This is a genomic window from Carnobacterium sp. ISL-102, assembly GCF_018612935.1.
In the GTDB taxonomy this organism is placed as follows: Bacteria; Bacillota; Bacilli; order Lactobacillales; family Carnobacteriaceae; genus Carnobacterium_B; species Carnobacterium_B alterfunditum.
Genome location: NZ_JAGGRF010000004.1, coordinates 115388 through 230730, shown reverse-complemented (window position 1 = coordinate 230730; position 115343 = coordinate 115388). Strand labels below are relative to the sequence as shown.

The 115343-nt window shown below is 36.8% G+C and carries 109 protein-coding genes and 1 pseudogene (2 of these 110 running past the window's edge); 12 read left to right on the top strand and 98 right to left on the bottom strand.

Annotated features, from left to right (window positions below):
* From uvrC to J7E16_RS04890, 3 genes are all read right to left on the bottom strand, one after another.
* A protein-coding gene (gene uvrC / locus J7E16_RS04900; RefSeq protein ID WP_214889380.1) for an excinuclease ABC subunit UvrC crosses the window boundary here: on the bottom strand, positions 1 to 606 show its start. The gene continues 1167 nt to the left of window position 1, outside the view; the window shows 606 of its 1773 coding nt (coding positions 1-606); its start codon is at positions 604 to 606; the stop codon falls past the left edge of the window.
* A 126-nt stretch (positions 607 to 732) separates the two neighbouring features.
* A complete protein-coding gene (locus J7E16_RS04895; RefSeq protein ID WP_034546108.1) occupies positions 733 to 993 on the bottom strand; it encodes a hypothetical protein in 261 nt (86 codons plus the stop codon).
* Positions 994 to 1019: 26 nt separating this feature from the next.
* A complete protein-coding gene (locus J7E16_RS04890; RefSeq protein WP_353049860.1) occupies positions 1020 to 2189 on the bottom strand; it encodes a 3D domain-containing protein in 1170 nt (389 codons plus the stop codon).
* Positions 2190 to 2353: 164 nt separating this feature from the next.
* Here J7E16_RS04890 and J7E16_RS04885 point away from each other — a divergent pair, with 164 nt between their 5' ends.
* Positions 2354 to 2833 (top strand): nucleoside 2-deoxyribosyltransferase, encoded by a 480-nt coding sequence (locus J7E16_RS04885; protein ID WP_214889376.1) that lies wholly within the window; start codon positions 2354 to 2356, stop codon positions 2831 to 2833.
* A gap of 83 nt (positions 2834 to 2916) precedes the next feature.
* Here the strand turns inward: J7E16_RS04885 and brnQ are convergent, their stop codons facing one another.
* Both brnQ and J7E16_RS04875 read right to left on the bottom strand, forming a co-directional pair.
* A complete protein-coding gene (gene brnQ, locus J7E16_RS04880; RefSeq protein WP_214889374.1) occupies positions 2917 to 4275 on the bottom strand; it encodes a branched-chain amino acid transport system II carrier protein in 1359 nt (452 codons plus the stop codon).
* 161 nt (positions 4276 to 4436) lie between these two features.
* Positions 4437 to 5399 (bottom strand): phosphoglycerate dehydrogenase, encoded by a 963-nt coding sequence (locus tag J7E16_RS04875; protein ID WP_214889371.1) that lies wholly within the window; start codon positions 5397 to 5399, stop codon positions 4437 to 4439.
* A 147-nt stretch (positions 5400 to 5546) separates the two neighbouring features.
* On the opposite strand from J7E16_RS04875, the gene J7E16_RS04870 reads away from it, so the two are divergent.
* Complete coding sequence (locus tag J7E16_RS04870) at positions 5547 to 6587, top strand: hypothetical protein (protein ID WP_214889368.1); 1041 nt, start codon at positions 5547 to 5549, stop codon at positions 6585 to 6587.
* A 54-nt stretch (positions 6588 to 6641) separates the two neighbouring features.
* On the opposite strand, the gene J7E16_RS04865 is transcribed toward J7E16_RS04870, so the two are convergent.
* A complete protein-coding gene (locus tag J7E16_RS04865) occupies positions 6642 to 7109 on the bottom strand; it encodes a Dps family protein (protein WP_214889365.1) in 468 nt (155 codons plus the stop codon).
* 263 nt (positions 7110 to 7372) lie between these two features.
* On the opposite strand from J7E16_RS04865, the gene J7E16_RS04860 reads away from it, so the two are divergent.
* On the top strand, positions 7373 to 8998 hold the full coding sequence (locus J7E16_RS04860; protein WP_214889363.1) for an ABC-F family ATP-binding cassette domain-containing protein: 1626 nt from the start codon (positions 7373 to 7375) through the stop codon (positions 8996 to 8998).
* 136 nt (positions 8999 to 9134) lie between these two features.
* Here the strand turns inward: J7E16_RS04860 and J7E16_RS04855 are convergent, their stop codons facing one another.
* Complete coding sequence (locus J7E16_RS04855) at positions 9135 to 10586, bottom strand: DEAD/DEAH box helicase (RefSeq protein WP_034546127.1); 1452 nt, start codon at positions 10584 to 10586, stop codon at positions 9135 to 9137.
* A 478-nt stretch (positions 10587 to 11064) separates the two neighbouring features.
* Here J7E16_RS04855 and J7E16_RS04850 point away from each other — a divergent pair, with 478 nt between their 5' ends.
* A complete protein-coding gene (locus J7E16_RS04850; protein ID WP_214889360.1) occupies positions 11065 to 12030 on the top strand; it encodes an asparaginase in 966 nt (321 codons plus the stop codon).
* Positions 12031 to 12267: 237 nt separating this feature from the next.
* The gene (locus tag J7E16_RS04845; protein ID WP_214889358.1) at positions 12268 to 12726 is read left to right on the top strand and encodes an SRPBCC family protein; all 459 of its coding nucleotides are present in this window, start codon (positions 12268 to 12270) and stop codon (positions 12724 to 12726) included.
* A gap of 80 nt (positions 12727 to 12806) precedes the next feature.
* Here the strand turns inward: J7E16_RS04845 and J7E16_RS04840 are convergent, their stop codons facing one another.
* From J7E16_RS04840 to J7E16_RS04815, 6 genes are all read right to left on the bottom strand, one after another.
* On the bottom strand, positions 12807 to 13040 hold the full coding sequence (locus J7E16_RS04840) for a transposase (RefSeq protein WP_214889356.1): 234 nt from the start codon (positions 13038 to 13040) through the stop codon (positions 12807 to 12809).
* Positions 13041 to 13133: 93 nt separating this feature from the next.
* Positions 13134 to 13886, bottom strand: a complete 753-nt coding sequence (locus tag J7E16_RS04835) for an acyl-[acyl-carrier-protein] thioesterase (protein ID WP_214889353.1) — start codon at positions 13884 to 13886, stop codon at positions 13134 to 13136.
* Positions 13887 to 14079: 193 nt separating this feature from the next.
* Complete coding sequence (locus J7E16_RS04830; protein WP_214889351.1) at positions 14080 to 15864, bottom strand: ABC transporter ATP-binding protein; 1785 nt, start codon at positions 15862 to 15864, stop codon at positions 14080 to 14082.
* Entirely contained in the window at positions 15851 to 17611 is a 1761-nt protein-coding gene (locus J7E16_RS04825; RefSeq protein WP_214889348.1) for an ABC transporter ATP-binding protein, read from the bottom strand. Before J7E16_RS04825 ends, J7E16_RS04830 begins: the two co-directional genes overlap by 14 nt.
* A gap of 340 nt (positions 17612 to 17951) precedes the next feature.
* A complete protein-coding gene (locus J7E16_RS04820) occupies positions 17952 to 18800 on the bottom strand; it encodes a glycosyltransferase family 8 protein (RefSeq protein WP_214889346.1) in 849 nt (282 codons plus the stop codon).
* A 124-nt stretch (positions 18801 to 18924) separates the two neighbouring features.
* On the bottom strand, positions 18925 to 19782 hold the full coding sequence (locus J7E16_RS04815) for a glycosyltransferase family 8 protein (RefSeq protein ID WP_214889344.1): 858 nt from the start codon (positions 19780 to 19782) through the stop codon (positions 18925 to 18927).
* 369 nt (positions 19783 to 20151) lie between these two features.
* Between J7E16_RS04815 and J7E16_RS04810 the strand changes: the two genes are divergently transcribed.
* Positions 20152 to 20709: a hypothetical protein gene (locus tag J7E16_RS04810; protein WP_214889341.1), complete on the top strand. Its 558-nt coding sequence runs from the start codon at positions 20152 to 20154 to the stop codon at positions 20707 to 20709.
* A gap of 82 nt (positions 20710 to 20791) precedes the next feature.
* On the opposite strand, the gene J7E16_RS04805 is transcribed toward J7E16_RS04810, so the two are convergent.
* Together J7E16_RS04805 and J7E16_RS04800 are read right to left on the bottom strand one after the other, a co-directional pair.
* Positions 20792 to 23851 carry an AAA family ATPase gene (locus J7E16_RS04805; RefSeq protein WP_214889338.1) on the bottom strand — a complete coding sequence of 1020 codons (3060 nt, stop codon included), beginning with the start codon at positions 23849 to 23851 and terminating at the stop codon, positions 20792 to 20794.
* Position 23852: 1 nt separating this feature from the next.
* The gene (locus J7E16_RS04800) at positions 23853 to 24983 is read right to left on the bottom strand and encodes an exonuclease SbcCD subunit D (protein WP_214889334.1); all 1131 of its coding nucleotides are present in this window, start codon (positions 24981 to 24983) and stop codon (positions 23853 to 23855) included.
* Positions 24984 to 25209: 226 nt separating this feature from the next.
* Here J7E16_RS04800 and J7E16_RS04795 point away from each other — a divergent pair, with 226 nt between their 5' ends.
* The gene (locus J7E16_RS04795; RefSeq protein WP_214889332.1) at positions 25210 to 25647 is read left to right on the top strand and encodes an acyl-CoA thioesterase; all 438 of its coding nucleotides are present in this window, start codon (positions 25210 to 25212) and stop codon (positions 25645 to 25647) included.
* Positions 25648 to 25978: 331 nt separating this feature from the next.
* On the opposite strand, the gene J7E16_RS04790 is transcribed toward J7E16_RS04795, so the two are convergent.
* The 11 genes from J7E16_RS04790 to J7E16_RS04740 all read right to left on the bottom strand — a co-directional run bounded on the left by J7E16_RS04790 (position 25979) and on the right by J7E16_RS04740 (position 38169).
* Entirely contained in the window at positions 25979 to 26542 is a 564-nt protein-coding gene (locus J7E16_RS04790) for a 5-formyltetrahydrofolate cyclo-ligase (protein ID WP_214889328.1), read from the bottom strand.
* A 130-nt stretch (positions 26543 to 26672) separates the two neighbouring features.
* On the bottom strand, positions 26673 to 28349 hold the full coding sequence (locus J7E16_RS04785; RefSeq protein ID WP_214889325.1) for a formate--tetrahydrofolate ligase: 1677 nt from the start codon (positions 28347 to 28349) through the stop codon (positions 26673 to 26675).
* A gap of 154 nt (positions 28350 to 28503) precedes the next feature.
* Positions 28504 to 29706: a dicarboxylate/amino acid:cation symporter gene (locus J7E16_RS04780; RefSeq protein ID WP_214889322.1), complete on the bottom strand. Its 1203-nt coding sequence runs from the start codon at positions 29704 to 29706 to the stop codon at positions 28504 to 28506.
* A 229-nt stretch (positions 29707 to 29935) separates the two neighbouring features.
* Positions 29936 to 31273: a C1 family peptidase gene (locus J7E16_RS04775; protein WP_214889319.1), complete on the bottom strand. Its 1338-nt coding sequence runs from the start codon at positions 31271 to 31273 to the stop codon at positions 29936 to 29938.
* A gap of 109 nt (positions 31274 to 31382) precedes the next feature.
* Positions 31383 to 31586, bottom strand: a complete 204-nt coding sequence (locus tag J7E16_RS04770) for a heavy-metal-associated domain-containing protein (protein WP_214889316.1) — start codon at positions 31584 to 31586, stop codon at positions 31383 to 31385.
* 37 nt (positions 31587 to 31623) lie between these two features.
* On the bottom strand, positions 31624 to 34080 hold the full coding sequence (locus tag J7E16_RS04765) for a heavy metal translocating P-type ATPase (protein ID WP_214889313.1): 2457 nt from the start codon (positions 34078 to 34080) through the stop codon (positions 31624 to 31626).
* Positions 34081 to 34099: 19 nt separating this feature from the next.
* Complete coding sequence (locus J7E16_RS04760; protein ID WP_251006064.1) at positions 34100 to 34552, bottom strand: CopY/TcrY family copper transport repressor; 453 nt, start codon at positions 34550 to 34552, stop codon at positions 34100 to 34102.
* A gap of 521 nt (positions 34553 to 35073) precedes the next feature.
* Positions 35074 to 35538 carry a MarR family winged helix-turn-helix transcriptional regulator gene (locus J7E16_RS04755; RefSeq protein ID WP_214889310.1) on the bottom strand — a complete coding sequence of 155 codons (465 nt, stop codon included), beginning with the start codon at positions 35536 to 35538 and terminating at the stop codon, positions 35074 to 35076.
* Positions 35539 to 35584: 46 nt separating this feature from the next.
* Positions 35585 to 36262: an ABC transporter ATP-binding protein gene (locus J7E16_RS04750; protein ID WP_214889307.1), complete on the bottom strand. Its 678-nt coding sequence runs from the start codon at positions 36260 to 36262 to the stop codon at positions 35585 to 35587.
* 18 nt (positions 36263 to 36280) lie between these two features.
* Entirely contained in the window at positions 36281 to 37372 is a 1092-nt protein-coding gene (locus J7E16_RS04745) for an ABC transporter permease (RefSeq protein ID WP_214889305.1), read from the bottom strand.
* Between the two features lie 161 nt (positions 37373 to 37533).
* Positions 37534 to 38169, bottom strand: a complete 636-nt coding sequence (locus tag J7E16_RS04740; protein WP_214889303.1) for an NUDIX hydrolase — start codon at positions 38167 to 38169, stop codon at positions 37534 to 37536.
* Between the two features lie 148 nt (positions 38170 to 38317).
* Between J7E16_RS04740 and J7E16_RS04735 the strand changes: the two genes are divergently transcribed.
* Positions 38318 to 39151 carry an aminotransferase class IV gene (locus J7E16_RS04735; protein WP_214889301.1) on the top strand — a complete coding sequence of 278 codons (834 nt, stop codon included), beginning with the start codon at positions 38318 to 38320 and terminating at the stop codon, positions 39149 to 39151.
* Between the two features lie 89 nt (positions 39152 to 39240).
* Here the strand turns inward: J7E16_RS04735 and J7E16_RS04730 are convergent, their stop codons facing one another.
* The 6 genes from J7E16_RS04730 to J7E16_RS04705 all read right to left on the bottom strand — a co-directional run bounded on the left by J7E16_RS04730 (position 39241) and on the right by J7E16_RS04705 (position 46341).
* Positions 39241 to 39678, bottom strand: coding sequence for a threonine/serine exporter family protein (locus J7E16_RS04730; RefSeq protein ID WP_214889299.1), 438 nt, complete (start codon positions 39676 to 39678; stop codon positions 39241 to 39243).
* Entirely contained in the window at positions 39675 to 40436 is a 762-nt protein-coding gene (locus J7E16_RS04725) for a threonine/serine exporter family protein (protein WP_214889297.1), read from the bottom strand. The genes J7E16_RS04730 and J7E16_RS04725 overlap by 4 nt, the downstream gene beginning before the upstream one ends.
* 241 nt (positions 40437 to 40677) lie before the next feature.
* Positions 40678 to 42228: a gluconokinase gene (locus tag J7E16_RS04720; RefSeq protein ID WP_214889295.1), complete on the bottom strand. Its 1551-nt coding sequence runs from the start codon at positions 42226 to 42228 to the stop codon at positions 40678 to 40680.
* A 257-nt stretch (positions 42229 to 42485) separates the two neighbouring features.
* On the bottom strand, positions 42486 to 43811 hold the full coding sequence (locus J7E16_RS04715; protein ID WP_214889292.1) for a 6-phospho-alpha-glucosidase: 1326 nt from the start codon (positions 43809 to 43811) through the stop codon (positions 42486 to 42488).
* Positions 43812 to 43844: 33 nt separating this feature from the next.
* The gene (locus J7E16_RS04710; RefSeq protein WP_214889424.1) at positions 43845 to 45449 is read right to left on the bottom strand and encodes a PTS transporter subunit EIIC; all 1605 of its coding nucleotides are present in this window, start codon (positions 45447 to 45449) and stop codon (positions 43845 to 43847) included.
* Positions 45450 to 45570: 121 nt separating this feature from the next.
* Positions 45571 to 46341, bottom strand: a complete 771-nt coding sequence (locus J7E16_RS04705) for a MurR/RpiR family transcriptional regulator (RefSeq protein ID WP_214889289.1) — start codon at positions 46339 to 46341, stop codon at positions 45571 to 45573.
* 341 nt (positions 46342 to 46682) lie between these two features.
* Between J7E16_RS04705 and J7E16_RS04700 the strand changes: the two genes are divergently transcribed.
* Positions 46683 to 47300, top strand: a complete 618-nt coding sequence (locus J7E16_RS04700; RefSeq protein WP_214889286.1) for a 50S ribosomal protein L25 — start codon at positions 46683 to 46685, stop codon at positions 47298 to 47300.
* 140 nt (positions 47301 to 47440) lie between these two features.
* Positions 47441 to 48769, top strand: a complete 1329-nt coding sequence (locus J7E16_RS04695; protein WP_285439368.1) for a hydroxymethylglutaryl-CoA reductase, degradative — start codon at positions 47441 to 47443, stop codon at positions 48767 to 48769.
* A gap of 313 nt (positions 48770 to 49082) precedes the next feature.
* Here the strand turns inward: J7E16_RS04695 and J7E16_RS04690 are convergent, their stop codons facing one another.
* From J7E16_RS04690 to arcA, 18 genes and pseudogenes are all read right to left on the bottom strand, one after another.
* Positions 49083 to 50255 (bottom strand): hydroxymethylglutaryl-CoA synthase, encoded by a 1173-nt coding sequence (locus J7E16_RS04690; RefSeq protein ID WP_214889279.1) that lies wholly within the window; start codon positions 50253 to 50255, stop codon positions 49083 to 49085.
* Positions 50256 to 50693: 438 nt separating this feature from the next.
* Entirely contained in the window at positions 50694 to 51005 is a 312-nt protein-coding gene (locus J7E16_RS04685) for a PTS lactose/cellobiose transporter subunit IIA (RefSeq protein WP_214889422.1), read from the bottom strand.
* Positions 51006 to 51053: 48 nt separating this feature from the next.
* Positions 51054 to 51374 (bottom strand): PTS sugar transporter subunit IIB, encoded by a 321-nt coding sequence (locus J7E16_RS04680; RefSeq protein WP_034546209.1) that lies wholly within the window; start codon positions 51372 to 51374, stop codon positions 51054 to 51056.
* 159 nt (positions 51375 to 51533) lie between these two features.
* Positions 51534 to 54233, bottom strand: a complete 2700-nt coding sequence (locus tag J7E16_RS04675; protein WP_502756788.1) for a sigma-54-dependent transcriptional regulator — start codon at positions 54231 to 54233, stop codon at positions 51534 to 51536.
* Between the two features lie 44 nt (positions 54234 to 54277).
* Positions 54278 to 54994, bottom strand: coding sequence for a GntR family transcriptional regulator (locus J7E16_RS04670; protein WP_214889274.1), 717 nt, complete (start codon positions 54992 to 54994; stop codon positions 54278 to 54280).
* Positions 54995 to 55701: 707 nt separating this feature from the next.
* Positions 55702 to 56988 carry a PTS cellobiose transporter subunit IIC gene (celB, locus tag J7E16_RS04665; RefSeq protein ID WP_214889271.1) on the bottom strand — a complete coding sequence of 429 codons (1287 nt, stop codon included), beginning with the start codon at positions 56986 to 56988 and terminating at the stop codon, positions 55702 to 55704.
* A gap of 208 nt (positions 56989 to 57196) precedes the next feature.
* Positions 57197 to 58588, bottom strand: coding sequence for a 6-phospho-beta-glucosidase GmuD (gene gmuD / locus J7E16_RS04660; RefSeq protein WP_214889268.1), 1392 nt, complete (start codon positions 58586 to 58588; stop codon positions 57197 to 57199).
* A 185-nt stretch (positions 58589 to 58773) separates the two neighbouring features.
* Positions 58774 to 59568 carry a histidinol-phosphatase HisJ family protein gene (locus J7E16_RS04655; protein ID WP_214889266.1) on the bottom strand — a complete coding sequence of 265 codons (795 nt, stop codon included), beginning with the start codon at positions 59566 to 59568 and terminating at the stop codon, positions 58774 to 58776.
* Positions 59569 to 59648: 80 nt separating this feature from the next.
* Entirely contained in the window at positions 59649 to 60308 is a 660-nt protein-coding gene (locus J7E16_RS04650; RefSeq protein WP_214889262.1) for an undecaprenyl diphosphate synthase family protein, read from the bottom strand.
* 144 nt (positions 60309 to 60452) lie between these two features.
* Complete coding sequence (locus tag J7E16_RS04645; RefSeq protein ID WP_214889259.1) at positions 60453 to 61850, bottom strand: glycoside hydrolase family 32 protein; 1398 nt, start codon at positions 61848 to 61850, stop codon at positions 60453 to 60455.
* A 40-nt stretch (positions 61851 to 61890) separates the two neighbouring features.
* Positions 61891 to 63270 (bottom strand): annotated as a pseudogene (locus tag J7E16_RS04640) (sucrose-specific PTS transporter subunit IIBC); the annotation flags it as partial.
* Positions 63271 to 63381: 111 nt separating this feature from the next.
* On the bottom strand, positions 63382 to 64374 hold the full coding sequence (locus tag J7E16_RS04635; protein WP_214889254.1) for a LacI family DNA-binding transcriptional regulator: 993 nt from the start codon (positions 64372 to 64374) through the stop codon (positions 63382 to 63384).
* A 30-nt stretch (positions 64375 to 64404) separates the two neighbouring features.
* Entirely contained in the window at positions 64405 to 65262 is an 858-nt protein-coding gene (locus J7E16_RS04630) for an ROK family protein (RefSeq protein ID WP_285439367.1), read from the bottom strand.
* 207 nt (positions 65263 to 65469) lie between these two features.
* Positions 65470 to 66174, bottom strand: a complete 705-nt coding sequence (locus J7E16_RS04625; protein ID WP_214889251.1) for a Crp/Fnr family transcriptional regulator — start codon at positions 66172 to 66174, stop codon at positions 65470 to 65472.
* A 163-nt stretch (positions 66175 to 66337) separates the two neighbouring features.
* A complete protein-coding gene (gene arcC, locus J7E16_RS04620) occupies positions 66338 to 67279 on the bottom strand; it encodes a carbamate kinase (protein ID WP_214889248.1) in 942 nt (313 codons plus the stop codon).
* 35 nt (positions 67280 to 67314) lie between these two features.
* Entirely contained in the window at positions 67315 to 68742 is a 1428-nt protein-coding gene (gene arcD, locus J7E16_RS04615) for an arginine-ornithine antiporter (protein WP_214889246.1), read from the bottom strand.
* A 109-nt stretch (positions 68743 to 68851) separates the two neighbouring features.
* Positions 68852 to 69868: an ornithine carbamoyltransferase gene (gene argF / locus J7E16_RS04610; protein WP_214889244.1), complete on the bottom strand. Its 1017-nt coding sequence runs from the start codon at positions 69866 to 69868 to the stop codon at positions 68852 to 68854.
* A 45-nt stretch (positions 69869 to 69913) separates the two neighbouring features.
* Positions 69914 to 71155, bottom strand: a complete 1242-nt coding sequence (arcA, locus tag J7E16_RS04605; RefSeq protein WP_214889242.1) for an arginine deiminase — start codon at positions 71153 to 71155, stop codon at positions 69914 to 69916.
* Positions 71156 to 71407: 252 nt separating this feature from the next.
* Between arcA and J7E16_RS04600 the strand changes: the two genes are divergently transcribed.
* On the top strand, positions 71408 to 71926 hold the full coding sequence (locus J7E16_RS04600) for an arginine repressor (protein WP_214889238.1): 519 nt from the start codon (positions 71408 to 71410) through the stop codon (positions 71924 to 71926).
* An 80-nt stretch (positions 71927 to 72006) separates the two neighbouring features.
* On the opposite strand, the gene J7E16_RS04595 is transcribed toward J7E16_RS04600, so the two are convergent.
* The 3 genes from J7E16_RS04595 to J7E16_RS04585 form a co-directional block, all read right to left on the bottom strand.
* Positions 72007 to 72438, bottom strand: a complete 432-nt coding sequence (locus J7E16_RS04595) for an organic hydroperoxide resistance protein (RefSeq protein WP_214889235.1) — start codon at positions 72436 to 72438, stop codon at positions 72007 to 72009.
* A complete protein-coding gene (locus tag J7E16_RS04590) occupies positions 72431 to 72874 on the bottom strand; it encodes a MarR family winged helix-turn-helix transcriptional regulator (protein WP_214889232.1) in 444 nt (147 codons plus the stop codon). Before J7E16_RS04590 ends, J7E16_RS04595 begins: the two co-directional genes overlap by 8 nt.
* A gap of 89 nt (positions 72875 to 72963) precedes the next feature.
* Positions 72964 to 73371 carry a secondary thiamine-phosphate synthase enzyme YjbQ gene (locus J7E16_RS04585; protein ID WP_214889229.1) on the bottom strand — a complete coding sequence of 136 codons (408 nt, stop codon included), beginning with the start codon at positions 73369 to 73371 and terminating at the stop codon, positions 72964 to 72966.
* Positions 73372 to 73489: 118 nt separating this feature from the next.
* On the opposite strand from J7E16_RS04585, the gene J7E16_RS04580 reads away from it, so the two are divergent.
* Positions 73490 to 73939, top strand: a complete 450-nt coding sequence (locus J7E16_RS04580; RefSeq protein WP_034546241.1) for a YaiI/YqxD family protein — start codon at positions 73490 to 73492, stop codon at positions 73937 to 73939.
* A 1110-nt stretch (positions 73940 to 75049) separates the two neighbouring features.
* Here J7E16_RS04580 and J7E16_RS04575 read toward each other — a convergent pair.
* From J7E16_RS04575 to J7E16_RS04355, 45 genes are all read right to left on the bottom strand, one after another.
* The gene (locus J7E16_RS04575; RefSeq protein ID WP_214889227.1) at positions 75050 to 76744 is read right to left on the bottom strand and encodes a methyl-accepting chemotaxis protein; all 1695 of its coding nucleotides are present in this window, start codon (positions 76742 to 76744) and stop codon (positions 75050 to 75052) included.
* A 129-nt stretch (positions 76745 to 76873) separates the two neighbouring features.
* Entirely contained in the window at positions 76874 to 78643 is a 1770-nt protein-coding gene (locus tag J7E16_RS04570; RefSeq protein WP_214889224.1) for a methyl-accepting chemotaxis protein, read from the bottom strand.
* 222 nt (positions 78644 to 78865) lie between these two features.
* On the bottom strand, positions 78866 to 79582 hold the full coding sequence (ftsE, locus tag J7E16_RS04565) for a cell division ATP-binding protein FtsE (RefSeq protein ID WP_214889221.1): 717 nt from the start codon (positions 79580 to 79582) through the stop codon (positions 78866 to 78868).
* A 386-nt stretch (positions 79583 to 79968) separates the two neighbouring features.
* Positions 79969 to 80724 carry a flagellar hook-basal body protein gene (locus J7E16_RS04560; RefSeq protein WP_214889218.1) on the bottom strand — a complete coding sequence of 252 codons (756 nt, stop codon included), beginning with the start codon at positions 80722 to 80724 and terminating at the stop codon, positions 79969 to 79971.
* A 12-nt stretch (positions 80725 to 80736) separates the two neighbouring features.
* Positions 80737 to 81498 carry a flagellar hook-basal body protein gene (locus J7E16_RS04555; RefSeq protein ID WP_034546250.1) on the bottom strand — a complete coding sequence of 254 codons (762 nt, stop codon included), beginning with the start codon at positions 81496 to 81498 and terminating at the stop codon, positions 80737 to 80739.
* Positions 81491 to 82207, bottom strand: coding sequence for a sigma-70 family RNA polymerase sigma factor (locus J7E16_RS04550; protein ID WP_214889215.1), 717 nt, complete (start codon positions 82205 to 82207; stop codon positions 81491 to 81493). Before J7E16_RS04550 ends, J7E16_RS04555 begins: the two co-directional genes overlap by 8 nt.
* A 97-nt stretch (positions 82208 to 82304) precedes the next feature.
* On the bottom strand, positions 82305 to 84386 hold the full coding sequence (gene flhA / locus J7E16_RS04545; protein WP_214889211.1) for a flagellar biosynthesis protein FlhA: 2082 nt from the start codon (positions 84384 to 84386) through the stop codon (positions 82305 to 82307).
* A 27-nt stretch (positions 84387 to 84413) separates the two neighbouring features.
* Entirely contained in the window at positions 84414 to 85481 is a 1068-nt protein-coding gene (flhB, locus tag J7E16_RS04540; RefSeq protein WP_214889207.1) for a flagellar biosynthesis protein FlhB, read from the bottom strand.
* 20 nt (positions 85482 to 85501) lie between these two features.
* Positions 85502 to 86254, bottom strand: a complete 753-nt coding sequence (fliR, locus tag J7E16_RS04535; RefSeq protein ID WP_214889204.1) for a flagellar biosynthetic protein FliR — start codon at positions 86252 to 86254, stop codon at positions 85502 to 85504.
* Positions 86255 to 86264: 10 nt separating this feature from the next.
* Positions 86265 to 86528, bottom strand: coding sequence for a flagellar biosynthesis protein FliQ (fliQ, locus tag J7E16_RS04530; RefSeq protein ID WP_214889201.1), 264 nt, complete (start codon positions 86526 to 86528; stop codon positions 86265 to 86267).
* Positions 86529 to 86540: 12 nt separating this feature from the next.
* Positions 86541 to 87305, bottom strand: coding sequence for a flagellar type III secretion system pore protein FliP (gene fliP / locus J7E16_RS04525; protein WP_214889198.1), 765 nt, complete (start codon positions 87303 to 87305; stop codon positions 86541 to 86543).
* 2 nt (positions 87306 to 87307) lie between these two features.
* Positions 87308 to 87700: a flagellar biosynthetic protein FliO gene (locus tag J7E16_RS04520; protein WP_214889196.1), complete on the bottom strand. Its 393-nt coding sequence runs from the start codon at positions 87698 to 87700 to the stop codon at positions 87308 to 87310.
* Positions 87701 to 87727: 27 nt separating this feature from the next.
* Positions 87728 to 88213, bottom strand: coding sequence for a flagellar basal body-associated FliL family protein (locus tag J7E16_RS04515; RefSeq protein ID WP_214889194.1), 486 nt, complete (start codon positions 88211 to 88213; stop codon positions 87728 to 87730).
* Positions 88203 to 88952 carry a flagellar motor protein MotB gene (locus J7E16_RS04510; protein WP_214889192.1) on the bottom strand — a complete coding sequence of 250 codons (750 nt, stop codon included), beginning with the start codon at positions 88950 to 88952 and terminating at the stop codon, positions 88203 to 88205. The genes J7E16_RS04515 and J7E16_RS04510 overlap by 11 nt, the downstream gene beginning before the upstream one ends.
* Complete coding sequence (locus J7E16_RS04505; RefSeq protein WP_214889190.1) at positions 88945 to 89754, bottom strand: motility protein A; 810 nt, start codon at positions 89752 to 89754, stop codon at positions 88945 to 88947. The genes J7E16_RS04510 and J7E16_RS04505 overlap by 8 nt, the downstream gene beginning before the upstream one ends.
* Entirely contained in the window at positions 89751 to 89954 is a 204-nt protein-coding gene (locus J7E16_RS04500; protein ID WP_214889188.1) for a flagellar FlbD family protein, read from the bottom strand. Before J7E16_RS04500 ends, J7E16_RS04505 begins: the two co-directional genes overlap by 4 nt.
* A gap of 87 nt (positions 89955 to 90041) precedes the next feature.
* A complete protein-coding gene (locus J7E16_RS04495) occupies positions 90042 to 90893 on the bottom strand; it encodes a flagellar hook-basal body complex protein (protein ID WP_214889185.1) in 852 nt (283 codons plus the stop codon).
* 71 nt (positions 90894 to 90964) lie between these two features.
* Positions 90965 to 91345 carry a TIGR02530 family flagellar biosynthesis protein gene (locus J7E16_RS04490; protein WP_214889182.1) on the bottom strand — a complete coding sequence of 127 codons (381 nt, stop codon included), beginning with the start codon at positions 91343 to 91345 and terminating at the stop codon, positions 90965 to 90967.
* Positions 91345 to 91776, bottom strand: a complete 432-nt coding sequence (locus tag J7E16_RS04485; RefSeq protein ID WP_214889180.1) for a flagellar hook assembly protein — start codon at positions 91774 to 91776, stop codon at positions 91345 to 91347. The genes J7E16_RS04490 and J7E16_RS04485 overlap by 1 nt, the downstream gene beginning before the upstream one ends.
* A 13-nt stretch (positions 91777 to 91789) precedes the next feature.
* Positions 91790 to 93346, bottom strand: a complete 1557-nt coding sequence (locus tag J7E16_RS04480; protein ID WP_214889177.1) for a flagellar hook-length control protein FliK — start codon at positions 93344 to 93346, stop codon at positions 91790 to 91792.
* Between the two features lie 57 nt (positions 93347 to 93403).
* Positions 93404 to 93838: a flagellar export protein FliJ gene (gene fliJ / locus J7E16_RS04475; protein WP_353049859.1), complete on the bottom strand. Its 435-nt coding sequence runs from the start codon at positions 93836 to 93838 to the stop codon at positions 93404 to 93406.
* A 19-nt stretch (positions 93839 to 93857) separates the two neighbouring features.
* Positions 93858 to 95189, bottom strand: coding sequence for a flagellar protein export ATPase FliI (gene fliI, locus J7E16_RS04470; RefSeq protein ID WP_214889174.1), 1332 nt, complete (start codon positions 95187 to 95189; stop codon positions 93858 to 93860).
* A 5-nt stretch (positions 95190 to 95194) separates the two neighbouring features.
* The gene (locus J7E16_RS04465; RefSeq protein WP_214889171.1) at positions 95195 to 95941 is read right to left on the bottom strand and encodes a FliH/SctL family protein; all 747 of its coding nucleotides are present in this window, start codon (positions 95939 to 95941) and stop codon (positions 95195 to 95197) included.
* A complete protein-coding gene (fliG, locus tag J7E16_RS04460; RefSeq protein WP_214889168.1) occupies positions 95925 to 96929 on the bottom strand; it encodes a flagellar motor switch protein FliG in 1005 nt (334 codons plus the stop codon). The genes J7E16_RS04465 and fliG overlap by 17 nt, the downstream gene beginning before the upstream one ends.
* An 8-nt stretch (positions 96930 to 96937) precedes the next feature.
* A complete protein-coding gene (gene fliF / locus J7E16_RS04455) occupies positions 96938 to 98512 on the bottom strand; it encodes a flagellar basal-body MS-ring/collar protein FliF (RefSeq protein WP_214889165.1) in 1575 nt (524 codons plus the stop codon).
* A 27-nt stretch (positions 98513 to 98539) separates the two neighbouring features.
* The gene (gene fliE / locus J7E16_RS04450; RefSeq protein WP_214889162.1) at positions 98540 to 98860 is read right to left on the bottom strand and encodes a flagellar hook-basal body complex protein FliE; all 321 of its coding nucleotides are present in this window, start codon (positions 98858 to 98860) and stop codon (positions 98540 to 98542) included.
* 26 nt (positions 98861 to 98886) lie between these two features.
* Positions 98887 to 99324: a flagellar basal body rod protein FlgC gene (gene flgC, locus J7E16_RS04445; protein ID WP_214889159.1), complete on the bottom strand. Its 438-nt coding sequence runs from the start codon at positions 99322 to 99324 to the stop codon at positions 98887 to 98889.
* A 28-nt stretch (positions 99325 to 99352) separates the two neighbouring features.
* Positions 99353 to 99733, bottom strand: coding sequence for a flagellar basal body rod protein FlgB (gene flgB / locus J7E16_RS04440; protein ID WP_214889156.1), 381 nt, complete (start codon positions 99731 to 99733; stop codon positions 99353 to 99355).
* Positions 99734 to 100155: 422 nt separating this feature from the next.
* Entirely contained in the window at positions 100156 to 100521 is a 366-nt protein-coding gene (gene fliS / locus J7E16_RS04435; RefSeq protein WP_214889153.1) for a flagellar export chaperone FliS, read from the bottom strand.
* 24 nt (positions 100522 to 100545) lie between these two features.
* On the bottom strand, positions 100546 to 100911 hold the full coding sequence (locus J7E16_RS04430) for a flagellar cap protein (RefSeq protein ID WP_214889150.1): 366 nt from the start codon (positions 100909 to 100911) through the stop codon (positions 100546 to 100548).
* Between the two features lie 541 nt (positions 100912 to 101452).
* The gene (gene fliD, locus J7E16_RS04425; RefSeq protein WP_214889147.1) at positions 101453 to 102913 is read right to left on the bottom strand and encodes a flagellar filament capping protein FliD; all 1461 of its coding nucleotides are present in this window, start codon (positions 102911 to 102913) and stop codon (positions 101453 to 101455) included.
* A gap of 4 nt (positions 102914 to 102917) precedes the next feature.
* Positions 102918 to 103289: a flagellar protein FlaG gene (locus J7E16_RS04420; protein ID WP_251006063.1), complete on the bottom strand. Its 372-nt coding sequence runs from the start codon at positions 103287 to 103289 to the stop codon at positions 102918 to 102920.
* A 99-nt stretch (positions 103290 to 103388) separates the two neighbouring features.
* The gene (locus J7E16_RS04415; RefSeq protein ID WP_214889142.1) at positions 103389 to 104270 is read right to left on the bottom strand and encodes a flagellin N-terminal helical domain-containing protein; all 882 of its coding nucleotides are present in this window, start codon (positions 104268 to 104270) and stop codon (positions 103389 to 103391) included.
* A 144-nt stretch (positions 104271 to 104414) separates the two neighbouring features.
* Positions 104415 to 105278 (bottom strand): flagellin N-terminal helical domain-containing protein, encoded by an 864-nt coding sequence (locus tag J7E16_RS04410; RefSeq protein ID WP_214889139.1) that lies wholly within the window; start codon positions 105276 to 105278, stop codon positions 104415 to 104417.
* A gap of 219 nt (positions 105279 to 105497) precedes the next feature.
* Positions 105498 to 106421: a flagellar hook-associated protein FlgL gene (flgL, locus tag J7E16_RS04405; RefSeq protein ID WP_214889136.1), complete on the bottom strand. Its 924-nt coding sequence runs from the start codon at positions 106419 to 106421 to the stop codon at positions 105498 to 105500.
* Positions 106422 to 106424: 3 nt separating this feature from the next.
* On the bottom strand, positions 106425 to 107846 hold the full coding sequence (gene flgK / locus J7E16_RS04400) for a flagellar hook-associated protein FlgK (RefSeq protein ID WP_214889131.1): 1422 nt from the start codon (positions 107844 to 107846) through the stop codon (positions 106425 to 106427).
* 12 nt (positions 107847 to 107858) lie between these two features.
* Positions 107859 to 108227, bottom strand: a complete 369-nt coding sequence (locus J7E16_RS04395) for a flagellar protein FlgN (protein ID WP_214889128.1) — start codon at positions 108225 to 108227, stop codon at positions 107859 to 107861.
* Entirely contained in the window at positions 108227 to 108529 is a 303-nt protein-coding gene (flgM, locus tag J7E16_RS04390) for a flagellar biosynthesis anti-sigma factor FlgM (RefSeq protein ID WP_214889125.1), read from the bottom strand. The genes J7E16_RS04395 and flgM overlap by 1 nt, the downstream gene beginning before the upstream one ends.
* 1080 nt (positions 108530 to 109609) lie before the next feature.
* Positions 109610 to 110698 (bottom strand): flagellar motor switch phosphatase FliY, encoded by a 1089-nt coding sequence (gene fliY / locus J7E16_RS04385; protein WP_214889122.1) that lies wholly within the window; start codon positions 110696 to 110698, stop codon positions 109610 to 109612.
* The gene (gene fliM / locus J7E16_RS04380) at positions 110695 to 111693 is read right to left on the bottom strand and encodes a flagellar motor switch protein FliM (protein ID WP_214889119.1); all 999 of its coding nucleotides are present in this window, start codon (positions 111691 to 111693) and stop codon (positions 110695 to 110697) included. Before fliM ends, fliY begins: the two co-directional genes overlap by 4 nt.
* A gap of 16 nt (positions 111694 to 111709) precedes the next feature.
* The gene (locus J7E16_RS04375; RefSeq protein ID WP_034546319.1) at positions 111710 to 112111 is read right to left on the bottom strand and encodes a chemotaxis protein CheW; all 402 of its coding nucleotides are present in this window, start codon (positions 112109 to 112111) and stop codon (positions 111710 to 111712) included.
* Positions 112112 to 112124: 13 nt separating this feature from the next.
* Positions 112125 to 112487 (bottom strand): response regulator, encoded by a 363-nt coding sequence (locus J7E16_RS04370; protein ID WP_214889116.1) that lies wholly within the window; start codon positions 112485 to 112487, stop codon positions 112125 to 112127.
* 14 nt (positions 112488 to 112501) lie between these two features.
* The gene (locus J7E16_RS04365; RefSeq protein ID WP_353049862.1) at positions 112502 to 113107 is read right to left on the bottom strand and encodes a chemotaxis protein CheC; all 606 of its coding nucleotides are present in this window, start codon (positions 113105 to 113107) and stop codon (positions 112502 to 112504) included.
* A complete protein-coding gene (locus J7E16_RS04360; RefSeq protein ID WP_214889113.1) occupies positions 113088 to 115145 on the bottom strand; it encodes a chemotaxis protein CheA in 2058 nt (685 codons plus the stop codon). Before J7E16_RS04360 ends, J7E16_RS04365 begins: the two co-directional genes overlap by 20 nt.
* A 35-nt stretch (positions 115146 to 115180) precedes the next feature.
* Positions 115181 to 115343, bottom strand: the 3' portion of a protein-coding gene (locus tag J7E16_RS04355; RefSeq protein ID WP_214889110.1) for a CheR family methyltransferase. Its footprint extends 608 nt past the window's final position; 163 of the gene's 771 nt are visible here — the last part of the coding sequence; the start codon falls outside the window, past its right edge; its stop codon occupies positions 115181 to 115183.

The window sequence follows — 115343 nt, the reverse complement described above, 5'->3', positions numbered from 1 at the left end:
CGCTTTTTTGATTTCCTTTACATCGCCATTCAAGAAACGCCTTATTTTATCGATTTGAGCATCGTATTCTGCTTTAGGTATCTCATGATCACAAGGGCCAATGCATTGTCCGAGTTGATAGTACAAACACGCTCTCTTTTGATATCCGTTGCATTTCCTCAATGGATATACTTTTTGAATGAATTGTTGTGTTTCACTCGCTGCATATACATTTGGATAAGGGCCAAAATAATGACCCCCATCCCTTTTCACTTCAGATGTAATAATCAGTTGTGGATCTTTTTCATTTGTAATTTTTAAATACGGGTAACTTGTTCCTTGTTTTAATTTAATATTGTATTTCGGCAAGTGTTTTTTGATCAATGTAATTTCGAGCAATAAACATTCTTTATCTGTTGAGGTGATAATAGTTTCAAAATCTGCGATCTCATCAACCAGCAGTTGGGTTTTTCCTTCATGTGTTCCTCTAAAATAAGAACGGACTCTTTTTTTCAAATTTTTAGCTTTTCCGATATAAATAATTTCATTTTCTTTGTTTTTCATTAAGTAGCATCCTGGAAAATCAGGAAGTAACGTCAGTTTATTATTAATATTTGTACTAACCATGTTCATGATTCTCCTTATAGTAATTCATTTTTTTATTATTGGGTATTATTTTTATTTAACTAGTTTACCACTAAACAGTAAAACAACGACAGAAATATTCCTCTGTCGTTGCTTCCAACCTTTTTATTATCTTTTAGCAGCACTAAATAAAAACCAATTATTAAATGTACTGTAATCTGAGTAACCTACTTTAACCTCTTTATATGAGAACGATTTTCCAAGTTGATGTTCACCAGACTGATATTTTGATTCAATATCTTGTGCAATTTCTTGGTACAACTTTTCTAATTGTTCTTCATTGAGTTCACCGTACTTATCTTCCCATGATTCTAAAAAAGTTACTTCATCACTATCTAAATAAAATTCTATCTCTACTTGATCTGCCATTTGACTCACCTTTTCTAAAAGAACTCTTAATTTAAAATATTGACCGTAATCGTTTTTCTACCAAAATTATTAGCTTGTTGAACAGTAGAAAAATGGATATCGATTTTGTTGCCTTTAATTGCCCCACCAGTATCACCAGCTATGAACGTGCCATATCCCGGTATTTCAACTATAGAACCTAAAGGAATCACACGTGGATCTACCGCAATAACCATTGGATTGCTTTCTAAATTGATCCCAGTAGCTGTATGAGTACTCAAATTAGCTTGTTTTGTTGAATAACCGGTTGCAGATACAACGATTGATTTTCCTTTTGAAGCTGTTTTAGTACTTTCAGCAGCTTTAGTTGTTTCAGTTGTTTTAGTTTCCACTGTTGCTTCTTGTTTTTTACTTTCTGCTTGATCATTTGAAGAAGCTTTTGCTGTCTTCGTTACTGTTGCAGTTTCTTTCTCAATTTTTGTTTCAATTGCTGCAGCAGATACTTTTTCTTCTTTTCCAGCTGTTTCAGCCTCTATTTTTTCTTCTTTTGCTTTAACTTCTTCTTCAGCAATTCTTGTTTCTTCAGTAGTACGTTGTTTATCTAATTCATTTAAAATTTCTTGGTTGTTGTCCATTGTTTCTTGAAGACTTGCAACTTGCGTATCCAATTCAACTTTTTGTTCTTTAGCTTCATTTGTTTGACTTTCTAATAAAGTTAAATTATCTTCAAGTTCAATTTTTAATGCTGCTAACTCTTCTTGCTCATCTTCAGCTAATTCTAATTGATCATTTCCAGCTGATTGTAAGGTAACGAGAACATAGGCACGATTAAATAAATCTGTAACACTTTCAGATTCAAATAATGATACTACTACGTTCTGGTTGATTTCGGTTGTTTGCATTGATAAGATACGTTCTTTAGCTTGATCCAAACGTTCTTCGACAACTTCTTCTTGTTCATTGACCGTTTCACCGGTTGCTTGGACTGTTTCTTTTAAAACATCAATTTGAGTAGTTAATCCTTCTAGCTCACTATTTTTTTCATTTACCTTTGTTAATGCTTTATTGATTTCGCTATCGATTTCTGCCATTTCTTTTTCTTTTATAGTTTGTTGCGATTCAATCTCATTTAATGTCGCTGCAAAACCTGTTGTAGGAATGACGTTAACCAATACTAAAGCCATCATAAGGCTAGAAACTAGTTTTTTTATACTCACAAATTGACAACACCCTTCTTTATCTACTTTTTTATCTTCTTTTCTTGCTCTCCAATGATTATAACGAAAAAGATACCTTGTTATATTTCTTTACGGTTACTTTTTATTACAAAATCTTTTTATAGTATGCTAAAATTGTAATAATCGTATTAGGAGGAGAAAAAATGTCAAAAAAAATCTATTTTGCAAGCCCGCTCTTTTCAGAAATGGAGCGACTTTATAATGAAAAAATTGTGCTAAGTATTCGCGAAACCTATCCTGAAATTGAAGTTTATGTTCCTCAAGAGCAAGGTGAGATCAATGATAAAAATGCTTACGCTGATTCTATGGCTATCGCTAAATATGACACGGATGCCTTGTTAGCAAGCCAATTGATGGTTGCCATTTTGGACGGATCCACTATTGATGTTGGTGTTGCTACCGAAATCGGGATTGCCTATCAAGCTGGTATTCCTATTATTGGTTTATATACCGATTCACGTCAGCAAGGTGCTGAAAACAAGCAAAAATTAGCCGCTTTAAAAGAAGTCGCAGAATCTCAATTCTCTTATATCAATCTTTACACCGTTGGTATTATAAAAATGAATGGTGCCATTTATAATACTTCAGAAGACCTTATTACAGTTATTAACGATTATTTGTAATATTTTGCAGATAAAAAGAGCAACGGAAACGAAAATCGTTTCCACTGCTCTTTTTAATTTTGAATCGAGTCCATTAAATCGTCTTATCTGACACGAGGATTCGGTTTAGTAACTAGACTGATCACAATACCAACTACAAATCCAATTGAAGCTGGCAAGAGCCATCCCATTCCAATTGTAAACAAAGGAAGATTCTCACTACAAAAAGCTAAGAAACCTTGGACACCATTCAAACCGCGAATGCTTTCAGGCAAAGCGTTTAATAGATCTGCGATACTTACAACTAATGTAAAAATTGTCGTACTAACATAGACTACTTGACGATTTTTGAAAAAAGGAGATAATAATGCTAATAAAATCAGTGTTATAGCTAACGGATATAAGAACATCAATACCGGTAATGAGTACGTAATAATATTTGCTAAACCAATATTAGCTACTGCAGTTGTTAGTACACTAAAAACAACTACGTAAGATTTATAGCTGATAGAGTTAGGAAACATTTCTTTAAATGTCTCTGCACAAGCTGTAATTAAACCAATAGCCGTTTTCAAACATGCGACGGTTACAATCACCGCTAGCAACACGCTGCCTAATGAGCCAAAATAGAATTGCGAAATTTGTGCTAAAGCGATTCCGCCATTTTCTGAAATTGGAAATTGCCCAACACTCATTGTTCCTAAATAAGATAAGCTAGTATAAATGATACCCATTAAAATGATGCTGATCAACCCAGATTTAATTGTATCTTTTGCAATCTCACTCGGTTTTGTCACACCAAGGTTTTTAATGGTTTGAACAACCACGATCCCGAAAGCAAGAGAAGCCAATGCATCCATTGTGTTGTAGCCTTCAAGAAAGCCACTGACAAACGGTTGATCGATGTAGTTACCGGTAATGGGTACTTCAGCGATCCCGCCCATTGGACGAATAAACGCCGTTAAAATTAAAATACCTAAAAAGACTAAGAAAATAGGATTCAATACTTTCCCAACATAGACTAAAATCTTTGTGGGTTTTAAAGAAAGAAATAGTGCTAATCCATAAAATAAGATAGAAAAAATGGCTAACCCAATTGTTTGATAAGCTGGATTGATATAAGGTGTCAATCCAATTTCATAAGAAACGGTGCTTAATCTTGGAAGTGCAAAAAATGGTCCAATCGTTAAATACAATGCGACTGTCATAAAATAACCATATAATGGATGAATACGACTAGCTAAATCAAATAACCCGTTACTTTTAGAAAGCCCAATCGCTATTACCCCTAAAAATGGCAATCCGATACCGGTTACTAAAAAACCTAATGTAGCCCAACTTACATTTGCTCCAGCTGCTTGACCCATATGAACGGGAAAAATTAAATTTCCTGCTCCAAAAAATAAACCAAACAACATAGATCCTATGTATAAGTAGGAAGATAATGATAATTCTTTTTTCATAAAACCGTCCTTTCTAACGTATTTATGCAACACGTAACTTAAATAATAGCTTTTTTGGCCTCCTCATACAAGTAGTTTTTCTTTCATAAAAAGAATCCTTACTTTGTAACGAGCAAGGATTCCTTTAGACTTCAAGCTGTCAACTTTCTTTTAATGTGTGATCAATACTGTTTTTCGTAGTCTATTAAATTAACTGGCAATGTTTCTCCAGCTAAGTATGCCTTTAGATTTTCTTCAAAAATGGCAAACAATCTTTTTTTGAAGTGTTCTGCGATCCCAGCAATATGCGGCGTGATCAAAACATCTTCTCTGGTCCATAATGCGCTTATTTCTGACAAAGGTTCGGTTTCAAAAACATCTAATCCGGCAAATGCTAATTTTCCACCATCAAGAGCCTCTATTAAATCATCCGTTTTAACCGTCTGGCCTCTTCCAACATTGATAAAAAGAGTTCCATTCTTCATTTGTGAGAAAATCTCTTGATTGAAAAAATGATGGGTTTGATCCGTAAGCGGCAAAATATTTACTACGATATCAGCTTGTTTCACTTGTTCAATTAACCTTGGCTGCTTAATCAACAGGTCCATGTAAGCAACTTCTCTTCCACTACGATTTACGCCAATTGTCTTCATATTAAATGCTTTAGCTAAGCGACCAACTTCAACGCCTATTTTACCAGTCCCAACGATCATAATAGTTTTCCCGTGCAATTCCATTAGCTTATCTACTTGTTCCCATTTATTTGTTTGTTGATCTTTCACAGCTTTTTGAATGCCTCGAGCATAAGCTAGCAACATACCAAAAACTGATTCTGCAATCGAAATACTATGTATTCCACTTCCATTAGTCAGCAACACTTTGTTCTCCTTAAGCTTTTCTAATTCAAGAAAATCGACACCAGCGGCTTTCCCTTGTACCCATTTCAAATTATGTTTACCCTCCGATAACAGTTCTTCTGATCGTTGCCCTGTCCATCCATATATGATTTCAACAGACTTTAAGGGAACATTTTTTTCGTCTATTTCCCATCCATTGATCAACTTGTATTCCGGAGCTAGATCTTTTAAGGTTTGAAGTTGTTCTTTTGTCGTTTCTTGTATTAGCCATATACTCTTTTCAGTCATTTTTTTATCTCCTTTTCATTTTTTCTTTTTATTATCTCATTCAAAAAAAGGATAGCAAATATTTTTTTCTATTTTCATTTTTTATTAATTTTAATCGATTAAATGGTACAATAGATGAAAGATTCAGCTTTAGAACGGGGTGTTTGAATGGATAAAGAGCATTTACTAACGACAAAATTGATCATTGATGGCCAATTCCATGATTTTCAGCTCTACAGTGGGAAATTTTATTTATGGACTTCTCAAAAAGAATTGAACGTCTATGACTGGAATAAATGGATGAAGCAACTTGCTGACATTGATCGACCTATTTACCTTGAGCCTCAGCCTACTGAGCAATTATATGTCACCCTTGAAGAGTTGACACCTTTTTTAGAACGCACCATTTCTTTTGTTGAGCCAATTTATGATTGTGCGATATTCAATCATATCTTATATTTTTCTGACTATAGCGGCTTTTATCGTTATCCTTTAACAAAAAAAGACGCTCAAAAAGTTCGAATATGGGAACAACCGATTTATTCTATTTCACTTTCTACTAAAGGGAGGATGGCTCTGTCTGCAGGAGAAGCGGGCCTTTTTGAATATTTACTTTCTTCCCATTACTACTATGACCAGCTTGAACACCAAAAAGCAGCGCGAGTGTATCAGTTAAATCAACACTTTGCTTCTCAATCGGTATGGGATCATCATGATCTTATCCAATATGACAAACACAAGAATAGCCCAACTTACTTGAATCAATTCACTGTACAAAAGGGCCAATTGCACCTAGCCCAGGTCCTTCCTGTCACTCAACTAAGTGAACCTTTAACTAACCATGTAAAAGAATACTTACTGCCTTTGTCTTTAAATCCACCTTCTATGAAGGATGGTTTGCTCTTTTCTTTCGAAATGGACCACCAAAAAGTAAAAAAAGATTCTTTGTATCGCTCCAAAACGATTCGTTTGGTCGTTAAGCCGCCAGCTATTCTTGAACAACAACAAGATTTAACCGATTTTTTGATTGTTGTCCCTGATTCACTCTTCTTAAAAGTTATTTTACAAAACGATTGTTTATTAAAGATCCCAACCAAAGATATCAAGAAGTTCAGAATTTACGATCGAACCAGACATTACCGTAATCAACTACACATCTTACAAAGTGATTCCTTGATCTTATACCTTTTTGCAGAAATCAACCGTTAAAAAGAGCCCTTAGATTAGCACCTAAGAGCTCTTTGTTTTTAATTTTTTTATTTTTTAAGCATCTAGAGGATCTTTACCTAAATAAGCTTGCAGCATCCAAACCGTCTTATCTATGCCAAATTTGTACCCAATCAACAAGTCTTGTGTTGGGTCATCTCCTGCTTTTCCAGTAAGTTCGATTCCTTTTTGTAATTTTTCGCCAATAATTTTATAATCGGAAATAGTAGAGGCAACCATTTCTTCAGCCGTTTCTTTTCCATTATATGGTGTTTCCTTAACTAAAGAGTATTCTAAAAATTCTCCTAAAGTTGCGTAAGGTTTGCCGCCAATTGCAATAAGACGTTCTGCTAATTCATCAAATTGTTCAGTTACCCCATCATAAAGTTCTTCAAATTTTTCATGTAGGTTAAAGAAGTGAGGTCCTTTTACGTAGAAATGATGTTGATACAATTTTATGTTAAAGACACCAAAAGTTGCAACTAGGTCATTTAATTGTTCTTGTACTTCCACTTGTTTTTCCACTATCTAATTCCTCCTATTTTTAATTATTTTATTGACTAACTCGGATTTATTATAATCTTAAAATTAACTATAGTCTAACGATACGATTTTACTTCTCTTTATTTTGTCTTCACGTATGATATTTGTAAATAGATACTATTTTTTGAGCATTTACAATAGAATACTGCCGATTTGACAAGAAAAGAATCCCAAGCATCGCATTTATTGATTATTTGTGCTAAAATAGTCAAGATATATACAAAGAATAGGGGTAAATAAATTAAATGATTACAGTAACTAATGTAAGTTTACAATTTTCAGATAGAAAATTGTTCGATGACGTAAATATAAAATTCATTCCAGGCAATTGTTATGGTCTTATTGGTGCAAATGGTGCAGGTAAATCAACTTTCTTGAAAATTTTGGCTGGCGAGATCCAACCTTCAACCGGTAATGTTTCTATGGGTCCCGATGAACGTTTGACTACTCTAAGTCAAAATCACTATGGTTTTGAAGATTCTACTGTTTTAGAAACAGTTATCATGGGTCACAAACGTTTATATGAAATCATGAAAGAAAAAGATGCTGTCTACATGAAAGAAGATTTCACTGATGCTGATGGTATTTTAGCAGCTGAACTAGAAGGCGAATTTGCTGAATTAGATGGTTGGGAAGCTGAACCTCAAGCAGCTGTTATGCTTCAAGGTCTTGGTATTTCAGATGATATGCATGATAAAAAGATGAGCGAATTAACAGAAGGCTTAAAAGTAAAAGTATTGTTAGCACAAGCTCTATTTGGCAAACCAGATGTTCTTTTATTGGATGAGCCAACCAATGGTTTAGATACTCAATCGATCGAATGGTTAGAAGAATTCTTAATTGATTTCCCAAATACCGTTATCGTTGTTTCACATGACCGTCATTTCTTAAACAAAGTATGTACGCATATGGCTGACGTTGACTTTAGTAAAATCAAGTTATATGTTGGGAATTACGATTTCTGGTTAGAATCAAGCCAATTAGCTTCTAAATTACTAGGTAACGTAAATGCTAAAAAAGAAGAACAAATCAAAGAATTACAAGCCTTTATTGCTCGATTTAGTGCGAATGCATCTAAATCAAAACAAGCAACTTCCCGTAAAAAAATGTTAGAAAAAATTACATTAGATGACATTCAACCTTCTTCTCGTCGCTATCCATTTGTTGGATTTACACCTGATCGTGATATCGGAAACGACTTACTGCGTGTTGAAAATCTTTCTAAATCAATTGATGGCAAAAAAATATTAGATAATATTACTTTTACATTGAATAAAGACGATAAAGTTGCTTTCACTAGTAAAAATGATATTGCCATTACTGTTCTATTCAAAATATTGATGGGCGAAATGGAACCTGATTCAGGTACATTCAAATGGGGAGTAACGACTTCTCAATCATATTTACCAAAGGATACTACTGACGAATTTACTAATGAAAAGTTGACCGTTGTTGATTGGTTACGCCAATTCGCTGCTGCTGAAGAAAATGATAATACATTCTTACGTAGTTTCTTAGGTCGTATGTTATTCTCTGGAGAAGATGTTTTAAAAGAAGTCTCTGTCCTTTCCGGTGGAGAAAAAGTTCGTTGTATGTTGTCTAAAATGATGTTGAGTAAATCGAACGTTTTAGTAATGGATGATCCAACAAATCACTTGGATCTAGAATCTATCACAGCTTTAAATGATGGTTTGATTGCTTTTAAAGGCTCAATTTTATTTGGATCACATGACCACCAATTTATCCAAACAATTGCAAACCGTATTATCGAAATTTCTCCAAATGGAGTAGTCGATCGTGCTGAAACAACTTATGATGATTTCTTAGATAATAAGTCTGTTAAAGAACAAGTTGCTTCTTTATATAATTAATAGTCCATTAACAGATGGTAGTAGTGTTCCAGAAGAAATTTCTTTTGGGACAACAATACTAAAAATTGTAGACTTTCATTAATTGGACAATAAAAAAAACACTTACGAAAATAATTATTTTCGTAAGTGTTTTTTTTTATTTTCTAGCTTTACGTACTTTCAATGTCTTGCCTTTGATCGTACGACTTTGCATTTCTTCAATCACTAATGGACCTTTTCCATTTAAAATATCAATGTAAGTAACATTTTCTTGGATCGTGATGATCCCAATGTCCTCTGCATCAACACCTGGAATTTTAGCAATCGTTCCAACAAAATCGACTGCACGCATTTTTTTCTTTTTTCCACCATTAAAATAAACTTTAGTAATGTCGCGGTTCAGTTCTTTTGAACGAACTTGCTTCAAAGGTGGGCGTTCTTGTAATTTCTTCTCGAAAGCCGATTTATGACTTTGAACGACACGTGTAGTTGGCAACGAAATTTCAATAACTGTTTGACCAGCGTATTCTTTGACTTCCGTCCACCATCTTTCTTCTCTAGGTGTAACCAATGTCAATGCCATCCCTGTTTTTCCGGCTCTTCCCGTACGGCCAGTACGATGCACAAAACTCTCTTTTTCTACCGGCACGTCAAAGTTGACTACATGTGTAACATTTTCAATATCGATTCCCCTTGCAGCAACATCTGTAGCTACCAAATAACGGAATCTTCCTTGTCTGAAATCTTCCATTACAGAGAATCGATCTTCCTGGACCATTCCGCCATGGATTTTATCAATTGGCAAACCGGCTTTACTCAAAAATGTGTATAAGTTATTCACAGCTTCTTGTGTATTACAAAAAATCATACATGAATCCGCATTTTCTACTGTTAATAAATCCAGCAATTGTTGTTCCTTTTGGTCTTCTTTTACCTTGACACTTGATTGAATGATTTTTGGTTTTGATAATTCATTTGTCTCAATTACAATAGACTGTTTGTCCGATTTCATGTAAAAACTTGCTATGCGTTCAATTTCTTTAGGCATTGTTGCTGAAAAAAGCAACGTTTGGCGTTCTGTAGGTAAGAAGTTGATAATGGCTTCTACTTGATCCGCAAATCCCATATTCAGCATCTCATCAGCTTCATCTAGCACTAAACATTGTATTTCCTCGATTTTAAAAGTTCCCTTTTGCAAATGGTCTAATACTCGACCTGGTGTTCCTACAACGATATGGCTTTTTTGCTTTAACTCAGATTTTTGAGTATCGAATGAGGCTTTGCCATATACTGCAGTGGCTTTCACTCTCTTTAGACGACCAACATTCATTAAGTCTTCTTTTACTTGAATTGCTAATTCTCTTGTTGGTACTAAAACAAGCACTTGCGGTTTGTTTTCTTCCCAATCGACTCTTTCACATAGCGGCACTCCATAACTAACTGTTTTCCCGCTTCCTGTCTGCGATTCTACAATAACATCTTTTCCTTCTAATGCTAATGGAATGACTTCTTCTTGAACTTTAGTGGGATGAAAATAACGCAAACTTGTTAGCGCCGTAACAATTTCATCACTGATTGCAAATTCTTCAAATGTTTTCTTTTTATTCATAATAACCTCTTTCAATTGTCCATTTTCTTTCAGTATAACAGCATATTCACAAAAATACCGTCATTTGGAAGGATATTTTAATAAAAATACCCAAATAACAGCAAACTGTCAAAAATCCGACCACTTTCAGCTCTAATTGTCAGATGTTGGAAAAGACTCTAAACGTGGTATACTACTAAACGAAACGAAAACGACCAAGCTATATATTTGAAAACTAATGTCTATTCTGAGTTCATCGAACTAAGCCTCGTTGCACTAACTCAAAAAGGAAAATGGTTTTGAGTTCATCGAACTAAGCCTTGTTGCACTAACTCAAAAAGGAAAATGGTTTTGAGTTCATCGAACTAAGGCTTGTTGCACCTACTCAAATAGAGAATGGTTTTGAGTTAGTCGAACTAATCCTTATTGTGCTTAACGAAACAGTTTTAAAAACAACCAGGCTCTTATTTATTTTTATTCTTGTATTGGAGGAATTATTGTGAAGACTATTCTTGTATTGCATACCGGTGGAACCATCTCAATGAGCGAGGATCAAACAACTGGAAAAGTTTCTCCTAGTTCAGAGAACCCTTTGCACAAACGCGGTCACTTGTTTGATGATGTGGCCAACATGATCGTAGAGGATTTTTTACACTTGCCCTCTCCACATATAACACCTAAAGAGATGCTTCTTTTAAAAAATCGAATCGAAAAAGCAATTGCTGCTAATGAAGCAGATGGCGTTGTGATCACTCATGGGACAGATACATTGGAAGAAACAGCTTATTTTTTAGATTTAACACTCAAGACAACGATCCCAATCGTTGTGACAGGAGCCATGCGCTCAATCAATGAAATTGGTTCAGATGGATTATACAACTTTCAAAGTGCTATTTGGGTAGCTTTATCTGATGATGCTAAAGAAAAAGGTGTTCTGGTCGTGATGAATGATGAAATTCATACTGCTCGTTATGTCACTAAAACACATACAAGTAATGTTGCTACTTTCCGTACACCTACATTTGGTCCAATTGGATTGATCTCAAAAAATGAAGTCTTATTCTTCCAGAAATTAATTGAAGAGGAAATCTACGCTATTAACAATGTAGCTAAAACGGTCTATTTACTTAAAATTTATGCTGGTATGGATGGAACGTTATTTGATGCTATCAATCAGCCAACTACTGATGGACTTGTTATTGAAGCGCTAGGTGCGGGGAATTTACCGCCTGCTACTCTGCCTGCTCTTAAAAGGATGCTAGCCAATGATATCCCTGTGGTTCTTGTATCACGCTCATTTAACGGTATTGCACAAGATGTGTATGATTACGTTGGTGGTGGCAAGCGCCTAAAAGAAGATGGTGTTATTTTCACAAATGGATTATCTGGTCCAAAAGCACGAATCAAACTACAAGTTGTCTTGAGTCAAAGTACTTTGAACCGTTCCCTAGAAGACTATTTTTAAGTCAACAAAAAATCAACTTCGTCTTTTGAAAAAACTACTTTTGTTTTTCCAAAAGACGAAGAGGTTAGCTTTTACAAAATCGAGTAAGAAGAGTATGATAAAAATATGAAAACGCTATCTTTTACAGAAACTTTCTAAGCCAGCTAGGCACTCCCTTGTCTGGACCTTGTTGAAAGAAAAGGCCTTAAGTAACTACAAAATCCTGATGTATTTGGGTTCGGAAGGAGGTGACAAGAGATGACAGTCTTCAAAAAAAGTATTTTCATCAATGCTCCGTTGGAAGAAGTCTACAAGTACACGATAAATCCTGAAAATTGGTCACAATTCTACAACGGCTTATCTGAAGCGGAGAGAATCAAAGGTGACGGTGAAGTAGGGACTATCGTAAAAACCAAATATTCGATGTTGGGTATACACTTCCCGGTAAAGATTGAAGTAACCGCATGCGAGATGACGCCCGAAGGTGCAAAATGGAGCGGCGATATGACAGGAAATTTCCCTAGCAAACAAACAAGTATATATGTACAAAAAGACAACGGTACTGAATTGACCTTCGAAATCGACAGTAGTGGTACCCCAGAAAACTTATTCGGTAAAATCATCGATAAACTAGTCACGGATAAAATGGAAGAAAATTCGGCTATGCACACTTTAGAGAACATTAAGGCAATTTGTGAAGGAGCCCATTCAGTATAAGAAAAGCATCAGGGGAAATCTCCCTGATGCCTTTTTTTGAGTAGTCGTATTATTTTTTTTATTATTTTATAGTTTGTATTCTACCCCGATAGTCCTTTTATAGTATTCAGGATATGTTTCTCAACTGAATTTCTCATAGGCAGTTGTTTACGCACTCCATTTGGCCCCACTGTTTTATACGCATTGACCCACCGTTTAAGAGGAGAAACACTTGGCATTTCGTTCTTTCCGGCGACTGATATATAGCCAAAAAGTCCTTCCAAATAATCTATTACTGCTTTCAATTTAAATTTATAACTATAACTATTTCTCATCAAAAAGCGACTCCCAAAAGTTAGATTTTCACTCTAACTTTTGGGAGTCGCTACTAAGTACAGCGATTACTATTATTCCTTTAAAGCCTTCATTTAGGCTGTTACTTTCCAAACAATACTTGCCTCACAATTTGTAACGCCCTCTGTTAGGATCCGATGAGCCGTAACGATACCGTTTTCTTGGTTTTTAGTTGAGCTTATTTCGCTGTGGATCAACTGACCATAATGAACTTCTTTTTCAAACTTGATCGTCATCGTTTCTATTTCATGAGTTGTCAGAAATTCAATATCTAACGTATCCATTGCCCATTCAATGTATTTAGAATTATTCACATGGCAATTGCTATCGATATCAAGGTATCTCACTTGATATTCTTTAGATGTCATTTTTTCTTCATCAACTTTTACCGGTTTTGGCATACGAATCAATTTTTTAGAAAATTCTGATTCATACGGTGCTATAAGTTCAGCTGGTACTCGTGCCATCTTACGTTCTTGTACATTCATTAAGGCAAATGTACTGTTAACGGTCACACATAGATTGCCTTGGCTATCGTATACTTTAAAAGCCCGATAGCAAAACAACTTATTATAAGAATTTGCTTGTGTTGTGATTTTAATTGACTCATAAAAAGCCGGCATCCGTTCAACTTCAACTTCGTATTGAAGGATGATCCAAGCTAAGCCTTTTTCCGCTACGACTTCATCTCCTACTCCTAATAAATAACTTTGCTCACCAGATACGTGTAGCATGATATTTATTAACATAGAAATCGTCATTTTTTGTTTTGTATCACACTCGTAATATTTTATTTGATGCTCTTTTTCATATATTTTACCACTCATTTAGGATCCTCATCTCTTTGTAAATATTCCACTTTAAGAATAGCACGCTTTTATTAAAAATGCCTGAAAAACAAAAATCATTATTCCCATTTTAATCGTATAAAAAAATCTGAGACGCTCGAATTGACCCCTAAAACTAGCTTTTTAAGCTGAATTTAAGGAGTCGCTACGGCTTTATCTCAGATCTTTTTGATTACATTTTCTTCAATAATTCGGCTTGTGTTGAATATAATTGATAATACAAACCTTTTTGCGCCATCAATTCATCATGGCTGCCTGATTCTCTAATTTTCTTATCTGCAATATAAAAAATACGCGAACTATTTTTGATAGTAGACAGTCTATGGGCAATAATAAATGCCGTCCTACCTTCCAGTAAACGGTCTAAACCTTCTTGTAATAGCATTTCTGTTTGCGTATCGATACTAGACGTTGCTTCATCTAGTATCAATACTTTCGGATCAGCCAGTAAAGTACGTGCAAATGAAATCAACTGCCGCTGCCCAGCGGATAAGGTGCTTCCGCGTTCTTTGACAACCGTACGATAGCCATCTTTTAAAGCTATGATAAAGTCATGTGCTCGGACGATTTTTGCAGCACGGATGATCTCTTCTTCAGTAGCATCTAACTTACCAAAACGGATATTTTCCAGAATGGTTCCAGAAAAGATAAACGTCTCTTGGAGCATCACACCGATTTCATTTCTTAATGAATTTAAGGTTACTTTTCGAATATCGATCCCATCTACCAAAATTTCACCAGAATCTACATCGTAAAAACGTGTCATTAAGTTAATAATAGTAGACTTACCTGCACCTGTCGGACCAACTAGCGCAATAGTTTCGCCAGAACGAACCTGGAACGAAAGATCTTCAAAGATGGGTTGGTCCTTTTTATATCCGAATGTTACGTCATTAAACACAACATATCCTTGGATAGGAGGCAATTCAAAGGCATTCGGTGCATCTTGAATTTCTGGTTCAATATCCATCAATTCAAAAATGCGTTCCAAGTAAACCATACCGGTTACTAGGCTGTTATAAAAATTACCAATATTGATCATTGGATTCCAAAAGTTATTAACATAACCGATGAAAGCTATCAAAATACCGGTAGAAACATCAATACCAAAACCAAAATTACTCAGACCAACAAAGTAAATAATTGAAATAGTGATTGCTGCAATATTTTGGATAAATGGGGCTAATAGAAATTGGATTTTCACTGCATGCATCCAAGTGGTGCGCTGGTCTTCACTAACCTCCGCAAAGATATCTTTATTAACATTTTCTCTTGTATAAGACTGAGTAACCTTTATTCCAGCTACACTTTCATGAATATACGCATTCAAACTCGCTTGTTTGCTGCTGACCTCTTCGTATGCTTTGCGTTGTTTATTTTGGATCACAACCGTTGCAATAAATAAGATCGGCAATAAAATAAAGCTGTAAAGCGTTAATCGAACATCCATGGCGAACATAATGGCTAGCGTAACGACTAAACTCATTATGTCAGATAGTACATTGATCAAACCGTTTGACAGCAGATCACTTAATGAATTGATGTAATTCACGACACGTGTAACGATTTTTCCGTGTGGACGACTATCAAAAAATGAAAAGGGTAGTTTTTGCAAATGGACGAAGATATCTGTACGCATATCTCTCAGTACATTTTGGCCTAATAAGGTGATATTTTTGATACGGTATCTTGAAGACCACCCGCCAAATAACTGCGCTATTGAAAATAAAACAATGATCCAAGTTAGTTGCGTTGTATCTTTATTTGGGATGCTCTCATCTATGATTACACTCGTAAAATAGGGTCCCAGGACCAAAACAAAATTGGAAACTAAAATCGCAAAAATGAGTTTTAAAAACCCACTTTTATAAGGTGCTAAATACGTCACTACTCTTCTTATGAGATGGGTATTTTTTTGACTGTTTTTTTCTTCAGTTGAGGGATTAGTCTGTCCCATTTGTCCCCACCTCCTCTTCATCAGATTGTCCTAATTGTTTCTGATAAATTTTATAGTAGTAGCCTTTCTTATCCAGTAATGAAGCATGATTTCCTCTTTCGATTATTTCACCTTTAGATAGGATGATAATTTCATCAGCTTTTTTTACAGAAGATATCCTATTGGCAATAATAAAGGTTGTTTTCCCTTCCATTAATTCGCCTAATCCTTGTTGGATTTTCACTTCCGTTTCCATATCCACGGCAGAAGTCGTATCATCTAAAATGAGAATAGAAGGATCTTTCATTAATCCTCTTGCTAAAGATAACCTTTGTCGTTGTCCACCAGACAATCCGCTGCCCCGCTCTCCTAAATACGTGTTGTATTGATCAGGCATAAGTTGGATAAATGGATCTGCATCTGCTACTTTTGCACTTTTTTGAACTCTTTCAAGATTTGCTCCAGGTGTTCCAAATGAAATATTTTTTTTGATTGAATCTGAAAACAAAAAGACATCTTGCATAACAATGGCGATATGGCTTCTCAATTCTTTTACATTCCATTGTTTTACATTAATACCATCAATCAATACATTTCCTTCTGTAGGATCAAAAAAACGTGAAATAAGGTTGACCAACGTTGATTTCCCAGAACCCGTCTCCCCTAAAATACCAATCGTCATACCCGGTTTAGCCTTTAAAGAAATATGGCTTAAGATAGGTGTTTCAGGGTCATCTGCAAATGAAAATGAAACATCTTGGAATTCAACGATCCCTTGAATCGTTTTAGCTGATTCTTTTTCCTCAATTGGGATCATTGGCTTAGCAGCTAAAAGTTCTCTAATTTTATAAGAAGAAGCAATAAATCGTTGCAGATCATTTACATACCAGCCAACATTTCGCATAGGTAAGTTTAACATCCAGATAAAGCCGTTAAAGGTAACTAAATTTCCTAGAGTCATTGAACCGTTGATCACCAAAAACCCTCCATAGCCTATCGTAATGACCGATAAGAACCCCGCTAGCGTTTCTAATGGCGGCAAATATGTTTTTGTAACATCTGCAGAATCCATATTGCGTTGTTTGTAATCATCATTGAACTTATCAAATTTTTCTTTTTCATAATCTTCTCGAGCAAAGGCTTTGATAACTTTATTTCCACTTACATTCTCTTCTACCATTGAATTTAATCTAGAAAAACTTTCTCGGATCTCATAATAAACAGCATTTGCTTTTCCCGACAATAAAACCGTCAACAAACCAATAAACGGTGTAACGATCAATAAAGCTAACATTAGCCGCCATTCTATGAACCCCATAACTAAAATAGCTGACACTAAAAGCAAAAGATTATCTAAGACATTATACGATAACCATGAAATTGCATGACGAATGGCATCCGTATCTCCTGACATCCGAGCCATAATATCTCCTACTCGTGTATTATTAAAAAATGCAAAATCTAATTCTTGGAGCTTCTTGTACATTCTTTCCCTTATTTGGTAGATGGCATCCTGTCCTATCCGTTCGAACATGATTTGATACACATATCTTAATACTGTGCGTAATACTGTTGAGCCTATCATGAGAGCTAATAAGGGGATAAGCATATTATTCTGCTCATTAATGATTACCCTATCAACGATTTCTCCGCCGATCAATGGTGAAACGATATTCAATACAGCAACTATTACTACCATAATAATTCCCACCAGCGTTTTCACCTTGTTTGATTTAACGTATTGCAAAACCCATTTAATGCTTTCCATATGGATGTACCTCCTTATCTTACTTTTCACTTTACCCTTTAGACTAAATCAAGAATATCAGCGGTACAAAAGTTATTCATCGGACTCTTTTGAATAGTCGTGCTCTTAAAAATCAACCCATGATCTCCTATACATTATATTTGATTAAGAAAGTGAATACACTTATTCTGCTCGCTGATTGTATTTATGTAGAAAGCTATTCACCATTTTTTTTACGGTCAGCTCTTTAAAAATAATCTCAAGAATTTGAAGTATAGTACTTAACTACCAAAAAAAGATGAAGTGGAACAAAAAGTTCCAGCTCATCTCTCTATTATGGTTGAATTTGTCTTGCTGCTCCTTAGAGTGATTTGGTTTCTTTTTTGATTGGGAAAAAGGTTTTTCCGCGAATATCAAAATAATTTTCTTTAAATGGATGGTTAGAATCTGCATTCCATGGTTTCGCATGTCCACAGAAATGAATGACAGCTGGTTTTTTTGTCGCTTCATCCCATCTTGCTTGTCCTTGAATCGTTGGATGTTCCTTTTCTTGTAACATCATGTACGTTTGAGCATTCCAACGCGGATCAAGTTCTAACCATCGATCATGTAGAATAGCATTCAATGCATCTTGATCATGGAATGTTAATTTTCCAGGATTGTTTTCAATGAAGCCTAAAACTTTTTCGGTTATTTTTTCTTCGCGCCATTTCTCTAGATCCATCACCATAAGACCTGAATTAAAGTAAAGATCAGTTTCACTTTCAATTCCCATCTTTTCTAGCCGATCATGGAACCCCGCATCTTCTACTGCACCTAACAGTTTTTCACCTAAGTCAGCTTCCCACAAGGATTCAATATCTTCTAACGTGATCATATCGCAATCCATATAAATCGCACGTTTATTTTCTTTTAATAAATTCGGAATTGAGATACGGTAATAAGCGGTTTGTGGAATACGGTCACTTTCTACTGCGCCTGAAAAATCGGTGGGGTCAATCGTAACATAACTGATTCTAGCATTGAATTCCCCAACTGTCCGATTTAACAGGAATTTTGACCGTAGTGAAATATCATCATCAATTACATAAAAGTGAAACGTTGTATGTGTTTGTTTTGTTGTTAAAAGGGATAGAAAGAGCGTTGCCAAATGTGGTACAAATGCTTCATTGCTAGACGAAACAATTGAGATACTTCTTTGTTCAACCATTAATGATTCCTCCTTAAAATTGCCGCTTTTCTGATCCTGACTCATTCATATTTATGAACGATATCGGACTAACATTTTTTTAGAAGAATATCTCTTCTAATACTTTAAAAGTGAAATTAAAAAACTAGTTGACCATATCTTTTTTGGTTGTTCTATCGCTAAAAGGTGTTTTACCTAATTCTGTTAAATATTTTTCATTATAGGGATGGTATTCAGCTGAATTCCATGGTTTATCATGTCCCGTAAAGTGTACAATGGATGGTTGGCGGACCGCTTCTTTATATAACTTAGCATATTCCTCATTTGGCGGTTGATGCCTTTCAAATATTAGGGAAGTTTGAACATTCCATTTTGGATGAAGTGCATACCATTTCCCATAAAGCGTTCCATTTAAGGCATCTTGATCATGATAGATAATTTTATCCATTTGCTCTTCAAGAAATAGTAAGGTTTTTTCAGTAATTTTTGCTTTGCGCCAATTGTTTAAATCGATCAAAAGCAATCCTGAATTAAAATAATAGTCAGCTGTTTCAATTCCTAATCTAGGATGAACTAAGGCTTGTCCCGGATCAACAACAGCACCTGCTGCTTTTTCTCCTATATCCGTTTCATATAATTTTGAAACATCATCTAATACTAAAACATCACTGTCTATATACAACACTTTTTCATAATTTTTGTCTTTAAGCAAATCTGGTAACGAGATCCTATAGTAAGCTGTTTGTGTTATATGATCGCTTTCCATTACATTCGCATACAATTCTGAATCAACTTCTAAGTAGTCGATCGTAGCCGTATGATTGGAAATAACGTCTGCTAATTTTTTTTTATTGTCTGCAGATATGTGATCATCAATGATATGAAAAGCTACATCATAATCGTCAGAAAGATGATCTAAAATCGTTTTTAGAGTGACACTCAAATATGGTGCGTAGTTGTTATCAGCAGCACTTACAATTGGAATTAGTTTTCTTTCTCCCATTTCCAACCATCCTTTCTATTTATTTATTAAATTAAAGTGAGTATTTAATGAACATTTGAGTTCTATCTATCCAAAATACTACCCCTTTATTCTTTTTTTTACAAACGAAACGCCTTGATATAACAATGTTCATTTTAATTTCTTTGAAAAATCGCTTCATTTATAAGTGTTAAAATATAGCATCCGCTTGCTTTCATTCTATTATTTTAAAAAAATTTAGCCTCTAGCCTACTAGAATTTTTTTGAGATTCATGTATACTAAAAATGGGTTCCAAAAAAATGAAAAAGTTACAAATTATCCTAAATTCAATAGAAATTGAGTCTATCTGATTTTTATTAAATAAAACGTAAAGAGATGAAGGTCTTATAATGAAAATTTACCTTATGTTAACAGATACAAATACTATTCTTTCTAAAACCATTAAATTATATACCAAAGCAACTTATAACCATGCTTCTATTGCACTAGAACCTGCTTTATTAAAACCTTATAGTTTTGGCCGTAAGTATGCACATAATCCTTTTTCAGGCGGTTATGTAGAAGAAGATCTATCTCGCCATTATTTTTTAAGAGCTCAATGTACTATCTATTCTTGTGAGATATCGGAACAACACTATGAAAATCTAGTTGAACTTCTCTCTTTCTACAATGAGACTCAAAGCCTTTATCGTTATAATCTACTTGGTTTAGTCACCTTAGCCCTAAATGTTGATTTTGATCGGAGAGATGCTTTCTTTTGTTCGCAATTTGTGGCATCTGTTCTTAGTGAAAGTGGCATTTATGCATTTGAAAAAGAACCTCATTTTATTACTCCTGGGGATCTAAGCCAACTCCCTATCTTTGCACCTATTTATTCTGGTTCATTGCAAGAATATTTGTTCAGCATTTCCGAAGAACAGACCAAACCACAGTTATTATTATCATAAGCACAAAAAAAGTTGCTAGGAGAAAGCCCTAGCCAAAAAGCAGGCAGAGAAGTTTTTTCTTCTCTGCCTGCTTTTTATTTTGCTAGACTTTGATCGTAGCATAACTTCCATTTGAAGATTTTGTTACTTCAATATGGACTGGTATTCTTGTTTTCAGCTCTTCAACATGCGAAATAACACCCACTAAACGACCTCGTTGATTTAATTCAAATAAGGTTTCAATCGCACTATCTATCGACTCAGCATCCAATGTCCCAAAACCTTCATCAATAAATAACGTGTCTACGCTAACTCCACCGCTACGATTTTGAACCACGTCACTTAACCCTAAAGCCAGTGCTAAAGAAGCTTTAAAACTTTCCCCGCCAGATAAGGTCTTGACACTTCTTTTCATACCCGTGTAATTATCGAATACATCTAAATCCAATCCTTTAGGACCCGCACCCTTTGTTTTATCTTTATTTCGAATAAGAGCATACCGATTAATGGTCATTTGAGTAAATCTTGTATTGGCTGCCTCAATGATCTCTTCAAAATAGATCCCCAAGACAAATCGTTCAAATGAGATATAGTCTGTTTCTTTTGAACCATTAGCCATCTCTGACAATTCTTTGTACAGCAAATATTCTTCTTGTTCTTCTTTTTTAGCATGGTCGTTCAGTTGGATCTGAGAAAGAATAGATTGGTTTGTTTTTTCTATTCCAATCAGCTCACGTTGCTGTTCTTTTAATGTTTTACTTTCCAGTTCTATTTCTTGATTCTTCGTTACATAACCTTCAACTGGTTGATCAGGTCCTTCTTTTTCAAGAGCTTTTCTTTTTTCTGAAAAATTGGTTTGATTTAACCAATTTTTCTTGTCAAAAGCTTCTGTTTCTTCGATCAACTGCTGTTTAGTTTCTTTTCCCAACAGATATTTTTCAAATGTAGCATCTAATTGCTTTGCTGCTAGCTGTTCAGTAAACACTATTTGCCTGTCGACCTCACGCTCGATCAATGTGCTCAACTGTTTTTCAAAAGCTTTTGTACTTGTCTGATACTGTGTTTGTAATTTTTCTAAATCAACTTTATTTTCTTGTGCCTTGCTATAACCTTCTTCAATACGACTAATTTCATTTGTTTTTTCATCAATTTGAACTTGTATCGCAGATAGACTAGTTGCCGTTAGTTTAGTTATCAGTGTGTCAATTTCACCTTTTAATTCATCGATACGCTTTGCATTATGCTCGACAGCAGCTTTTAGCAGTTGGATTTCCGATTCTGTTTCTCTTACTTGAAGTGCCGTTTTTTGTTTCTCTTTTTCTGCTGTTTCCTCGTTATCCACGGTTTTTTGCAACGCTTTTACTATTTCAGTTAATTTTTCTTGCTTTTCAGCTTCCTCAGACAATCGTCGTTGGATTTTAGCCAGTTCAGCAGGTACCTCACTTTGTTGAATGGCCAACTGCTTTTCACTTGATTGAATGGCTTCGCTTAATCCTTTCAATTCAATCGAGATTCGGTCAAACAGTTTACCTATTTCATTTTTTTGCGCTTCTGATTCTTCTAAAGCCTCTTTTGATACCGAGTTCCGACCTAATTTTGCAGGAGCAGGATGATGCAGCGATCCACAAACAGGGCATTCTTGCTCTTCTTTCAAGTCACTAGCTAGCATTCCAGCTATATTTCGGTTATAAGTCAATCGTTGCTCTTGGTAGTGACTTTCTATTTGAGTGTACTTATTTTCTATTTCTTGAAATTCTTCCTGCTTAGCGTCTTTTTTGGCTAAATATTTGCTGAACTCGATCAGCGCTTCTTGCTGTTTTTTAGTTTGATGTTGTTCTTGTTGCAGACTGCCTACCTCGCGTTGTTTCTCCATAATACTTGTTTTAGCTTGCTGGATTTCTTTCAGTTCATGCTCTTGTTTTTTTAACTGCGCTCCATCAGCGATCAATTGCTTGTTCAACTCTTGGCTCACTTGTTGATTATTCTGATTCTCTTTCACTAACTCAGTTCGAGCTTCTTCTTTAGCTGCTCGTTCGCAAAGTTGTTTTTCTTGCTCTTTCAAATCCGCTAAAACTTCTCGCTTCTTCGGCAATTCTCTGTGTGCTGATTGTAGTACATGATAGTTTTCCTCTGTTTCTAGTAAGCGCTCTGACGTTTCAGCTAACTGCTTTTGTTCTTTGATCAGCTCTTGTTGAATGGCTCTTTTTTCATTGGAAATGTTCTCTACTTGTTGTTTTATTTCAAAACACTCTTCAGCTTTTTTTGCTAAAGATACGCCCGAACGTTTCGTTTCGATCAGCTCTTTGTTGGCTTCTAATGATTCTTTTTCTTTTTCAAGGACAGCTAAAGCTGCTATCAAATCGATTTTCCGTTGATTATTATGGTACGTTTCATCTAGTGCAATCAACTCTTTTTCAAGTAAATGGATCTTTTCTTGATGACTTTCTACTAAATGGCTCAATTCTGTTATGATTACCGGAATATCAAATAAACGGATTGCTTCTTCTAATGTTTCATTAACGCCCTTAGTGATCATGCCAACAAATTGTTGTAAGGTACTTTCATTCTGATCTATTCCTTGTTTTAAACTGCTAGCTTTATCTTTTAATAACGATTGAAGTTCTTTGATCGTATCCGTTTGAAAAATATTCCGAAAAATCTTTTCTTTATCCGCACTATTGGATTCCAACATTTTTTTAAACTCGCCTTGGGGCAGCATGACGATTTGTTTGAATTGTTCATATGACAACGAAAGCAATTCCTGTATCTCTTTATTAGCTTCTTTGATTTTAGTGGTCACTGTTCCATTATGATGAAATTCAACTTCTGATGACCACTTTTTCAACTTTCCATTTTTTCCTGGGCCTTTTTGTTCCGGAATTCTTTTTATAAAATATTTTTTTCCAGCTAATTCAAATTCTAACTCTACGAAACACAATACATCATCTGAAACAAATTGTGATTTAAAGGAATCTTTTCCTCGACTTGTTCCACTTGCATCGTCATATAGAGCGTAGGCAATAGCATCAAAAATGGTGGTTTTTCCTGCTCCTGTTGGTCCACTCACTAAAAAAAGTGTTTGGTGATGAAATTGAGTGAAATCGATTACGACTTTTTCTTTATAGGGACCAAAAGCATTCATAACTAATTTTAATGGTCTCATCTTATTCGCCTCTTTCCATTTGATGCAACATAGTGTCAATAATGTCTTTACGCTCGACCGTTAACTCTTTTTCTTTGTAGTAAGCATAGAAATCCGCAAAAATATCTTGAACGGATAATTTTTCTAACTGTGCTTGATGGATGGCTGATATACTTTCTGCTCGTTCTTTCTTAGCTGCGTATTCCAAGCCCATTGCGTTTGGATAGCGTCGTCGCAATTGATTCATTGCATCCATAACAAAATTTTCATCTAGTAGTTCAAAAAAGACATAATCATCTGATTGTTGTCCCATTATCTTATCAAACAAGCCTTTTATGACCCGCATATCTCGTTTTGGCTCGATATATATCGGTTCGATAACAACATGATTCTTTTCTAACGTCACTAATGATACTTGTTTTTTATGCACAGCTTCTGATTTAGAATACTTTAATATTGAGCCGCTGTAGCGTATCCGGTCGTGTTTTACCTTTTGAGCTTTATGCAAATGCCCTAAAGCGACATAATCAAAATCTTCAAATAACTCCACACTCACATATTCAGCCGTTCCAATACTGAGCGGTCTTTCTGATTCAGTTGTTTCAGATGTATCATTACTCAAATTAATAACATATCCATGAGCGATCAAAACATTGATTTCCGCTGTGTCCATTTCTTTTTTTATCATTTCGATTTGTACTCTAGCAGCATCTTCTAAGCTTTTGATCGTCTCATCCTGCAGCAGTTCTCTAATATAGGCATAGTCCGCAAACGGCAATAAATAAAAGTTGACTCCTTTGATAGTTGCTTTTCGCGTCACTTCTTTTACCGTTCCTTCAATATACAACTGACTGGTTGCTAACAGATCTGCTCCATACTCTACACGTTCATTGCTATCATGATTTCCAGCTATAACCAAAACAGGTACTTTGACTTCCTGAACGATCCTAGTCAATACCTTGTTAGCTAAGGCAACTGCTCCTTTAGAAGGCATAGCACGGTCATATAAATCACCTGCCATGATCAGTGCATCTATTTCTACCGTTTTCAATTTTTCAATGAGTTGATCAAGAAAATATTCTTGGTCTTCCAACATCGACATTTCATTGACAATTTTCCCAATATGCCAGTCTGCTGTGTGTAATAAGCGCATCGCTATTCTCCTTTGTAACATTTATTTAAATATACCTACTTATACTTTTTTTAATTTCAGCTTTCCAATAAGTATACTACGAATAATTCAATGAAAACACTAAGTAAAGAAAATGAGATCGATCTATTTTTATTCTATTCAGTTGCGCGTTAAAAAAGGTTGTTTAAAAAATCTTCTTACTTATGCTATCCTATGATTAAACAGTAGATAGGAATGAGGCATAAATATGGAAAGAAATTTCGCGTTATATGAACACCAAGCACAATATTATGAAACCGACCAAATGGGGATCATTCATCACTCAAATTATATCCGCTGGTTTGAAGAATCAAGAACTAATTTGTTAGATCAAATGGGTTTTGGCTATGATCAAATGGAAAAAATTGGGATCATCGTCCCCGTTCTAGCTATTACCTGTACCTATAAATCAATGGTCTATTTCAATGATCACGTTTATATTATTCCTAAAATTGAAGTATTTAATGGTATCCGCTTGACTATCTCTTATCAAATATTGGATAAAACAACTGGCGAATTACGAACGACCGGCGAAAGCAAACATTGCTTCTTAGATAAGAATAATCGGCCTATTTCATTAAAAAAACAACAACCAAAAATATATGAGTTGTTTGATACTTATTTAGGAGTCGATTTAGCAAAGTAAAATGACACCGCAACGAATAAACCAAGCAGACTTTTTTCCTTAGTCTGCTTGGTTTATTTAGCTCTAGGTAAAATAGTGTGGATGCTTCAAGCTAAAATTTCTTCTGGAATATACGGCTTTGCTTGTGGAGAGCCAAGGGAACGCCTGAAGCCTAAAAGAAAGTTGTCATGATTGTTGCTGCTTTAGCAGCTTACAAACATGATACACTTGGGCGTTATTTGCCCACAGTGCTTCATTTCAGGCTACAAGCAACCCCTATTCCGCCACAAATTTTGGGTGTGTCATTTAATTAATTTATCTACACTTAAAATTATACAGCCGTTTATTTTTATTAAGAATTTATTTCAGTAATTATTTTTTGAACAGGTATGTCAAAAGATTCGATTGGAAGTCCTGATAGTACTTGTTTTGAATAAATCAGTGCCATCGTCTGATTGGGGAAGTCTTTTAAAAAGCGATCATAATACCCTCCACCAAAACCGATTCGATACCCTGTCCTATCAAAAATCAGACCAGGGACTAAAACTAAATCGATATCTGTTTTATTCACTTCTTTTGTCTCATGAGGTTTAGGCTCAATGAGATGATGGAATCCCTTTTCTAATTGCTCCAATTTCGTAAAGTCATAAAAAACCATCGCTTTATGCTGTGGGATACACTTTGGAGCACAAACCTTTTTGCCTTCTCGCCATGCTCGTTCAATAATACCCAGCGTATTCCATTCAAATCCTTGAGAGAGCGTCACCCCGACACGTTCAGCTGCTTTCCATTCTTGTGAATCAAATATATTTTTCTCTAACTTTTTTTCAATAACTGCTTTTTCTTCTAAAGAGATTTTTTTCAAGAAAGAAATCATCTTCTGACGCAAAACTTGCTTGTCTTCTTTTTCTGTCATTGATTGCCTCTTCCTATTCCTATATTTTATTGATTTGGTAATGTATAAGACTAACTTATTTTTTGGTAAGCGTTAATTAAAACTAAGTTTTTTTTCCTAACAGCTGACCAGTATCTTGGGTGAAGAGGAATTAAAATAATCCGGTGACTCTGCCATCAGCCATAATATCGATTGATTCAGCCGCTGGCACTTTAGGCAACCCTGGCATCGTCATGATGTCCCCCGTTAAAACAACGATAAAACCTGCTCCGGCAGAAACAGTCACTTTTTTTATCGTAACGGTAAAATCTTTTGGACGCCCTAATTTATTCTTATCATCTGAAAAAGAATATTGCGTTTTTGCCATACAAATAGGCAGATTTCCAAATCCAAGAGCCTCTAAACGGTTGATTTCTTTTTTCACTCCAGGAGCTAACGTGATTCCTTCACCGCCATATACTTTTTGAACGACCTTAGTCATCTTATCGACTAACGCATCCTCTAATTCATAAGCATATGTCAAGGTACTTTCTTGATTCGCCAGCTCCACAACTGCTCTAGCTAAATCTTGACCACCATTACCGCCGTTTTCCCAGACATCTGATAAAACAACATTGACACCAAGTGCTTGACACTTTTCTTCTACTAAAGCTAATTCTTCAGCGGTATCTGTCGGAAATTTATTGATGGCTACAACAGTCGGCATACCAAATACCGTTTGCATATTTTCAATGTGCTTCATTAAATTCGGCAACCCTGCTTCAAGTGCTGAAAGATTTTCTGTCACCAATTCTTTTTTAGCCATCCCGCCATGCATTTTCAAAGCTCTAACCGTTGCTACAACAACAACTGCTGCTGGTGCAATCCCTGATAAACGGCATTTGATATCCATGAATTTTTCTGCTCCTAAGTCAGCTCCAAAACCTGCTTCTGTTACTACATAATCAGCGTATTTCAGTGCCAACCTTGTTGCTTTGATGCTGTTGCACCCATGCGCGATATTAGCAAATGGCCCACCATGCACAAAAGCCGGTGTATGCTCCAATGTCTGAACGATATTTGGCTTCAAGGCATCTTTTAATAATACAGCCATGGCCCCGTGTGCTTTTAAGTCTCCAGCTGTAACCGGTTGTCCAGTCAAAGTATACCCTACAATAATGGCTTTTAACTTTGCCTTCATTTCTTCCATATTCATGGACAGGCATAAGATAGCCATAATTTCAGAAGCCACAGTAATAGTAAATCCATCTTCGCGTGGGACACCATTTGTTTTGCCGTTTAAGCCATCAACAATAAACCGTAATTGCCGATCATTCATATCCACTACCCGTTTCCACGTAATGCTGCGTGTATCGATTGCTAGCGAATTTCCGTGATGGATATGATTATCCAGCATAGCAGCTAATAAATTGTTAGCTGCACCGATCGCATGAAAATCACCTGTGAAATGCAGATTCAAATCTTCCATCGGCACAACTTGAGCATAGCCGCCTCCAGCTGCACCGCCCTTCATGCCAAATACTGGTCCTAATGAAGGTTCTCTTAAGGCAATCGCTGCTTTCTTGCCTATTTTTTGAAGACCATCTCCTAATCCCACTACTGTAGTTGTTTTACCTTCTCCAGCTGGTGTAGGCGTAATAGCCGTCACTAGGATCAATTTCCCTTCTTTTCTAGTAGCCAAGTCAGCAATTTCTATTTCATCTATTTTAGCTTTGTATTTTCCATATTGTTCAATAGCATCACTATCGATCCCTAACTTTTCAGCTATCCCTACTATCGATTCCATTTCAGCTTCTTGTGCGATCTGTACGTCTTTTTTAAATTCCAATGGTATCCCTCCGACTTGTTTTAAATTCTTTCTGCTTAACTGTATATTACCATTTTTCCTGTATGATTCAATCTAATGACGAACATTACCTATTAATTTTTCAAAAAAAAGACGTTTTTGCTCATTATAAGCTCAAACGTCTACTTTTTTGGTTCTATTCAATCGGTTCTTTTAAAATATGTTTATGATAAATTTTATCCATGATGACCGCAATGGCATTATCTCCTGAAACATTCGCTGCTGTTCCAAAACTATCTTGTGTCAAATAAAGTGTGATCAAAAGGTTCCCTAGCGTACCCGTAGGATCTATGCCAACCATCGTCATGAAAGGTAATGCGCTCATGATTGCTCCACCTGGTGCTCCAGGTGCTGCTACCATTGCTACACCTAACATAGCGATAAAACCTGCCATCATACCGAACTGTGCGGGCATATTGTACATTAGAAGTACCGCTGTCACACATGAAGTCACCGTTACGATACTTCCAAGTAGATGGATCGTCGCAGCCAATGGGATAATAAATTCACGTATTTGAATCGATACGCCATTCTTTTTAGCAATCTCTAAATTCACTGGAATAGTAGCTGCCGAAGATTGCGTTCCAACAGCTGTTATATAACCTGGAATCTGGTTTTTCATCAAAATTAACGGATTTTTCTTTGTATAGACTCCTGCAATAACAAAAAAGAGTGTTACAAGTATCAGTTGCAAGCTGATAATAATAATAAATACTTTCCAAAAAATTGAAAGAATTGAGAATACACTTCCTGCATAGCTTAAGTTTACAAAATTACCAAATATAAAAATCGGTAATCCAGGAATAATCAGCGAACTAAGCAACTTAACGATAATCAAATTGAATTCGCTAAAAAAGTTGTACATCGTTTCCCCTTTACCTTGTCCCTTTAACCAAGAAATACAAATACCAAACATAAAAGAAAATACGATGGCAGAAGTGACATCCAATAGAGGTTCTAAAGGAATGGAAAATAGCGGTTCAAGACTCTTCTGTTCACCAGAAATAGCATCACTTAAACTAGCATCAATAAACAAAGGAAATACATTTATAGCAACAAAGTAAGCAACCATACCAGCAATCAATGTTGACGAATATGCCATCAGTGTCGTGATCCCTAACAGCTTTCCTGCTCCTTGTGTCAAATCTGCGATCCCAATTACGACAAATCCAAGAATCATTAGTGGGATAATAAACTTTAACAAACTGCTAAATATAGCAGAAATCGTAACGGGTATCTGAATAATAAAATCTGGTAAAAATGCCAATTGACCAAAAATAATACCTAAAACAATAGCTATCAGCAACTTAGCTACTAATCCCAATTTAATTCTTTTCATCTTTTCCACTCCTCATATAAAAAAAAGCAAAATTTATTTTCCAATAAATTCTTCATAAGCTATAATAACACATCTTTTCATTTCTAACTGTTTTTTAATCAAATTTTAATTTTTATTTAAATTATTTTCTCGTATCGATTATAGTATTTTCTGACCCTCTAAAAAGAAAAATAAACAAGGGTATGAAGTTTAGAATTCTTCAGCCCTTGTTATCCATTTATTTATTTATTTATTTAACTAATGCTAAAGCACCCATAGGGTCCCAAGGTTCTAATTCAATCGTAGGTTCCTCTAAAGCTTTTAACCATTTCTCGGAAATATATTTTTTATCCACAGCGATTTGGTAATTGAACTCTTCAAACCATTTGTCGCTCATAGAATAGATTCCTTTTTTACCGACTTTATCTCCCCAGCTATTTTCAACTTTCCAAGTTAAAGGTTGGCCTTGTTCATCTAAATCTACTCCAACAAAAACCATTGCATGTGTCAAAAGACTGTCCCCATAATCTAGACGCTGAGCTTTTGTCAAACCACTGCCCTCACCTAGTGTCAATTCATAATGATAGCTATGTTCATCCATAATACCAGCATCTTTGATTAACATTTTGCCTACATCACAACCAAACCAAACTGGTTGATCATCTTTAATAGAAGCAACCGCTGCCTCTTTTAAAGCTTGAATGGGTACATTGATGTATTGGATTGGTTTAGCTTCTTTGACCGTTCCTAAATATTTAACCGTGTATGCTCTGCCAAATGGTTTATCTTCTGTTGGTGCATTCAATAAACTCACTAGGTTTGTCAGATCCCAACCCACATATTCTTTAAAAAAAGCTTGTGGTGTAATGTCTTTGATGCGACAGTACTCGCCGTCTTTAGTTCGATAAGAATAATCAAACGTTTCAGGAACTTCGCCCAATGCTTTTACCAGTACGCTGTAAATAAAATACAACATACTCTCTTTTTTAGCTGTTGATTCATCTAGTGATGATCCTGCATGATGTCCTTCGCGCAGTTGGCAAGCAAATTCTCTTAATTTAGATGTCAGTACTTCATTTAATTTACTTGTGTTAGAAGAATGAAAGGTTTCTGGCATAACTGATTTAGGAACAGCACCATATTTTTCTAATAACCCTGAAAACATATCCCATTGTCCGCCATCTTGAACTGGATCCATCAATAGATGAGAAATAATTCTCGAATCCTGAGCTTCATCGAGTGTTTCCAAAATACTATCTAAGAAATAATTTGATTTCTCGAATTTATCCCAAAACAATGTATAATTTTGTGAAAATTCAAAACTTTCCATATTTAATTTCTCCATTGTATCTACTCGAGCCGTATTCAAAGCCGCAAACATCCAACAACGACCACTAGACTTTTGATTCGTCATTGTTCCGCGTTTTGTTTCATTTGAAAACTCAAAAGAGTGCCTTCTTAAAACGTTGTTATCTAGAGAAGCGTCATTTATGCCTACTTTTGCAATTGCACCTTTAATTACTTGATTTGTGCTGTCTGCATCAAATCGGTTCTTAAATTCTGTTAATAATTTATTATCGATTCCCATTTTCATTCCCCCTAAAACATACTTGATATGTTACTCTTCTTTGTTTTATCTAGCAAGTATTTATCTAGGGCATAAAAAGAGGCTGGACATATCCAGCCTTTCTTGGTATTTATTTAACTAGATTATAGTTTGTATCGCTTAATGCTTGGATAAACACCTTTTCATCAATCTCATTTTGGCTTTCAACGATAGCTTGCTTCTTTTCTAAATCAACGACTACACGTTCAATACCTTCAATAGATTGGAGTTTTTCAACTACTGTGCTAGCACAACCTCCACATTTCATACCTTCGATCGTCAATTCTTTTTTCATTCTTCATCGCTCCATTTCTTATATTTTTTTAACTCTTCTATTTAGAAGAAGGTTTAAATCTTCTTAAGCGCAATGCATTGATCAGTACCGAAACTGAACTAAAACTCATTGCGGCACCAGCCAACATCGGATTCAATAATGGACCGCCAAAAATGTGGAGCAGTCCCATAGCAATTGGAATCCCTAAAACGTTGTACCCAAATGCCCAAAATAAATTTTCTTTGATATTTTTGATAGTCGCTTTACTCAATTCAACAGCTGTTGGTACATCCATCAAATCACTTCTCATCAGCACAATATCTGCCGATTCCATTGCAACATCTGTACCCGATCCAATAGCGATCCCGATATCTGCTTGAGCTAAGGCTGGAGCATCATTGATTCCATCCCCAACCATCGCAACAGTTTTTCCTTCAGCTTGTAATTTTTTCACTTCATTTGCTTTTTCTTCTGGCAATACCTCACTCAAAACACGATCGATCCCGACCTGTTTTGCAATAGCTTCAGCTGTCCGTTTATTATCACCCGTGATCATTGCTACTTCTAGACCCATCTCATGCAATTTTTCGATGGCTTTCAAGCTGCTTGCTTTCACCGTGTCTGCCACGGCGATCATGCCAGCTAGTTGGCCATTTTTAGAGATATACATTGGCGTTTTACCTTCTCCAGCCAACGCATCAGAAGTTTTTTCTACTGCGTCAAATGCAATACCGCGGTCGATCATTAATTTCTTATTGCCTAATAAGAGCGTTTGATTCTCAATCGTCACCTCAATGCCGTGTCCTGGGATCGCATTAAACGCGTGCGTTTTAAGAAGTACTAATTCTTTCTTTTCCGCTCCATGAACGATGGCTTCTCCCAATGGATGTTCAGATCCTTTTTCAGCAGATGCTGCAAGAATGAGCAATTCATCTTCCGTCATTCCATTCACAGTCAGGATATCGGTCACTTCAGGTTTTCCTTCCGTGATTGTACCTGTTTTATCAAAGATGATCGTCTGGATCTTATGTGTTTTTTCTAATGCTCCACCACTTTTAATTAGAACACCGTACTCTGCCCCTTTACCTGTGCCGACCATAATAGCGGTCGGTGTCGCTAGACCTAGTGCACATGGACAAGCAATCACTAATACAGAAATAGCAATCGTTAAAGCAAACACGCCTGATTCTCCTGCTAGATACCACGCCGATCCAGATAAAACAGCCAGTACCATCACGATTGGTACGAAGTATCCAGAAATAATATCGGCTAGTTTGGCAATTGGCGCTTTTGAACCTTGTGCATCTTCAACCAGCTTAATAATCTGAGCTAATGCTGTATCTTTGCCGACTTTTGTAGCTTTGTACTGAATCGTTCCGTTTTTATTGATACTGGCTCCAATGATTGCATCGCCAATTGTTTTTTCAACCGGGATACTTTCTCCAGTCAGCATCGCTTCGTCTACTGAAGTGATCCCTCCAACAACGACCCCATCGACCGGCATTTTTTCACCTGGTTTAACGATGATGATGTCATTTACTTGGACTTCATCAATGGCCAGTTCGACTTCTTGTTCGTTCCGTATCACTCTAGCTTTTTTAGGAGCCAATCCTATTAATTTTTTTATCGCTTCAGATGTCTTTCCTTTTGAAAGAGCTTCAAAGTATTTCCCAAGCGTGATCAATGTCAAAATAACGGCCGCAGATTCATAATAAAGATCCATCGCTATCTCCGTATTTCCTATCCATATGCCTATCGTTACAGCTAAACTGTATAAGAAGGCTGCACTCGTTCCTAACGCAACAAGTGAATCCATATTGGGGTGGCCTTTGAATAGAACCTTAAAGCCTACTATGAAGAACTCTCTGCCTAAAACTAAAACAGGCAATGTCAAAATCAATTGAATTAAAGCAAACGATCCGGCATTCATCATAGGATCGATTACTCCGGGCAAAGGCATTCCTAACATATGTCCCATTGAAATATACAGTAACGGAATGGTAAACACGGCTGATATCCAAAACCGCTGCCACATATCTTTTATATGCTGAGCTTTTTTTTCGCGGTCTAAGTCGATTGCATCGGCTGTTTCAATTTCTTCATAAGCTTCATACCCGGCTTCTTTAACAGCATTTGTAAGATCAGATAAGACCAATTGTTCTGAATCATATTGAACAGCCATTTTTTCTGTCGCTAAATTAACGTTAGCACTCATTATGCCGGGTAATTTCCCAGCAGCCTTCTCAACTGTTTGGGCACAAGATGCACAGGTCATCCCTTCGATCACAAAGATTTTCTTTTTGGTATCTGGTGCGACCTTATAGCCAGATTGACTTACGGCTTCTTTGATGTCTTTATCTGTAAGACTGGCTTCATTATATTTGATATGCATTTTCTCAGTAGCTAAATTGACACTTACTTCTTTTACCCCTGGCATCTTTTTCATTGCTTTTTCAATGGTTTGAGCACAAGATGCACAACTCATACCTTCAATTTTAAATGCTTTTTCGATCAATTCCATTCACCCCTTTTTATTAACCGTTATGTTTATGATTCTGGCACTCGCATTGCCCCGGTATACAATTACATGGAACAACATCGACCGCTTCGGCTTTTTTTTGTTGCAGAAGTTCCTCTAACATTTGAATGTCCATATGGCTCAATGTTGCTTCCCTAACAAGCTCGGCAATAGTTGTCCCAACTTTCCGATTACATAAGTGATCAAGGAAATCGCTGGTTTTACTCTTTAAGCTCTCTTCTTCAGAAATGAGTGGACTATATAAGTACTTATTGCCAACAGCTTCTGTTTTCAACATTCCTTTTTCAACTAATCGGCCGATCAATGTTTTTATTGTTGCTTGTTTCCAATTCATTTTTTCTTTTACTATTTCTGTGATTTGTTTGCTGGTCACGGTTTGGTTCGCCCAAACTACCCGCATGATCTCCCATTCAGCATCTGAAATATTGGGTTTGATTTTGCTGATCATCGTGATTCCTTCTTTCTTTCGACTACATTCGTAATCGTTTCAATGATTTAAGTTTACACTCGTAACCGTTTTTTGTCAACAGCTAAACTCTCATCTCTATTCAACAAAAAGACCGGTCATTCTACGCGAATAGAATGACCGGTCTTTTTAATTTCTCTTATTGCCTTTTTAAAACTAGTGATCTGGTAGATTTAAACCAGTTGCTTTTGCACTAATAGCAACTATTTCTCACAATTGAGCTAGTAGTTATTTTAACACTATTTCGTTAAGCGAATTACTATTTTAGCAAATGCAACTAGCCTCAGTTCAATCAACTCAAAGTCATTTTTCATTTGAGTTAGTGTAACTAGCCTCAGTTCGATCAACTCAAAGTCACTTTTCCATTTGAGTTAATGCAACTAGCCTCAGTTCGATCAACTCAAAACTGTTTTCTATTTTGAGTTAGTGCAACTAGCCTTAGTTCGATCCAAATAGTGGTTACCGCTATTTTCCCATGTCAGACCAAAAAGCTAGAATAATCATTAGTTCTTAACATCATTTCTTTCTTCTAAGCTTTTAAACTCATTATTCAACGATTTCAAACCTCTTTTGAATGCCTCATTACCTATGTCCGTTAGATCGCACTGAATGATTTCATTTAAGATTGCTTTTGAAATAGCTTTTTTAGATTGCTGACTTTTTTCAGTTAATGTGACGACTACTGCTCGCTTATCACTATCTGAGGCTACTTTTTGGATCCACCCTTGAGCTGTCAATCGGTTGAGTATAGGATTCAATGTTCCAATACTCATCCCTAATCGATCACTAATATTTTTTATGAAGATATGATCTTCATCCCATAATGCTAGTAAAACAAGGTATTGAGGAAAAGTTATCCCAAATGACTTCAACGCTCTGCCGTACATTCTTGAAAATCCGTTCGAAGCTTTGTATACTTCAAAACACAGCTGGTCTTCTAATGATCGGACAAATATCGTTTCATCCAAATAAAGCTCCCCTTCCATTCAACTGATTTTTTTTCTTGAACTAAGATTAGTCGGATTCTCTTAATGTTAAAATACCATCCTTCATAACATACACTTTATCGCACTGACTGATCAATCGTTCATCGTGAGTAACCATTATTGTAGCTTTTTTCTTACTTTTCGTCTCGCGTGCTAATATTTCAACTACTTCAAATGCCTTTTCAGAATCTAAACTAGCTGTTGGCTCATCTGCTAAAATGACAGATGGATCATGATATAAAGCTCTAGCGATGGCTACACGTTGACGCTCTCCACCTGATAAATCGCTAGGATATTTGTCTTTCAAATCAAGAATGCCTAGTTCATCTAGTAGGTTTTCTTGTTTTTCTTTATCTACTTTTGACTTTTCAACTTTATTCACCAAATTTAGTTGGTCTTTTACCGTTAAAAAAGGAACCAGATTGGATGCTTGTAAAATAAATCCAATCTCTTTGAAACGCAAAGCAGCTCGTTTTTTTTCAATAACGTTGCTGAATGGTTTTTCATTTATCTTAACAGTGCCTTTTGAAGGCATCTGTAAACCTCCGATAATCGTCAAAAGTGTACTTTTCCCAGAACCACTTGGGCCAATAATGGCAATGAATTCTCCTTCTTCTATAGAAAAAGAGGTGTCTTTCAATGCATCTACTCGTTTATGTCCTTCACCAAACGACCGACTTACGTTTTCCAATTCGATTAATTTCATATCTCGTGTTCCTCCTTTTTATCCGATTGCTTTCAGTGGATCGATTTTAACAACCGTTCTTACTGAGAACAATGCTCCTAAAACAGCTATTATTATCAGTAGTGCTGTTATTCCTGCAATAAACAGCCCATTTGTAGTGTAAGGGACCGCTGTCGGAAGAACAAGAGATGTGATAAGCGTTAAAATCAAACCTATTCCGACCCCGATAGTAGACAATAAGAATGTTTGTGCTACAACTGACTTCGCTATATAGCCTGAAGAAATTCCTTGGGCTTTCATAACGCCAAACATACTCGTTTTTTGTAAAGTCAATACATAAATAAAGATTCCAATAACGACTGCTGCAATCACAATCAAGAAACCAATCATTAAGCCGAATGTCAATACTTGGGCGTTATACCCAGGTATTTTTAAAATATAGTCTCCAATAGAATAAGCGGCTAATTTGTCGGAATCTGCTACCACTTCGTCAAAAGATCCTGCTGCATCGCGAACCACTACTGCACTGATTCGACCGCTGGCTGAATCATCAGTTGCTCCAAAGCGTACTTCTTGGTAGGCAGCAATCGTAGTATATAAAACAGGTGCCACACTGAACTTAGCATTTTCAGTAAACCCCACTACTTCCACTTCTTTATCGCTTCCAGCAAGTTGAATAGTATCTTCTAATTCAATACCAGTTTCTTCTTTCAAGCTGATGTCAGCCACAACTTCATCATTATTTTCAAATGCTCGCCCATCGATAACTTCAGGCATAATAAATTCTTCTGCATCGACTCCAAAAAAAGTAACATTGATTTTCGCTGCTTCGCCTGTTTCGCCTGCTTTTCTAATTACACTAGGTGCTAACCCTAGCAAAGCTGTTTCATCTGCCCTGACTTTACCTGCCTGTTCGAAGGTCATCATTGACATATTGATGTTAGTATTTGATTCATCGGTTAGAACAATGGCATCAGCTTCCCATTTATCCACACTTGTGCGATTATCTTGTGCTAATCCATACGCTAATCCGGTCAAAAAATAAACCAAATAAGAAACTAATACCATGACCCCAATAATCAAAGCGAATCTGGTTTTTGAATGTTTTATTTCTTTCCATGCTAAAAACATGTTGAATCCTCCTCTTAAAATAGCTATTTCTTTTAAAATAATGAACTAAATTGCTTGTTTTATGTATGCAATCCACTTCAATAATATATCTCACACGATGTATTATACAGCAAATAAAATGCATTGTATATTTTTTAATTATTATTTTTCGCTCTTTTCCTCTAATTTTCCGTCTTCTTTTTCGTCCGATTTTTGTGCTGCTTTAGTAACTCTATAAAGTGATCTGTGAAGCTGGCTGTAAATCCCCATAATGTGTGTTCATTCAAAGTATAGAATGGTACAGCATGCTTTCCTTGCTTCCAGTTGTATTTCTCACCTCCTGGTATCAGGTCAAAAGGGAAATCTTTTTCATGTTCTAATTTTACGTTGGCACTATAATAAATAGGTTTGTGAGCTAAAAAATAAGTTAGCGGAACGGTATATAGTTTCTCTACTTCTTCATTAAACTGGATATCTTCTAGTTTGATATTTTTAAGTTCTCCCACAAAAGCTCGAATAACCACTTGCTCATTCACAATGTAATCCATTTCGCCTAAAATTTGGATGGTTTCTCTTGAAATAGTCAATTCTTCCATTGTTTCACGAATGGCTGCCTCTTTATACGTTTCACCCGCTTCTACTCTTCCACCAGGAAAAGATGTTTCGCCCGGTTGAGAAATTTTTTTACTGCGTATTTCATATAAAAGGTGGATTTCATCATTCACTTTTATCAAAGGGATCAGCACTGCAAAATGACGTTGCTTACTGATTGGTTTTACTTCATGGTGTTCCAACATATCGTTTATATCTTCTAACATTATTATTTCTCCTCTAGATTACGTCTTTTAATTTATTTTAATTGATCAGGTTGTCATACATTCATATAATTATTGCTAATTCTGCAATGAGTTCATTACAATAGAAGAAACAAATCAACTCATTCTTTCATACAAAAGGGAGATCATTATGGAACAAGTAGAAGAAAGTTTTTATTTTATAAACGACCAAAAAACACCTGTAGAGGATACCACTGTTTTTAACCAATTGGAAGGGAAAACGATTTATGAAGTTATCCGCGTTCAACAAGGAATCGCTCTTTTTTTAGAAGATCATTTAGAACGGTTCAAAGCTTCCGCTGCTGCTACAGATTTGTTTTTGAAAGATTCAGATGCTGCGATAACGCAGCGTATTTACCAACTGATTTCAATAAACCAGGTTACCCATAAAAATATCAAACTTATTTTGAACGCATCAAAAGGATTATTGATTTTTTTCACAAAAACCGTTTATCCACCACAAACTTATTATCTAAACGGTATGCATACGACCTTATTTAAAATGGAAAGAACCGATCCAACCATCAAGACTTTGCGCAATGATTATCAGAAAGCCGTTTTAGCTGAGCGAGAAAAACAGCAGGCCTATGAAGTGTTGCTCGTTGACCAAACCGATCATGTGACAGAGGGCAGCCGTTCAAATTTGTTTATTGTCAAAAACAATAAGTTATACACGTCTCCTGCCAAAAATGTACTACTTGGTATTGTTCGAAAAAAAACATTGGCATTATGTGCAATGTTAGGTTTTGAAGTCATAGAAGAAAACATTTCTGTCTCAAAATTAGTTGAAATTGATGGAGCTTTTATTACAGGAACCGGAAATAACATTCTGCCTATCCAATCAATTGGAGATCTAACTTTACACTCTACCAACAATCCAATCATTAAAGCCTTGATGAGCGAGTATACGAATCTCGTTGCAACGTACATCAACGAGCATCAAGCTATTGATTCGCACATTTAATTAAAAAATCAATTTTTAAAATCAGACTTTGTCCGACAAACTGAAGAAGCCAAGATCACAAACCGTGATTTTGGCTTCTTCTATAGGATCTAGTCTGCTTTTTTCATATATTGGACTCTTGTTATTACTTTAAAGATCGTATCCATAGTAAAAATAGCCAATGCAATCATCCCTGCTACTTGCATCGTATTTTGCAAATGCCCCTGTGCTAATGCATTATTGCCTTGAATAAATTCATAGACTGTCAAATACATACCAGAGCCTGGAACTAATGGATAAAAACCAGGTAAAAAGAAAATCGTTACTGGAACTTTAAATATCCGCGAGAAAATATGTGATAGGGTAGAGATCACTAACCCTGAAATATATGTAGCTAAAACGGATCCTAGTAATCCATTACAAAGTAAATAAGCTCCCCAGCCCACCGCCCCTACAATGGCTGCTGAAAAAATATGTTTTTTTGGGGCTTCCAAAATTATAGTAGCTGCTAAAACTGCTAGAAAAGCTCCTATGATTTGACTGATCAATATAATGCACCTCCAATAACAAGTCCGATCGCAACTCCCAAAGCAATGGACAAGGCTACTACAAATGCCTCTAGAGCTTTAGCCCCGCCAGACATGTAATCCCCTTGTAACGTATCTCGGATCGCATTCGTAATAGCTGTTCCTGGTACTAATGGCATGATCGTACCTATTATTACTATATTCATATTGACTGCTGGAAAAATAAAGGACTGCATCAATACCGCACCTACTGATATAACAGCAGATGATAAAACATTTCGTACAAATGATCCCATATCTAATTTTTTTTCACCTTTTAGTACTAGGGCCAATAAACCGCCGTTGATTCCAGCAGCAAGTATTTCAAAAAAACCGCCACCTAATAATAATGCAAAAGAAGCCGTTAAAGCTGCTGTAGCAATATCTTTGTAGAGCCGTTTATACTGTACTTCCCCAATACTCTGCAAGGCCGCATACGCCTCTGGAATCGTTATTTTCTCACTAGTCAATTGGCGCGAAATAGTATTTACTTTGGTAATATTGTTTAAATTTATATCTCTTATACTGATCCGTTTGACGATCGTGATCGGGTCATCGATACTAGGGTCATCTAAAGTAGCAACTAGTCCCGTTGTCATTGCCAATGCTTCGGTTGTTTCAAATTTTGATGTTTTTAAAATGCGATTCATCGTATCTTCTACACGATAGGTTTCAGCGTTACTTTCTAACATGATTTTCCCTGCTAGTATAGCCGTATCCATTAATGTTTTGTAATCCATTCCGGGTCTTCATCCTTTCCCTACACTAGCCATTATTCATTTTTCCAATTACAGTATGCTCTGCAAATTCAAATTTAGTATAGCATAGTTTCTTTTAACGACTAGACCCTTTCTATCCTTTCTTATCTCTTTATTACTAATCTTTGAAGAGTCGAATATTTCTAAACAAAAAACAGAGTAGGATGCCCCTACTCTGTAAACTATTGACTGGTCTTCTTATTAGGCTCTTTGCTGATTTAGCTTAATCAACTTCACTCATAATTTTACGAACTTTACTCATTTCTTCAGCTGTTTTTTGATAAATTGGAATAATCTTCCGGTATTTTTCTGCGGCCCTTTCATTAGGCTGCAGCCAGATTCCCGTTTCTTCTCTGTCCTTTAGCAAACCAGCACTCTTTTGTGGTGAGGAACTTCCCGAGACTTCTTTGGCTAAGTTCCCTAACATAACCGCACCTAAACAAGAACTTTCAAAACTAATCGGCTGTTGCATCGCTCTGTCGAATGTATCTACAAGCATCTGTTTCCAAAAAGGCGAGTTCAAAAAGCCACCCGTTACTTTAATCGTTTTAGATGGCCCTCCAACTTCTTGGATAAGCTGCCAAACTTCATAAAGATTAAATAAGACGCCTTCCATTGCTGCCCTTACCATATGTCCAGTAGCGTGACGAGAAGCTAGGCCGATGTAACTGCCAGTAGCTTCTGATTCCCATAATGGTGCACGCTCACCATTTAAGTAAGGCAAGAAGAACAGTCCATCCGCACCTGGAGCGACAATTTCGGCAAGTCGATTGAGCTGCTCCAACTCTGTTTCGACAGCGTTGCCCACTTGTCGCTTTCCTTCTGGGAAAAAGACAGCTATCAACCAGGCCATCACATTGCCCCCGTTATTTACAGCGCCGCCGATGACCCATCGACCTTTGGACAAATAGTAGCAAAAAGTTCTGCCTTCTTCGTCCAATACAATTTGGTTGGTTACCATTCGGATTGCTCCGCTAGTACCGATCGTGATTGCTGTTTCGCCAGTTTCTAGTGCCCCTACGCCAAGATTGGATAAGCATCCATCGCTAGCACCGATCACTAAATTCGTTTTTGGATCGATTGTCATTTCTTCAGCATAAGATGCTCGGATAGCATCCCATTTATAAGTCACCTCAACTGGTTCAGCTAACATAGACTCTTCAATTCCGACAAGTTTTAGGATATCTTTATCCCAGGTCAACTCATGGATATTAAACAGTCCTGTTGCTGAAGCAATCGAATAATCGATTTTGTATTCTCCAGTCAATTGATATAAAATGTATTCTTTGATACCGATAATTTTTTTGGCTTTTTCTAAGCTACCAGGAAAATATTCTTTCAGCCACATGATTTTACTCAGTGGTGTCATAGAATGAACTGGCGTCCCTGTTTTCTGATATATTGCTTTCCAATCCGAAGTTTTTTTAAATTGTGCAACCAGCTTTGCTGGACGATTGTCCGCCCATATAATACAATTGGTCAACAATTCATCTTCTTCACCCACAACAATGACACTGTGCATAGCACTTGAGAACGAAATAAAGTCCACTTGCTGTCTAATGCTCTTGTTTTCTTGCATCAATGATCGAATAACGGTAAGTACAGCTTGGAAAATCACTTTTGGATCCTGTTCTGCCATGCCTATCTCCGTTTGAATAATGTCATATCCTACATAAGCACTATCGACTACTTGCAGATCCTCTTTGTACAATACGGCTTTCGTACTTGTTGTACCAATATCGACTCCAATCGTATATCTTTGCTGCTTTATCATTTTTTTGACCCTCCCTGCTTTGAACCGAATTCATTGCCGATCATACTACCTTTTTTTAAAATAATTTTAAATTTGTAGGAAAATAACGAATCATCAAAAATTTTGAAATTACTGGAGCCGCAATATACAGTTTCAGCTGTTCTTGATTTCCACCAATTATCATCAAAACCAGAAAATTCATATTATTTATTTCCACTAAAAAAAGCAAGAAAAGGTGAGCGTATTTCACTTTTCTCGCTTAGTTCATTATACTCTTTTTAACTCAATTCTGGCCAGAAACCTTTATTAGCTAAAATCAACTCATCCAATATATTTTTAGCAACTTCTGCACTTGGAATTGTTTTGGAAAGTGTTAATGCTTGCCACAATGTTTGGTAGCTTCCAGTAATATAGGCTTCCACAACCAATTTTTCTACCGTTACTTGTTGGTGCATCAAGGCTTTTTCAAATGCTGGGATTTTACCTTGAGCTAGCGGCTCTGGTCCATCACTGCCCACGATACAAGGAACTTCAACCATTGCGTCATCATCAAAATTAGCAATCGCTCCATTATTTTCTACGATCATCAGCATTCTTTCATGCGTATTAAAGGCAATAGCACGTGCTAAATCTACAATAAATGACGCATGGCTATCTATGGTGAATCCGCTGTTTTCGGCAGTTCCTTTTTCGACTATTTTTTTAGCTGCTGTAAAGACCGTTTTTTCTCTGCCATCCATTACTTCATTTGCACGTGAATAAGTACAGTTTGAATGTTTTACTTCATAATCTGGAAAAAGATAATATTTCAAATACGTATTTGGTAAATATCTTGGGTTGACTGCTATCAAGTCTTTGGCTTTTTTATGTGTTTCTTGCCAGCTTTGATCCATGTGTTGTGTATCAACTTCAACTTTTGTTAAGTAGCCATTCTCAGCGACATATTCGCGAATTTCCGTTAGATATTCATGCCCTTCTTTATCTTTTACGCTCGTCCACCAGCCAAAATGATTTAATCCAAAATAACGGACTTCTAGATCTTCCGGATTTTTATTGATTATTTGAGACATTCTTCTTAGCGTTCCCACTGGCATATCACAGATATTCAAAACCTTAGCATTTGGACGCATCACTCGGCACGCTTCCGCAACAATGGAAGCGGGGTTAGAGTAGTTTAGCATCCAGCATTTTGGAGAATATGTTTCCATGTGATCAATAATTTCCATCATGCCGCCGATACTTCTCATTCCATAAGCGATTCCGCCTGGTCCACATGTTTCTTGGCCAACTACTCCATAATTTAATGGGATTTTTTCATCTTGCTCACGCATCGCATATTTACCAACACGAATATGCGCCATACAAAAATCGACATCTGTAAAAGCTGTTTCTGGATCTGTTGTATAAGAAAATTCAATATCAGGAGCTTGCTCTTTTAATAGAATTTCAAGAGCGTCTCCCAAAATAGCTTGTCGATCTCCATCATTGTCATATAATTTCAACTTCCGAATTGGAAAGCGATTAATATTATCCAGCATCATCATAACGATTCCTGGCGTAAAAGTACTTCCGCCCCCTGCGATTACGATTGAAAATTTTTTCATTCTATATACTTCCTTTCATTTCGCCTATTTGCTTTATTCTTCTGATTCTCTTCCTAAATAATGATCGACAGCTTTTCTGACCTTGCTAACTTGTAAGCCGTAAACAACGTGGACATTATGGTCTTTAATGATCACACCACTTGCTCCCGTATTATTTTTCAAAAATATTTCATCCACTTTATCGGGGTGGTTTAACGTTAATCTTAATCGTGTGTAACAATTGGTCACAGTGTTGATATTATCTGGTCCACCTAATGCCCCAACAATTGCGCTAGCTAAACCTGTATCTCCTTGCGGTTCTGCACCATTGGGAGAAGCTTTTTTAGTCTTACTTTCATTGTATTCACCTTTAGAATAAAGTTTTGTTTCCTTACCAGTATCCTCACGACCAATCGTTTTAAATTTAAATTTCGTAATCAAGAAACGAAATGTCATATAATAGATTGCAAAGAACATAATACCAACCAAGATATACATTGGCCATCCTGTTTTTTCGATACCTAATGGCACGTTGTATAATAAGAAATCGATAAATCCATTTGGTCCAATAGCTCGAACACTCAGTAGGTTTAATACAACCATGCTTAATCCACTTAGAACTGCATGGACGATAAACAGTAACGGAGCTACAAACATAAATGAGAATTCGATTGGTTCTGTTACTCCTGCTATAAATGAGGTAACAACTGCCGGGATTAGTATAGCTTTTGCCTTATTTTTATTTTCTGGACTTGCGGTATGGTACATAGCTAAACATGCCCCGATCAGTCCAAACATTTTAGAAATCCCACGTGCATCCCAGATAACACTGCGAGATAAAATACTGACACTAGGATCTGCAATCTCTGCAAAATAAATATTTCTTGCACCTTCAAATATTTGGCCCCCAACTTCCTGGATACCTCCTAGTGAAGTGTATAAGAAAGGCGTATAAACTAAGTGATGTAATCCAGTCGGAATCAATAAACGCTCTAATGATCCATATAAGAAAATCCCAAAATTTCCACTTTGATTGATCAATGTTCCTAAACTATTGATGCCACCTTGGAAAAACGGCCAAATGTACGTGAATAAAATAGCCAATAAAACAACAACTGGAATCAGAAGAATGAAGACGAAGCGCGTTCCGCCATAAATTTGAAAAGCATTATTAAATTCTTTTTCACAAAATTTATTATGTACAAGCGCTGTCACTATACCTAATATAATACCAAGAAAAACACCCATATCTAAAACTTGGACACCCATTACCATAGTCTGTCCTGTTCCCTGTAGGGACTCTCCTTCAAATAATGACCCGTTAAGTTCCATGAACTTATTCATTGCATTAATAAATACTAAGTAGCCTAATACAGCTGTAAATCCTGCTTCAGATTTTTTCTTGTTTGCTAATCCTACTGCTAGTCCCATACAAAATATTAGGCCTAAATTAGTTAAAATCGATACTAAAGAGCCTGATAAAATCATTCCAAATCCCATTGTGATAGGATTATCCAAAAAGGGAACGGTTTCAATTAGTTTTGCATTTGTAAACAGATTACCGATTGCAATTAATATCCCTGCAATCGGTAAAATTAACACAGGTATAAACATGGCTTTTGAAAAACGCTGCATGCCATTCATTAATTTCTCTTTCATCATTCTTACCTCCAATTTTTTTGTTTCATTTCCTTTTATAAACTCAGTTTATCTTGAAAGCGATTTATTGTATAGCTCTTTGAGCATATAAAAAACGTGTTCCGCAATTTAGAAACACGTTTCATTTATTTGCTATTTTCTTTTGTAATCCATCAAGATAAGTTTTAAAAATAAATTCTACTAACATCAACAGTCTAGGAAAAAAACTATTCGGCAACATGTTACGATCGTCAAGTTTATAATTATCTGTAATTTTAAAGTTTAAATCCGATAATTCAGCTGCCCGATTTGCTGTTTCTTTTGTAAACGTAATCGTAAAAATACCCTGATCTTTTGCTACAAGCAATTTATCAATGACTTGCTGTGTTTCACCAGATTTTGAGATCACAATAAATGCTCCAATATCTTCTAAATTATTTTCGAATACGCCAATAGAGTCAGTCCCTGTTGCAATAACCGTTTTTTTACCTAGTACCAATAGTTTTTTGTATAGATACTCTGCCGCTATTGCAGAAAATCCTGTTGCATAAATAAAGATGTACTCTTGCTTCAAATGTAGCACCTGTTGAACAAACTGGTCGATATCTTCTTTTCTATTTTCTTTAAAAAAATCTTGTTGACTGATACTTAGGAACGCTTCATCATTATCTAACTGAAGCCCTTCCGTCTTTTTAACCATTGGAAGCAACTGATAATATAAGTCGATAAAACCTGTATAGCCTAACTTTTTTGATAATCTTATGACGGTTGATGGAGAAGTATAGTTGTCCTTTGCTACACCTCGTACACCTTTTTCTAACACATCATCGATATTTTCAATAATATAATGCACAATCTTCACATCTAATTCTGATAATTTTTTCCCTTGAATCAGTTTACTGATGTCTTTCATTCGCATTCACTCCTATTTTTGATTAGAATTCCAGTCTTTCCCTATTACTTTAAGCTGAATTTTCACGCTGATAGTATCTATCTTACTAACATAAGGACAAGGCAACTCGAAAGTTTCCCTCAAAACGACTTGAAACGCCCGTTCATTTTTATTTTAGCGAACCGATTATTTTAACTTTTACATTTTATCATGTTTCCTGTAAAAAAAAATGGTAATCTAGCTTTTTCATTTTTTTTTTGTTATACTAATATGGTAAGGGTTTTGAACGTACTTTTCTAGTTTGACTAGCAAAAGTTAACATTAACCACTCATTACCATAGTTTGAAAGGGGAAAAATATATATGAAAATCAATGCTACTTTAAGAACAGAGGTCGGATCTTCAGCGGCTAATCGTGTTAGAAGAGAAAAAAAAGTTACAGCTGTAATTAATGGAAAAGGTGTTACAAGTACTCCAATATTATTAGACAGCAAAGAATTAGATGTTATTTTAAAAAAATTAGGTAAAAATGCGATTTTTGACGTTGCCGTTCAAGATGGAGATACTCACCAAGTGATTATCAAAGAAATCCAAAGTGCAACTCTTATTGATCAAATTTTAGACGTTGAATTACAAGTTGTTAAAAAAGGTGAAAAATTAACGGTTACTGTTCCTATTCATGTTGAAAATGCTGAAAAAGTTCAACGTGGTATCGTTTCTCAAACATTGAATGAACTAGAAATCGAAACTCTTCCAGCTAATATCCCAACTTCATTTACTGTTGATGTTGGTGAACTTGAAATAGGAGATGCAATATCAGTTGCTGATATTAAGGTTGCTAAAACTATTACAGTATTAAGCGATCTTGAGCAATCTGTCGTAAGTGTATTGCCGCCATCTGCTGAAGAACCTGAAACAGCTGCTGAACCTGTTGAAGCTGCTGAACCTGAATTAATTGGCGAAAAAGAAGAAGAAGCTTAATCATCTTCAACCAGCTAAGTAAGGTATAGAATAACCTTTAAAAGCCTTTCATGTGTTACTCTTAGGAGCAATGCATGCAAGGCTTTTTATTTAGGCTAAATATAAATAATTTCAAGTAACTGAATAGAGTATGGTAAACTTTGGATAAGAAAAAGCGCAAGGAGAATACCGCTATGGATAAAACCCATTTAGATAAATTTTATAAAAAAAACCATGCTGAAAGAATGAAGGCCCTTATTGCTGCAGATATTCTAAATTCAGACGATTTACTATTAACAGATGCCTTACATTTAACAGATGAGCTAGCCGATAATATGATTGAAAATCATTTGGCTAATTATGAACTTCCGCTAGGAGCAGCCCTAAATTTTCTAGTTGATGGAAAAGAATATGTTGTCCCAATGGCTATTGAAGAGCCTTCTGTTATCGCAGCTGCTAGTGCTGGTGCAAAAATTATTGCTCAAGCTGGTGGATTTAAAACAACGATTTCTGATCGTACTATGATTGGCCAAGTTGCGTTGAAAGATATCCCAGATTTAACATTTGCAAAAAGTAATTTAGTTCAACACAAAAAGGCTATTCTAAAAAAGGCTAACGATGCGCATCCCTCTATTGTTGCACGCGGAGGCGGAGCAACTGATCTTTTAATTCGCTTTATTGAAGCCGATAATGAAGTCCAATCACCTGAATTTTTAGTAGTTCATTTGCATGTATCCACTCTGGAAGCTATGGGAGCTAATATTATTAATACCATGATGGAAGGTATTTCAGTTTACCTTGAAGAGTTAACAGGCGGTACAGCTTTGATGAGCATCCTTTCTAACTACGCAACTGAATGTCTGGCAAGTGCTGTTTGCCAAATCCCAGTGGACCTGCTGAAAAAGAACGATTATACGGGTGAAGAAGTACGAGATCGTTTAATTGAAGCTGGTCAATTGGCTTATGTGGATCCTTATCGGGCCGTCACTCATAATAAAGGCATTATGAATGGTATTGACGCAGTTGTTTTAGCCTCCGGAAATGACTGGCGTGCTATTTCTGCCGGTGCACATGCTTATGCCTCAAATAGCGGGCAATATCGTTCTCTTTCTGTGTGGAAAAAAGCGGATAACGGCGACTTGATTGGACAATTGACTTTACCGCTTCCTGTTGGATCAGTTGGAGGCTCTATTTCCATCCATCCAGCTGCCAAATTCAGCAAACGATTGATGGGCTACCAATCGGCAAAAGAATTAGAAGCTGTGATTGTTTCCGTCGGCCTGGCTCAAAATTTTTCAGCTCTCAAAGCCCTTGTGACTGAAGGGATCCAGAAAGGTCATATGGGACTTCAAGCTCGATCTCTGGCCATCAGCGCTGGTGCTTCAGGGAACGCTATCGAAAAAGTAGCTGAACAATTAAAACAATCTAAAAATATGAACCTCGCTACAGCAAAAGCCTTGCTGCAAGAAATCCTGACTTTAGAAGATTAAAAAAACAGTAGTGTGAGGATTTTTTTGCGTTCACTTCTACATGAAACTAGCCTTGACGGAAGAGTTCATTTCGATTTTGATGTCACTCTTTCGTCAGGAGCCTTTCCACGAAGAAGTACACTTCTTTTTCTGCTCTACTCTTTCGTCAAAAGCTATTACACGAAAGAGTGATATCCTCCCTCCCCGCCTTACTTATCGGAGAGGCTGAAAAGATCATCTATTCAAAAAGAACCCATTCTTATTTTTGATGATAACTTTCATCAGAAGTAAGGAGGGGTTCTTTAATAGGAATTCATCCTATTATAGCGATTTTTTAGTTTGCTTTATTCTCATATTGACGCATGTTATCTTTTATACCTTTTAATTGAATCGGTGCAGGATCATTTGTACTACCAAACACTGCAGTAGATCCATCAACTGGAACCGTTTGTTGGAACAACTTTTCATACTCTTCGATCGAAACTTCTGTCCTAGAAGCAAATAATTCAGCGTGTTTTTCGGAATACAAATATTCTTGATAATTAGGTTGCAAGATCCCCGTAAAGAATTCTCCTACTGCGCCTGAACCATAACTAAACATTCCTATTCTTGAACCAGATTTGAACTGTTCACTTTGTTCAAGCAAAGAAACTAGGCTTAAATATAATGACCCTGTATAAATGTTCCCAACATTTCGATTGTAGAGCGTGCTTGATTGGTAATTAGCCAATAAGCGTTCCTGACTTTCTTCTGATGCTTCTTCTAGAATAGTTCTCAATGCTTTGAGCCCTATTTTAGTATAAGGTAAATGGAAACAGACGGCTTCAAAATCATCCAATCCTAAGTTTGTTTTTGTTTTGTATTGCTCCCAGACTGTTTTGAAAAATAAAGCATATTGTTCGTTTGAAAATTTGCCGTCAACAAAAGCAAAATCTGAATAAATAGGACGCCAAAAGTCCATAATATCAGCCGTTAGATAAGCACTTTGATCTTCTAAAGCCAAAATTTTAGGATCAGCACTGATCACCATTGCTACAGCCCCGGCTCCTTGTGTCGCTTCGCCAGCTGTATTCAATCCGTATCGTGCGATGTCAGAAGCTAATATCAATACTCTGCTGTCTGGATTCAAAGCAATATGGCCTTTTGCCATTTGAATTCCCGCAGTTGCTCCGTAACAAGCTTGTTTCACTTCAACAGAACGAGCATTAGGGTTTAGACCTAACAAGCGATGAACATAGACCGCTCCTGATTTCGAATTGTCGATACCCGACTCTGTACCAAAAATAACAAAATCAATTTTCGCTCTATCTTCTTCATCTAATATAATTAGTGCTGCATTTGCTGCTAGGGTTACTGGATCCTGTGTGATTGGTGCAACTGCCATTTTTTCTTGTCCTATACCGATTGTAAATTTTTCGGGCTCTACATTTCTAGCCGCTGCCAACTTGTTCATGTCCACGTATAAGTGTGGCGTATAAAAACCAATTTTGTCTATTCCAATTTTCAAAAGAAAGGACTCCTTTTTTATTTAATGACTTTTTTTATAAAAAGCTTTATTTCAGTGTATGATTGCCTGTTGGCTCTTTTGACTGAGCATTCTAGTAAATAATAAATTATTCTTAGTTAAAAAACAACCGTTTACGGCTAATCTAAAGAGAAGCTTAATAATCTGTCCTGAATTTTTAGGATCATATAAGAAATGACTTGATTTTTTTCTCCAATAAAAGGTTTCATTCTATATGTACACAAAAAAATGGCAGCCCAATATTACTAGGTCACCATTTTCACCTTATTAAATCTCAGCAAATTTTTGATTGATTATTTATTTAGTTGATCTATTATATCTTTCCAACACTTTTTCTCTAATACGCTTAAAGGAGAACAATAAAAGGCCATAAAAGAAAAACTTTTATGACTTTTTATGAACCACACTATGAACTTATAGTTAATCTATTGACACGCCTGCCATTTTTTTATACACATCAACAACTTCAGATGCTAGATCTCTAAACGTAATAGCATTCATCAGATGATCTTGACTGTGCACGGCTAATAAAGAAACCGTTAATTCCTCACCAGAAGCTTCTTGTGTTAATAAACTTGTTTGCGCATGATGAGCTTCTACCAATGACTTGTTTGATTCTTCTAATTTTTGGGCTGCTAATTCAAAATCATCATTCTTTGCAGCATGAATAGCCTCCATTGCATCACTTTTAGCATTTCCACCATGAATGATCAAACCCATGATTGTTTCCATTTCTATTGCTTGTCCCAATTTACAACTTCCTCTCAATTATCTGTTTTTTTATTCTTTTATTAATTTAAGAGCTTGATCCAATACATTTTCGCCATTCATTCTGCCATAATCTAGCATATCGATTATTTCTAAAGGAATATTTTTACCAGCTAATTTTTTCTCGAATTGACCTTTCATGAAGCGGACTTGCGGTCCTAATAACAAAACGTCAATTTTTTTATTTGCAATATTTTCATCAGCTGCTGCTGCGGATACTGCAAAAATTTCTGTATCCAGATTACGTGCTTTTGATGCCGCTTGCATTTTAGTTACCAATAAACTTGTACTCATACCTGCTGAACATACTAACATAATTGTTTTTTCTGCCATTATTTATCACTCCATTATTTTATTTGCTTTACATCTATATAATGCAATTACCATGCCAACTTTAATAAATGCAAACCCATTCAGAAAGCCTTTTCTTTAAATGTTCATCGTTACACACTTGAACTAAAAAAATACACACTTAGAAAAGTGTGTATTTTTTCAGTTCGTTTTAACTTTATTTTCAATGATCATCTGAGTAATATAAGCAATCTCATCTTCCGGAATAATAAGCTGGTATTGCTTTTCTAACGGAATCAAGGTTGCTTTAACCACATCCATCATCATTCTATTTTTTTTAGCGTATTCTTCTAATTCAGAAAATTCTCGGACGATCGTACCTGTTTTTAATCCTTCAATTAGAAAAGCTACATGCAATATCATACCTGTTTCTACACCTGCTGGAATCATGATGTTCAATTCCTTCTTTAATTGCTGCATTAATTTTTGCAGAAAATACATCAACTGTTGAATAGATCCCACTTTTTTCAAGGTACCCGTCAACGATTGTATCATCTCGTTTATCGGAAGCTCTTCTTCAATTTGGGTCTTTAACAACAGCAATTTCTCATCATTAAATACATCATAAGCCGTATAAAAGGGAATATTTTGATAATCAAATTCTACCGTTCCAACTATAGCTTTAATATCATACGATTCCATCAATTGATCAATTTGTTGTTTAAAGGCTTCTCGATGTAAAAATTGTAGCGGAATGATCGTTACCTTAGTAGAGTCCAAGACAGGTTGAATGCGTTCCTCTAATTTTTTTGCTACTCCTTCACCCGTAAAACAGGTTACCAGTACGGCTTTCATTTTCTTTACGTCTACTAATGTTAACTGCTTTGTACTGCTTTTTAATACTGTTTGACAACTTTGGTAAATGTCTTCTAGGGTACGGCCAATACTTGCCATTCTCACTGCTTCTAAAACGACTGGAGTACTCACCATTGGCAATGATTTGATCCGCAAACCCAAATCTTCTGCTAACATATTCCCAAAAGTATTTAGTGAACCCATATCCGTCAAAATCAATAGTCCTTGCTGATACCTTTCCTTGTCCTTTACAATCGTTTGACGCACTTGTTTATACATGTCTTGGACTTTCATCGTCAGCGGCATATTGATAGCTATACCGACAGTTGTTTCTAATAACTCCTGTACCGTTTCCATCATGCTGCTTGCCGTTGTCTTTCCATGCATCAAAACCATAACAGAAGTTGTTTTCTCTTGTTTTTGACTCATTTCTGCTTCTTCTTGTTTGGTCAAAAATAACGCAATAAATCCGATTTCTTCAAAAGGAACGTCAACTGAGTAGGTTTCTTCAACCATAGCCGATAAATCAATCGCTACTTGAAATTCTTTTGGATAATTTTTCCGAATCGCGTTTAAGTTAGAAATATCGATCGGCTGCTTCTCTTTTATACGTTCCAAAGCACTTTGTAAATGCAAAGCAAAGGCAAATTCGATTTTAGCAGAATATGTGCGATGCAACTGCTCTTTAGCAACTAAATACATTTTTTCAACTAATTCTTTTAGCACTGGATCAATGATATGTTTGCGTATATCAGATGTTGTGGAAAGAGTTTTGACATATTCATTGAAATAAGATTTTTGTTCTTTATGATCTGATCCTTCTAAGTGATATGTTTCTAAAAGATTCTCATTTGTTTTTTTTATGAGATTTTTGGCTACTAAAGGATCGATAGCTGTTTTATTGAGTTGGTTTGCTAAGTTCTCTGTTGGTTCACTCGTAGGCATATACGTAAATTCAGCTTTATCTTGTTGAATCAACCGCTCCATTTGTTTGGGCATCTCTTTGATCGACAACAATCCTTTTTGAACTTGAAAAGGCAAATCTTTTTGATCGATTTTTAAACTTTTCAAAGACTGACTTTTCTCTGTCTTAAAATTCAAATAAGCTTTGGCACAAACTAACTTTAGATCTCTTTGAAATTGTCCAATATTTCCTTCTGGCTGGTACAACATAAATGCGAGCAAAACTTCTCTTTTAATCGTTATTTTTTGGTTAAGGCGCTGAGCTTCCTGTTTTAAAAAGCTATCGACCAGTTCATACCGTTCTTCAACCGTGCGTTCAACTAAATCGGGTAAGGTTATCGTCATTGGGATCCTACGAGTAAACGTTGATAGCAATACATCAGGTTTCTCCGTCGTTGCCCCAATGATCAATACATTTGCATGATACGTTTCATTGCTTTCACCTAAAGGACGATAGATGCCTTTATCAATAAAAGTGAATAACATTTCTTGCCCTTCAGGTGGCAACCGGTGAATTTCATCTAAAAATAAAATACCATTGTTCGCTTCATGTATGAGCCCTGTCCGGTCTTGAGAAGCACCAGTATATGATCCTTTTTTTACTCCAAAAATATGCCCAAATAATAACTGCGGATTTTGGGCATAATCTGCACAATTATAGGTTATAAAAGGAGCCTCTTTGTCTAATACACGCGCTTCTAAAGCGTATTCGTACATACATTCTGCAAATAACGATTTTCCTGTACCCGTTTGTCCAAAAATGATGGTGTGTAGTCCATTGGGAGGATATAAAATAGCTGCTTTAGCCTGTTGAACCATCTCTTTTAAAGACGCTTCATAGCCAATTAAGCGAGAAAAAGCTTTTTCATCGTTGCCCTCTTGTTTACCTTCCTGCAAAGAAATGGCTTGATACAATACTGGACGTCCAGGTATTTTTTTTATTTGATTTTCCTTATGCAATTCATTCAAATATCGACTAATGTTGGTTCGATCTAAGGATAATGCCACTGCAATTTCTTTTGCGGTAACAGCTTTACCTAATGTGTTTAAATGATCCAATACTAATTTTTTACGATTATTGATCACTTTACCTCCACCTTATTTAAGAATGTCTTTTTTTAATTCAGTCAAATTTTTTTATTCATATCAATAAAGGTATAACTACGTGTGTCATAACGATGACGGCTTCGCGAATACTCAAAAGGACGTCCATCTTTTAAATACACAATTTGTTCCACTTCTAATATAGGATCATGAACGCCACAATTCAAGTATTCTTGATCGTATTTTGATGACTTATCCGCGCGAATTTTGCGATAGGCTCCGCTAAATTTAATCTTTAATTCATCATGAATATATTTATAAATAGAACCTTTGATGATATCTTCCGTTAAGCCTGTTGTTAAATCTGTTGGCATGTAGGTATGTTCTAAAACATATGGCTTATCGTCAACAATTCTTAACCTGACCAGATTATAAACCGGCATATTTTTTTCAATCATCAAATGCTGCATGATCTCTTCATCTGGAAACTCAACTGTAAATTTAATGATCCTACTTTCTAATTTATGGCCCTGCATCTGTTTGGTCAAGCCGTCGTACTCATTGACTGCGGCATTTTCTTCGTTTAAAGGAGAATTTTTCATTACAAATGTTCCAGAACCACGTTGGCGATAAATCAATCCTTCTAAAGCTAAAATATCCAATGCTTTCTTTATGGTCATTCTGCTGACTTTAAATTCTTCTGATAATGACACTTGATCTGGAATAAGAGATTCCACTTTGTAAGTTCCATCTGTAATGCGATTTCTTATCTCATTTGCTATCGCTTCATATTTTACCATTATGGTACCCCCATGTTCTTGTCTATGCAATCATCATAGCTCAAACAAAATAATAAGACTAGCCTTTTACTACACTTTTTTCTAAAACGTTTTTAAAAATAATGATTGGTCTAGTTTTTGGTCTAATAGATAAAGGCATGGGTCAATTAGATTTGGTAAATTCAATTGATCTTTTGTTATGAGTTACTCGAACTAAAGCTTGTTGCTGCAACTAAAATGGAATAGCGCCTTCGAGTTACTCGAACTGAGGCTCGTTGCTGCAACTCAAATAGAAAAGTGCCTTTGAGTTACTCGAACTAAGGCTCATTGCTGCAACTCAAATTGAAAACGGACTTTGAGTTACTCGAACTGAGGCTCATTGCTGCAACTCAAATGGAAAACGGACTTTGAGTTACTCGAACTAAGGCTCATTGTTGCAACTCAAATGGAAAACGAACTTTGAGTTCATCGAACTGAGGCTCGTTGCACCTACTCAAATAATAATCAACTTTGAGTCAGCATTTGCCTCTGCTCTCACTATCAATTTGGTCTATTTCCGTAGCAATGTGGCCTATTGCAACCTGGTATGTAACTTCAAAAAAATTTGATTAACCTTTGCCTATCTGGCAGCTATTTTCCTCTTAACGAATGTTTTAAAATATGCCTTAAAAGCAGCAAAAAAGAACTTGCCTCCAAGGAAGAGGCAAGTTCTTTTTATATTATTGACTTTATAATTCGTCAGCCATAGAAACAGTATTTAGATTTACTTTATCGACTAATTTAAGGAATGGGAACCAAATTACTCCGATAAGAGCCATGTCGATAACTTGAAGTAATCCACCCATAAATGAGCTTGTAGCCATAATTCCGTTAATAATAACTGGTATTGTCCAAGGCACTGTGACACCTGTTGGAATTGGGAAAATTCCTGTAGACATCATAGCATAGTTGAATGCTGTTGTTACCAATGGAGCAAGGATCCAAGGAATAAAAATGGAAGCATTTAAAACTAAAGGCATTCCGAAAATCAATGGTTCATTTACGTTGAAAATTGCAGGTCCTAAAGCTAAGCGGCCGATATCTTTATTTTGTCTGCTTTTCATAACAAAAGCTAATAATAAGACAACGACTAAAGTACTACCGGATCCACCCATACCAACAGTGTAAATTTCCATAAATGGTTTAGTTACAATATGTGGTAAAGCTTCGCCAGCTTTATACGCATCAAGATTTTCTAAAGCTAAGGTATTCCAGATAGGATCCATTACTGAGTTAACAATAATTTGACCATGTAATCCGAAGAACCATAGGAATTGAACAAAGAATACGGCAATCAAGGTAGCAGGTAATCCACTTCCAAGAGCTGTTAAAGGTTGTTGAATAGCTGTATACACAACATCATGTAAGTTTGTATCAAAGAAACCAACAACTGCTGCATTAACTAGTAAGAAACTAAATAATGTAATAAGAGCTGGTAACAAAGCTGCAAATGAATTAGCAACTGCTGGAGGAACACCATCTGGCATTTTAATTACGATGCCTTTTTTAACAATACGAGTATAGATCTCACCAGCTATGAAGGCTGCGATCATACCAATAAACATTCCTTTTGCACCTAAACGATCTAGTGCTAACACACCTGTTACGGCTTCGCCTGATTCAGTCAACATTGAGAATGGTGTCAGAATAAGGTAAGCAGCTAATGAAACAGCTCCACCAAAAATAGCTTCAACATCGTATGATTTACTTAAATAATAACCGATACCAAATGTAACAAAAATGGTCATGATCGACATCGTCGCATTTTGTCCGTTTCCGAACAAGTTTCCTAAAGTTCCTTTTGTTGCATCATTGAAAAATGGCAAGTTATTTAATACGACAACAATTGATCCAAACATCGTAATAGGGAAAGCAAGCATAAATGCATCACGTAAAACTTTAAGATAACGATTTTCACCAAGTTTTCCGGCAATAGGAAGTAATTTTTCTCCTAATTTATCAATAAATCCATCCACTAGTATTCCTCTTTTCTTTTTCTATGTTATAAACTCTAACTAAAAAGAGGCCTCTTTTTAGTTTTATCAATTATTTGAAATCGATTACATATAAATAATATCATTATATTTTTCGTATGTCTAGTCTTTTGTTTAAAAAAACTAAACTTATTTATTTAGTAGTATTAGATTTCCCAAGAAGGGAAATTCTAATACTATCACTTTTTTCTTAATCAAAACCATTAGCATCGGATACTGCTTTAAACCAGTGTCCACTTTTTTTCACCGTTCTTTTTCCTTGCTTCTCGATATCAACTGCTATAAATCCATAACGGTTTTTATAAGCATTTGTCCATGACCAATTATCCATACATGTCCACATGTGGTAGCCAAGCACATTACTGCCTTCATGAATCGCTTGATGCATGAATGTCAAATGATCTTTGACGAATTCGATCCGGTAATCATCTTCAATTATGCCATCTTCATTTACAAAATCTTCTTCGCCTTCTACACCCATTCCATTTTCAGAGATGTAGCAACGAATATTGCCATAGTTTTCTCTTAGGTTCGTTAAAATATCATAAACCCCTTTTTCGTAAATTTCCCATCCACGGTATGGATTCATTTTACGATCAGGTTTGATGTAATTGTCAAAATAATCATCTGGCATAGGGCCATCAGCTAGTTTTCCGTTAGATTCTTTGGCTTTGATTCGACGAGGTTGATAATAGTTAACACCTAATAAATCGACAGTATTATTTTTGATTGTTTCTAAATCGCCTTCTTCGATCACTGGTAAATGATCGATTCCTTTCAATAAATCGACTAAATCTGTTGGGAACTCTCCTTTAACTGAAGGATCTAAGAATGAACGATTAAAGAATGCATCTGCAAGTTTAGCTGCTTTAACATCTTCTGGGTTTGTTTCATCCCTTGGGTAGCTTGGAGTCAAATTTAAAATGATCCCAATTTCGCCGCCTAAGTTCATTTCATGATAAAATTTGATTGCTTTAGCACTTGAAAGAACCTCATGATAAGCAACTTGAACAGCTTTTTTCATATTTACTTCATTAGGATAATGGAATTGATACAAATATCCGCCTTCAACAGGAACGATTGGTTCATTGTGTGTAAACCATTTTTTTACACGGTCTCCAAATAGTTCAAAACATATTTTGGCAAATTCTACGTACGCATCTACCGTTTCACGGTCTAACCAGCCGCCTTTTTCTTGCAACTTCATAGGCATATCAAAATGATACAAGTTGATAAACGGTTCAATATCATTTGCAACCAATTCGTCGATAACATCATTGTAGAAAGCAACTGCTTTTTGATTAACTTCCCCAGTTCCATTGGGAATTAAGCGACTCCATTGGATTGATGTTCTAAACGTCGTATGACCTGTTTCTTTCATCAATTGGATATCTTCTTTATATCTTTCATAAAAGTAAGAAGTTTTTTCTGGTCCTACTTGATTGAAGAATTTTTCTGGTTCTTCGCGGTACCAATGATCCCAAATATTGTCCCCTTTGTTATCGCCTTCAAAAACACCTTCTGTTTGCGGTCCACTTGCTGCAGATCCCCACCAGAATCCATCTGGAAATTCATATTTCATGGTATTAAACACTCCTTTTTTTATCTTAAAAGCTAAACTAATTGTCTAGTCTTTTGCATAAAACGATTATACATTTATTTCGATAAAATTACAAGCTGTTAGCGCTATATTTTAAAGTCTAAAAAAGAAGGAAAACAACTTTAGCAGTTGTTTCCCTCCTTTTTTAGACTAACCAATCAATTTGATTAGAACGCTATTTTTTTGGGTTCCCGTTTTTCAAATACATAGATTCCTTGAAATCCGGCTTCTTTTGCCATCTTGATCGCAACTTCTTGATTTGATCCTACTGTTTCCGCACGATGCGAATCAGAACCGATCGTTAAGATTTTCCCTCCTAATGAATGATACAAACGTAATATATCCATTGAAGGCAATGTTTCGTTTAATGCTTTGTTTGATAAACCAGAAGTATTGATCTCGATTCCAATACCACGTTCAATTGCTTTGCGCATTATTTTTTCGATGATCGACTTGTAGTCATCAAATTCGTAGTTGCCCATTGATTCTACTGCATACCGTTTGATTAAATCTAAATGAGCGATCACATCGATATCAGCATGAGCAACCATTGCGTAGACTTCTTCAAAATACTTCTGATAGATTTCTTGCGGAGTTTTACCTACCATGAAGGTTCGTAATTTTTCTTCTTTGATATTATGAACAGACCCCATTATAAAATCTATTTCTAGATCGTTTAAAACGTCTCTGTATTTTTCTTTCATTAGGTGGGGTTCACATAATTCAATTCCAGCTTTGATAGTTAATTGATTTCCAAATAGTTTACGACATGCTTCAATTTGGGAAAAATATTTTTCAAAATTCATATGTCCGTAAGTAGGTACTTTAGGGTTAACGGAAAAATGTTCGGTAAAACAAATTTCATTTAGTCCTTTTTCTATAGCATGTTCGCATACTTCTTTCATTTGTGCTTGAGAATCAAATGAATTGTCTGTGTGATGATGGTAATCTGCAAAATACATATTTATCTGCTCCTTGATCTGCTTTTAAAAAATAAGATGATTTCGATTAGATTCTCCTATTTTAGTTTATACTTGAACTCTTAGCCACCTAATGTGACATCTTGATCTTGATACCATTGCAATGCTGCATGGACTTGACTAGTATTGTAATCTGGCCATAATTCATCAACTACATAAAAATCAGAATAAATCGATTGGATCGGTAAAAATCCACTTAATCGTCTTCTACCGCCCCAACGGATGATGAGATCCATTCTTGAGATATCTGAGGAAGCAATGGTTTTGGTAATATCATCTTTCGGATCAAAATTTGCTTGTTTTACGCCATAATTCAAGTCCCAGCTCCAGCTGTAATTTACCAAGAAATTGATTTTTATCAAACCTTTGCCGAACTTAGTTCTTTTAGTATAAGGCAATAGTTCTTTTGGAAACAGTTTAGAATTAGTGTTTCCAACGACCAGTAGATCCACATCTCCATCTTTCAGTTTATTTACCGCAGCTACACAAGCATCTTGAAAAGCTTTTGTCTGTTCTGCTGGGCGTTTAGTATTGTCTACCGTGAATCCGTAAAAAGTCATTTCTTTAATGCCTAATTTTATACAAAGCTGATACAGTTCTACTCCGGGCTCTACCCCAAATTTGTAGCCTTCTTGTTTTTCAAGGCTATGCCCTTGAGCCCATCTTCTATTTCCATCTGGAATAATACCTATATGTTTAGGTAGACGTTTGTATGTTTCCATGTAATTTCCCCCTTTGACTTAACACTTCACTAATATTATTGTAACTGAATTCTGACTAAATAAATAATATATGGCATTAGACCAAAAAGAAATCGCTCAAATTAGTGCTTTTGAGCGATTTCTTTTTTTATTCAATTTATTATTTTATTCATTTTGGAATGAACGAAGACTATAAAGTGTCATTAGTTTCTCTAAAGGTTTATCCATATACTTAAAATTCAATATATGGTTTGTTTCATCCACAAAATACCTCAACGTGAAAACTTCTTCTCCTTTGTTCAAAAACAACTCTACTAATGAGCTTTCGACCAATAATCGTAACTCTGTCAGCTCATGCGTTAAAAAAGCTGTTCGTTCTTCTCTTGCATTCGTTTTCCAGTTTGTTCGTGTTACGGTCATTTTTTTAGTTTCAGCTTGATAATGGATATCAAGCTCATTTCTTAGATTTATGACAAAGTCAGGTGCTGCTGAATTCCATTCAATCAGAATATCTTGTTGCAGCGAAGGCAGATGGATAACTTCATTTCCAGCATTCTTACTAGTTATCGGATTTGCTTCTCTCAATTTTATTGTTTCAGAAAGCGGGTATTGAGTAAGTTGCCCATTTTTATAATGCACCTCTCGCGGACTAGTTAGTGCATGCAGCCACCCTTGTTTGATTGTAGGTACCGCCTTTTCAACTTCAGGTTCCATAACGCCGGCCCATCCATATAAAATCGTGCGGCCACTATCATCAAGGAAGGTCTGAGGAGCATAGAACTCAAATCCATGATCCATTTCTTCAAATGGCTGATTGTCTTTAATAAATTTCCCATTTTCTAAAAAGCGTCCTGTAAAGTATCCTGTTTGATAAATATTCTTGTATTTTTCACCTTCAGCTTCTAAACCTTGTGGGGAAAAGACGAAAACATCTTTTTCAGCAAATCTCAATAAATCAGGACATTCCCACATGAACCCTAATGAAATAGGTTCGTCTAACATTGATCCAGTTAATGTCCAGTCGACTAGATTGGTGGATTGGTACATCAACACATCACCTGTTAAATTTTCTTTTTGCGCTCCTAAAACCATCCACCAGTTTCCATCTTCTCCTTGCCAGACTTTAGGATCTCTGACATGGGCGGTGTAACCTTTTATTGGGAACGTTAATATGGGTCCTTTTTTCTCAAAATGGATGCCATCTTCTGAAACGGCTAAGCATTGATAACTACTTCGTTCACCCTGTTCTCCTCGAACATTTCCTGTATAAAATAAATAGAGTTTTTCTTTAAAAACAACAGCACTTCCAGAATAGCATCCGTCTTTATCATACCAATCAACAGGTTCTAAGGCTGGTTTGTGAGACTTCCAATGGATAAAATCCTTAGTCGTCACATGACCCCAGCTTTTTGATTGATGCGTAGTGTCTGTCTGGTTCCACTGAAAGAATACATGATAAACACCTTTATAATGTACCAATCCATTGGGATCATTTAATAACCCTTTAGGAGGTGTAATATGGTATCCAAGTTCGTAATCGTGCACTTTTTCAGTTTCTTTCATCTTTCTAAACGTCCTTTCGAGCTTCGATTTCTTCTTTCATTTTATCACTAAATCCAAATAGATAAGTTAATACAAAGGCTACACCTATTGCAATAATATTAGTTAAAATGTATAAAAAGATTTGATCATTTAAATAAAGTAATGTTCCAGGTATAACGGTGACCGCCATTCCGGTTGCTTCTAATCCAACCAAATCCCCGAAGAAACCACCGACTCCTCCGCCGACTAATCCAAAGACGAACGGCTTAAAGTACCGTAAGTTTACCCCGAAAACAGCAGGTTCAGTAATACCCAAGAAAGCCGATAGAGTAGATGGATAAGCTAATGCTTTTAATTTTTTAGATTTTGTCTTCATTGCAACAGCTAATGAAGCTCCACCTTGTGCTGCAATACTGGCTGTGATAATTCCGTTAAAAGGATTCACTCCAGTGTTTGCCAATAATTGAATCTCCAAAAAGTTGAAGAGATGATGAATACCCGTTACAACAATGATTTGGTTTAAAGTACCAATGACTAAACCGGCTAGTCCAAATGGCAATCCTAATACCCAAATTGTTGCGTTTAATACCACTTCTTCTAAAGAGTGAAAAACTGGGCCAATAATAAACAGAGACAAGATACTCATGACTAGCAATGTCATGAACGGTGTAAGCAATAGATCAAGACTTTCAGGTACCCGTTTGCGGATCCATCTTTCTAATTTTGCGCCTACAAAACCAGCAATAAAGGCTGGTAATACAGTTCCTTGATACCCAACTACTGGGATAAAGCCAAACATCGTGATTGGATCTGCTGTTCCACCTGCTACTGCATAGGCATTTGGAAGAGCAGGATTAACTAGCATCAATCCTAAAACGATCCCAATAATGGGTGATCCTCCAAATACTTTAAATGAAGACCAAGCGATGAGCGCTGGTAAAAAGGCAAACGCTGTATCCGTTAACACTTGAGTGTATAATAAAAAATTAGGGCTGATATCCTTTGGTACCATTCCAAAAACAGCTAAAACTTGCTCTTGAGTCAATAACCCACGCAATCCCATAAATAGACCGGTTGCAACCAAAACTGGGATGATAGGAACAAATACATCACCGAATGTACGAATCATTCGCTGGAAAGCATTTCCTTGTTTCTTAGACTCTTCTTTCACTTGACTGGCTGTTCCTTCACTTGCACCTAATCCAACAACTTCTTCATAAATCTTATTAACGGTACCGGTTCCAAAAATAATTTGAAATTGTCCGGAATTATAAAAGGTCCCCTTTACTTTTTCAATATCCTCTACTTTGTTTTTATCTATTTTACTTTCATCGCTCACCATGATTCGTAATCTAGTTGCACAGTGCGTAACAGAATTGATATTCTCTTTTCCACCAACTGCTGCAATGACTTGTTTTGCTATTTCTTTGTTATCTGACATGATTTTTTCCCCCTTTTTACTTTTTGGAACCGGTTTCTATTTTTATCTTACCTTATTTTTGTTTTTTTGTCTACTAAATTATATTAAAAAAGTTCGAAGCAACTGAATACGTTACTTCGAACTTTTTAAATATACAGTTGACTCTCTTTTGATCAGCTCATTAGGTAATTCTAGGTTGCTTATGATCTCTTTCCCTTCAACTAATTCAATTATATTAGCTACTGAGAGGGCACCCAACTTCTTATAGGGATATTTCACTGTCGTTATAGATGGTGTGACGATCGATGCGACTGTATAGCCCCCGAATCCTGATAAGGAAAAATCGTTTGGGATGCTCAGTCCTAATGTATGTGCTGCTTTCATGACCGCTAAAGCAATATTATCAGTAGCACAAAGAACATACGTAGCAGAAGTAGCAGGTAATACATCCATAGCCTTTTCGTAAGCCTTTGAAAAAGAAAAATTTGTTTCAATAATTTCAATAAAAGTATCTGGATATTTTCTCAATGCGTCTAAAACACCTTTTGATCTCAACTGACCTACTGCTTTGTCTTCTTCAGGTACCGTAAAAAACAAGAACTTTTTATGGCCTAAATCAATTGCATGACTCCCCATCTTGAAACCAGCTTCATACTCTTGATGGCCGATCGTATGTAACCCTTCTGCCGATTGCCCCAGCAACAAGACTGGTATTCCAACTGCTGCTATCGCTGCTCTATGAGCCTCAGTCACAACAGTTGCCAACAATATGATCCCATCTACTTTTTGTTTTGCTAAAGTATAAATATTTTCCACTTCACGTTCAATATTTTGATTTGTATTTGTAATGATCAATTGATACTGTTTCTTTCTTAATTCTTCGTCAATACTCGCTAAGATTGCATTTGTTGCAAATGAATCTAAGCGAGGAATAATGGTACCAATCATATTTGTTTTTTTCGCTTTTAAACTTTGCGCAAAAGTATTCGGTGTATAGCCCGTTTCATTAACGATTTGATCCAATTTGGCTTTGGTCTTTTTACTGACTGATCCGCCGTTCAGATACCTTGAGACAGTACTTTTAGCTACTCCAGCTTGTTGAGCGATATCTTTTATGGTCACCATCTTATCACCTTATATTTCTTTGAACTTTTTTTATTTTTCTTCACTAGCCATCAGCAAACAACCCATGATCCCCGCATTATCTTCAAGTTCAGGTGTCACGATGTATTCATCTAAAGAAGGAGTATCGACATACCCTGCCATCAATTTAGTGAATTCTTTCTTGACCAAAGATAGCAGTTTTGTTTGCTTCATAACGCCTCCGCCTAAAATGATTTTTTCTGGGCTGAGAATCAAAGTATAATTCACTAATGCTTGCGCCAGATAAAAAGCCTCTATTTCCCAAACTTTTTTATCATCTGCTAAATCAGTTCCTTTTTTCCCATATCGTTTTTCGATAGCTGGGCCTGCAGCAATACCTTCTAAACAATTCCCATGGTAAGGGCAAACGCCTTTAAAATCATCATCAGGATGCATTCTAACTAAGAGATGTCCCATCTCTGGATGGCCAAAACCACTCAATACTTTGCCATCAACAACTGCTCCGCCTCCAATACCAGTTCCAATGGTCAAGTATAGGCAGCTCTCAGCCCCACGTGCACTTCCCTTTTTGTATTCACCGTATGCAGCTGCATTGACATCTGTCGTCCAAGCTACGGGAACACCATATTGCTGTTTGACTGCTCCTAAAAAATCGAAATTCTTCCATGCTGTTTTGGGAGTTGATGTCACATATCCATATGTAGCTGATTTTTCATTTACATCGATAGGACCAAACGAACCTATCCCGATCGAATTTAATGTATACTGATCAAAAAAATCAAAGACCTGTTTGAGCGTTTCTTCAGGTGTAGTGGTAGGAATACTTACACGTTCTTTTATCTCTAATTGCTCATCACTAACTGCACAAACAAATTTTGTTCCGCCTGCTTCAATTGCGCCATACATCATATATTTTCCTCCTACTGTTCTCAGTGTTGACTACTGAAAAGGTTTTCTTAGCTCTAATAGTACCACAGAATTTTTAGGAGTACTAGAAGAGTATCGGTCATTATATAGTCTAAAACAAAAAAACTCTTCGAAGAGATTTCTCTTCTTTAAGAGCTTTTGGCAGTCATTCTTTGATTGCGATAACCCGTTTATACAAAGATTAACGCTTTATTCTGTATAAGAATTGAAATAAATAAGGTCTTTAAACAAGAAAAACTTATGCTCATAGGCTAACTTATCCATTTCTTTCAACTTTTTGATGGTGTTTCCCACTGTTTCTCTCGAGCAGCCGCTCATATTTGCTATTTCATTAATGGTTATAGGATATTCGATTTTGACCATGGTAGGGTTTGTATAATCACCTAGCTCTTGCATCAAATAATTCAACGTTTTAATAATACGATTACTCGCATTTGATACGACCATATACTGTACCCTTTTTTCGTGACTTTCAAGAATTTTGGATAATTTATGATAGAAATAAATGATTTGTTTCGGGTTTTCGGCTACAAGACTTTCAAAAAGAGCTGTCGGAATATAGTACAACTCAATATCTGTAACAGCACTCGCAGAATAATGGTACATTTCATCGGAGAACATGCCACCATATGGAAATAAGGTTTCTTTTTTCACATAATCTGTGTAAGTGTAAAAAGCACTCTCATCATATTTTTCGAGTCTAACTAATCCATTGACTAAATAAAATATTTTCTCACGAACGTCACCTTCATCGAATAGAACTTGTCCTTTTTTATACTTACGTAAACACATGTTTTTGCGGAGAAGATTAAATTCGGGATCAGTAAATTCTGAAAAAATGGGACTATAACGAAGTTCGTATAAATTGGTCATCTTTTTTTGAATAGTTGTCATCAAAACACTCCTCAACTCAACGTTCTTATTCGTTCTACTGATAGTTTTAATTAAATGTTATAGATAAATTATTCACAATCATATTGTACCATAAAAGCAAAAAAAGCCTTCATAAAAACAGGCTTTTTTGCTTTATTATGTGTTGTTTCTAATAGCGCTTACTTCATTTTGTAATAATTGTTCCTGCTCCTTCTGTTAGTACATGTTCAATATTTTCTAAAGAAGTAATGATTGCTTTTCCACCTTTTGAGTTTTCGACAAAAGCAATTGCAGCTTCTACTTTTGGCAACATACTTCCCGGAAGAAATTGATTTTCAGCAATATAACCTTTCATTTCTTCAACAGATACTTCATTTAATTGTTTTTGATTTGGCTTATTGAAATTGACGAATACATTATCTACACCCGTTAAAATAACCAACAAATCGGCTTGAATCAATTCTGCTAATTTTTGAGAGGCAAAATCCTTATCAATTACAGCTTCTACTCCTCTTATTTCATTACCCTTCTTCACAACGGGGATTCCGCCGCCACCAACGGTAATAGGAATTACTCCGTTTTCGACCAATTGATTGATCACAACATGTTCCTTGATGCTGATTGGTTTTGGAGAAGGAACTACTTTACGCCAGCCTCTCCCTGCATCTTCTTTGAAGATTGCTTGTGATTGTTCCATTTCTTCTTTCGCTTCTGCTTCAGATAAGAATGGACCAATTGGCTTACTTGGATTTTTGAAAGCTGGATCAGCTTCATCTACGATTACTTGAGTGATCAATGAAACAACTTGATTCGTTAGATTTCGTTTTTCTAGTGCACGTGAAAGAGCATTTTGCATCCAGTACCCAATGCTTCCTTGAGTCATAGCTACACAAGTATCTAATGGCATAGCTGGATTTTTAACACTATCCGCTGCATCTTGCTGTAACAACAAGTTTCCTACTTGTGGGCCGTTACCATGAGAGATAACTAAATCGTCCCCATTTTCAATAAATTTAACTAGGTATTCTGATGTTTCTTCAAGAGCTTTCTGTTGAGCTTGTGCACTTGCATCATTAGACAATATAGCATTTCCGCCTAACGCTACGACAATTTTTCTTTTTCCCATATTTATCACATTCCTCTACATATTAAATTTATTAGTTACATGTTACCTATATCAATTGAACCAGTTGCTATTTGGAAAATTGCAATTAAAAAGAGTGCTACTACAACTGCTGCTGCAACCCATTCAGTTTTTGTAAAGATTTTTTCTTTATTTTCTTTTTGTACCCAAGCATAAATGATGATTCCTGGTGCGTATAAAAACATTGTTAAGAGCAAGTAATCTATTCCACCTGCATAGATCAACCAAACAGCATAAATACTTGCTACAACCCCAATAAAAATATTTTGATTGCGACGCGGTGTTGTACTTTTTTCCATCAATGAAAGTTTTAATTGATAGAATGCAGTAAATGCATATGGAATCAAAATAGCTGAGGAAGCTAATGAAAAGGCAAAATTATATGCTCTTGAACTAATTAAGAAAGTAAATAGGAATAATTGAATCAATATATTTGTGAAAAACAATGAATTGACTGGTGCGCCATTTTTATTTTCTTTAGCAAAGAACTTAGGAAAGGCACCTTGTTTAGATGCTTGATAAGGCAATTCAGCCGCAAACATCGTCCAAGCCAGCCAAGCACCCGATACAGAAATAATAACACCGATATTGATTAAGATTGCTCCCCACTTACCTACAACACTTTCTAATAAATAAGCCATTGCTGGTTGAGGCAATTCTGACAATTCAGGTCTCGTTAAGACGGCCATTGATAGAATAGTTGTCAATAAATAAATTGAAATAACGGTTACTAAACCAATAATTGTTGCTTTCCCAACATCAGATTTATTTTTAGCACGACCCGAGAAGACAACGGCTCCTTCAATACCGATAAATACCCATACTGTTACTAACATTGTTCCTTGAACTTGAGCCATTACTTCTGAAAATGTGAAATCGCCTGAGATTGTTCCCCAGAAATCAGCTGTAAAAACATCTAATTTAAAAGCTACAAACATCGCTACAAAAAAGATTGCCAACGGAATCAGTTTAGCCGCTGTAACGATCGTATTGATAAATGAAGCTGTTTCGATTCCTCTTAATATAAGGGCATGAACCAACCATAATATGACTGATGCTCCGATAACGGAAGCTAAGTTTTGACCATTTCCAAAAATAGGGAAAAAGTACCCGATTGAACTAAATAATAATGTCCCATAAGCGACATTTCCTAAGAAAGCGGATAACCAATACCCCCATGCAGAATTGAATCCCATATATTTCCCGAATCCTTCTTTTGCATAACTATAAATCCCAGCATCCAAATCAGGACGCTTAGCTGATAAATTTTGAAAACTAAATGCTAAAAATGCCATACCTATGCCGGCAATGGCCCAACCAATAATAACTGGACCCACAGAAGCTTCAACTGCCATATCTGACATTAAATTAAAGATTCCACCACCAATAATTGACCCTACAACTAGAGCAACTAAGGGCGTCAAGCCTAATTTTTTTTCTTCCATTATTTTCTTCCTCCATTTTCCAACTTTACTGTGCAGCTAATTTATTCGTATAAACAAAAGTATGAGAAGCTACAATTCTCATACTTTTTTATTTATACAAATTTTATTATTAAACTTTAGGAATAAATAGGTTACCTAATGTTGCAGCCATAATAGCTTTGATTGAGTGCATACGGTTTTCAGCTTGACCAAATTGACGTGCATGCTTACTTCTGAATGCCTCATCTGTAATTTCCATTTCCTCAATATGGTGATTTTCTTTAACATCTCGACCATAGTCTGTCGTTGCATCATGGAAAGCTGGAAGACAATGTAAAATGATCATATCTTCTTTGCCAGTTGCACGGACCATATCCATATTTAATTGGTAAGGAGTCAATAATTCGATTCGTTCTGCAAACTTATCTTCTTCTCCCATTGATACCCAGACATCCGTATATAAAACATCTGCATCTTTAACACCTTCTGCAACATCTTTTGTGATCATCAATTTACTACCAGATTTTTTGGCAAAAGCTTGAGCCATGTCTACTGTCTCTTTTGTTGGGAATAATGATTCAGGAGAGACGATTCGAACGTTCACACCTAAAAGTGCACCCGTAACTAATAAACTGTTTGCCATATTATTGCGGCCATCTCCAACATAAGCTAAAGTAATACCCTCAAGGTGACCAAAGTTTTCTTTAACCGTTAAAAAGTCAGCAATCATTTGTGTTGGATGCCATTCATCAGTCAAACCATTCCATACAGGAACTCCAGAAAACTCAGCTAATTGTTCCACTGTGCTTTGTTTGAAACCGCGAAATTCGATACCATCAAACATGCTTCCTAATACACGTGCTGTATCTTCAACAGATTCTTTTTTACCTAATTGAATATCATTTTTCCCAAGATACTCAGGATGTGCTCCTAAATCGATTGCTGCCGTAGTGAATGCTGCGCGAGTACGAGTTGAAGATTTTTCAAATAATAAAGCAATATTTTTTCCTTCTAAATAATGATGTGGGATCCCTCTTTTTTTCAAGTCCTTTAGATGTGCAGATAAATCGATCAAATACATTAATTCTTCTTTTGTAAAATCTTTCTCAGCTACTAAACTACGTCCTTGGAATACTTGTTCTGTCATTATTAATTCCTCCATATACTTTTAGTTTATTTTTAAAAAATAGTTTTATCTTGCCGGTAGATCTTCGCGAACCAAAGGCATACTCATACAACGAGGACCACCTCGACCTCTAGATAATTCACTTGAAGCAACTTCAATAACTTCGATACCATGACTTCTCAACAGATCATTGGAAACATAGTTACGGTCATAAGTGACAACTACTCCTGGTGCAATAGCTAATGTGTTAGAACCGTCATTCCATTGTTCACGAGCTGCAATGATTGCATCTCCGCCACCACAAGGAATCAGTGTTAGTTTTGGTACATCCAATGCTTCACGTAATATTTCTTGTAAATCAGAACGATGAGTTATCTTAACCGTTCCAGGTTTTTCGCCTTTTTCTAAAATATACGTATCTACTTCGCCATTGTTTTTTTGTATTCCTGGATGAATAGTAAATTTATCGTAATCAACCATTGTAAACACTGTATCCAAATGCATCATAGCACGAACATTTGGTATTTTTATTGCTAAAACTTTTTCAAAATTAGAATTGTTATCAAATAATTCGATTGCTAGATCTTCAATAGCTTTAGCCGAAGTCCGCTGTGAAATCCCAATAGCCAATACTTTATCATTTAAAATCAATTCATCTCCGCCTTCGATGCGAGATGTATGATTGCGGTCACGCCATACACTAACGTCTTGACCGGCAAATCTTGGGTGATGATCCATGATCACTTCCATGAATAATGATTCTCTATTGCGAGCTTCAAAAGCCATATGGTTGATAGTCAAACCATCTCCCATAGCTGCAGCTGGATCTCTTGTAAAGTAAAGATTTGGCATAGGATCCATAAAGAATGGATACACTTCTTCTTCTGAAATATCTGACAAATGATTGCTCTCGATATTTAAATCTTTTTTACGTACACCAGCCATGATGACATCCACCATTTCCTGTGTATCAAAACTTAACAAGTATTTTTTTAGTCCTTCTCTAACAGGTTTTGTTTCAAGATTTGATTCATCTAAAATACGCTCAACAAACTTCTCTTTGTAGTTTCCTGCATCGATTGCTTCTGCAGATAATTTTTCCAAATACAGTACTTCTACTCCACGATCGATCAAAGCTTGAGCGAATGCATCATGTTCTTTTTGGATGACTGACAAGTGAGGAATATCGTCGAATAATAAGCGCTCCATTATTTCAGGGGTTAAATTTTCTACCTCTTTACCTGGTCTTTTTAATAAAACAGTCTTCAATTTTCCAATTTCAGACATTACATGAATGGGTGTTGTCATTGTTGTTAACCTTCCCTTCTTGTTACTTCTTATTGATTACATACATATAATAACGCTTACTTACCTTTATTAAAAGTTTAAAGTCTGCACCAGGAATGTCGATTTGGTCACATTATTTTTCCTCTTTTTCATATATATTCTTTTTATAGAATATTCACTCCAAAACAAATCTTTATACTGTATATGAATCGCCTTTATACATTTTTTATGAATTACTTTTTTTTAGAAAAATTTTTAGAGAAGAGGATGATCATGAAGAAAAATGAACGATTATTTGCAATTAAAAATCTTATTCTTACCAACGATATTGCGACACAACAGGAATTGATGGAGCTCCTGAAAAAAGAAGGATTTCAATCTACTCAAGCCACATTGTCCAGAGACATAAAAGAATTAAATTTGATCAAGATAAGTCAATTGGGTCGGACAATGAAATATGCCTTCTACCATGATGTTTATCGTGAAAAAAGTCTTTATTTCAGATTAGAAAAATCGTTGCGTAATTACGGGATAAAAGTTATATCTGTCCACTTTTTAGTTATACTTCTAGTTGCACCCACATATCCAAATATTATCGCTTCTTTGATCGACGAATTAAAACTGCCAGCAATTGCTGGTACGATTGCTAGCTTCGATACCTGTCTGATTATTTTAAATACAGACGATGACGCTCACTTATTATCCGAAATTTTTTCTAAAGTTATTCACGACCAATCCATCACTGATCTTGAAAAAGCGATGTCTCCCTTAGTACAAAAGCAACTCATGTAACTATACAAAAAAACTAACCTGAAAAGAGCGGCTTCAAGACCTCACTTCTTCAGATTAGTTTTTTTATTTTACTGATTTTTTTATTTGTATTCTACTACTTTTATTGCAACATCGATATTATTTTGAACAGCTTTAGAATATGGGCAAAATGCATGTGCTTTTTCTGCTAATTCTTTTGTAACTTCAAGGCTTTGTCCTTCAATTGCGACAATAAGTACCACAGAAAGTTTAACACCATTATCCGTTGGATCTGAATGTAGAGAAACTTCGGCCGTAACTTCTGATCCAGCCTCGATTTTAGCTTGTTTGACCATGATTTCTAGTGCTGAATTGAAGCATGCACTGTAGCCTAAAGCAAATAATTGCTCTGGGTTGCTGCCTTGTCCAGGGCCACCCATTTGTTTTGGAGTTGATACTTTTACCGAAAAAGAGCCATCTGGTAAATGACTTTCTCCATTACGCCCGCCTGTGTTGATTGCTGTTGTTTGGTACAATATTTTTGATTCAGTCATTATTGATTCCTCCTAAAGTTTTTGTTAGTTGGTTCATCTTTTCTAATAAGTCAAAATAATCTTGTTCGTTCAAATTTAGCAGGGCTAAGCAGGCAGAGACCTTTTTAAGTAACTCATCCTTTAAGTTATCAGCTTTTGGAGTAGTTGCGATGATTACTCTTCTTTCGTCTTCCGGATGACGCTTTCGAGTAATAAATCCGTTTGATTCCATCCGCTTTAGCATCGGTGTTAGTGTTCCGCTATCCAATCCTAGTTTTGTTCCCAATGATTGAACACTTAGATCAGATTTCTCCCACAGTACAAGCAAAGCGACATATTGAGTATATGTAAGAGCATACGGTTCTAACACTGGCCGATAAAGCTTTGTAAACTGTTTAGATAAAGTATAAGTCGAAAAACAGAGCTGTTCTTCTAATAAAAAGTTGTTCCCTTCCATTCTTGTTCCTCCTAAATAGGTTGCGCACAACTAAATTGTACACCATCTTTTTTTCGAATACAATCTTTTTTGACGATTCTTAAATTTTTTTAACCTTCAATAATTTTCACAAAAAAAGTTCGATTCCTTGGGCCATCGAATTCGCAAAAGTAAAGACTTTGCCAGGTCCCTAAAATAAGACGCCCTTTCAAAATAATCAGTGTTTCACTGGCCCCTACTACTGACGATTTTATATGCCCATCTGAATTCCCCTCCAGATGAGCATATTCGGCTTTATTAGGAAACGCTTGATTTAAACCTGAAATCAGATCTTTTTTTACACCTAAATCGGCATTTTCACTAATTGTGATCCCAGCTGTCGTATGAGGACAAAACACCAACATAATGCCATTTTTCACGCCACTTCTTGATAAAGCCTTCTGTAAATGATCATCGATAGTTATAAATGCTTGTTTCTCCTCTGTCGAAATATCAAATGAATAAAGGTTATTAGTCATACTGTTCAGCTCCTTTTACTCTTTGCTTCCATCATACAGTATCTCAAAGTATTCCTAAACATATAAGTTAGCAACTGGTATACTAAGACTATAAAATGATTAGAAAGTCGGTGAAATCTTGCAAATTTATATTGACGCAGATGCCTGCCCAGTAAAGAATATTATTATTGAAGAAGCTTCAGCAAAAGAAATACCAGTGACACTTGTGACCAGTATTTCGCATTTTTCGACCAAGGAACAGCCTCCAGGAGTAGAAACAGTCTACGTTGATACAGGAGCAGAAGCAGCAGATTACCGTATCATTAAACTCATAAAAAAAGGAGATATTCTTGTTACACAAGATTACGGCTTAGCTTCATTAGGGCTAGGAAAAGGCTGTATCGTTCTTCACCATACGGGTTATGTCTATACCTCTGAGAACATAGATCAATTGTTGCAATCGCGTTATTTAAGCGCTATGATCCGAAAAAGCGGTAAGCGAACAAAAGGTCCTAAACCTTTTACAGAAGAGAACCGAAAAGAATTCAGACTGCGATTCAAAGAAATCCTTGCTCAGTTTCAAGATTAACTTTATTAAAAAGGCTAGATTAGGACAAGTTTCCATCCCAAAATCGATTGCCAATAGAGGTCACTCTTTCGTGGAAGGACTTTAAACGAAAGAGTGACACCAAAGAAAATCGTCTCTTATACGTCAAAGTTGCTTACACGTATAAGTAAATCAAAAATTAAACCTCACTCTTCCATGAAAGAGTGAGGTTTTGTCATTTATATGATTGTTTAACAAATGGTGTTGGTATTCTAAAAGAAATTTCTTCTGGAATGTACGGGTTTGCTTGTGGAGAGCCATGGTACCGCACTGAAGCTTTTCGTCTTCCAAGCTTTCAAGCCTCAAACAGAACGTAACCGCTGAAGCGCTAACGCTCTGTAATTCGCATTGAATACTTTACATGGCTACAAGCAACCCCTATTCCTTCTGAAATTTCAGGTAACTGATCAAACTGATCTATTGACCTCAAAAAATATAGCCCCATATTGATTGTTCACTAAAAGGGCTAGTATTCTAAAAGAAATTTCTTCTGGAATGTACGGGTTTGCTTGTGGAGAGCCATGGTACCGCACTGAAGCTTTTCGTCTTCCAGGCTTTCAAGCCTCAAATAGAGCGTAATCGCTGAAGCGCTAACGCTCTGTAATTCGCATTGAATACTTTACATGGCTACAAGCAACTCCTATTCCTCCTGAAATTTCAAGTAAGTGATCAAACTGATCTATTGACCTCAAAAAATATAGCCCCATATTGATTGTTTAACAAATGGTGTTGGTATTCTAAAAGAAATTTCTTCTGGAATGTACGGGTTTGCTTGTGAAGAGCCATGGTACCGCACTGAAGCCTTTCGTCTTCCAAGCTTTCAAGCCTCAAACAGAACGTAACCGCTGAAGCGCTAACGCTCTGTAGTTCGCATTGAATACTTTACATGGCTACAAGCAACCCCTATTCCTTCTGAAATTTCAGGTAAGTGATCAAACTGATAGTTGATATTCAAACTTATAGAGCTTGAATTGGTTTTATTTTTTGATAAAAAAATAGGTGTGAATGAATTTCTTCATCCACACCCGAAATTATACAGTCATTTACAGGTGACTGATTTTTATCTAGGCCTTTCTTTCAGCTATCTTTCGCTTATATCTTGAAATGGCCGACCATTTCAGCTAGATTTTCAGCTAAACTTGAAAGCTGTTCAGAATTCCCAGCAACTTCTTCCATAGAGCTAGTGATCTGCTGTGAAGCAGCAGAAGTTTGTTCAACTCCAGCAGCCGATTCTTCTGAAACAGATGCAATTTCTTCAATTGAACTATTCATGATCTCACTATTGAATTTGATGCTTTCCAAGTTTTCAGAGATACCTTTGATACCCTCTGCCATTGTAGTAACAGAAGCGTTGATTTGGTTGAAGGTTTGACCAGTCTTAGCGATCTGACTCGTACCTTCTTCTACTTCAGCATAACCTGTTTGTAATGACTCGCTTACTCTTTTAGATTCAACTTGGATTTTTTCGACGAATCCGGTAATATCTGCAATGGAAACAGCTACTTGTTCAGCTAATTTTCGAACTTCATCAGCCACTACAGCAAACCCTCGGCCATGTTCTCCCGCACGTGCTGCTTCGATTGCTGCGTTCAAAGCCAATAAGTTGGTTTGATCAGCAATTTTTTGAATGATCACGACTAAATTATTGATTTCTTTTGTTTGATTGTCTAAAGTAGCCATTTTTTTCACAGCATCTTGAACAATTCTGTCTATTTTTGCCATTTGTTGGCTTGTGTCTTCCATGTATTGCTTGCCTTCATTGGTCATAGACAAAACACCAATTGAAGAATTTTTGATCTTTTCCCCACTCTTGTTTGTGCTTTGGACTTTTTTAGTGAAATTTTCCATAACCACTGCCAAATTACTTGCCGTCGTCGCTTGTGTTTCTGAACCTGTTGCCAATTCTTGCATCGTGATCGCTACTTGTTCAGAACCTGATTTCACTTCACCTGCAGCTTGGGTAAGTTCTTCACTGTGACTGCTCAACTCTTCAGATGCATGTGAGATCCCCTCCATCACACTTTTAACTGTTTGTTGCATTTTATTCATAGATACACTCAGTTTCCCTGTTTCATCTTTTTCTGTTATTTCTAGCGGTTCTAAGCTGAGATCGCCCTCAGAAATACTTTGCATCCGTTTCGTCACTACGTTAAGCGGTTTTGTAATATTATTAGCTGTTAAATAGGCTACGAGTAAAGATAATAGCGCTACAAGGATCATGCTACCTACACTGATGATCCTAACACGTTCACCATTTTTAATTACTTGCTGACCAATTACAGTAATATCTTTTTCACGTTCATCAGCTAGAGCGGAAAATCCTGCAACTAATTCTTTTTCGATTGGCTGAACTTGTTCCCTCATGATTTCATGGGCTGTTTCCGTATCCCCCTCATCATATGCTGCTAACGCTTCATCAGTTAAAGTACCCCATTCGAATTTTTTACTGATTAAATCGTTCACTTCTTCTGAATTGCTTAATTCCACAGCTTGATTTTCTAATGCAATGGTTTCAGCTAGTCCATCTTCAAATTCCTGTCTGAACGAGTCATCTTCATACAACATAAATCCTCTTATTAAACTTGTGCGCTTATTGATATTTGTTGAAAGTTTTTCGTCAACAATTAGAAGTGCCATCTCTTTTTCTAATATATCCCTTATTGAATCATTTGTATTAGTTATTGAGTTGATCGTGTAAGCACTTAATATAAGCATTAATCCGATCGTAATCATAAAACCCGCTAAAATTTTTGCTCGAATACTTTTTAACAAAATCCTTTTTTTCATTTGTTTACTCCTTCTTATCTATTAATGGGTTTAAACTGCCTAAATGACCGTTTAAACCCACTAAATTCCTTTTATTATCTTTTTTATAGGTACCGTTATTACTATTCAATCTATTTTTAATACTAGGCTTTAGATTTTAAATTCTTCAACCATCTCGGCTAAACCTTTAGCTAAGTCTGCAAGTTGTTCCGAATTCCCTGCAACTTCTTCCATAGAACTAGTGATTTCTTGTGAAGCAGCAGACGTCTCTTCGACACCAGCAGCAGATTCCTCTGAAACAGAAGCAATCTCTTCAATCGAACTGTTCATGATCTCACTATTCACTTGGATACTTTCTAAATTGTCAGATATGTCTTTGATGCCTTTTACCATTGTCGTAACGGAAGCATTGATTTGGTTAAAGGTATCTCCAGTTTTCTTGATTTGGCTAGTTCCTTCTTGAACTTCCGTGTAACCGGTTTGTAAAGAGTCGCTCACTCTTTTAGACTCAGTCTGGATTTTCTCAACAAATCCGGTAATATCAGAAATAGATACGGCAACTTGTTCAGCTAATTTACGGACTTCGTCTGCAACCACTGCAAACCCTCTGCCGTGTTCACCAGCTCGTGCAGCTTCGATTGCAGCATTTAAAGCCAGTAGATTCGTTTGATCAGCAATTTTTTGAATAATCATAACTAAATTTGTGATTTCTTTTGTTTGGTTATCCAGTGTGGCCATTTTAAATACGGCATCCAAGACAATTTCATCGATTTTAGCCATTTGACGGTTCGAATCTTCCATATATTCCTTACCTTGGGTAGTCATGGATAACACACCCATTGAAGAGTCTTTGATTTTTTCGCCGCTTTTATTGGTGCTTTGGACCTTTTTAGTAAAATTACCCATCACTACGGATAAATTGCTTGCAGTTGTCGCTTGTGTTTCTGATCCAGTCGCCAATTCTTGCATTGTTATCGCAACTTGCTCAGAACCTGATTTCACTTCATTGGCAGATTGGGTAAGTTCATTACTGTTGTTGGTCAACATCTCTGAAGCTCTTTTTATGCCTTCCATAACTTCTTTTTCCATTACTTGCATTTGGTTGATAGCCATAGCCAACTGTCCTGTTTCATCTTTCGCAGTTATTGCTAACGGCTCGGAGGTGAGATCCCCATAAGCGATCGTCTGCATGCGTTCCATAACTTTTTTGATTGGTTTTGTGATCGAATTAGACGTTAATAAAGCAATCGTGATTCCAAGTATAATCACTAAAACACTAATGATGAACGTTAACGTCAGTGAGCGTTTTCCTAGATTGGTCACCGATTGGGCTTGTACATTGATAGAATCCATCCGTATATCTGATAATTTTTCAAATTCTTTTATTAAGTCATTTGAATAGGGCTCTACAGAAGAACGCAAATAACTGGCTGCTCCAGCTTCATCCCCACTGTCGTATCGTTCAAATACATCCGTAACGACCATTGCTTCCCAATCTACGCTTCTATCGATCACTTCTTGGGTTTCTTTTTTAGTTGATAGGGCTAAAACTTGTTTTTCATGCTTCTGACTTTCTTCAGTATATTGATCAAACAAATTTTTGTATAGATCATCTCCAAACAATATGTATCCTCTCGCTGCTGCGATCCTTTGCGAAATACTCAATGTCAATTGATCATTAGCTATCAAAAGTGCTAATTCTTCGTCGACCATTTGTTCTGTTTTATTATTTGTCTTTGAAATAGTTACGATCATTATCGTTGCTAGTATAATAACTAATAAAATAATTGTCATAAAAGCTAAGAGGATCTTAGTTTTTAAACTCTTAAAATTCAATGCACTTTTTAACTTTGTTAGATCCCAGTTTTTAATATTCCATTTGCTTGAGGCGATATTTCTTTCTTCTGCATTATTTTCCAACTACTTTTCACCCTTCCATTCCTGTTAAAAATAACTTGATTCATTTTTTACTCTTCGCATATCTTTTATTATATCGGCCTATTTTCAGAAAACTTTAGCCTAACTGGATGAATCTTTCAAACTAAATTTGACCACAAAAAAAGACAAGCTTAGCATCGTAAATCGATGCCTCAGCTCCTCTATTTTATGATCCAATATCTTATAAATCTGTCTTTCACGTTATTACACAGCCACATATTCTCCAAGCGAGATATCGTATTGGATCACATCATCGCTTCTATTTTCATCCCAAATGATTTTACCTTGTTCTATTTCCACTACTCGATTACGAAATTTTTCTACAATACTACGATTATGGGTGACCATTAAAATGGTCGTTCCTCTTTGATTGATGCGATAAAATAAACGCATGATCTCTAAAGCCGTTTTTGGATCTAGATTACCTGTTGGTTCATCTGCAATGATCAACTTAGGCGAATTAACGATCGCACGAGCAATCGACACGCGTTGTTGTTCCCCGCCAGATAATTCGGTTGGTTTATCATCTGCCTTGTCTTCCAACCCAACATAGCACAAAGCTTGCATCACCATAGGCTTTATCTTTTCTGGTTCAGTACCAATCACTTCTAATGCATACGCGATATTTTCAAAAACAGTACGGTCCAACAATAATTTAAAATCTTGAAAAACGATTCCAATCTGTCTTCTAAGTTTCGGGATATCTTTTCCCTTCATTTTAGAGAGTAGTTGACCACAAACTTCTATCTGACCTTTGTTCGCTTCTTCTTCTCGGTACAATAATTTTGCTACTGTTGATTTTCCAGATCCGCTAGCTCCAACTAAATACACAAACTCGCCATCTTCAATTGTTAGATCAACGCCTCTAAGAGCTTTTACTCCTTTTGAGTAGCTTTTAACAACATTTTTCATTCTAATCATGATCTATCACCTGTTTTACCTCAAATTCTTTCCTGACGCTCGTTTCTGCGTCAACCCAAATCCGATAGTGTGTGTGCCTAAAGATATATGTACCTTTTCCTGTTATTCGTCTAACTATTATGGTTCTATAATTTTTAGTATTGCTAGATTTAATCCAATTACTTACCCAAAATTTCTAGAGGAATAGGGTTTCTTGTAGCTTAAAATGAAGCACTGTGGGCAAATAACGCCCGAGTGTATCATGTTTGTAAGCTGCTAAATCAGCAACAACCATGACAACTTCTAGTTTTAGGCTTCAGGCGTTCCCATGGTTCCACAAGCAAACCCGTCTATTCCAGAAGAAATTTTATTTTGAAGCATCCACACCATTTGACGAAGAACCACTCTTATTGTTTGAATTGGTTGATGACTGACGCCATTTCATCTGTACCTTGTGCGACTTTAAGGTTCAATGAATATGACCGTTGTGCCAACATCATTTCAGTAATAGAAGAGGCTAGCTCAACATTTGATGCTTCTAAATAATTTTGTTGGATTTTACCGTCTCCCACTCCGAATGTCCCGTCATAGCTGAATTTATTCTCTCCAACAGGCTGCATAGCATTCGTTCGAGTAGGATAAAATAAAGGGATCGTTCCAACCAACGTACTGCCATTCTCAGAGTGGATCGTTACTTCACCATTCTCAGCAATCGATACGTCCCCTTCAGGCCATTGGTTGGTCGGAATAATTGCTTGGATCTCCAAAGTATCCCCATTACCGTTTGTGATCGATTTGTCTCCATTTACCTGAAAAGCTCCGTCTCGTGTCAAATACTGCTCGCCGTTTTCGCCGATCACCCCAAAGAACCCTTCTCCAGCAATAGCCAAGTGGTAATCATTTGAATCGGAAACAAGAGAACCTTGTGCGAAGTTTGTAGAAGTAACCGCACTCTTAGATCCAATCGCAATTCCTGAACCTTGAACAGTATCTGATAAGTATGCTGCTTCTGCGTTCATATCATTCAGTAGCAATTCATTGAAACTGACATTCTTTGATTTATAACCGGTTGTATTGATATTTGCGATGTCATTTGATACTGCATCCATTTGATTTTGAATGGCATTCATGCCACTTTTACTAACACTTAAAGGTATACTCATCTTCTCATCCTCCTAAACTTTCCCAACTTCATTGACTGCTTTTCTTAACGTTTCATCCGCTGCACTGAGGGCCTTTTGATTCGCTTCAAAGGCTCTTGAAACTTGCATCAAGTTCGTGATCTCATCGACCGTTTCGACATTAGATGTTTCCAAGTAACTTTGTTGCACAACCGTGCCGCCAACTTGTGCTGTTGTGCCACCTTGCCCCGTATATAATGTGTCGCCAGCTCTTGTTAAGCTAGCCGTGTCTTCAAATTCAGTGATCATCAAACGGTTTCCCGTTCCAGCAATGTTGCCTCTGTTATCAATTGCAAAATCCGCTCCATTGACTTGGATAGGTGCCGATTGCCCATCAGCTGACACTCCCATGACGCGATAGCCTTCTTGCGTGACCAATTCTCCTGTATCGTTAACGTTGAAATTCCCGTTACGTGTGTAGGAAGTTTCGCCGTTTGGTGCTTGAACTGTGAAAAAGCCGTCCCCTTGGATCGCTACATCTGTTGTAGAAGTTGTTGCCTTTAAACCGCCTTGACTAAAATTTTGAACGATTTCATCAATTTGATTGCCAAAAGTGAATCCGCCGATATCTTGCTGACGATTTAACAATGGTCCATCTAAATGGTTGGACATCACTTCTGATGCGCGTGTGCTTTGAATGATTTCTTGTGATTTATATCCAGCAGTATTGATGTTAGCTACATTTGCACTAATATTTTCTTGCTTTTTTTGCAAAATGTTAAAACTATTGTTGAGCGTTGTTAAACTTCTAATCATCGTATTCTCTCCTCATCGATTCTTTTAATTTCAAAATCGTTTTGCCATGTATCTGTGAAACTCTAGGAACCGAAATATCAAAGATATACGCAATTTCTTTAAGTGACAACTCTTCAACATAATACAAATTCAAAATCGTTTGCTCTCTCTTATCCAATTTCGTCACATTTTTAGTCAGCAGCTGTTGGCGTTCCTTATCCAACAAGACATCTTCAGAACCTGTTTCACTTTTGTCTTCTAAGAAATCCATCAATTCGATCGAATTGCCATCATCGCTAAACATCACTTTTTCTAATGATACAGATGCCAAATTATGGACGGTCTCGTGAATTTTTGCTAAAGCTTTTTCATCGATTTTCAATTCTACGCAAATTTCTTTCTCAGTAGGTGTACGCATGAACGCTGCTTCTAATTTTTCTTTGGCACGGTAATATTCGTTCAGTTTTCCCATCCGAGTCCGCGATACCGGAGCTGTTTTTCTGATTTCATCTATGATCGAACCTTTGATCCTAATATACGCATAGCCTTCAAAAGGAACTTTTTTTGATTTATCGAATTTTTCTAATGCATCCATCAGACCAATAACGCCTATATTGTATAGGTCATCGCGGTCATACTCACTTCGTTTAACATCTATTCGATTAACGATCTTTTCTACTAAGGGAAGGTATTTAATGATTTCCTTTTCCCTATCATTTTCGTAATACATTTATACCCCTCCCCCATTAAGAAATAGTATGAATTGGAACAAAAAACAGTCATACCATCCTAGTCTTTTCACCATTCTATTTAGCTCTTATCTGTCATTACCCATTGATCATACCCACTGTTTCGATTGGGATATCATTTGGGACTTCGTTTAATGATACAACTGTTAAATCAGGAAAATTATACGAAATCAGATTTTTCATCGCTGGTCTTACTTTTGGTGAAGCCAATAAAACATGCGGGATCCCTCTTGCCGAAAGCTGATTATGAATAGCTGTGATACTGTCAAAAATCTTCGTAACCGTTTCAGGCTGCAAAATCGGGATCGATCCAGCAGAAGATTTTTGGATACTACGCGTGATCAGCTCTTCCGTATCCGGCAGTATGGTCACGACTTGAAGAACATTTTGCTCATCTAGGTAAGGTTTAACGATCGTCCGTTTAAGCGATTGGCGCACATATTCGGTCAGCATTTCGATGTCTTTTGTTGTATTTCCGTAGTCCGCTAACGTTTCTAAAATAGTCACCAAATCATTGATTGGAATACTTTCCTTCAATAAGTTTTGTAAGACTTTTTGGACTTCTCCCAAACGAAGGATATCTGGGATCAGTTCATCGATTACCACACCATATTTATCTTTGATGCCTTCAAGTAATTGTTTGACTTCTTGTCTGCCTAACAATTCATAACTTGATTTATAAATCGTCTCTTTTAGGTGAGTAACTAAAACGGTTATCGGATCTACCACTGTGTATCCCCTCAAATCGGCCGCTTCTCTATCACTTTCGTTGACCCACATGGCATCTAGGCCAAAAGCTGGTTCTTTTGTTGGGATACCATCGAAGTCAAACTCTGTTTCGCCTGGGTCTACGATCATATATTTATCTAAGTATAATTCACCGCGAGCCACAACGTTTCCTTTGATTTTGAGCACATAATCATTGGCTTTGAGCTGCAGGTTATCTCTGATGCGTATCGGGCTCAATAAGATCCCCAGTTCATGAGCACTTTGTTTACGAATCGTTGTGATATGGCTCATTAAATTATTGTCTTGATTTTCATCGGTTATTGGGATCAAACCATAACCGATTTCGATGGAAATCGGATCCACTTGAAAAGAAGCAACTGATTCATCTGAGCTTTTTTCTTGTTTCGTCCGCTGAACAGCTTTGGAACGCATTTCTTTAGCTTTTTGATTCGAGTTCTTTGATTTTTCATTTTCCATCAATAAGTATCCGGTCGCTCCTGCCATCAATCCTAATACTAGAAAGGGAAACGTTGGAAAACCCGGCATAACTGAAAATGAAATCAAAATCACTGATAATATCAGCATAACTTTTGGTGAGTGGAATAATTCTTCCCCTATGGAACTACCAAAACCTTTTATACTTCCAGAGCGGGTAACTAAGATCCCAGATGCTACCGAGATCAATAATGAAGGAATTTGACTGACCAATCCGTCACCAATCGTTAACTTACCAAATGTTGACAAAGCTTCCATGATTTCCATATCATTTTGCAGCGAATAGATTGCTACTCCGCCGATCAAGTTGATGATCGTGATGATCAGACCAGCGATAGCATCTCCTTTTACGAACTTGCTTGCTCCATCCATTGCTCCGAAAAACTGGGTCTCTCTTTCAAGGTCAGAACGTCTTTTTTTAGCTTGTTCTTCGTTGATCAGCCCTGAATTCATGTCTGCATCGATAGCCATTTGTTTACCAGGCATCGCATCCAATGTAAACCTTGCTGAAACTTCAGAAACACGACTGGCTCCGTTGGTTACGACCATCATTTGAATGATTACGATGATGATAAAGATGACCGCTCCGACGATGAAATTACTTCCGGTTACGACGTTAGCAAATGTTTCAATAACCGCTCCTGCTTTTCCCTCAGTTAAGATCAACCGTGTAGAAGAGATGTTTAGCGCTAAACGAAACATGGTCGTGATCAGCAACATGGTCGGAAAAGTCGAGAATTCTAGCACATTTTTTGTGAACAACGTCAGCAGCAATATCGTGATCGACAACGCTATGTTGATGATCAGCATGAAATCGAGTAATCCAGCTGGTAATGGAATAATGATCATCCCGAGGATAGCCATTACTAAAAAGGCAACGATCACATCCAAAGAACCCGTTAATTTTTCAATTTTCCCCCAAAAAGCAGTAGACATATTTTGAACTCCTCATCTTAAAAAGCATTAAATCTTGTGTTTGTTGATTTCTTCCATTTGGTAAACCAATGCCAATATTTCAGCAATAGCTTGGTAAAGATCCATTGGCACTGGCTGGCCGATCTCGACCGTTTTGTACATGGCTCTAGCGATCGGTTTATTTTCAATGATTGGAACATTGAACTCTTTAGCCCGTTCCCTAATTTTGGCAGCTTGGTGATCTGCCCCTTTGGCCACAATGATTGGCACTTCATCTTTGCCTTTCTCATAGCGGATCGCAATTGCTAGATGGGTCGGATTCGTTATGATGGCTGTTGCCGTCTCCACATCATGCAAGGCTCCTTTTGTCAACTGACGGTAGCGTTGTCTCCTTTGAGACTTGATTTGCGGGTCACCTTCAGCTTCCTTGTATTCATCTTTTAACTCTTGTTTGGACATCTTCAAATTTTTACGATAGTCATAAACTTGATAAATATAATCGATCAGACCTAATATCAGCAGCACGACACCCAATTGTGTCCCCAGTTCCATTACAAGATCGGACATTAAGAAAAATAATTTTTCTGTCCCTACATTGCTGGCATTAAGGATCAAGTACACTGATGTTTCAAGTGTTTTATAGGCCATCCAAAAAACTAAAGTCAATTTAGCGACATTTTTAAACAGTGTGAATACCGTTTTTTTACTGAACATATTTTTAAATCCACTGATTGGATTTATTTTACTTAACTTGAATTTAATGGGATCAACCGAAAATAAAAAGCCTGTTTGTACAATACTGGCTATAAGTGCTGCCACAAATGCAATAGCTAAAAATGGACCGGCCAACACTAATACAAACATGATCGATTTCATTCCAATATCTGCTAGATTATTTTCTAAGCCGTTGACTGTAAAACCAGCTGATAAGTAATTCTGTAAATACAGTAAACTGTATTTTAATATGTAATTTCCTAAAAAAGTTGCAGCAAGGATAAAGACGATAAATGTCACAGCGGAAGTTAAATCTGGACTCTTAGGAATCTCACCTTTTTTTCGAGTGTCCCTCAGTTTTTTTGGACTGGCCTTTTCTGTTTTACTATCCTTTTCCGCCATTCATTCTCACCTCGCCTTTTTTACAACGACTGAACAAATTCGTTCATATATTTCACCATGAGCGGCAGCGTCGTATAAATTTTTTCTATCAATGTTGGCAGTAAAATCAACATCAGAGCAAAACTGGCCACGATTTTTAAGGGCATCCCCAAAATCAATACATTGATTTGAGGAACCGAACGCGAAATCAATCCTAAGATGACTTCTGTCAGTAAGGCCACGATTATCATTGGTGCTGCTATGTTAAATGCCAATTCGAAAATAATGCCAAGCAACTTCATCATTCCCTCGATGCCAAAGTCGCCTAAGTCGGCACTGGCTATTGGAACAGAGCGAAACGACTGCACCAAACTTTCGATCACGATATGGTGCAGGTTGGTTATATAAAACACACCCATCGATAACCAATAATAGATCTTCCCATAATAGGAAACATTTATCCCCATGCTCGGATCATAAACAGCTCCCATTGAGAACCCCACTTGAAAATCGACAAAGTTTCCTGCGATCTCAACTGCCGAAAAAAAGAGCTTTGTGATAAAGCCAATGGCTATCCCGAGCAAGACTTCTTTTAAAATCAAGATTGCAAAAAACAGTGTATCTGCCGCTTCGTTCATGACGGGTACAGTCGAATAGGCTGCGAGTGTGATCCCCATTGCTAAAGCGATTTTTGCTACACTGGGCAGTCCCTTGATAGAAAATCCTGGACTCACAACTATGAAGGAAGTTATCCGTATAAATATTAAAATGATCATTTGCAATTGTATCGTCATGACCGCCCTCTCACAGTTCCGCGATCATTTCGAAAATTTTCTGCGTAAACATAATCAGACTATTCAGCATAAAGTTCCCAAAAACGATCAACGAGACGATTACCGCTAAGATTTTAGGCACAAAACTCAACGTTTGTTCTTGAAGCTGCGTGGTTGCTTGGATAATACTAATGAACAGCCCAACTACTAGTGCAATGATCAACGTTGGACCTGCTACAGTTATCATCACCATAAAGGCTTCTCTTATAATGTCTAAAACTTTTACCATTGTCATTTTTTTACACCTCTACTGAAATCCTGTAACTAACGATTCGATCACTAAATACCATCCATCAACTAAAACAAACAATAACAATTTAAATGGCAATGAGATCATCACTGGAGATAACATAAACATCCCCATCGACATCAAGATACTGGCCACTACGATATCAATAACTAAAAATGGGATAAAAATCAAGAATCCAATACTGAAGGCTGTTCTCAATTCACTGATAATAAAAGCTGGAATGGCCACATTCAATGGCAGTTCAGTTGCGTCTGCTGGTTTTTCAGTTTCAGATATATCTAAAAATAATTGAATGTCTTCGTCTCTTGTTTGTTTGTACATGAATTCTTTGATTGGCAACGCCGCTGATTCAAATGCAGCTTGACCGGATATTTCTTCATTTATGTATGGCGTAATGGCTTCATTCATCACCTCAGTATAAACAGGCTGCATAATGAACAAGGATAGAAATAATGCGATCCCCATCAACACCAAATTAGGTGGATTTTGTTGCGTCCCTAATGAACTTCTGACAAATGACAGCACAACTATGATCCGTGTGAAACAAGTCGTCAGCACTAAAAATGTCGGTGCCAGACTCAAAGCAGTCGTCAACAGAAATAACTGAACAACTTGGGAGGTCTCACCGGTCTCATTTCCTAGCACATCTGATAACCCGCCCAGTCCATCTGTTATTCCAGCAGCCGAAACAACTTGCGGAAAGAGAACAAAACTAGTAAAAAAGAGGGAAAAGACTAAAATCAATTTATTTTTCTTTTGCAACTTTATTTCCTCTTTTCATAGAAAGATTGGTACTGGGTTCGCAATGATTTAAAAGTCTGGACCGCTTTTTTACTCGTTTGTTGCTTTTTTTGGTTCATTGGGCCAGCTGGTCTTTTTTCTTCGATACTACTTGTGATTTTTTCTTTTTCTACTGCTGTCAGTTCTCTTAAAATTTCATTGCGGGTATCCGTAAAACTCATCAAGTAATACGTATCTGCAATTTCTACAATACTAAGTGCCGAGCTTTTACTGATTGGAGTTCGCTCGATCACTTTGATCACTTGATTTTTTTTGATCATGAACGTATTTAAATACTTTAAACCATAATTTGCTGCCAATATGATCACAATTAGTGCTACGACACTTTTTAATACATAACTCAGCCCAAGTTCCAACTTTCTATTCCTCCTTCTCGCTTCTTATTATTGCGTCACAATATTCGTGATAAAGATAGCATCCACAAGTTCTTCATCCATTTTAGTATTTATGGCCTCGATCAATTCTTGTTTGATCAGTAATTTATTGTCTTCTTCTTTAAAAACGGTATCTTCTGTTTTTTTACGTAAAACAGCAATGACTGCATCTCTAATCTGTGCTACATTTGCAGTCAATTTTTCCTCGGCACCTTCCTTTGAACTATGTAAGGAAAGTTCAATTTTTAAAAAGTTTCTCTTAACCGAGGTACCAGAGTCTAAATTGATCAAAAATTCTTCTAAAGGAACAGTTGTTTCTACAATTTCCTCTTTAGATAAATCTGAAATGATTGCCTGTGCTTTACCAGAAGTGAAACCAAAACTGACGACTACTCCTATTGCTATTGCCAAGAAAATAATCATGATCCATAACCATTTTTTCTTTCCTTTAGCCCCTTTAACCTCTTTAGTCGCTTTAGTTTTTTCAGATCCCATCTGTGCCTACCCCCTCCTGCTGATCATAAACGATCACGATATTTACTCTTCTATTTTTTGCTCTATTTTCTTCTGAATCATTTGGAACAGATGGGTGATATTCCCCATACCCTTTTGCTGATAACCTTGTTGGAATAATGTTTCTTTCTTCGCTTAGATACCGCAAGACGGATAAAGCTCTACCTGTGGATAATTCCCAATTGCTGCTAAAATCAGCATTATACATCGGAACATTATCCGTATATCCCTCTATTACAACGTCATTTTCGAATTGTTGGATCAACTCACCTAAATTATTTAATGTATTCTTTCCAGAATCAGCTATAATAGCACTTCCGCTTCCAAATAAAATGGATTCTTGAATGTTTACATAAATGCCATCTTTATCATATTCAACGCTTGCTTGAGCGGTCATCTCATTTCCTTCTAAAAAAGCTACAACCTCGTTATACATTTCAATCAATTCCGGATCAATGATTTCTTCAATTGTTTCGGTTTCTATTTCAGTTTCGATATCCTCTACTGTACTGCCTTCGATCACAGAAGCTCCACCATTTAATGCTGATTGAATGGATTGAGAAGCTTCTTGAAATTTTTCCAAACTTACACTTGACATGGAATAGAGAAGAATAAAGAATGTCAGCAATAACGACATCAAATCTGAAAAAGTCGTTATCCATCCTCCTCCTCCCCCTCCAGAGCTACTGGTATCTTCTTTTTTCCTCCTTTTTCTAGCCATAATTTTGTTCCTCTTGTTGGAGCTTCGCTGCAGCTTTCATAGCTTCTTCTTTATTTTCAAAAGGCAGATACCCTTTCAATTTTTGTTCGATCACACGTGGATTTTCTCCAGCTTGCAAGGATAAAACCCCTTCAATGATCATTTCACAGCTTTTCATCTCTTCATTGGTTTGCATTTGCAAATTGCTTGCGATTGGAACGAAAACTAAATTAGCTAAAAAGCTTCCATAAAAAGTGGTTATCAAAGCCGTTGCCATCCCTACGCCAATCGTACTAGGGTCATTTAATTCCCCCAACATAATGACTAAACCAATCAGTGTACCGATCATCCCGAAAGCCGGTGCCATTTCGCCCCATTTTAAAAAGATATCCTGACCGATCCGGTGTCTTTTCTCAATATTTTCCGCAGTGATTTCCATGATGTCTCTGACGATTTCTGGTTCTAACCCATCAACGACCATTTGCAGTCCGGTCACCATCAATTCATTATCTTGTTCCTCTATGTCTGCTTCAATCGCTAAAATCCCTTGGCTTCTTGCTTTTCTAGATAATGCCGCAAACGTTTCAATTAATTTAGGATAATCAGGGTTTGGATCAAGCAATAAGTTTTTCAAAATAGACGGCAATTTCTTGATCGATTTTAATGGGAAACTGATCAAAATCGCACTAAATGAACCACCAAGCGTAATTACTAGAGAAGGCCCATCTAAAAAGCTGGCAATATTCCCACTAGAAGTAATCGACCAAATAATCAACCCGATGCCTAAAAATAAACCGACTATTGGTATAATGTTTTTTTTCATAATTCTCCTTCTGAAAAACCGTTAACTATTTTTCTTCTGTACTGAATAATTTTTTCCACTATTTCCTTTTCTGTCTCGGTAACGCGTAAGCTTTTACCATCCGTCAATGTGATAATAGTGTCGAAAGAACGGTCTATTCGATAAATTAAATCGCAATTCAAATAAAATTTTTTTCCTGAAACAGCTGTTAAAGCAATCATACCTAAACCCCATTTCACTCTCGGTTTCTTTAACAAGATAGAAGGTTTTCTAGGAAGTCCTAAAAAACCTTCTTACTCAGACGTTAATTATCTTTTTAGATTGATCAATTCTTCCAACATCGTATCAGAAGTTGTGATACTTCTTGAGTTGGCTTGGTAAGATCTGCTGGTAACGATCATTTCAGTAAATTCATTCGCTAAGTCAACGTTAGACATTTCTAAGAAACCAGAACGAATGCTGCCGTATCCTGCATCGGCTGGATTGCCGTTTACTGGATCACCTGAGTTAGCAGATTCGGTATACAAGTTCCCACCGCTCTTTTGTAGTCCGTCCGGGTTAGAAAATGAGGTTAAACCCATCCGCCCTAATACCAGTGATTGTCCACCACTATAAGATCCTACAATAAATCCATCGCTGTCTACGTTATAACTTTGTAATTCAGCCCCACCGATTGTTTGAGGAATCGTTATTGGTGTCATATTTGTTCCTAAACTAGCAGGATCAAATGTAGCATCATTTACAGCAGCCGGAGTTGCCATATATCCTTGGACTTGCAGCCCGCCGCTTGTTACTAAATTGCCATCAGGGTCTGTGTAAAATCCACCGTCTCTCGTATAGAAGGTGTTTGTTCCGTCTGTGACGTTGAAAAATGAGCTGTCGCCATTTTCGATCCCAAAATCTAACGCTCTTCCAGTCGATTGCAAAGATCCACCTGACATAACCGTATCGATCGAACCAACTTGAACACCTAAACCAACTTGTTGAGCATTGATACCCGTTTGTGCGGCTGCATTTGTTTGACTCAGCATATCTTCGAAACGTACTCTTCCTGTTTTGAAACCTGTAGTGCTTACATTGGCAATATTATTTGAGATAACGTCCATTTTCGTTTGAATATTTTTCATTCCGGTAACGCCTGAGTATAATGATTTTAACATTTTTTTTCCTCCATTCGATTGTCCCACTTCAGTCAGTCCGTGGGATGATAGCCTCTTTTAAGTCCAGCTATTTAAACGTTTATTTTTTTCACACTATCAATATTGGTGATAGTTTCCATTTCATTGGCATTCATTGCCGTAATAATGGTTCGATTATCGATACTGGCAATCAATGCCATATCTTTATAGATGATTAATGAGTTTTTCGATCCTTTTTGATTCAACTCTTCTACTGCGCCTTCAATGGTTGTTAAGTCAGAGTGATTTAACTGGATATCTCTTTCTTCCATACGTTTTTGTGCATGATTAGAAATTTTCATTTCGGTAGCAGTTGTTTGTTTCTGCAACGATTCTGTCAAAAAGGAACTAAATTTTCGATCGATTTTTTGATTGATTGGATTGGATTTATTTTCAATTATTTGATTTTGTGCAGCTTCAACGCGAAAAGACATTATGCCTGATCACCAACCTCTAAAATAGCATTTAATGCGTAATCTTTTCCACCTATTTGGATCGTCGCGTAGCCTTGGTCAAATTTAACCTTGTCAACGGTCCCGCTGATAAACCCTGATTCTGCACCTACTACTTTGACTTCTTTACCTAATAAACCTAAAGCTTGTTGCTGTTGCGTCATTACCACGTTCATATTCAGCATTTCTGAAACAGTTGTTAACTGATCCAGTGTATTGAATTGAGCTAGTTGTGCCAAATAATCGGTTTCTCCACCGCCACCGCTGCTGCCTTCTTCTCCTGGCATAGATGGCATTTTTATTGATGCTGCCATGATTTGTAAGAAGTCTTCTGTTGCAAGTTCATTATTTTTCTTTTCTGTCGACGAGCTGTTATTGATCGATCCCATCATAAAATCGGTTGGAAAATCCATTTTATTCTTCCTCTCACACTAAAATACTGAGTCTACTTGTATTTCTATCTGTTCTTCCCTCAGATTTCAATGGCTCTATTTCATTATCCAAAAAATTTGTTTGTTTTTGTCCAAAAGCTCGTTTCTGCTCTTTTCTCTGTCTTTCTTGAGAAGCTGAATCAGCTGTGGCATGCTCGTTTAATTGAATCGTTAATTCCCCTAAGCGAATGTTTTGACGGTCTAAATTATCTGTTAAACGGTGCATACCCGTTGTTAATAATTCTCTCGTTTCAACGTTATCCACAACGATTTTAGTCAAAAGCACATTGTCCGTCAATTCCACCGTGATTCTTACTTCACCCATTCTTTCAGGCGATAAAGTCACATGTGCAACGGATTGCTTGCCGCTTAAAACTGTTTCAGCCTCTTGTAATACCACTTCGCTGACCATTTGGATACCCGCTTGTTTGACAGCTTCTATTACACTTGGCTGTTTCACAGTTGGAGCTTCAAAAACAAGTTGCTGTTGGATTGGCTGATTTTGCTTATCAACTTCAGTGACTTGCGCGACCGCTTCAGAGCTTTCTAGATTTTTCATATTAGAAACCAGCTTTTCATTTAATCCAGTTTCCGTTAAAACGGTCGATTTGCTTTCGATCGTTTCTAAGTTTGGCTGATGCGGTACTCCATTGCTGGCTATCATTTCACTTATGGCGACAGTCTGAACGGTCGATTTGCTGGTTTTTTCTACCGGTTCACTTAGCGAAGTTGTTGAATCCATTCGTTCGGCCAAGCTTTGGTTAACCATCATGCGTCCGTTTTTCCATTCAGCCGTTAAAAAACGTCCAGTTGGTAAGATCGATCCAACCAGTTCATTTTCTTTTGGAACAACCCGAACTTGATCCGATCCAATCCAATCAGCATCCTTCACTAAAAAGGAAGTTTCATTTTTTATAAGAGATCCCACTTGGATTTTACTAGCTGATTCATTGACTACAGTTGGCTTTAAGAAAGGTTTTTTTTCTAGTTCAACTGTTTTTTCACTGACTGCCACTGTTTGCTCTATACTCTTTTGCAGGTCATTGACTACTTCAACTGAAGGTTCCCTTGGTAAATCTGTAGATTGAGACTGTTTATCTTCAGGCAACAAATCTTCGTTTTGGATAAAACGTTCTATTTTCCCTGTTCCAACAATCACTTGTGCTGAAAAAACGGGTTCGTTGCTGTCCAATAACTGGTTTACTTTGCTCTGTGATTGGTCACTCGTATCTTTAGCTGACTGGTGATCTAGTCTGACGTTAAATGAACCAGTATAAAGCAGCATTGGATCTAAGATGAGCATTTTTTCTGTTGGTTCTTCATCTGATTCTTCTGGTTCTGTTCTGTTGATCAGTTCTTTGATGTTCACTTTTTTGATTCCTTTTTGATTCGTCTCTTTAGCATCTGAACTCTCTTTATGTATCGTGCTGGGTTTTTCTTTGTCTAAGTACCCTGCAAGCTGAGCTTCAAACTCTTTAGGCGACATTTCTTGCTGCTGATTGGGCATTAGCTGGGCTCCACTAGTCGTGGGAGCTACAGGAGTTGGCTTCATGTCATTTTTCACCTCCTTTCAATGGCTGCTGAGTCCATTTATTGATACATATGTAAGTCAATAAAATGATTTTCCAAAACTTAAGGCAGCCATTTCATCTAATTGTTTCTGTTCTTCCTGTTTTGCTTGTTCCATTGTGAAAGTGTACTCTTTTTCTTTCAACTTCTCCATGACTTTTCGGTCTTTATGGGCTTCCATCAATTCAACACGCGCTACTTCTACTTCTTTTTCAGCTTTATGAACGATATTCTTTTGGTGAATGATTTTTTCATCGATCATATTTTTGTATAAATTTTGCCGTCTCAAAACATCGATGCGCATCGTTGTTAAGCTGTCATTCTTTATTTTTATATTTTCGCTTATCAATCGCTGCAAGAGAGTCTCTTGCTGTTGTTTGTTCTGTTGGACTTGTCCTAGCTGTTTTTTTTTCTCTTCTTCGGTATCCGATCTCCAGTCGAGAACTTTTTCCATTGAAAATGTATAGTTTGTCACTTCGTCCACCCCAAGTCATTTACTGATTGCCGAACTGCTGTACTTCAAAAAGTGTGCTCAATTGGTCGACCACATCATCAAATGCATACCGTTCATCCACCCGTTGTTTTAAAAAGTCTTTTATCGGTATGTTCAACTGGACAGCACGATCGACGGATGGATTGCTGCCTTTACGGTAAGCTCCTACATCGATCAAATCTTTTGAATCCGCATAAATCGCCATATTTTCTTTTAATTTTCCAGCTGTCGCAGAATGCTTTTCAACGACGATATCTTTCATCAAACGGCTGATGCTATTTTGAATATCGATTGCTGGATATCGGTTTTCTGAAGCAATCTTCCGTGACAACACGATATGCCCATCCAAGATCCCTCGTACGGAATCGGCGATAGGTTCATTCATGTCATCCCCTTCGACCAATACGGTATAAAAAGCGGTTATTGAACCGGTTTCAGACATTCCGCTGCGTTCTAACAATTTAGGCAATGTCGTGAAGACAGAAGGTGTATACCCTTTAGTTGTCGGCGGCTCGCCGGTCGCTAAACCGATTTCGCGTTGCGCCATAGCGACACGCGTTACAGAATCCATCATGAGAACGACTTTCTTGCCTTGATCTCTAAAATACTCAGCAATAGTCGTCGCTACTGAAGCCCCTTTTAAGCGGACAAGCGGCGGCATATCTGACGTAGCACAAACCACGACCGATTTCCGGTACCCTTCTTCGCCTAGATCTTTTTCGATAAATTCCAATACTTCTCTTCCACGTTCTCCGATCAAACCAATCACGATAACATCAGCTTCAATGTAGCGCGCCATCATTCCCAGCAAGGTACTTTTTCCGACCCCACTACCGGCAAAGATCCCGATTCGTTGTCCTTCTCCGACCGTCAACGTGCCATCGATTGCTTTTATCCCCGTCGGCATGACATCCTGGATTTTTTTTCGCTTGAAAGGGTTTGGCGAGCTTCGATTGACATTATAAAACGTACCATCTACTTTTAACGAAAGATCCATCGGTCGGCCCAAACCATCCAATGTATTGCCAAGCAACTTTTCACTGATCTCGACTTTCAATGTTTGGCCCGTTGGCTTGACTAAACACCCTGGTCCGATGCCTTCTAACTCATCTAAAGGCATCAGCAAGACCGTTTCATTCACGAATCCAACGACTTCACTCAACGCCACTCTGCCAGATGACTTGATCAAAATCTCGCATACTTCACCGACAAAGGCATCTAGGCCTTCTACTTTAATGATCAGACCGGTTACTTGGCTGACTTTTCCTAATTTCAAGTGGTAGCTCTTTCGATCCAACTGGTTGTGATACGTTTCAAAAGGAATATCAAACATTAGCGTCACTCCACATTCTTCATCTCAGTTATCATAGCGTCTAATTGCTTTCTCACTTGCAGATCAACAATCGCATGGGCATTTTCCACGATACAGCCGTTCTTATCCAACGTGTTATCGGAAAGGACTGCAAACCGAATATCTTGATTTTCTTTTTCAAACTCTTTTACTTTTTCTTTAACCAATTCTTTTTGTTCCGGCCTGACCATCAAGGTGATGAATTGATCTTCACGTTTCAAGCGGTGCAAGACCGGTTTGATCAGATCCATGACCTGTTCTGATGACACATCGATGCTTTTATGGACGATTGTTTCGGCCATATGTCCTGCCAACTCTAAAAATTCCGTTCGTTTAGACTGGTAATAGTTTTCCACTACTTCTTGTGCCTCATCCAACATGTTATGAATGGTTTCTCTCAGACGTTGGCTCTCTTCTTCAGCTTGTTTCATGCCAGCTGCGTAACCCGTTTCATACCCTCGAACTGTGCCTTCTTCATACCCTTTTTTTTCAGCCGTTTCTTTTAACTGGCTAGCTTCTTGCTGGGCTTCTGAGAGGATGGTTTGTTCCTTTTTTCGGGTCTCTTGTAATAAAACTTTAGCTTGGATAACTTCGATTGGTTCTTCCAAGGGTAGGCTATTTGTATAATCTTCTTCTTCTGGATACTTCTTTGCTGCCATATCGGTTTCAATGAACGAGCGGCTAGCATGTGTAAAGGCTTGTCCTTGCTTGATGATCCTATGAGATGATGGCATCTTGATCGCCTCTTCTCAAATAGATCTCGCCATTTTCATCTAAGTGACGAATCACCGTTACAATACGTTGTTGAGCTTCTTCAACAGCTGATAAGCGCGTAGGTCCCATGAATTGCAGATCCTCTTTAAGCGTCTCAACTGCACGAGTGGAGAGATTGTCATAAATAAAGCTCTTGATTTCATCCGATACCCCTTTAAGAGCCAATGCCAAGTCATCATTCTTAACGTCTCTAAGAACTTTTTGCACATCGCCTTTTTCAAGTGTAATGATGTCTTCAAATGTGAACAGACTAGCCTTGATTTCTTCTGCTAATTCAGGTTGTTTTTCTTCCAAGACACTGATGATGTTTTTCTCAGTACTTCTTCCAACAGAATTCAAGATCTCAACCAATGTTCGAACGCCGCCGACAGTTTCCAAATCATTTTCAATATAATTTGAAAATTTATTTTCGATTACTTTTTCGATTTTCTCAATAATAGCAGGAGAGGTACTCGTGATTGTTCCAATCCGCTCAGCGATTTCCGATTGCAAGTCGATTGGAAATTCAGACAAAATCGCAGCTGCTTTTTCTGGCTGCATGTAACATAAAATCAACGCGACTGTTTGAGGTTGTTCATTTAATAATAAATTCGTCAGCTGTTGCGGATCGGCTTTTCGAGCAATATTGAATGGACGTTCACGCAGTTGGATCTGGTTCAGCATATCGATTACTTCTTTGGCACGTTGCGGACCAATAGCCATGTTCAATAAATTTTTAGCGTAATCGATTCCTCCATCGATCACATACTCTCTTGCTTGAGACATCTCGATGAATTCATTGATGACCGTATCTCGTTCTTCTGGGTTCACATAATCGATATTAGCTATTTCATAACTCACTTTTTGAATGTAGCTGTCAGGCAGATTTTTCATGATCTTGGCTGACGTTTCTGAGCCTAATGATATCAGCAATATAGCCGCTTTTTTTAATCCGTCTACTTCTTTCATAGCTTCACCTACTCGTCTTTCATCCAAATTTTGATCAAATCAGCTGCACCTTCTGGACTGTCTTTCGCATACTCTCTTACTTGTGTTTCTTTCTCAGACATATTTTTATTTAACTCTCGCTTAAGGTCCGCTTTTTGTTTCGCCTTTTTTTGTTCTTCAGTGGGTTGAACGGGCCTCGCCGGTTTCACGATTGGTTCAGGTTCTTCTTCATCAAAGAAATCCAATTCCTCATCATCATCATTGTTGCGTTTACGCATCAAAAGGAACACGAAAATCAGGATACCTAGAAGAACTGCTCCTCCTGCCAAGTAAGGCCAGTAGCGCAATAGTGTATCTCTTATAGTGTTTTTTAATTTTTCTGGTGCTTCTATCATTTCAGCAGGGGGTACAAAATCGATCCCTTGGACCGAGATCACATCTGCTCGTTCTTCAACTGTCCCTAGCGTTGTCGCAACGATCGCCTCCAATGACTCTTGTTCAGCTGGACTTAAGTTGCCGTCAAAAATAACCGAAGCACTTAGTTTCTCTACTTCTCCGGGTGCCTTGATTGTATTTGTTGTTTCTGAGTTCAATTCATAATTCGTGGTCCGGTTATAGGTAGCGTTACCGCCTTCTTCGCCGCTTTGTACTTGGTTGATACTATTGTCGAACCCTTCGCCTTCTTCAACGTCGATGGTTCCGCCACCTGCAGCAACTGTTTCGCTGCGGACAGAAGCGTCGCCATAATTAATGATTTCACTTTCATTGGAATCAAAATTCATATCAGCATTAACAGCGACGGTCAATTTGTCGATTCCATAAATTGGCGCTAATGTTTGAAACAGCTTTTGTTCTAATTCTTGTTCATAGCTTTTGGTGATGGCTTGGTATTTGCTAACCAGATCAGTCGCATTTAAATTGCCTTCATTTTCCAATGCTGTACTCAGTAGATTACCAGCTGTATCGACAATTTTGATGTTTTCTTTTGGTAAGTTATCGACTGCTCCAGATATCAATGACGCGATCCCTTGAACAGCGGAAACCGGAATTTGAGATCCGCTTAAAGGAGTCAATACAACGGAAGCTGAAGCTTTTGATTGGTTTTCTTCATTTGTAAAAACACTATCTTCCGGTAGCGATAACATTACTTTGGCCAACTCAATAGAGTCAAGCGCCGAAATTGAACGTTCCAACTCGCCAGTCACCGCTCTTTGATACATGATTTTACGGTCTTCATCGGTCGCCATCATGCTGGTTTCATCAAAAATCTCAAAACCTGTGGTACTTTTGGGCAACAAATCATTTACAGCTAATTCAATTCTATATGTATCGACTTGGGTTTGATCGATTAAAATCGTTGTGCCATTATCTTCTAACTTATAATCGATTCCTTTTGTTTTAATATCGTTCACGATCGCACCCGCATCGGCTTCTTCCAAATCAGAGAAAAGCGTCGCATACTCTATTTTTTGTGTGTAGTAGGTCAAACCCAACACTAGACTAATGACAAGAAAGAGAACCCAACCTAGTCCGATCCGTTTGCTTTTGCCAAGATTAGTCCAACCCTCTTTGATATCTGTCCCGATTTTTTTCATTCCATCCATGATCAGCGTAACTCCTTCAAAAACTCATTAAAATTGCATATTTTTTATTTCGTTGTAGGCTTCTAGACCTTTGTTTCTTAATTGTAAAGCTAATTCTAATGACAATTGCGCCTCAGAAGTTTGGATCATGACATTATGTAAATTATCTGCGTCTCCAGTGATCAAGTCTTGTACACCTTGATTTGCTGCAACTTGTTGGTCATTCAATGAACCCATTGCATTTTCTAACATTCCTGAGAATGAAGCTAAGCTGTTTGGTGCTTCGTCCGTTTGCGGATTCATTCCACCAGTCAAGCCTGCTTGCGTTGGGCCATTTACTAAGTTATTAAAAAGTGCATCAACGTTCATCTAAATTCTCCTCTAAACTTATTTTATCACCCAATCGTAATCTGTAAGGCTTTAGACAGCATTTCTTTGCTAGCATTCATAGCTGTTACATTAGCATCATAGGTCCGCAAAGTTGTCATCATATCGATCATTTCATCGGCCATATTGACATTTGACTGTTGAACATAGCCCTCTTCATTAGCATCAGGATGGGTCGGATCATACTCCATAACGATATTTTCGGTATTTTCACCGATTTCAGTCGGTTTGACCCCAAAACTTTTTTCGGTACCTTGGCCAATCAGAGACGTTTCAACTTGTTTCAGGCTCTCTTCGAATAGGACTGTTTTTTTCAAGTACGGGCCTTCACCATCCTCCGTTCGTGTGGTGTTCACATTCGCGATATTGGTTGAGATCGTATCCAACTTCAATCGTTCTAAACTTAATCCGCTCGCATTTATCTGCATGGCATCAAATATCGACAACGTACTACCTTCTTTCTATTTTCAATGACTACTTAGTAATTACACTACGCAACATGGCGTATTTCGCGTTTAATTGAGTCACCAGTCCATTGTAATAAATACTGTTACTAGCTTCTTCTGCCATTTCGATATCGATATCGACATTATTGCCATTCTCTTTCACTGAAGTGTCGGTTCTTTTTGACACGACTGGTGTTACTTCATCTAAATTACCGAAACCCATATGTAAATCATTCGTTTTATTCATTGCTGTGCCATTTGAAACATTTTCTAAAATACTCTCAAATTCCACTTTATTTACTTTGTAACCATCTGTATTCACATTCGAAATATTACTTGAAATCATTTCTTGTCTCATTGATGCAGCATCTAATGCATTTTTCATCAAATTATAAGTAGGGTCACTCATTGATCTTTCCTCCCTTACCTTTTTTTCAGTTCATCTTTTTTAGGCTATAACTGCATTTATGTATAATTATCAATAAAATACATACGTTATTAATTATTATTCATTTATCTTTCGCTTTTCAGGATAACTTTTCAATCATACCAACACTTATAAAGTATATACAATTTTTTTTTATTCAGCAATAGGCTTTACCGAAAGATTACATTTATTAAAAAAAACAATCGTGTTCTCTATCATTATTAGTTTTCTCTAAGTATCTTTTCACTGGTTTGACGATCAAAGAAAAAGGCCTTTGTTCTACAATTCCAACACAAAAAACCTTACTTTTCCCAAGTAAGGTTAAGGGGGATTCTATCATTTATGGCCTGATTTCGATCAATTTTAAAATGTGTCTAAAAATCAACACTTGTCGTTTTAACGATTCATCCTATCTCAATCCAAGCATCTCGTAATTCTTCTACCAATTGACGATTGCGTTTTACAGCTTCTGCATCTTTCGATACATTTGCTTTGATCAATTCACTAGCGAGGTATTCATATATGCGGTATAGATTTTCAGCGATCTCTCCGCCTTTTTCAAAATCTAACGTATTCATTAATTCAGCAATGATATCTTGTGCTTTGATCAATGTTTGGCTTGTTTTTTCAATGTTCTTTTCAGCGATATGCAGCTCAGCTAATTTCAAATTTTTGATGCAGCCTTCGTACAAAAGGACGATCAATTTTTTTGGTGATGCATTTAAAATTTGATTTTCTTTGTAAATCGCTGATCCGTTTTTTTGGTACATTCTCTTTCCCTCCTGCTTCTTTCATTAAACGCCTCTATCGACAAATACCGAAGCGCGTTCTACAGATACATAATTGTCTCTGACTTTATTTTTTTGATTGATCTGCTTCATCTTATTCATTAACTTTAATTTTTCACCACGAATAGCAGCCATCATTTGTTGTTGACGAGGAATAATAACGGTTAACAACTGTTTTTCAGCTTGTGTATATTGAAACGCTGCATCCTCGCTCAACTTTTGCTCAATGACTTTTAAATGATCCAAATTCTCTTGATTCACAGCTATTATATCAACAGCCTCATCTGGACTTCCATTCCATGTTTCCATTAAAATCATAATATTTTCTAACACATTCGTTCGCAATTCCGCCCATTCCGTATCAGTTGTCATAATGAGCACCCCTTTCTTAATTGCTTAATTAACAAAACATATTTAGGTTTCACAAGAAATTTCTTCTGGAATGACGGGACTGCTTGTGGAGAGCCATGGGAGCACCTGAAGCCTAGAAGAAAGTCTTCCAGCTTTCAAGCCTCAAACAGGTCGTAATCGCTGAAGCGCCAACTTCCTGTAATTCGCATTGGATCCTTTACATGGCTACAAGCAACCCTATTTCATCAGAAATTTCAAGTAAGTGATCCACCTGTTCTAGCAATACAAAAATCAGGATTTATAATGTTTCAAAAAGAAATTTCTTCTAGAATAACGGGTTTGCTTGTGGAGAGCCATGGGAACACCTGAAGCCTAAAGAGAAAGTCTTCCGGCTTTCAAGCTTCAAACACACCGTAATCGCTGAAGCGTTAACGTTGTGTAATTCTCATTGAATCCTTTACATGGCTACAAGCAATTCCTATTCCACCAGAAATTTCAAGTAAGTGATTCACCTGATCCAATAACTCTAAGAATGATAGACCTTATTAAATTCTTAACCTGCTTAATCTGTCGTGCTAAATTGACTTTGCAAGTAAGCTAATTGCGATTCAGCTTCCATCATAGCCGTGTCTAAGCGAGTGAACATAGCCACATAATTTTCACGTTTCTTCACTAATCGCTCATTGAATTTTGTGATGCTCTTAGAAATGTCTTCTGATAATTTATCGTATGTTGCTGATTTAGTTGCAATAATGCCGCTTTTATCTGAAATATACGTATCAATTAATGAACGCATCTTTTGAGCCATGCCAACTTCTTTTTCAGTCGTTACTATTGTTGTAACACCATTCTCATCAGTACTTGGTGTATCAGTAGAGATCGTTTGGAACAACATTTTTTTCACAGCCGTTGGATCATCTGCTAAAGCCGTCTTTAATTTAGTTGAATCAAGAGTAGCTGCCCCATAACGGTCTACTGAGATCCCAATCGATCCTAGATTGTTGTATGCAGCATTGCCAGAATTCACACTCTGAGTCATTAACGAACGCAGACTAGATTGCAAACGCATTAAAGAACTGTCACCAGCTAATGCTCCAGTCGCATTTCCCTCAGCAGAAGGATCACCTACATCTAGTTGATCGCCAATAAACGTCAATGCTGAATTGTATTGATCCACAAAGGATTGAAATGCTTTGACTGTCGTGTCCGTATCTTCTTTTATTCCGACTACAACAGGTTTTGAAGCTTCCGTTAAACCTTTTAGCTCTATTGTTAAACCTTCGACAGCATCAGTAATAGTATTCGTATCGCGCGTTACTGTGATACCGTCTATTATTAGCATTGCAGGTTGTCCATTAGCACCTTCAAAAACTTTTCCTTCTGCTCCAAAACCCAATTCTTCCGTTAAATCACCACCAAACGACATTGTACGATCGCCCATATTACTATCTGTCATCACAATTCGATTATCAATAATTTTTGCTTGTATGCCTGTTTCTTTTGACACTTCATTGATTTTTCCAACAATATCTTTCAAAGTATCAGCTTCTATTATTTTAATTTCAAATCCTGAATTAGTTGGGCTACCATCTACTTCAGGACCAACTTTTTCGTTATTCAAAATAGTAAAGCTACCACTCAATCCTAAACTACCTTTAACAGTTTTTCCATCAGGTAAAGTGAAGTCCCCAGATATTATCTGGGTTGAAGTTGCTAATTGAGTTACTTCAATTTTGTAATTACTCACTGCTGCATTTGTAGTTGAAGTAATACTTAATTTGCTTTCATCGCTTGAAGTAATTGTTTTTGATTGAAATGTTTTATCTTCTCCAAGTGTGCCTAAATTAGTGTACAGACTGTCCAAACGTGTATTGATATCTTTCCAAGCATTCTTTTCTGCGGTGATTGACACCTGTTTTGATGTATATTGAATAACTTTACCAGATTCTGCTTCGATCATTGAATCAATCGTTGTTGAATCGATCCCTGAATAAGAACCTAAAAAACTAATACTACCAGCCATTGTTTCACTCCTTTCTATCAACTACGATTCCAGCCATATCCCAGATACCCGCAATAACGTCGAGCATTCTTTCTGGAGGAATCTCTTTTACTACTTCTGCTGTTTGTTTATCGACCAGCCTAACAACTGCCCTACCTGTACCCTTGTGAAATTTGAAATCAAACTGAATGTTTAATCCTAATAGATACTGATTAGCTTTTTCTATAGATTTCTCCAATTCTTCATGAGAAATCTCAGTAATCCCAGCAATATTTTCAGCCTCTGATTTACTTATATTTTCTATTGTCTCGTATTTTTGAACATTAGACTGCCGATTTGTGTTTGATTCAATCGGACGAATTTGAAGAGATTTCGTGACAGCTTGTATAATATCCATGTCTGACAACTCCATTTCTCAACATCGTATAGTTTACTATAAATAAAAAGCCGACACAATGCCGGCTTTTTATGGTACTTCAAAGATTCTATGCAATTATTATTGTAATAATTGTAGTACACCTTGAGGCATTTGATTAGCTTGTGCCAACATTGCTGTTGAAGCTTGAGAAAGGATGTTTGATTTAGTAAAGCTCATCATTTCTTCAGCCATGTCTACATCAGTAATACGAGAGTTTGCTTCTGATAAGTTTTCTTTAGTTGTTGCTAAGTTAGAAACAGTATGATCTAAACGGTTTTGAGTTGCACCTAAGTTCGCACGTTCTGTTGATACTTTACTAATAGCAGTATCAATTGTACCAATAACCGTATCAAATTCTCCTGCTGTAATACCCACCTTTGAAACGTCTAAAGGCACTGCAGTATCTCCAACTGCAGCTGAGTCAATTCCTAAACTTTTTGCGGTCATATTTTTTATATCTAATGTAATATCTTGTCCTTTATTTGCTCCAATCTGAAAAGTAAATTTAGTGTCAGCTGCTGTCGCTGCGCCAGTAGTAGTGTCTTTTGCTGTTAACAATGATTTACCATTAAATTCTGTTTGATTAGCAATACGATCTATTTCTGATGTTAATGAATTCATTTCTTTTTGGATAGCGCCTCTGTCATCATCTGTATTTGTATCATTTTTAGCTTGAACAGCTAAGTCACGCATACGGTTTAAAATGCTGTGTGTTTCTGTTAATCCACCCTCAGCTGTTTGGATCAATGAAATACCATCTTGAGCATTACGCGAAGCTTGAGTCATACCTGAAATTTGGTTTTTCATTTTTTCTGAGATTGCTAAACCTGCTGCGTCATCCCCAGCTTTGTTGATACGTAGACCTGATGATAATTTAGCTAATGAGCTACTTTTTGAAGCATTGGCTGATGTTAATTGAGAGTAAGTATTCATTGCTGCTGTATTTGTATTGATTCTCATAATTGTATTTCCTCCTAATGTTAATTTTTTTTTGTTTCTTCTTTGTCTATATCGGTTCATTTGTAAGTTTCTTAATAGTGAATAAAAAAAGTTGAAATAAAATTAATTATTTCAACTTTCAAGTCAACCAGCTAAATCAAACTATTATTGTAATAATTGTAGAACGCCTTGAGGCATTTGGTTAGCTTGTGCCAACATTGCTGTTGAAGCTTGAGAAAGAATATTTGATTTAGTAAAGCTCATCATTTCTTCAGCCATATCTACGTCTGTAATGCGAGAATTAGCTTCTGATAAGTTTTCTTTTGTTGTAGCTAAGTTAGAAACTGTGTGGTCTAAACGATTTTGAGTTGCTCCTAAGTTTGCACGTTCTGTTGATACAGATTTAATTGCCTCATCTAATTTTCCAATAACAGCATCAAAAGCAGCTGGTGTAGTTACAGTACTTACATCTAATTTATCAGTTATTGCTCCAACCGCATCAACCGTTCCAATTTTTAGTGAAGCTGATGTCATATCTGCAACTTTCAATGTAATATCTTGCCCTTTATTAGCTCCAATTTGGAATGTAAAACTACTTCCTTCAGTTGCAACTGCTTCTTTCAACAACTTTTTACCGTTAAATTCTGTTTGGTTAGCGATACGATCTACTTCTAATGTTAGAGAATCCATTTCTTTTTGAATTGCTCCTCTGTCTTCAGTAGTATTGGTATCATTTTTTGCTTGAACAGCTAAGTCACGCATACGGTTTAAAATGCTGTGTGTTTCTGTTAATCCACCCTCAGCTGTTTGGATCAATGAAATACCATCTTGAGCATTACGCGAAGCTTGAGTCATACCTGAAATTTGGTTTTTCATTTTTTCTGAGATTGCTAAACCTGCTGCGTCATCCCCAGCTTTGTTGATACGTAGACCTGATGATAATTTAGCTAATGAGCTACTTTTTGAAGCATTAGCTGATGTTAATTGAGAGTAAGTATTCATTGCTGCTGTATTTGTATTGATTCTCATGATTGTGTTCCTCCTAAAGTCTATTTTGTGATTATGTTGCCTTATATCTCTTATATCGGCACGTTTCATTATCTGTTAAGGATGTTTTTTCTTTTTATTCTTAATCTTATTTAACATTCTAAACTTCTTCTTGAATCTTGCCTTATATTCCTCATATCGGCAGAGTTAATTAGGAGTTAAGTCTTTTTATAATTAAAGTTAAAAAAATACTAGACTATCTTATAGATAGTCTAGTATGCTGGTTTGCAATATTTTAGTTCCCATGGATAAAGCTGCTTGATAAGCTGTTGACTCCATAGTATATTCCATGTATTTCTCCGCTAAATCGATATCTTGATTTTCAGATAACATCGATTTTAAGTTTAACTTTTCGCTGTCGTTGCGCTCTAATGTTGCATTCAATCGATTATAGATAGAGCCCGTTTTTGCGCGATTAGAAACCACATTTTCAATCTCTTGATCTGCTCTATCTAACAAGCTAGATAATTTTTTGGTATCATCAGAATCTAAAGCTGTTAAGACTTCAGAAAAGAAGGTACCTAGATTATCTGATCCATCAGTATTTTGAGCATTCATGAATTTACGACCATCGGTATTCAATTCAACTGAAACACCTGGTGCAATTTCACGAGAAAGATTTCCATTACCCTCTTTTGTTCCTTCATAGGTAATGCCAGTGATTTTACCATCTGCATTTTTTTCTACGTTGAAGGGTTTTTCAGTCGTGTTCATTCCGGCAAAAATATAGCGTCCACCAAAGTTGGTGTTCAATGCATCGACTGTCCCCTGGATTTCAGATTCTATCTCGGCTTTATTGGCTTGACGGTCTTCATGACTCAACGTGTCGTTGGCTGAAGATTGAATCAAGGTTTTGATCCGTTGCATTGATTCTGTTGCGCTACTTAATGCAGAATCTTGCACATTTGTCCATTGGACTGCGTCATTTATGGTTGTTTTGTATTGGTCATTTTGAATAATGGAATTGTTAAGATCTAAAATCTTTGACACTTTTAAAGGATCATCAGATGGTTTGCTGACTTCTTTTAAGGTTGATAATTGATTTTGGTATTTCATGACATTCTCTGTATTAGCCGAAAGATTGCGTAAAAAATTTTTCGACATTAACGAATCGGTTACGCGCATTTATTATACCCCCGTTCGGTTGATTAGCGTATCGAGCATTTCTGAAACTACTGAAATAATGCGAGCGTTGGCTTGAAAAGCACTTTGGTACGTGATCGTATTCGTTACTTCTTCATTGATTGAAACACCTGATACGGAATCTTTACGGGCTTCAAGCAGACTAACTAAACTTTCTTGACTATCTACCATGTTATCAGATTGCTGCTTTACGATTCCCATTTGCGTGACACTATCGTTGTATGCACCAGAGATGGTTGAACCGCCCACTTGATTATCGATCTTCATTGTATCTTCATTGTACTTCATTTCTGCCGGATCAGCGGAGTATTCTAATTTAGTATTTTGCAATGCAGCAATAGCTTGAGCACGTGTACCGTCTCCGCCTACTACATTAGTAATGTTTTTTCCTGCATTGATTTTTGAGACATCGTCTAAAATTTCTTGGTTTACTTGAATGGAAGCTGCATAATTTTTGTCTGTACCTAATTTAAAGAAATCAGCACCTTCACCACCATCACTATGTACCTTATTTACGGCTGTTGCAAAAGTATAAGCTAATTCATTTAGTTCTTGTTTCTTGTTGTCGATTTCAGTCAAAGCTTCTTGAGAACCTTTGATGTTACCTGATTTGATAGCAATCGTTTCTTTGTTGACCATCAATTGACCAACTGGATCTGATGCGACACTCATTTTATTGATTGAATCTTCGGTTAAAACACTCTGTCCACCAACACTGACGCTGACACGGTTAAACTTATCGTAACTAGCCTCAACGCCAGCAATCCCCGTTAATTCACTTAACAGTCTATCTTGTTGGTCCAATAAATCATTCGGTGCTTGACCTTGCGATGTCACATTAAAGATTTGTTTATTTAGGGAATCCAGTTGTTGAACTTTTGAATTGAAATCCAGTACATTTTTCTCAATGTCTTGAACCGTTCCTTCGTGCAGGCTGTCGATTTGATTCGACATATGGTGCAAGGTATCGGTAAATGTTTCTGAATTTTGGGCTACCATTGTTTTAGCAGTCGCAAGTTCCGGGTTAGAACCTAAATAAGTCCAAGAAGAAAAGACTTGGCTCAAGTTATTGTTTAAACCAGTTGTTGAAGGTTCATTGAAGATTCCTTCCAGTTGGCCTAAGACGTCCGATTTTTGGCTATACATTTCTAGCGAAGAGTTCTCATTTCGAAGTTGGTTGTTCACATATGGATCAACGATACGATCGATAGATGCGATCCTGACTCCTGTACCAAGCTGACCGATTCCTCCAAGAGTATACGGATTGTCGGCTACCATGGTAACTTTTTGTCTAGAGTAACCTTCAGTATTTGCGTTCGAGATGTTGTGGCTGGTTGTTTGCAAAGCAGATTGCTGCACACTCAACCCTTTTGTTGCATTGTTTAGTGTTCCGAATAAACCTGACATTCTTTCACCTCTTTATAGGGATTGATCGATTAAATTGGCTTGCTGTGCGGAACTGTAATCTCCCCGTTTGGAGTAAGTAGAACCGCCTTTGTTGACCCCTTTAGTAATAGCTTCCATCACCATTTCTTGGTAGTTGATCGCTTGTTTTGTCAGGATCAAATTTGTTTGTTGAAGATTTTTGATGTCTTCAACCACTCCCGTAAGGTCTTCTTTTTTTAACCCATCAGTCGTTAAAGTCGGAAGTCTATCTAAAAAGGCTTGTTTTTTCTCTACAAGTGCTTTAACTTTCGCACTATCGTTTTTGATCAGCGCATCTTTTTCATCCAGCAACACGCTTTTAAATTGCGTTAATGTATCAAGTGCTGTCGCTTTTTTACTCATTACTCTGTGTACTCCCTTTGGTTGTTCATTGCTTGCATCATACCGCTCGCAATTTTTTCAGGCGATACGTTGTAAGTACCATTTAATACTGCTTTTTTGATTGCTTCTACATTTGGTGTCATTGCTTTAGCATCCGTTGATTTAGCTTTAGCAAGTTGTTTAGCTGCATCAGATATATCGACCGTTACAGATTCTTCGTTAACCGTTTCGTTCGTCTTAGCCAATCCTTTGCTATGTGTGTTTTCTTGATTTTGGCGGACATTATTAACATATTGGTTGTAACCATTATTTCCTATTTTCATGATTGGTGCTCCTTTCGTATGCTTTACTTCTTTTTATTGGATTTTTGTTTTTGAGTTTAGTTACCGGCAGTTTTTGCCTTACACTTTTACTATCGGCCGTTTTTCAAGATACTTAAGTCTTTGAGCTAAAAAAGCCGTCTTTAATTTGTTCTTTCCAAGTCTACTATCATTTGTATTGCTAGATCAGTTGGATCACTCACTTGAAATTTTTGGCGGAATAGGGTTTGCTTGTAGCCATGTAAAGGATTCAATGTGAATTACTCAGCGTTAACGCTTTAGCGATTACGCTGTGTTTGAAGCTTGAAAGCCGGAAGACTGTCTCTTTAGGCTTCAGGTGTTCCCATGGCTCTCCACAAGCAAACACGTCATTCCATAAGAAATTTATTTTGAAACACCAACCCCATTTTTCGAGAAATCGATAGGGCTCTATAATTTTTGGTGTCAATAAATCGATTTAATCTCTCACTTGAAATTTCAGGCGGAATAGGGTTTGCTTGTAGCCTAAAATGAAGCACTGTGGGCAAATAATGCCCACGTGTATCATGTTTGTAAGCTGCTAAAGCAGCAACAACCATGACAACTTTCTTTCAGGCTTCAGGTGTTCCCATGGATTTCCACAAGCAAACCCGTTATTCCAGAAGAAATTTCTTTTTGAAACATTGACCCTATTTATTAAACACTCTTATTTTTTTATGTACATCCGTTCATGGACTAGACTCTTCTATACTATCAATTGCTTTTCCACTATTCAAGCAAAAACTAAAAAAAGCCAGAACAATATGTTCTGACTTCTTTGCCTTTTTGAAACATTATAAGTAGCTATTTTTAGTATTGATAGACAGGTTGGATCACTCACTTGGAATTTCTGCCGGAATAGGAGTTGCTTGTAGCCATGTAAAGGATTCAATGTGAATTACAGAGCGTTAGCGCATCAGCGATTACGCTCTGTTTGAAGCTTGAAAGCCGGAAGACTTTCTCTTGAGGCTTCAGGTGTTCCCATGGCTCTCCACAAGCAAACCCGTCATTCCAGAAGAAATTTCTTTTTGTTGCACAACCACTATTTTTAAACTTTTTTTATGATTAGTTCAAATGTTTGATTCGTTGTTCTTTGCTCAAGATATTAGTGATGCGGATTCCGAAACTTTCATTGATCACGACAACTTCACCTTCAGCGATCAACTTGCCATTCACATAAATTTCCAATGGCTCATCAGTCATCTTGTTCAATTCAACAACTGAACCTGTTCCCAGCGATAAAATGTCTTTGATCGTTTTTTTGCTTTCGCCTAGCATGACACTAAATTGCAACGGCACATCCATGATCAGATCTAAATTACGCGGTGTTTTCAAACTCCCCGCATGCGTCAGCTCTTGGAATTCCGGTTTTTGGATCCCGATCTTATCTTCTGTATCTTGCGTTGGTTGACTAGCAGCTGGTTCAACTGGAGCTTTCATCTCTTCTGCTTTAGCTTTAGGCAGTTCGCGATCTTGGATCACTTCACCTTCATCTGCTAGTACGATACTTGAAATCGTTCGAACGGTTTCAAGTGTGAAGATCTGCATGATCTCACTTTGAATCAGATCATCTACGGTCATTTGAAAAGCGATCTTACATACAACTGTATCGCCGCTGATCTTATCGTAATTCACATTATCTTGATTTTCCCACACTTCAACGTCAGGTGGGAAGATATCTACGATGCGTTCTAACATGGTAGCCATCGCTGTTGCAGCAGAGCCCATCATTTGGTTCATGGCTTCTCCTACAGCACTCAATTCAAGTTCAGTGAATTTTTTTCCTTCGGCGTCGCCATCGCCATCCATCATTAAATCGGCAATAATAATAGCATCTTTTTCATTCATCATTAATAAGTTGCTGCCAACTAATCCTTTTTTAAACTCGATCGTTGTCACCACTTTTGGTGTCTTACTTTCGTCGATGATCTCTTGGAATTTTAGAGAAGACACAACCGGAGTCGTGATCGTTACTCGGCGATTCAAAATGGCAGACAGTGTTGTAGCAGCTTGAGACATTGAGATATTTCCGATTTCTCCAATAATATCTATTTGTGTTTGATCAAGAGTGTCAGTTGGTGTTGGCTCAGGAATACTTGCATTTCCACTCATCATTGCGTCAATTTCTTCTTGCGTTAATTTCCCACTACTCATTCGTCTGTCTCTCCTCCAATATACTGTAATACTTCAACCGCCATGTTTTTTCCTTTTAATCCAGGTTTAACAAAGTACCGCGGAAGTTGTTCAACTGACAAGACTAGCGGATCAGATGTTTTACCATCCAAAGGAATGATGTCTCCCAATTCTAGTTGTAGAAAGTTTTCCAACGTCATGACTGTTTCTCCTAAAAGTACTTCCATGTTTACTGGGGCAGCATGCAGACTTTTCTCTAATTTTCCGCTATCTGAATGATCTGTTTCCTTTTCAGAATGGAACCAATTGCGTAAACTCAATTTATCTAACATACCTTCAAAAAAGATATAAGGGATACATAAATTTATAAACGTTCGAACAGTAAACAATTCAACAGTAAATGTAACCAATACGACTGGTTCATTTGGAGACATCGTCTGCATGATTTGCGGATTGGTTTCAGTTGAATCAATTTTTCCTTCAATTTTCACCACATCACGCCATGCCAATTCAAATGAATGGATGAAGTTGTTTAAGACCTCTTCTAAAATAGCCATCTCAATATCCGTAAAACTTTCTTTCGTTATTTCCTCTTTGGTGTCGCGAATTTCCGTACTGCCGCACAACAGATCGACCAGTTGCAAACAAAGTTGTGGACTGATCTCGATGATTTGTGTTCCTTCTAAGGGAGCAGAATGGAATAAGCCCATCAACGTAAACCGAGGAACCGAGTGGACAAACTCATCAAAGCTCACTTGTTCAATTGAAGCTAGCTGCACATCAACATTGGTTCTAACTTGAGTAGACAAGATATTACTAACTATCTTAGTGAATTCTTCGAAGACCATGTTCAAGGTACTTATGTATTCTTTTGAAAGACGAACCGGACGTCTAAAGTCATAACTTTTAACTTTATTCTCTTGTTCTTTTTCATCTAGACCTTTAGCATCGATTTCGCCACTTTCTACTGCTTGCAATAACGAGTCGATTTCTTGTTGTGATAAAACTTGCTTCACTATTTATCCCTCATTTTTATAAAAATAGTTTCTCCATATTGATGACACTCACTATTTGGTCTTTTACTTGAATCACGCTGGACACTAACTCATCAATTTGGTCATCCAACTGTTGAACTGCGGATGGCTCAATATCCAAGACCCAGGCGACATCATCCACCATGAATGCTATTTTTTCCTCATCATTTTTCACAATGATAATATTATTGTACCATATTTCTTTTGTTTCATCAGTGGGAGAAAGTAATTTATAAAAATTTATCAATGTGATCACATTTCCGCGCAAGTTAACGAGTCCTTGGACCCAGGCTGGAGATTTAGGGACTGGGGTCCATGGGATCTTAGTTGTTATCTCTTCAACGTTTTCAGAAGAAAAGGCATAATATTTTTCGTTTAGAGTAAAAATAATCATCTGCATATTTTTGTCACCTTTATAAACTTGCTTTGTCTAAAGCTTTAATAACGCGATCACTATCGAATGGTTTCACGATAAAATCGACTGCTCCAGAACGAATAGCATCCATAACCATACCTTGTTGCCCCATTGCACTACACATCACAACACGAGCAGCTGGATCGAAAGCTTTGATTTCTTTTAAAGCATCTACCCCATCCATCTCAGGCATCGTAATATCCATTGTCACTAAGTTTGGTTTTTCAACTTTATATTTTTCAACAGCCTCAATTCCATTTTGAGCTTCTGCTACTACTTTATAGCCGTTTTTTTCTAAAATATCTTTCAGTTTCATCCTCATAAAAGCTGCATCGTCTACGATCATTACATTTTTTGTCATTTGTTTTTCTCCTCTCAAACTGTTAGTACTTGTAACATCTTTTCTATTATCCCTGGTTTTGGCACGAAATACAATGAAGACTCTAATCGATCGCCTAAATAATAAAACTCATTTTTTATGATCATAATAGAATCATCATACTGATTTTGCTCCATATAGATGCTGCTCATGATCGCACCAAACATATCCTCAATAATAAGAGGTACGGATGTGACTAGGTTTCGGTCCATCAATTTCATGACAGCATTCAAAAATGAATTCACTAATATATTTACCAACTCTTGTAAAGCTGAATCAGCCATAGCTTCCGAGTAAAGTGTATTGTCTGGTAGCATCATAGACACTAAATCTTTTGAAAATTGCTGATCAACCGTAAATAAGAATACGCCTTCTGCATCGCCCATCATTTTTATGACAATCGCTTTTATGACGGTTTCTTCGGGCATGATTTGCTCATAAACATCTTTATAAGGCATCATTTCAATCACTGGAACAGTCATATGGACCGGTTTATCAATCAATTGGGACAGACTAGTCGCAGCATGTCCACCGCCGATATTGATGATTTCTTTTAACACATCTAATTCCATTGCTGAATAATTAGACTTCACTGTATTCACCAACTCTTTCACTGCAAATGGTTGACACATCCAAAATCAAGATGATACTGCCATCTCCTAGAATAGTAGCTCCTAAGTAATTTTTCAACATATTTAATTCTTGACCTAATTTTTTAACAACAATTTCTTGTTGTCTGATCAAATCATCTACTGCCAGAGCATTGTAGCTATCTCCTTGTTTTACCAACACCAAATGCAGATTGGATTCTTCTGTTGCTTCCATACCCAATGTTTTATTCAATCGTACGACTGGAACAGCCAGCCCTTCGTATTTATAGACTTCCCGGTTGTGTACGCGAATGATGTCTTGTTCAGTCACTTTAACGATCGTTTTGATTATCCCTAAAGGAATAGCGAAAGCATCTTGCCCAACTTTTACCAACAATGATTGAATAATAGATAAGGTCAACGGTAGGTTGATTCTAAAAACGGTTCCTTTATTGACCACACTTTCCAATTCAACCGTTCCACCTAATTCAGTGATTTTTTGCTTGACCGCATCCATTCCGACACCGCGCCCAGAAATATTGGTCACTTCTTTTACCGTTGAAAAACCAGGATGGAAGATCAGTTGTTGGATCTCTTTGTCGCTCATCCCTTCAGTTGAAACACCTTTTCGCTCAGCACTTTCTTTGATCACTGCTGGGTTAACGCCTTTGCCATCATCCGTCAACGTCAATACTACTCGGTTTCCTTCTTGATAAGCCGTGATTTTGATCAGACCTTTTGGATCTTTGCCTAGTCTCACACGTTCCTCTGGCATTTCTACGCCATGGTCTGCTGAATTTCGAAGTAGATGCACTAAAGGTTCACTTAGTTCTGAAACCACAGTACGGTCCAGTTCAGTGTCTTCTCCTTCGATCACTAAATCGAATTCTTTGCCTAATTCGTTACCTAAGTCACGGATCATACGAGGGAAACGAGTCATTACTGTGCTGACAGGCTGCATTCTGATTTTTAAAACTAGTTCTTGCAACTCTGAACTGATTCTGGCCACATGTTCAAGCGGCTCTTTCATTTCAGAAACCAATGATTGATCACTTAGATCTTCTAATCGTGTGCGGTAAATAACCAATTCAGAAACTAGATTCATAAAGGAATCTAATTTCCCGATATCGACTCGAATCGATTGATTCATCGCATGGTTTTGCGTTTTTGCTTTACTTACTGCTTTCGTTGGTGTTTGACTAGCTTCAACGATGGCTGCTGTTTTTTGCTCCTCAAGTTTTTCAAATTGTTCAGCCTGAACTTTTTCGGCCTCTTTTATCAGTAAGTCATCCGCTTGACGGATCGTTTGGATCAAGACTTCCTCAATTTCGCTGTTATCTAATGCCAAGTTAAGGACCGTTTCTTCATCTAGTTTACTGACATAGATCAATTTAAAGATATTGCCAAAATCATCATTTTCCAGCACTTCTGTCCCTGGTTCTGAATATAAGACATCTCCGTGTTGCTCCAACTTACTCATAACAAGATACACACGCGCATTTTTCATTGAACTGTCTTCATCGATTCCGATAGCTAATACATAAGCATTATAGCCATCTTCTTTAGCTGCTTCAATGATCATTAAATCGGAATCCTCAACTTTTTCTAAAGATAAGTTAAGCAATGAGTCCGTTACCGGTTCGATGACGGATACTTCTATTGTGCTTTCGCCGGAAGACACATGATCCAAACGTTGGATCAGATTTGTGATATCACGCTCTGCATCATTTCCTGCTCTTAGATCTTCCACTAAGTCGGATAATGTATCCAAGCAATCAAACACTAGTGCAATCGACGTTGCATCAGCGATGATGATTCTTTTCTTCAACAAATCAAATACATTCTCCATCTTATGCGTTAATTTAGCCATCGTATCGTAACCCATGGTTGCGGCCATTCCTTTGATCGTGTGAGCCGATCTAAACATGACGTCTACAATACTGGAATCTGCTGGATTGTTCTCTAATTCAAGCACTTGTTCGTTTAAACTTTGCAAATGTTCATCTGTTTCTTCAAAAAATAAATCGAGGTATTTGCTATTTTCATCCATAGTATCCCTCCCTTTCATTGTTTCGTACTTGTACATTAGATTTTTTCATAAATAAATGAAGCGCGTTTAATCAAGCCGTACTTTTCTGGACTGTAAATCGTTTCTGTGGCTCCTGTGAAAAATAAGCCGCCTGGAACGAGTGCATCACTGAATTTTTGATACAATTCTTCTTTTACTTCATTTTTGAAATAAATGGTC

Bases quoted from the DNA above. Each gene is read 5' to 3' on its own strand.
- J7E16_RS04895 (WP_034546108.1), bottom strand. From the start codon at position 993: ATGGCAGATCAAGTAGAGATAGAATTTTATTTAGATAGTGATGAAGTA.
- J7E16_RS04885 (WP_214889376.1), top strand. From the start codon at position 2,354: ATGTCAAAAAAAATCTATTTTGCAAGCCCGCTCTTTTCAGAAATGGAG.
- brnQ (WP_214889374.1), bottom strand. From the start codon at position 4,275: ATGAAAAAAGAATTATCATTATCTTCCTACTTATACATAGGATCTATG.
- J7E16_RS04875 (WP_214889371.1), bottom strand. From the start codon at position 5,399: ATGACTGAAAAGAGTATATGGCTAATACAAGAAACGACAAAAGAACAA.
- J7E16_RS04870 (WP_214889368.1), top strand. From the start codon at position 5,547: ATGGATAAAGAGCATTTACTAACGACAAAATTGATCATTGATGGCCAA.
- J7E16_RS04860 (WP_214889363.1), top strand. From the start codon at position 7,373: ATGATTACAGTAACTAATGTAAGTTTACAATTTTCAGATAGAAAATTG.
- J7E16_RS04855 (WP_034546127.1), bottom strand. From the start codon at position 10,586: ATGAATAAAAAGAAAACATTTGAAGAATTTGCAATCAGTGATGAAATT.
- J7E16_RS04845 (WP_214889358.1), top strand. From the start codon at position 12,268: ATGACAGTCTTCAAAAAAAGTATTTTCATCAATGCTCCGTTGGAAGAA.
- J7E16_RS04840 (WP_214889356.1), bottom strand. From the start codon at position 13,040: ATGAGAAATAGTTATAGTTATAAATTTAAATTGAAAGCAGTAATAGAT.
- J7E16_RS04835 (WP_214889353.1), bottom strand. From the start codon at position 13,886: ATGAGTGGTAAAATATATGAAAAAGAGCATCAAATAAAATATTACGAG.
- J7E16_RS04830 (WP_214889351.1), bottom strand. From the start codon at position 15,864: ATGGGACAGACTAATCCCTCAACTGAAGAAAAAAACAGTCAAAAAAAT.
- J7E16_RS04825 (WP_214889348.1), bottom strand. From the start codon at position 17,611: ATGGAAAGCATTAAATGGGTTTTGCAATACGTTAAATCAAACAAGGTG.
- J7E16_RS04820 (WP_214889346.1), bottom strand. From the start codon at position 18,800: ATGGTTGAACAAAGAAGTATCTCAATTGTTTCGTCTAGCAATGAAGCA.
- J7E16_RS04815 (WP_214889344.1), bottom strand. From the start codon at position 19,782: ATGGGAGAAAGAAAACTAATTCCAATTGTAAGTGCTGCTGATAACAAC.
- J7E16_RS04810 (WP_214889341.1), top strand. From the start codon at position 20,152: ATGAAAATTTACCTTATGTTAACAGATACAAATACTATTCTTTCTAAA.
- J7E16_RS04805 (WP_214889338.1), bottom strand. From the start codon at position 23,851: ATGAGACCATTAAAATTAGTTATGAATGCTTTTGGTCCCTATAAAGAA.
- J7E16_RS04800 (WP_214889334.1), bottom strand. From the start codon at position 24,983: ATGCGCTTATTACACACAGCAGACTGGCATATTGGGAAAATTGTCAAT.
- J7E16_RS04795 (WP_214889332.1), top strand. From the start codon at position 25,210: ATGGAAAGAAATTTCGCGTTATATGAACACCAAGCACAATATTATGAA.
- J7E16_RS04790 (WP_214889328.1), bottom strand. From the start codon at position 26,542: ATGACAGAAAAAGAAGACAAGCAAGTTTTGCGTCAGAAGATGATTTCT.
- J7E16_RS04780 (WP_214889322.1), bottom strand. From the start codon at position 29,706: ATGAAAAGAATTAAATTGGGATTAGTAGCTAAGTTGCTGATAGCTATT.
- J7E16_RS04775 (WP_214889319.1), bottom strand. From the start codon at position 31,273: ATGGGAATCGATAATAAATTATTAACAGAATTTAAGAACCGATTTGAT.
- J7E16_RS04770 (WP_214889316.1), bottom strand. From the start codon at position 31,586: ATGAAAAAAGAATTGACGATCGAAGGTATGAAATGTGGAGGTTGTGCT.
- J7E16_RS04760 (WP_251006064.1), bottom strand. From the start codon at position 34,552: ATGATCAGCAAAATCAAACCCAATATTTCAGATGCTGAATGGGAGATC.
- J7E16_RS04750 (WP_214889307.1), bottom strand. From the start codon at position 36,262: ATGAAATTAATCGAATTGGAAAACGTAAGTCGGTCGTTTGGTGAAGGA.
- J7E16_RS04745 (WP_214889305.1), bottom strand. From the start codon at position 37,372: ATGTTTTTAGCATGGAAAGAAATAAAACATTCAAAAACCAGATTCGCT.
- J7E16_RS04740 (WP_214889303.1), bottom strand. From the start codon at position 38,169: ATGTTAGAAGATATAAACGATATGTTGGAACACCATGAAGTAAAACCA.
- J7E16_RS04735 (WP_214889301.1), top strand. From the start codon at position 38,318: ATGGAACAAGTAGAAGAAAGTTTTTATTTTATAAACGACCAAAAAACA.
- J7E16_RS04725 (WP_214889297.1), bottom strand. From the start codon at position 40,436: ATGGATTACAAAACATTAATGGATACGGCTATACTAGCAGGGAAAATC.
- J7E16_RS04720 (WP_214889295.1), bottom strand. From the start codon at position 42,228: ATGATAAAGCAGCAAAGATATACGATTGGAGTCGATATTGGTACAACA.
- J7E16_RS04715 (WP_214889292.1), bottom strand. From the start codon at position 43,811: ATGAAAAAATTTTCAATCGTAATCGCAGGGGGCGGAAGTACTTTTACG.
- J7E16_RS04710 (WP_214889424.1), bottom strand. From the start codon at position 45,449: ATGAAAGAGAAATTAATGAATGGCATGCAGCGTTTTTCAAAAGCCATG.
- J7E16_RS04705 (WP_214889289.1), bottom strand. From the start codon at position 46,341: ATGAAAGACATCAGTAAACTGATTCAAGGGAAAAAATTATCAGAATTA.
- J7E16_RS04700 (WP_214889286.1), top strand. From the start codon at position 46,683: ATGAAAATCAATGCTACTTTAAGAACAGAGGTCGGATCTTCAGCGGCT.
- J7E16_RS04685 (WP_214889422.1), bottom strand. From the start codon at position 51,005: ATGGAAACAATCATGGGTTTGATCATTCATGGTGGAAATGCTAAAAGT.
- J7E16_RS04680 (WP_034546209.1), bottom strand. From the start codon at position 51,374: ATGGCAGAAAAAACAATTATGTTAGTATGTTCAGCAGGTATGAGTACA.
- J7E16_RS04670 (WP_214889274.1), bottom strand. From the start codon at position 54,994: ATGGTAAAATATGAAGCGATAGCAAATGAGATAAGAAATCGCATTACA.
- gmuD (WP_214889268.1), bottom strand. From the start codon at position 58,588: ATGAAATATGAATTTCCAGATGGATTCTGGTGGGGATCTGCAGCAAGT.
- J7E16_RS04655 (WP_214889266.1), bottom strand. From the start codon at position 59,568: ATGTATTTTGCAGATTACCATCATCACACAGACAATTCATTTGATTCT.
- J7E16_RS04650 (WP_214889262.1), bottom strand. From the start codon at position 60,308: ATGGAAACATACAAACGTCTACCTAAACATATAGGTATTATTCCAGAT.
- J7E16_RS04645 (WP_214889259.1), bottom strand. From the start codon at position 61,850: ATGAAAGAAACTGAAAAAGTGCACGATTACGAACTTGGATACCATATT.
- J7E16_RS04635 (WP_214889254.1), bottom strand. From the start codon at position 64,374: ATGGTGACCATAAAAGATATCGCTCAACAAGCTGGAGTAGCTAAAAGT.
- J7E16_RS04630 (WP_285439367.1), bottom strand. From the start codon at position 65,262: ATGATGTATGGCGCAATTGAAGCAGGCGGAACAAAATTTGTTTGTGCA.
- J7E16_RS04625 (WP_214889251.1), bottom strand. From the start codon at position 66,174: ATGACAACTATTCAAAAAAAGATGACCAATTTATACGAACTTCGTTAT.
- arcC (WP_214889248.1), bottom strand. From the start codon at position 67,279: ATGGGAAAAAGAAAAATTGTCGTAGCGTTAGGCGGAAATGCTATATTG.
- arcD (WP_214889246.1), bottom strand. From the start codon at position 68,742: ATGGAAGAAAAAAAATTAGGCTTGACGCCCTTAGTTGCTCTAGTTGTA.
- argF (WP_214889244.1), bottom strand. From the start codon at position 69,868: ATGACAGAACAAGTATTCCAAGGACGTAGTTTAGTAGCTGAGAAAGAT.
- arcA (WP_214889242.1), bottom strand. From the start codon at position 71,155: ATGACAACACCCATTCATGTAATGTCTGAAATTGGAAAATTGAAGACT.
- J7E16_RS04600 (WP_214889238.1), top strand. From the start codon at position 71,408: ATGAAGAAAAATGAACGATTATTTGCAATTAAAAATCTTATTCTTACC.
- J7E16_RS04595 (WP_214889235.1), bottom strand. From the start codon at position 72,438: ATGACTGAATCAAAAATATTGTACCAAACAACAGCAATCAACACAGGC.
- J7E16_RS04590 (WP_214889232.1), bottom strand. From the start codon at position 72,874: ATGGAAGGGAACAACTTTTTATTAGAAGAACAGCTCTGTTTTTCGACT.
- J7E16_RS04585 (WP_214889229.1), bottom strand. From the start codon at position 73,371: ATGACTAATAACCTTTATTCATTTGATATTTCGACAGAGGAGAAACAA.
- J7E16_RS04575 (WP_214889227.1), bottom strand. From the start codon at position 76,744: ATGAAAAAAAGGATTTTGTTAAAAAGTATTCGAGCAAAAATTTTAGCG.
- ftsE (WP_214889221.1), bottom strand. From the start codon at position 79,582: ATGATTAGAATGAAAAATGTTGTTAAAAGCTACTCAAAAGGAGTAAAA.
- J7E16_RS04560 (WP_214889218.1), bottom strand. From the start codon at position 80,724: ATGAGTATACCTTTAAGTGTTAGTAAAAGTGGCATGAATGCCATTCAA.
- J7E16_RS04555 (WP_034546250.1), bottom strand. From the start codon at position 81,498: ATGATTAGAAGTTTAACAACGCTCAACAATAGTTTTAACATTTTGCAA.
- J7E16_RS04550 (WP_214889215.1), bottom strand. From the start codon at position 82,207: ATGTATTACGAAAATGATAGGGAAAAGGAAATCATTAAATACCTTCCC.
- flhA (WP_214889211.1), bottom strand. From the start codon at position 84,386: ATGTCTACTGCTTTTTGGGGGAAAATTGAAAAATTAACGGGTTCTTTG.
- flhB (WP_214889207.1), bottom strand. From the start codon at position 85,481: ATGGCGGAAAAGGATAGTAAAACAGAAAAGGCCAGTCCAAAAAAACTG.
- fliR (WP_214889204.1), bottom strand. From the start codon at position 86,254: ATGACGATACAATTGCAAATGATCATTTTAATATTTATACGGATAACT.
- fliQ (WP_214889201.1), bottom strand. From the start codon at position 86,528: ATGACAATGGTAAAAGTTTTAGACATTATAAGAGAAGCCTTTATGGTG.
- J7E16_RS04515 (WP_214889194.1), bottom strand. From the start codon at position 88,213: ATGGGATCTGAAAAAACTAAAGCGACTAAAGAGGTTAAAGGGGCTAAA.
- J7E16_RS04510 (WP_214889192.1), bottom strand. From the start codon at position 88,952: ATGGCTAGAAAAAGGAGGAAAAAAGAAGATACCAGTAGCTCTGGAGGG.
- J7E16_RS04505 (WP_214889190.1), bottom strand. From the start codon at position 89,754: ATGAAAAAAAACATTATACCAATAGTCGGTTTATTTTTAGGCATCGGG.
- J7E16_RS04500 (WP_214889188.1), bottom strand. From the start codon at position 89,954: ATGATTGCTTTAACAGCTGTTTCAGGAAAAAAATTTTATTTGAATTGC.
- J7E16_RS04495 (WP_214889185.1), bottom strand. From the start codon at position 90,893: ATGTTAAAATCATTATACTCAGGCGTTACCGGAATGAAAAATATTCAA.
- J7E16_RS04490 (WP_214889182.1), bottom strand. From the start codon at position 91,345: ATGTCTTTTCGCGTTGAAGCTGCACAAAATCAAATAATTGAAAATAAA.
- J7E16_RS04485 (WP_214889180.1), bottom strand. From the start codon at position 91,776: ATGGATTTTCCAACCGATTTTATGATGGGATCGATCAATAACAGCTCG.
- J7E16_RS04480 (WP_214889177.1), bottom strand. From the start codon at position 93,346: ATGAAGCCAACTCCTGTAGCTCCCACGACTAGTGGAGCCCAGCTAATG.
- fliI (WP_214889174.1), bottom strand. From the start codon at position 95,189: ATGTTTGATATTCCTTTTGAAACGTATCACAACCAGTTGGATCGAAAG.
- J7E16_RS04465 (WP_214889171.1), bottom strand. From the start codon at position 95,941: ATGCCATCATCTCATAGGATCATCAAGCAAGGACAAGCCTTTACACAT.
- fliG (WP_214889168.1), bottom strand. From the start codon at position 96,929: ATGAAAGAAGTAGACGGATTAAAAAAAGCGGCTATATTGCTGATATCA.
- fliF (WP_214889165.1), bottom strand. From the start codon at position 98,512: ATGGATGGAATGAAAAAAATCGGGACAGATATCAAAGAGGGTTGGACT.
- fliE (WP_214889162.1), bottom strand. From the start codon at position 98,860: ATGAACGTTGATGCACTTTTTAATAACTTAGTAAATGGCCCAACGCAA.
- flgB (WP_214889156.1), bottom strand. From the start codon at position 99,733: ATGAGTGACCCTACTTATAATTTGATGAAAAATGCATTAGATGCTGCA.
- fliS (WP_214889153.1), bottom strand. From the start codon at position 100,521: ATGTACCAAAAAAACGGATCAGCGATTTACAAAGAAAATCAAATTTTA.
- J7E16_RS04430 (WP_214889150.1), bottom strand. From the start codon at position 100,911: ATGACAACTGATACGGAATGGGCGGAATTGCGAACGAATGTGTTAGAA.
- fliD (WP_214889147.1), bottom strand. From the start codon at position 102,913: ATGGCTGGTAGTATTAGTTTTTTAGGTTCTTATTCAGGGATCGATTCA.
- J7E16_RS04420 (WP_251006063.1), bottom strand. From the start codon at position 103,289: ATGGATATTATACAAGCTGTCACGAAATCTCTTCAAATTCGTCCGATT.
- J7E16_RS04415 (WP_214889142.1), bottom strand. From the start codon at position 104,270: ATGAGAATCAATACAAATACAGCAGCAATGAATACTTACTCTCAATTA.
- J7E16_RS04410 (WP_214889139.1), bottom strand. From the start codon at position 105,278: ATGAGAATCAATACAAATACAGCAGCAATGAATACTTACTCTCAATTA.
- flgL (WP_214889136.1), bottom strand. From the start codon at position 106,421: ATGCGCGTAACCGATTCGTTAATGTCGAAAAATTTTTTACGCAATCTT.
- flgK (WP_214889131.1), bottom strand. From the start codon at position 107,846: ATGTCAGGTTTATTCGGAACACTAAACAATGCAACAAAAGGGTTGAGT.
- J7E16_RS04395 (WP_214889128.1), bottom strand. From the start codon at position 108,227: ATGAGTAAAAAAGCGACAGCACTTGATACATTAACGCAATTTAAAAGC.
- flgM (WP_214889125.1), bottom strand. From the start codon at position 108,529: ATGAAAATAGGAAATAATGGTTACAACCAATATGTTAATAATGTCCGC.
- fliY (WP_214889122.1), bottom strand. From the start codon at position 110,698: ATGAGTAGTGGGAAATTAACGCAAGAAGAAATTGACGCAATGATGAGT.
- J7E16_RS04375 (WP_034546319.1), bottom strand. From the start codon at position 112,111: ATGCAGATGATTATTTTTACTCTAAACGAAAAATATTATGCCTTTTCT.
- J7E16_RS04370 (WP_214889116.1), bottom strand. From the start codon at position 112,487: ATGACAAAAAATGTAATGATCGTAGACGATGCAGCTTTTATGAGGATG.
- J7E16_RS04360 (WP_214889113.1), bottom strand. From the start codon at position 115,145: ATGGATGAAAATAGCAAATACCTCGATTTATTTTTTGAAGAAACAGAT.